73 protein-coding genes and 1 pseudogene are annotated in these 91,929 nt (G+C 63.7%); 30 read left to right on the top strand and 44 right to left on the bottom strand.

Going from position 1 to position 91,929, the window contains the following annotated elements; genetic code table 11:
- Nucleotides 1-329 precede the first annotated feature (329 nt).
- The 10 genes from CVM73_RS09240 to CVM73_RS09195 form a co-directional block, all read right to left on the bottom strand.
- Nucleotides 330-521 (bottom strand): hypothetical protein, encoded by a 192-nt coding sequence (locus tag CVM73_RS09240; RefSeq protein ID WP_036013862.1) that lies wholly within the window; start codon nucleotides 519-521, stop codon nucleotides 330-332.
- Nucleotides 522-824: 303 nt separating this feature from the next.
- Nucleotides 825-1,235, bottom strand: a complete 411-nt coding sequence (locus CVM73_RS09235; RefSeq protein ID WP_100231676.1) for an acyl-CoA thioesterase — start codon at nucleotides 1,233-1,235, stop codon at nucleotides 825-827.
- Between the two features lie 7 nt (nucleotides 1,236-1,242).
- On the bottom strand, nucleotides 1,243-3,339 hold the full coding sequence (locus CVM73_RS09230) for a 3-hydroxyacyl-CoA dehydrogenase NAD-binding domain-containing protein (RefSeq protein ID WP_167406731.1): 2,097 nt from the start codon (nucleotides 3,337-3,339) through the stop codon (nucleotides 1,243-1,245).
- Nucleotides 3,340-3,341: 2 nt separating this feature from the next.
- Nucleotides 3,342-4,625: an acetyl-CoA C-acetyltransferase gene (locus CVM73_RS09225; RefSeq protein ID WP_100231674.1), complete on the bottom strand. Its 1,284-nt coding sequence runs from the start codon at nucleotides 4,623-4,625 to the stop codon at nucleotides 3,342-3,344.
- Nucleotides 4,625-6,892: an acyl-CoA dehydrogenase gene (locus tag CVM73_RS09220; RefSeq protein ID WP_167406730.1), complete on the bottom strand. Its 2,268-nt coding sequence runs from the start codon at nucleotides 6,890-6,892 to the stop codon at nucleotides 4,625-4,627. The genes CVM73_RS09225 and CVM73_RS09220 overlap by 1 nt, the downstream gene beginning before the upstream one ends.
- 328 nt (nucleotides 6,893-7,220) lie before the next feature.
- Complete coding sequence (locus CVM73_RS09215; protein ID WP_100231672.1) at nucleotides 7,221-7,844, bottom strand: flavin reductase family protein; 624 nt, start codon at nucleotides 7,842-7,844, stop codon at nucleotides 7,221-7,223.
- A gap of 93 nt (nucleotides 7,845-7,937) precedes the next feature.
- Nucleotides 7,938-8,537 carry a TetR/AcrR family transcriptional regulator gene (locus tag CVM73_RS09210; RefSeq protein WP_100231671.1) on the bottom strand — a complete coding sequence of 200 codons (600 nt, stop codon included), beginning with the start codon at nucleotides 8,535-8,537 and terminating at the stop codon, nucleotides 7,938-7,940.
- A 34-nt stretch (nucleotides 8,538-8,571) separates the two neighbouring features.
- Nucleotides 8,572-11,709, bottom strand: coding sequence for an efflux RND transporter permease subunit (locus CVM73_RS09205; RefSeq protein WP_100231670.1), 3,138 nt, complete (start codon nucleotides 11,707-11,709; stop codon nucleotides 8,572-8,574).
- A 223-nt stretch (nucleotides 11,710-11,932) separates the two neighbouring features.
- On the bottom strand, nucleotides 11,933-13,039 hold the full coding sequence (locus tag CVM73_RS09200) for an efflux RND transporter periplasmic adaptor subunit (protein WP_100231669.1): 1,107 nt from the start codon (nucleotides 13,037-13,039) through the stop codon (nucleotides 11,933-11,935).
- Between the two features lie 339 nt (nucleotides 13,040-13,378).
- On the bottom strand, nucleotides 13,379-14,719 hold the full coding sequence (locus CVM73_RS09195) for an MFS transporter (protein WP_100231668.1): 1,341 nt from the start codon (nucleotides 14,717-14,719) through the stop codon (nucleotides 13,379-13,381).
- A gap of 79 nt (nucleotides 14,720-14,798) precedes the next feature.
- On the opposite strand from CVM73_RS09195, the gene CVM73_RS09190 reads away from it, so the two are divergent.
- On the top strand, nucleotides 14,799-15,275 hold the full coding sequence (locus tag CVM73_RS09190; RefSeq protein ID WP_167406729.1) for a ribosomal maturation YjgA family protein: 477 nt from the start codon (nucleotides 14,799-14,801) through the stop codon (nucleotides 15,273-15,275).
- On the opposite strand, the gene CVM73_RS09185 is transcribed toward CVM73_RS09190, so the two are convergent.
- Nucleotides 15,241-16,290 carry a LacI family DNA-binding transcriptional regulator gene (locus tag CVM73_RS09185; protein ID WP_245452263.1) on the bottom strand — a complete coding sequence of 350 codons (1,050 nt, stop codon included), beginning with the start codon at nucleotides 16,288-16,290 and terminating at the stop codon, nucleotides 15,241-15,243. The genes CVM73_RS09190 and CVM73_RS09185 overlap by 35 nt on opposite strands.
- A 176-nt stretch (nucleotides 16,291-16,466) precedes the next feature.
- On the opposite strand from CVM73_RS09185, the gene CVM73_RS09180 reads away from it, so the two are divergent.
- Entirely contained in the window at nucleotides 16,467-17,381 is a 915-nt protein-coding gene (locus tag CVM73_RS09180; protein WP_100231666.1) for an NAD(P)-dependent oxidoreductase, read from the top strand.
- Between the two features lie 117 nt (nucleotides 17,382-17,498).
- On the opposite strand, the gene CVM73_RS09175 is transcribed toward CVM73_RS09180, so the two are convergent.
- The 3 genes from CVM73_RS09175 to CVM73_RS09165 all read right to left on the bottom strand — a co-directional run bounded on the left by CVM73_RS09175 (nucleotide 17,499) and on the right by CVM73_RS09165 (nucleotide 19,415).
- Nucleotides 17,499-18,659 carry a winged helix-turn-helix domain-containing protein gene (locus tag CVM73_RS09175; RefSeq protein WP_100231665.1) on the bottom strand — a complete coding sequence of 387 codons (1,161 nt, stop codon included), beginning with the start codon at nucleotides 18,657-18,659 and terminating at the stop codon, nucleotides 17,499-17,501.
- A gap of 133 nt (nucleotides 18,660-18,792) precedes the next feature.
- Nucleotides 18,793-19,047 (bottom strand): hypothetical protein, encoded by a 255-nt coding sequence (locus CVM73_RS09170; protein ID WP_100231664.1) that lies wholly within the window; start codon nucleotides 19,045-19,047, stop codon nucleotides 18,793-18,795.
- 122 nt (nucleotides 19,048-19,169) lie between these two features.
- Nucleotides 19,170-19,415, bottom strand: a complete 246-nt coding sequence (locus tag CVM73_RS09165) for a hypothetical protein (RefSeq protein ID WP_100231663.1) — start codon at nucleotides 19,413-19,415, stop codon at nucleotides 19,170-19,172.
- 362 nt (nucleotides 19,416-19,777) lie between these two features.
- Here CVM73_RS09165 and CVM73_RS09160 point away from each other — a divergent pair, with 362 nt between their 5' ends.
- Entirely contained in the window at nucleotides 19,778-20,419 is a 642-nt protein-coding gene (locus CVM73_RS09160; RefSeq protein ID WP_100231662.1) for an OmpA family protein, read from the top strand.
- A gap of 54 nt (nucleotides 20,420-20,473) precedes the next feature.
- On the opposite strand, the gene CVM73_RS09155 is transcribed toward CVM73_RS09160, so the two are convergent.
- Nucleotides 20,474-21,904 carry a phospholipid carrier-dependent glycosyltransferase gene (locus tag CVM73_RS09155; protein ID WP_100231661.1) on the bottom strand — a complete coding sequence of 477 codons (1,431 nt, stop codon included), beginning with the start codon at nucleotides 21,902-21,904 and terminating at the stop codon, nucleotides 20,474-20,476.
- 51 nt (nucleotides 21,905-21,955) lie between these two features.
- On the opposite strand from CVM73_RS09155, the gene CVM73_RS09150 reads away from it, so the two are divergent.
- Nucleotides 21,956-22,657: a FecR domain-containing protein gene (locus CVM73_RS09150; protein WP_167406728.1), complete on the top strand. Its 702-nt coding sequence runs from the start codon at nucleotides 21,956-21,958 to the stop codon at nucleotides 22,655-22,657.
- A gap of 2 nt (nucleotides 22,658-22,659) precedes the next feature.
- Nucleotides 22,660-23,814: a hypothetical protein gene (locus CVM73_RS09145; protein ID WP_167406727.1), complete on the top strand. Its 1,155-nt coding sequence runs from the start codon at nucleotides 22,660-22,662 to the stop codon at nucleotides 23,812-23,814.
- A gap of 153 nt (nucleotides 23,815-23,967) precedes the next feature.
- On the opposite strand, the gene CVM73_RS09140 is transcribed toward CVM73_RS09145, so the two are convergent.
- From CVM73_RS09140 to ggt, 8 genes are all read right to left on the bottom strand, one after another.
- Nucleotides 23,968-24,456, bottom strand: a complete 489-nt coding sequence (locus CVM73_RS09140) for a VOC family protein (protein ID WP_100231658.1) — start codon at nucleotides 24,454-24,456, stop codon at nucleotides 23,968-23,970.
- 35 nt (nucleotides 24,457-24,491) lie between these two features.
- A complete protein-coding gene (locus tag CVM73_RS09135) occupies nucleotides 24,492-24,920 on the bottom strand; it encodes a VOC family protein (protein WP_100231657.1) in 429 nt (142 codons plus the stop codon).
- 132 nt (nucleotides 24,921-25,052) lie between these two features.
- Nucleotides 25,053-25,562, bottom strand: coding sequence for a cupin domain-containing protein (locus CVM73_RS09130; RefSeq protein WP_100231656.1), 510 nt, complete (start codon nucleotides 25,560-25,562; stop codon nucleotides 25,053-25,055).
- A 226-nt stretch (nucleotides 25,563-25,788) separates the two neighbouring features.
- Nucleotides 25,789-26,253, bottom strand: coding sequence for an FKBP-type peptidyl-prolyl cis-trans isomerase (locus CVM73_RS09125; RefSeq protein WP_100231655.1), 465 nt, complete (start codon nucleotides 26,251-26,253; stop codon nucleotides 25,789-25,791).
- Nucleotides 26,254-26,314: 61 nt separating this feature from the next.
- The gene (locus tag CVM73_RS09120; RefSeq protein WP_100231654.1) at nucleotides 26,315-28,606 is read right to left on the bottom strand and encodes a xanthine dehydrogenase family protein molybdopterin-binding subunit; all 2,292 of its coding nucleotides are present in this window, start codon (nucleotides 28,604-28,606) and stop codon (nucleotides 26,315-26,317) included.
- Between the two features lie 2 nt (nucleotides 28,607-28,608).
- Nucleotides 28,609-29,622, bottom strand: coding sequence for an FAD binding domain-containing protein (locus CVM73_RS09115; RefSeq protein WP_100231653.1), 1,014 nt, complete (start codon nucleotides 29,620-29,622; stop codon nucleotides 28,609-28,611).
- A gap of 4 nt (nucleotides 29,623-29,626) precedes the next feature.
- The gene (locus CVM73_RS09110) at nucleotides 29,627-30,241 is read right to left on the bottom strand and encodes a (2Fe-2S)-binding protein (protein ID WP_100231652.1); all 615 of its coding nucleotides are present in this window, start codon (nucleotides 30,239-30,241) and stop codon (nucleotides 29,627-29,629) included.
- Nucleotides 30,242-30,410: 169 nt separating this feature from the next.
- Nucleotides 30,411-31,997, bottom strand: a complete 1,587-nt coding sequence (gene ggt / locus CVM73_RS09105; RefSeq protein ID WP_100231651.1) for a gamma-glutamyltransferase — start codon at nucleotides 31,995-31,997, stop codon at nucleotides 30,411-30,413.
- 209 nt (nucleotides 31,998-32,206) lie between these two features.
- On the opposite strand from ggt, the gene trhO reads away from it, so the two are divergent.
- Nucleotides 32,207-32,974, top strand: a complete 768-nt coding sequence (gene trhO / locus CVM73_RS09100; RefSeq protein WP_100231650.1) for an oxygen-dependent tRNA uridine(34) hydroxylase TrhO — start codon at nucleotides 32,207-32,209, stop codon at nucleotides 32,972-32,974.
- A complete protein-coding gene (locus CVM73_RS09095; RefSeq protein WP_100231649.1) occupies nucleotides 32,964-33,182 on the top strand; it encodes a SlyX family protein in 219 nt (72 codons plus the stop codon). Before trhO ends, CVM73_RS09095 begins: the two co-directional genes overlap by 11 nt.
- A gap of 152 nt (nucleotides 33,183-33,334) precedes the next feature.
- On the opposite strand, the gene CVM73_RS09090 is transcribed toward CVM73_RS09095, so the two are convergent.
- Nucleotides 33,335-35,239 (bottom strand): diguanylate cyclase, encoded by a 1,905-nt coding sequence (locus CVM73_RS09090; protein WP_100231648.1) that lies wholly within the window; start codon nucleotides 35,237-35,239, stop codon nucleotides 33,335-33,337.
- 175 nt (nucleotides 35,240-35,414) lie between these two features.
- The gene (locus CVM73_RS09085; protein WP_167406726.1) at nucleotides 35,415-35,630 is read right to left on the bottom strand and encodes a hypothetical protein; all 216 of its coding nucleotides are present in this window, start codon (nucleotides 35,628-35,630) and stop codon (nucleotides 35,415-35,417) included.
- 106 nt (nucleotides 35,631-35,736) lie between these two features.
- Between CVM73_RS09085 and hemE the strand changes: the two genes are divergently transcribed.
- Nucleotides 35,737-36,771, top strand: coding sequence for a uroporphyrinogen decarboxylase (gene hemE, locus CVM73_RS09080; RefSeq protein WP_100231646.1), 1,035 nt, complete (start codon nucleotides 35,737-35,739; stop codon nucleotides 36,769-36,771).
- 168 nt (nucleotides 36,772-36,939) lie between these two features.
- Here the strand turns inward: hemE and hemC are convergent, their stop codons facing one another.
- The 3 genes from hemC to CVM73_RS09065 all read right to left on the bottom strand — a co-directional run bounded on the left by hemC (nucleotide 36,940) and on the right by CVM73_RS09065 (nucleotide 40,408).
- Nucleotides 36,940-37,920 carry a hydroxymethylbilane synthase gene (hemC, locus tag CVM73_RS09075; protein WP_100231645.1) on the bottom strand — a complete coding sequence of 327 codons (981 nt, stop codon included), beginning with the start codon at nucleotides 37,918-37,920 and terminating at the stop codon, nucleotides 36,940-36,942.
- A gap of 24 nt (nucleotides 37,921-37,944) precedes the next feature.
- Nucleotides 37,945-39,570: a GMC family oxidoreductase gene (locus CVM73_RS09070; protein WP_100231644.1), complete on the bottom strand. Its 1,626-nt coding sequence runs from the start codon at nucleotides 39,568-39,570 to the stop codon at nucleotides 37,945-37,947.
- Nucleotides 39,571-39,817: 247 nt separating this feature from the next.
- A complete protein-coding gene (locus CVM73_RS09065; protein WP_100231643.1) occupies nucleotides 39,818-40,408 on the bottom strand; it encodes a TetR/AcrR family transcriptional regulator in 591 nt (196 codons plus the stop codon).
- A 100-nt stretch (nucleotides 40,409-40,508) separates the two neighbouring features.
- Between CVM73_RS09065 and CVM73_RS09060 the strand changes: the two genes are divergently transcribed.
- Both CVM73_RS09060 and CVM73_RS09050 read left to right on the top strand, forming a co-directional pair.
- Nucleotides 40,509-40,874, top strand: coding sequence for a nuclear transport factor 2 family protein (locus tag CVM73_RS09060; protein ID WP_100231642.1), 366 nt, complete (start codon nucleotides 40,509-40,511; stop codon nucleotides 40,872-40,874).
- A 343-nt stretch (nucleotides 40,875-41,217) separates the two neighbouring features.
- Entirely contained in the window at nucleotides 41,218-43,179 is a 1,962-nt protein-coding gene (locus tag CVM73_RS09050) for a putative bifunctional diguanylate cyclase/phosphodiesterase (RefSeq protein ID WP_100231640.1), read from the top strand.
- Between the two features lie 306 nt (nucleotides 43,180-43,485).
- Here CVM73_RS09050 and CVM73_RS09045 read toward each other — a convergent pair whose 3' ends face one another.
- The 4 genes from CVM73_RS09045 to pgm form a co-directional block, all read right to left on the bottom strand.
- The gene (locus CVM73_RS09045) at nucleotides 43,486-44,466 is read right to left on the bottom strand and encodes a PDR/VanB family oxidoreductase (RefSeq protein ID WP_100231639.1); all 981 of its coding nucleotides are present in this window, start codon (nucleotides 44,464-44,466) and stop codon (nucleotides 43,486-43,488) included.
- A gap of 10 nt (nucleotides 44,467-44,476) precedes the next feature.
- The gene (locus CVM73_RS09040) at nucleotides 44,477-45,229 is read right to left on the bottom strand and encodes a GntR family transcriptional regulator (RefSeq protein ID WP_100231638.1); all 753 of its coding nucleotides are present in this window, start codon (nucleotides 45,227-45,229) and stop codon (nucleotides 44,477-44,479) included.
- Between the two features lie 3 nt (nucleotides 45,230-45,232).
- Entirely contained in the window at nucleotides 45,233-46,279 is a 1,047-nt protein-coding gene (locus tag CVM73_RS09035; protein WP_100231637.1) for an aromatic ring-hydroxylating dioxygenase subunit alpha, read from the bottom strand.
- Nucleotides 46,280-46,572: 293 nt separating this feature from the next.
- Entirely contained in the window at nucleotides 46,573-48,219 is a 1,647-nt protein-coding gene (gene pgm, locus CVM73_RS09030) for a phosphoglucomutase (alpha-D-glucose-1,6-bisphosphate-dependent) (protein WP_100231636.1), read from the bottom strand.
- Nucleotides 48,220-48,552: 333 nt separating this feature from the next.
- On the opposite strand from pgm, the gene CVM73_RS09025 reads away from it, so the two are divergent.
- Entirely contained in the window at nucleotides 48,553-49,698 is a 1,146-nt protein-coding gene (locus tag CVM73_RS09025) for an alpha/beta hydrolase family protein (RefSeq protein ID WP_100231635.1), read from the top strand.
- 49 nt (nucleotides 49,699-49,747) lie between these two features.
- Nucleotides 49,748-50,545 carry a transglycosylase SLT domain-containing protein gene (locus CVM73_RS09020; RefSeq protein ID WP_100231634.1) on the top strand — a complete coding sequence of 266 codons (798 nt, stop codon included), beginning with the start codon at nucleotides 49,748-49,750 and terminating at the stop codon, nucleotides 50,543-50,545.
- Nucleotides 50,546-50,612: 67 nt separating this feature from the next.
- Here CVM73_RS09020 and CVM73_RS09015 read toward each other — a convergent pair whose 3' ends face one another.
- Nucleotides 50,613-51,428 carry a response regulator transcription factor gene (locus tag CVM73_RS09015; protein WP_100231633.1) on the bottom strand — a complete coding sequence of 272 codons (816 nt, stop codon included), beginning with the start codon at nucleotides 51,426-51,428 and terminating at the stop codon, nucleotides 50,613-50,615.
- Between the two features lie 293 nt (nucleotides 51,429-51,721).
- Here CVM73_RS09015 and CVM73_RS09010 point away from each other — a divergent pair, with 293 nt between their 5' ends.
- Complete coding sequence (locus CVM73_RS09010) at nucleotides 51,722-52,882, top strand: acyltransferase family protein (RefSeq protein WP_100231700.1); 1,161 nt, start codon at nucleotides 51,722-51,724, stop codon at nucleotides 52,880-52,882.
- 214 nt (nucleotides 52,883-53,096) lie between these two features.
- Here CVM73_RS09010 and CVM73_RS09000 read toward each other — a convergent pair whose 3' ends face one another.
- On the bottom strand, nucleotides 53,097-53,984 hold the full coding sequence (locus tag CVM73_RS09000) for an aldose 1-epimerase family protein (RefSeq protein WP_100231632.1): 888 nt from the start codon (nucleotides 53,982-53,984) through the stop codon (nucleotides 53,097-53,099).
- Between the two features lie 181 nt (nucleotides 53,985-54,165).
- On the opposite strand from CVM73_RS09000, the gene CVM73_RS08995 reads away from it, so the two are divergent.
- The 7 genes from CVM73_RS08995 (at nucleotide 54,166) to CVM73_RS08965 (ending at nucleotide 66,569) form a co-directional block, all read left to right on the top strand.
- Nucleotides 54,166-55,269 (top strand): glycosyltransferase family 4 protein, encoded by a 1,104-nt coding sequence (locus CVM73_RS08995; protein WP_100231631.1) that lies wholly within the window; start codon nucleotides 54,166-54,168, stop codon nucleotides 55,267-55,269.
- Between the two features lie 213 nt (nucleotides 55,270-55,482).
- Entirely contained in the window at nucleotides 55,483-56,661 is a 1,179-nt protein-coding gene (locus tag CVM73_RS08990; RefSeq protein WP_245452261.1) for a glycosyltransferase, read from the top strand.
- Nucleotides 56,662-56,770: 109 nt separating this feature from the next.
- Complete coding sequence (locus CVM73_RS08985) at nucleotides 56,771-58,105, top strand: glycoside hydrolase family protein (protein WP_100231630.1); 1,335 nt, start codon at nucleotides 56,771-56,773, stop codon at nucleotides 58,103-58,105.
- 29 nt (nucleotides 58,106-58,134) lie between these two features.
- The gene (locus CVM73_RS08980) at nucleotides 58,135-59,409 is read left to right on the top strand and encodes a glycosyltransferase family 4 protein (protein ID WP_100231629.1); all 1,275 of its coding nucleotides are present in this window, start codon (nucleotides 58,135-58,137) and stop codon (nucleotides 59,407-59,409) included.
- A complete protein-coding gene (locus tag CVM73_RS08975) occupies nucleotides 59,406-60,797 on the top strand; it encodes a hypothetical protein (protein ID WP_100231628.1) in 1,392 nt (463 codons plus the stop codon). The genes CVM73_RS08980 and CVM73_RS08975 overlap by 4 nt, the downstream gene beginning before the upstream one ends.
- 485 nt (nucleotides 60,798-61,282) lie before the next feature.
- The gene (locus CVM73_RS08970) at nucleotides 61,283-65,191 is read left to right on the top strand and encodes an RHS repeat domain-containing protein (RefSeq protein WP_100231627.1); all 3,909 of its coding nucleotides are present in this window, start codon (nucleotides 61,283-61,285) and stop codon (nucleotides 65,189-65,191) included.
- A 247-nt stretch (nucleotides 65,192-65,438) separates the two neighbouring features.
- Nucleotides 65,439-66,569 (top strand): acyltransferase family protein, encoded by a 1,131-nt coding sequence (locus CVM73_RS08965; RefSeq protein ID WP_100231626.1) that lies wholly within the window; start codon nucleotides 65,439-65,441, stop codon nucleotides 66,567-66,569.
- Nucleotides 66,570-66,597: 28 nt separating this feature from the next.
- Here the strand turns inward: CVM73_RS08965 and CVM73_RS08960 are convergent, their stop codons facing one another.
- Nucleotides 66,598-67,959 (bottom strand): polysaccharide pyruvyl transferase family protein, encoded by a 1,362-nt coding sequence (locus tag CVM73_RS08960; RefSeq protein ID WP_245452260.1) that lies wholly within the window; start codon nucleotides 67,957-67,959, stop codon nucleotides 66,598-66,600.
- A 19-nt stretch (nucleotides 67,960-67,978) separates the two neighbouring features.
- Nucleotides 67,979-69,436 (bottom strand): lipopolysaccharide biosynthesis protein, encoded by a 1,458-nt coding sequence (locus CVM73_RS08955; RefSeq protein ID WP_100231624.1) that lies wholly within the window; start codon nucleotides 69,434-69,436, stop codon nucleotides 67,979-67,981.
- 290 nt (nucleotides 69,437-69,726) lie between these two features.
- Between CVM73_RS08955 and CVM73_RS08950 the strand changes: the two genes are divergently transcribed.
- On the top strand, nucleotides 69,727-70,824 hold the full coding sequence (locus tag CVM73_RS08950) for a glycosyltransferase family 4 protein (RefSeq protein WP_245452259.1): 1,098 nt from the start codon (nucleotides 69,727-69,729) through the stop codon (nucleotides 70,822-70,824).
- Between the two features lie 17 nt (nucleotides 70,825-70,841).
- Here CVM73_RS08950 and CVM73_RS08945 read toward each other — a convergent pair whose 3' ends face one another.
- From CVM73_RS08945 to CVM73_RS08930, 4 genes are read right to left on the bottom strand one after another with little or no spacing between them, the layout of a single operon-like run.
- Nucleotides 70,842-71,930 carry an acyltransferase family protein gene (locus tag CVM73_RS08945; protein WP_100231622.1) on the bottom strand — a complete coding sequence of 363 codons (1,089 nt, stop codon included), beginning with the start codon at nucleotides 71,928-71,930 and terminating at the stop codon, nucleotides 70,842-70,844.
- On the bottom strand, nucleotides 71,927-73,033 hold the full coding sequence (locus CVM73_RS08940) for an acyltransferase family protein (RefSeq protein WP_100231621.1): 1,107 nt from the start codon (nucleotides 73,031-73,033) through the stop codon (nucleotides 71,927-71,929). Before CVM73_RS08940 ends, CVM73_RS08945 begins: the two co-directional genes overlap by 4 nt.
- Nucleotides 73,034-73,042: 9 nt before the next feature.
- Complete coding sequence (locus CVM73_RS08935) at nucleotides 73,043-74,380, bottom strand: hypothetical protein (RefSeq protein ID WP_100231620.1); 1,338 nt, start codon at nucleotides 74,378-74,380, stop codon at nucleotides 73,043-73,045.
- A gap of 7 nt (nucleotides 74,381-74,387) precedes the next feature.
- Entirely contained in the window at nucleotides 74,388-75,599 is a 1,212-nt protein-coding gene (locus CVM73_RS08930) for an acyltransferase family protein (RefSeq protein ID WP_283809896.1), read from the bottom strand.
- A gap of 556 nt (nucleotides 75,600-76,155) precedes the next feature.
- Here CVM73_RS08930 and CVM73_RS08925 point away from each other — a divergent pair.
- From CVM73_RS08925 to CVM73_RS08915, 3 genes are all read left to right on the top strand, one after another.
- Nucleotides 76,156-76,749 carry a hypothetical protein gene (locus tag CVM73_RS08925; protein WP_245452258.1) on the top strand — a complete coding sequence of 198 codons (594 nt, stop codon included), beginning with the start codon at nucleotides 76,156-76,158 and terminating at the stop codon, nucleotides 76,747-76,749.
- 31 nt (nucleotides 76,750-76,780) lie between these two features.
- Nucleotides 76,781-78,982: a Wzz/FepE/Etk N-terminal domain-containing protein gene (locus CVM73_RS08920; protein ID WP_100231618.1), complete on the top strand. Its 2,202-nt coding sequence runs from the start codon at nucleotides 76,781-76,783 to the stop codon at nucleotides 78,980-78,982.
- 371 nt (nucleotides 78,983-79,353) lie between these two features.
- Nucleotides 79,354-79,641, top strand: coding sequence for a hypothetical protein (locus CVM73_RS08915; RefSeq protein ID WP_100231617.1), 288 nt, complete (start codon nucleotides 79,354-79,356; stop codon nucleotides 79,639-79,641).
- 44 nt (nucleotides 79,642-79,685) lie between these two features.
- On the opposite strand, the gene CVM73_RS08910 is transcribed toward CVM73_RS08915, so the two are convergent.
- Nucleotides 79,686-81,116, bottom strand: a complete 1,431-nt coding sequence (locus CVM73_RS08910; RefSeq protein WP_100231616.1) for an undecaprenyl-phosphate glucose phosphotransferase — start codon at nucleotides 81,114-81,116, stop codon at nucleotides 79,686-79,688.
- Between the two features lie 593 nt (nucleotides 81,117-81,709).
- Between CVM73_RS08910 and CVM73_RS08905 the strand changes: the two genes are divergently transcribed.
- Nucleotides 81,710-82,447 carry a metallophosphoesterase family protein gene (locus CVM73_RS08905; RefSeq protein WP_100231615.1) on the top strand — a complete coding sequence of 246 codons (738 nt, stop codon included), beginning with the start codon at nucleotides 81,710-81,712 and terminating at the stop codon, nucleotides 82,445-82,447.
- Between the two features lie 76 nt (nucleotides 82,448-82,523).
- Here CVM73_RS08905 and CVM73_RS08900 read toward each other — a convergent pair whose 3' ends face one another.
- Nucleotides 82,524-82,802 (bottom strand): hypothetical protein, encoded by a 279-nt coding sequence (locus CVM73_RS08900; RefSeq protein ID WP_167406725.1) that lies wholly within the window; start codon nucleotides 82,800-82,802, stop codon nucleotides 82,524-82,526.
- A 611-nt stretch (nucleotides 82,803-83,413) separates the two neighbouring features.
- On the opposite strand from CVM73_RS08900, the gene CVM73_RS08895 reads away from it, so the two are divergent.
- Nucleotides 83,414-83,680, top strand: coding sequence for a hypothetical protein (locus tag CVM73_RS08895; RefSeq protein ID WP_100231613.1), 267 nt, complete (start codon nucleotides 83,414-83,416; stop codon nucleotides 83,678-83,680).
- Nucleotides 83,681-84,207: 527 nt separating this feature from the next.
- Here CVM73_RS08895 and CVM73_RS08890 read toward each other — a convergent pair.
- Nucleotides 84,208-84,546 (bottom strand): H-NS histone family protein, encoded by a 339-nt coding sequence (locus CVM73_RS08890; RefSeq protein WP_100231612.1) that lies wholly within the window; start codon nucleotides 84,544-84,546, stop codon nucleotides 84,208-84,210.
- A gap of 418 nt (nucleotides 84,547-84,964) precedes the next feature.
- Here CVM73_RS08890 and CVM73_RS08885 point away from each other — a divergent pair, with 418 nt between their 5' ends.
- The 3 genes and pseudogenes from CVM73_RS08885 to CVM73_RS08875 all read left to right on the top strand — a co-directional run.
- Nucleotides 84,965-85,690 (top strand): hypothetical protein, encoded by a 726-nt coding sequence (locus CVM73_RS08885; protein ID WP_100231697.1) that lies wholly within the window; start codon nucleotides 84,965-84,967, stop codon nucleotides 85,688-85,690.
- A gap of 328 nt (nucleotides 85,691-86,018) precedes the next feature.
- A complete protein-coding gene (locus CVM73_RS08880) occupies nucleotides 86,019-87,404 on the top strand; it encodes a hypothetical protein (RefSeq protein ID WP_100231611.1) in 1,386 nt (461 codons plus the stop codon).
- An 87-nt stretch (nucleotides 87,405-87,491) separates the two neighbouring features.
- Nucleotides 87,492-87,617: pseudogene (locus CVM73_RS08875) on the top strand (IS5/IS1182 family transposase); the annotation flags it as partial.
- Nucleotides 87,618-87,891: 274 nt separating this feature from the next.
- On the opposite strand, the gene CVM73_RS39105 reads toward CVM73_RS08875, so the two are convergent.
- On the bottom strand, nucleotides 87,892-88,179 hold the full coding sequence (locus tag CVM73_RS39105) for a hypothetical protein (protein ID WP_146006584.1): 288 nt from the start codon (nucleotides 88,177-88,179) through the stop codon (nucleotides 87,892-87,894).
- A 1,208-nt stretch (nucleotides 88,180-89,387) separates the two neighbouring features.
- On the opposite strand from CVM73_RS39105, the gene CVM73_RS08870 reads away from it, so the two are divergent.
- Nucleotides 89,388-91,929: VCBS domain-containing protein (locus CVM73_RS08870; protein ID WP_208639184.1), on the top strand; the 2,542-nt coding region annotated here is incomplete at its 3' end.

The following is a 91,929-nucleotide window of genomic DNA, read 5'->3' as shown; positions in this document are numbered from 1 at the left end:
AACGTCTCCAAAACGGCCGACCGACCAATCCATTCCTGCCTTCAATGCGGTCATCCTTCTCAACCGCACTGCAAAGAATCAGACTCGATTCACTCAAGGCAAGAAAAATCTGTGCACGCCTTAGCCCTGTGGGAGAGGGTGGCTTCGCGAAGCGAAGTCGGGTGAGGGGTCTCTATCCTCACGAACAGTTTTTGCGAGTGGAAAGAACCCCTCATCCGGCGCTTCGCGCCACCTTCTCCCGCAAGGGGAGAAGGAACAAGGCAGCAGCTTCAAGGGCGGCAAAAAATTCCGACCACGCTTCGCGCGTCGAAATCACCGGCTGCAGGCGCTTACGCCGCCTCCTTCACATCGCCGTTCACCAGCCTGCGTGCGGCGCGCTCGGCTTCGCGCGCGTTGCGGAAGAGCTGGCCTTCGAGACGGTTGAATCGGTGGGATGAGGCGAAGAAGCAGTAGCCTCCAGAAGAACGTACGACGATACCTGCGGTCTGCGAATCGACTTCGATGATGTAGCTGTCCGGCATGGTCCGTGGATTCCTCAGTGCGGGCAAATAACGGTGCTCCTGCCCAAAGGTTCCCAGGCATTTGAGGCCGTTTCCACCCCGAATCGACACGCAATTGAGTACGCCGGGACCTCATCCGTTTTATGACTGGTTCTTGGCGAAGCCGCGACGCGGGAACGAGTCGTCTGTCATCGTCCGCCTTGTGCGCAGTTGCGCACTGGGGCGGACGATCCAGTACGCCGCGGCAGCGAGATTTTACACAACCGCCTCTGGAATACCCGCCTTCGCGGGCAATGACAGTTACGCTTGTAAAGTCGCGCGCGACTACGTCGCGATCGGCGGATCGTTTCGCTGGATCGCCTGCGGACGGCCGTGATCGTCGATCGAGACATAGGTGAAATGGCCGTCGGTGACGAGGAACGGGTGCAGCTCCTTGCGCCGCAATGCCCAGGCCTCGAGGTGCACGGTCAACGACGTGCGCCCGACACGCACGAGATTGGCATAGACCGAGACGAGATCGCCGACATAGACCGCCTTGCGAAAATTCATCGCCTCGATCGCGACGGTCACAGTGCGCGACTTCGCGACTTTCGAGGCGAACACGCCGCCACCGACGTCCATCTGGCTGAGTAGCCAGCCGCCGAAGATGTCGCCGTTGGCATTGGTATCGGCGGGCATCGCCAGCGTGCGGATGCAGAGATCCCCGCTCGGCGCGGTATTGACTTTATCGCTCATGCCTCTCTCACTTGAAATTGTCGCAGCCCGGATCCGGCGCAAAGCGCTCGCCGAATCTCTCGGCCAGCGCGCGCAAGGTGGATACGACATTATCCGCGCCGCGCGTGCGCGCATAGTTCAGCGGGCCGCCGCGGAATGGTGCATAACCCGTCCCGAAGATCATGGCGCCGTCAACCGCATCGGCATCGTCGACGATGCCCTCGCGCAAGCACGCGATGCAGACATTGGACATCGGTAGCACCAGGCGGTCGATCATCTGGTCGGTGACGCGCGGCCCGGTCTCAGGCAACGGCGTCTTCTCCGCCTTGCCGTCCTTCCAGGTGTAAAAACCCTTGCCGGCCTTGCGGCCGAGCTCACCCTTGGCGACCTTCTCGCGCAGCCAGGCCGGCGTCGGCGGCAACAGATCGCCGAACTTCGTGCGCAGCATGTCGCCGACGTCGAGGCAGATGTCGAGCCCGACCTGATCGGCGAGCTCGATCGGCCCCATCGGCATGCCGAACTGCTCGGCCGCGGCGTCGATCAGGCGCGGGTCGATCTTCTCGTCCAGCATCACCATCGCTTCCAGCATGTACGGCGTCAGCGCGCGGTTGACGAGAAAGCCGGGCGAGCTCATCACGGCGAGCGGCAAACGATCGATCGCACCGACGAAAGCGAGCGCATCTTTCAGCACCTGCGCATCATTGCCGTCATGGCTGACGACCTCGACCAGCTGCAGCCGCGACACCGGATTGAAGAAATGCAAACCGACCAGCCGCTCCGGCCGCGCCAGCGTGGTGCGCAGATCCTGAAGCGGAATGCTTGACGTGTTGGTCGCGAGGATCGCGCCCGGTTTCATCCTTGGCTCGAGCCCAGCATAGACCTTCTGCTTCAGCTCCAGCTTCTCCGGCACCGCCTCGATGATGAGATCGGCATTGCGGACGCCCTCCCCGTCCATGTCGGGGATGAGGCGATCGAGCGCGTCGCGCACGTCGGTGGGCTTGCGGATGATCTTGCCGTAGAGGTCGGCGGCGCGCTTCACCGCGGCTGCGATCGGCTCCGCCTTCATGTCGGCGAGTGAGACGCGCAGCCCCTGCCCCGCACACCACCCCGCGATGTCGCCGCCCATGGCGCCGGCGCCGATGACGTGGACGTGCTTCACCGTGTTGCCGGAGCCTGCCACCTTCTTCATCTGCTCGCGCAGGAAGAAGACGCGGATCAGATTCTGCGCGGTCGGCGTCACCATCAGCCTGGCGAACGAGGCCTGCTCGGCCTTCAGCATCGCGGCCTTGCCGCCGCCATGGGCCTCCCAGAGGTCGATCAGCGCGTAAGGCGCGGGATAATGCTCGCGCGATGCAGCCTTCGCGGCCTCCGCGCGCATGCGCTTGGCCAGCAGGCCACGCACCGGGCCGAGATTGGCCGCGCGCGTGAGCAGACCGGGCTTGGCCCGCTTCAGACGGCCGAACAGCGCATCCTTCACCGCGCTCTGGACGTGCCGCTCCTGCGTCACGGCGTCGACGAGGCCGAGCGATTTGGCGCGGCGCGCATCGATGGTGCGGCCGGTCAGCATCAGCGCCATCGACTGGGTCGGATTGACCAGCGCGGTGAACCGCGCCGTGCCACCGAGGCCGGGATGCAGGCCGAGCATCACCTCCGGAAAACCGAAGCGCGCACCATCGATGGCGATGCGCGCCTGGCAGGCCAGCGCCACCTCGAGCCCGCCGCCGAGACAGAAGCCATGGATGACCGCGACCGTCGGCAGTTTTAGCGCTTCCAGATGATCGACCACAGCGTGCGCGGCGCGGATACGGGTCTCCACCATCTCGGGATCGCTGGCGCCGCGGAATTCGTTGACATCGGCGCCGGCAATGAAGCCGGACGGTTTTGCGGAGCGGATCACGAGACCTGCGGGACGCTCGGTCTCGATCGCTGCGAGCACGGCGTCGAACTCTTCCATCACCTCGGAGGACAGGGTGTTGGCGCTTGCATCAGTGCGATCGAACAGCAGCCAGGCGACGCCATCGGCATCGCGCGTCAGCTTGAAATGCTTGTAGGGACTGTCTTGCGCCGGCTGCGGCCCGAGCTCCAGCACCCGGTCGGCGAGCGCGGTCATGATCTTGGAATCCATGGTCACACCGCCTCGATCAACATGGCGCCGCCGAGCCCGCCGCCGATGCATTCGGTGGCAACGCCGCGCCGCGTGCCGAGCCGCTTCATCGCGTTAACGAGGTGCAGCACGATGCGATTGCCGGAGGTGCCGACGGGATGGCCGAGCGAGATGGCGCCGCCGTCGACATTGAGCCTGTCACGGTCGATCTCGCCGGCGGCGCCGTCGAGGCCGAGAATCTCGCGGCAGAACTTGGCGTCGTTCCAGGCGGCGAGACAGCCGAGCACCTGCGTCGCGAAGGCCTCGTTCAGCTCCCAGGTCTCGACGTCCTTGATGGCGAGGTCGTTGCGCTGGAGCAGCGGCGTTACCGACATCACCGGGCCAAGCCCCATGATGCTGGGATCGAGCGCGGCCCAGTTGCTGTCGACGATCGCAGCCTTTGGCGTCAATTTGTGCTTTGCCACCGCTGCGTCCGAAGCCAGAATAACCCAGGAGGCGCCGTCGGTGATCTGCGAGGAATTGCCCGCGGTGACCTGTCCCCAGGGACGCTCGAACACCGGTCTCAGTTTTGCCAGCGTCTCAGCTGTCGAATCCGGCCTCACGCCGTCGTCGTGGTCGAAGAACTTGCCATCGCGCGAGAACGCGGTCTCGACTTCGCCTTTCAGATAACCCGCACTTTGCGCATGCGCGAGCCGGCGATGGCTTTCGGCGGCATAGGCATCCGACTGTGCGCGCGTAATGCCGAAGAGATGGCCGGCGACCTCGGCGGTCTGGCCCATGTTCAGGTCGGTGACGGGATCGGTCAGCCCGCGCTCGAGTCCGATGATCGGCTTGAGATAGCGCGGCCGCAGCTTGAAGGCTGAGGCGATCTTCGCGGCCACGCCCTTGGCGGTGGCAAGGCCGGCAAACCAGCGCACGCCCGCGTTCGGCCAGACCAGCGGCGCGTGGCTGAGCGCCTCGGTGCCGCCGGCGAGGATCATGTCGGCATGACCTTCACGGATGTAGCGATAGGCGGTGTCGATCGACTGCATGCCGGAGCCGCAATTGATCTGCACGGTGAAAGCGACCATGTCCTCGCCCATGCCGAGCCGGAGCGCGGCGACGCGGGCCGGATTCATCTCGTCCGCGATCACGTTGACGCAGCCGAGGATGACCTGGTCGAAGCTGTCAGGCGCAAACGGCTGGCGCGCCAGCAGCGGCCGGCCGCATTGCACGGCGAGATCGACCGGCGTGAACGGACCGGGCCCCAAACGCGCCTTCAAGAACGGCGTCCGGCTGCCGTCGACGATGAATACCGGTCGTGCCATCAGCTCGCCGCCCTCTGTTCACCGAGTTCCTGGAAGAACTGATGCACGTTGACGGTTTTCTTGTAAATCGGCGACAGCGCCTCCGGCGCGAAATCGTCGACGTCGATCACTTTTGTGACGGCTTCATGAGCTGCAGCAAGCTGCTCGCCCTCAGCCTGCGTGATCACGCCCTTGCTGACCGCCTCCTTCCAGTCGCGGATATGCGCAGCACGCAGGCGCTTGGCGATGGCGTCGGTGCTGGTGGCCAGGGTGAACGCGCGCTCCAGCCGGGCAAAGCCGCCGTCGTCATCGACTTGGGCCAGATCCGGCGTGAGGCGCTCACGTGCCGACGACGGCTCCAGCACCAGGCTGGCGCATTCGTGCACGACGCGGTCGGAGGGGCCGAGCACGCGGGCACCGAACGGCTGGACCACCAGCTTGAGGAAGACTGCGACAAAGCGGTTGGGCAAATTGGCGAGGATCTCGGCAAGCCGGTTCTCGATAGTCCGGAAGCCGGTCGCCATGCACCATTCCAGGGCGGCGAAATCCTCCTTCTGCCGGCCCTCGTCCTGCCAGCGCTTCAGCGCGGCCGAGAGCAGATAGAGCTCGGACAGGATGTCACCGAAGCGCGCCGACAGCATCTCCTTGCGCTTGAGCGCGCCACCGAGGGTGAGCAGCGCCATGTCGACGCAAAGCGCAAAGGCCGCCGAATAGCGCGAGAGCTGGCGATAAAATGGCGTGGCATCGCCCGCATCCGGCGCCAGCGCGAAGGCGCCAAAGGTCCAGCTGCGACCGAAGGCGCGGAACAGCGTCCGGAAGCTATGGCCGACATGTTTCCAGAACGCCTTGTCGAACGCGGTCAGCCCACGCTCGCGGTCGGTGTCCGCGAGCGCATTCATCTCATCGAGCAGATAGGGATGGGCGCGGATGGCGCCCTGCCCGAACACGATGAGGTTGCGGGTCAGGATGTTGGCGCCTTCCACGGTGATGCCGACCGGCACGGCGCGATGCAGATTGCCGAGATAGTTTTGCGGGCCGTCGATCACGGCCTTGCCGCCATGGATGTCCATGGCGTCGTCGACGGCGGTGCGCATCCGCTCGGTCGCGTGCAGCTTCATGATGCCGGAGATGACGGCGGGATGAATGCCGGCATTCAGCGCCGCGCAAGTGAGCCGGCGCGCCGCGTCGAGCTGGTAGGCGGTGGCGACGATGCGCGCGAGCGGCTCCTCGACGCCCTCGAACTTGGAGATGGAGATGCCGAATTGCTCGCGGATGCGGGCATAGGCGCCGGTGGTGCGCGCGGCATAGGCGGCACCCGCAGCAGAGAGCGATGGCAGCGAGATGCCGCGGCCGGCGGCAAGCGCCGTCATCAGCATCTTCCAGCCCTGCCCGAGGCGCTCCTTGCCGCCGATGACGTAATCGAGCGGGATGAAGACGTCGCGTCCCCGGTTCGGGCCGTTCTGGAACACCTGCATCGAGGGTAGATGGCGCTGGCCGATCTCGACGCCGGGCAGATTGGTCGGGATCAGCGCCACGGTGATGCCGAGCTCTTCCTGATCACCGACGAGATGATCGGGATCATAGGCCTTGAAAGCAAGACCCAGCAGCGTCGCGACCGGGCCGAGCGTGATGTAGCGCTTGTGCCAGTTCAGCCTGAGGCCGACGACCTCGCGGTCCTCGAAAGTGCCCTTGCAGATGATGCCGGTGTCGACCATCGAGGCGGCGTCGGAGCCGGCCTCGGGGCTGGTGAGGCCGAAGCAGGGAATGTCGCGGCCGTCGGCGAGGCGCGGCAGCCAGCGCTCCTGCTGCTCTTTGGTGCCGAAGCGCATCAGAAGCTCGCCCGGGCCGAGCGAGTTCGGCACCATCACGGTGACCGCAGCCGCGATCGAGCGGGTCGAGATCTTGCGCACGACTTCAGAATGCGCGTAGGGCGAGAAGCCGAGGCCGCCGAACTCCTTCGGAATGATCATGCCGAAGAACTTTTCACGCCTGACGAAGTGCCAGACGTCCTGCGGCAGGTCGCGCCATTCCCAGAAGATTTTCCATTCGTCGAGCATGGCGCAGAGCTCGTGGACGGGACCATTGAGGAAGGCCCGTTCCTCGTCCGTTAGCGTCGCCTGCGGGACCTTCAGCAGCTTCGACCAATCAGGGTTACCGGTGAAGAGATCGGCATCCCACCAGACGTCACCCGCCTCCAGCGCCTCGCGCTCGGTGTCGGACATCGCCGGCAAAACGCCGCGCGCGAGAGCGAAGATCGGCTTTGTCAGGGTGTCGCGGCGGAAGCTCATGGCGGACCTCATGCATCGGCGCGGTGACAGGGCATTTTAGCGGAAAGTCGGCGGGGTGAGTGAACACTTCGCCTGCAAAATGAAGCGAATTGACGCGGCCGGGCGGCCGCCCCGGGGACCATAACGGCCGGGACACGGGGGCAGTTCCGGAAGGGGGTGGGGGCTAGATGTCTCTCCGCGTCATTCCGGGGCACGCGAAGCGTGAGCTATGGTGCGCAATTGCGCACCTGAGAATCCATCGCGCGGCAATGTTTGTCGATGAATGGATTCCGGGCTCGACGCTACGCGTCGCCCCGGAATGACGGCGTGGAGGGAGTACGGCCGCAGCCTAATCCGGCCGCACCATCTCGAACATGTTTTCCGGCTTGATCTCGAAATAATCGCCGCGGCGGCCGGCGCGGACGATGGGGCGGGCGGCGGCGGTCTGGTAGACGCCGTCCTTGATCATGGCCTTGTCGATGTGGACGGCGACCACCTCGCCGAGCGTCAGCCAGGCATCGGCCTCCTTGCCGTTGGCGCCCTTGAGGCGGACGATGTCGGAGACCTTGCACTCGAACGCGACCGGGCTCTCGCCGACGCGCGGCACATTGACGAGCCTGCCGGGCACGGCGGTGAGGCCCGCAACCTCGAACTCGTCGACCTCAGGGGCGACATGCGCGGCAGTCGCGTTCATGTGCTTCGCCAGGTCCATCGTGGCGAGATTCCAGACGAACTCGCCGGTCTGCTGCATGTTCTCGACCGTGTCCTTCCAGTTGGTCGAGGAGAAGCCGATGATCGGCGGCACGTAGCAGAACGCGTTGAAGAAGCTGTAGGGCGCGAGGTTGACGTGGCCCCTGGCGTCGCGTGAGGAGATCCAGCCGATCGGCCGCGGCGCGATGATGGCGTTGAAGGGATCGTGCTTGAGGCCGTGGCCCTTGGAGGGCTCGTAGAAGTACAGGTCTTTATCGGTCACCGCGGGTCTCCACACCCCGTCATTCCGGGTTCGCGCTACGCGCGCCCCGGAATGACGGCAAGGCTTGCTTATAGGAGGAAACTTCCCGGCCCGTCAGTGCCGCGGCGACAGACCCGCGATGACGAAATCGATCATCTGATCGATGGTCGGGCCCGGCTTGGTGGCGCACTGGGCGATCATCTGGGGGTGGAAGAAGCGCATCATCGCGGTGCAGGCGCACAGCGAGGCCAGCTGCAGGTCCGGCGCCTCGAACTCGCCGGAGGCGACGCCCTGTGCGATCATCTGGCCGATCGTCCCGGCAATGCACTCCATGTGGGCGACACAGACCTCCCAGTCCTCCTGCATCGCGATCTCGACCATCTCATGCAACTTGTTGTCGCCGACATAGCGCTCGCTGTTCATGCGATGAATGGTGGTGAGCAGCTCGCGGAAGCGCTCCTTGACCGGACCGGGCCGCGCCACAATCCGCTGGGCCTCCAGCTCGACCTCGCCCATCAAGCCCTGGGCCACCGCCTGGTGGATCGCCTTCTTCGATTCGAAGAAACGATAGACGTTGGCGGGGCTCATCCTGAGCTCCTTGGCGATGTCGCCGACCGTGGTCTTCTGGTAGCCGATCTGGCGGAACAGCCGCTCAGCCACCTCGAGGATACGGTCCCGGGTGTCGCCTTCGATATGTTCCGCAACCAATGTCATCTGTCAGGACTCGTTCGTCAGTACTTCATCTCACTTATTCAGCCGCTTCAGCAAGCGGAATTGCGCGCTGGTCATCGCTCCCATGCTGCGGCGCGGCGGGCTGCTCGACGGAGCCCGCCTCGTCCAGGCTCTTCCTGAACCACAAGGCGTAAAGACCCGGCAGGTACAGCAGCGTCAGGAAGGTCGCGACAAACAGGCCGCCCATGATGGTGATCGCCATCGGGCCCCAGAAGGCCGAGCGCGACAGCGGGATCATGGCCAGGATGGCGGCGAGCGCCGTCAGCACCACCGGACGGGCGCGGCGGACGGTCGCCTCCACGATCGCCTCACGCCGGGTCAGGCCGTGCGAGACATCGGTCTCGATCTGATCGACCAGGATGACCGTGTTGCGCATGATCATGCCGGCGAGCGCGATCAGGCCGAGCAGCGCCACGAAGCCGAACGGGGCGTTGGCGACGTTGAGGCCGAGCGAAGCACCGACGATGCCGAGCGGCGCGGTCAGGAACACCAGGATCAGGCGCGAGAAGCTCTGCAGCTGGATCATCAGCAGCGTCAGCATCACCATGACCATGACCGGGAAGAGGATGAAGATCGAGGCGTTGCCCTTGGCGGATTCCTCGAAAGCGCCACCCGGCTCGATCCGGTAGGCCGGCTCGAGGTGGTCCTTGATCGGCTTCAGCTTCGGCGTGATCTGGTTGGTGACATCGGGCGCCTGCACGCCGTCGACGACGTCGGAGCGCACGGTGATCGCCATGTCGCGGTTGCGCCGCCACATGATCGGCTCCTCATGGGCATATTCGATCTTGGCGATCTGCTGCAGCGGCACGGCCACCCCATTGCGTGAGGTGATGGTGAGATCACCGACGCCGCCGAGGTCGAGGCGCTCGGACGGGATGGCACGGGCCACCACGCCGACCTTCTCGATGCCGTCACGCACGGTGGTGACCTGCGAGCCCGAAATCAGCATCGCCAGCGCCTGCGAGACCTCCTGCGGGGTCAGGCCCATGGCACGGGCACGGTCCTGATCGACGACGAGCTTGAGGTAAGGCGACTGCTCGTTCCAGTCGAGCTGGACGTCCTTGACGCTCTTGTTCTGCCGCATGACGTCGCGGACCTGGTAGGCGATCTCGCGCACCTTGTTGGCATCGGGGCCGATCACGCGGAACTGGACGGGGAAGCCGACCGGCGGACCGAAATTGAAGCGGTCGACGCGCACGCGCGCCTCGGTCAGGAAGCCATCGGCAGCCGCGTTCTCGATCTTGGCCTTGATGCGCTCGCGCGCCTCGACGCCCTTGGCGACGATGACGATCTCGGCGAAGGCCTCGTTCGGCAGCTGCGGGTTGAGGCCGAGCCAGAAACGCGGCGAGCCCTGGCCGACATAGGAGGTGTAGGTCTCGATGTCCTTGTCGTCCTTGAGCAGGGTCTCGGCCTTCTTGACCGCCTTCTCGGTGACGTTGAAGGCGGTACCCTCGGGCAGGCGCAGCTGCAGGAACAGCTCGGGCCGCTCCGACAGCGGGAAGAACTGCTGCTGGACGTGGCCGAAGCCGACGATCGAGGCGACGAAGACGCCGACGGTCGCGACCACCACGGTGATGCGGTGGTTGACGCACCATTGCACGATGGCGCGCAGGCCGCGGTACATGCGGGTCTCGTAGACCGCGTGCGGATCGTGGTTGTGATGGGCCTTCATCTCCGGCAGCAGCTTGACGCCGATATAGGGTGTGAAGATCACCGCCACGAACCAGGAGGCGACCAGCGCGATCGCCACGATCCAGAAGATGCTGCCGGCATATTCGCCAACCGCCGAATTGGCAAAGCCGATGGGGAGGAAGCCAGCGGCCGTGACCAGCGTTCCCGTGAGCATCGGAAACGCAGTTGATTCCCAGGCAAAGGACGCCGCGCGCATGCGGTCCCAGCCCTGCTCCATCTTCACCACCATCATCTCGACCGCGATGATGGCGTCGTCGACGAGCAGGCCGAGCGCGATGATCAGCGCACCCAGCGTGATGCGGTGCAGGTCCAGCGACATCGTGTTCATCACGATGAAGACGATGCCGAGCACCAAAGGCACCGACAGCGCGACCACGATGCCGGTGCGCCAGCCGAGCGCCAGGAACGAGACGAACAGCACGATGACGAGTGCTTCCATGAAGGAGTGCACGAACTCGCCGACAGCGTGCTCGACCACCTTGGGCTGATCGGCGATCAGCTTGACGTCGATGCCCTGCGGCACCGCCTTCATGAACTCGGCGGTCGCCTTCTCGACCTCTTTGCCGAGGTCGAGGATGTTGGCGCCCTTGGCGGTGACGACGCCGATGCCCATCGCGGGCTTGCCTTCCTGACGGACGACGAAGCTCGGCGGATCGACAAAGCCGTGGGTGACGGTGGCGATATCGCCGAGACGGAACACGCGGCCATTGCTCTCGACCGGAGTCTCGGCGACGGCCTTGGCGCCGTCGAGCGCGCCGGTGACGCGCAGCGGCACGCGCTGCGACGAGGTCTCGACCGTGCCGGCGGGCGTCACGTTGTTCTGCTTGGCGAGCGAATCGAACAGCGCCTGCGGCGTGATGCCGAGGGTCGCGAGCTTGGCATGGCTGAACTCGACGAAGATGCGCTCGTCCTGGTTGCCGTAGACGTCGACCTTGGTGACACCAGGCACCTTCAACAGGCGCTGACGGAACCCTTCCGAGACCTTCTTGAGCTGGGCATAGTCGGCGCCTTCGCCGGTCATCATGTAAAGGATGGAGTCGACGTCGGAGAACTCGTCGTTGACGACGGGCCCGAGGATGCCGGAGGGCAGCTGGCCCTGCACGTCGACCAGCTTCTTGCGCAGCAGGTAGAACAGGTAGGGCACGTCCTTCGGCGGCGTGTTGTCGCGGAAGGTGACCTGGAGCGCGGTGAAGGCGGGCTTGGAATAGGTCTGCACCTTCTCGAAATAGGGCAGTTCCTGGATCTTCTTCTCGATGGGATCGGCGACCTGCGTCTGCATCTCCTGCGCGGTCGCGCCCGGCCAGATCACGGAGACGTTGACCACCTTCACCGTGAAGAACGGATCCTCGGCACGGCCGAGCTTCTCATAGGAGAAGAAGCCGGCAACGCCGAGCACGAGCATCAGGAAGAGCACCAGCGTCGGATGGCTGACGGCCCAGGCCGAAAGGTTGAAGCGCTTCATCGCTCTCTCCGAAAGACGATCCAGTTACCAAAAACGGCAGCCACTCTGTTCAAACCGTCGTCGCGAGGCAGCGAAGCAATCCAGGGGGCTGGGCAGGTTCTGGATCGCTTCGCCGCTTCAGCCTTTGCTTAGGGACAAAGGCCGAAACTCACCTTGCACGACGAAACTCTATTTCCTTGCCATTCCGGGATGGCCCGAAGGGCCAGACCCGGAATGACGGAAACTAGAAACTCAGCGACGACACGACGCGCACCCGCTGCCCCGGATCGAGCTTCTGCACGCCGAGGGCGACGATCTTGGCGCCCTCTTCCACACCGCTGATGATGACGACGTCGTTGCTCTCGTAGGACTTCACCGTCACCGGCTTCAATGTGACGGAGCCGTTGTCGTCAACGACGTAGAAGGACGGCTTGCCGCCTTCGTTGAACAGCGCCGACAGCGGCAGCCGCGCGACGCGCTCGGTCGCGGCGTCAGACAGCGTCAGCGTCGCGGTCATGCCGAGCGCGACCTTGTCGTCGGCCTCCGGCAGCGAGAATTTCGCCAGATAGGTGCGTGTGGCCGGGTCGGCTGCCGGCGCGATCTCGCGCAGCTTCGCTGCGTACTTCTTGTCCGGCTCCGACCAAAGAGTGACGCTGGCGACGCCCGACTTGGCGCGTCCAACCAGCGTCTCAGGGATCGCGACGACCGCTTCCTTCTCGGCAAAGCGGGCGACACGGATCGAAGCCTGGCCCGCGGCGACCACCTGGCCGGGCTCGATCAGCGTTGCAGTGACAACGCCGCGGGCGTCGGCAACAAGCGTCGCGTAGGAAAGGGAATTCTTGCTCAGCTCGAGCGCGCGTTCGGCGCGGTTCAGGCGTGCGCGGGCTTCGTCCGCAGCGGCGCGGCTCGAGTCCATCTGCGCGTCGGTGGTCCAGCCCTTCGCCTTCAGGTCCTTGGCGCGCTGCTCGGCTGCGGCGGCCTGGGCCAGCACGCCGGTCGCGGCGGTCTGCTCGGCCAGCGCCTGCTCGGCCTGGAGCTTCAGATCAACCTCGTCGAGGGTGGCGAGCGGCTGGCCGACCTCGACGGTCTGGCCGACTTCAACGAGGCGCTTGGCGACCTTGCCGGCGACGCGGAAGCCGAGATCACTCTCGATGCGCGGCCTGACGGTGCCGACGAAGCTGCGCTCCGGGGTCTCGGCATCATAATGCGCAGTCGCCACCAGAACCGGCCGCGGCGGCTCGGCCTTCTCAGCGACGGTATCATTGCACCCGGCCAGCGCAGCGGCCATCAGGGCCAGCGACACACCTGCCAACAGCCTGGAATAGCTCGACAAAACGGACCGGACGAACATCGAAGAACGCTCCTGCAGCTCGAATGAGAGGAATGTCGACTAATCACTGATAAAAGTCAATAATCGTCAGTCATCAGGAAAGCGTGATCGTTAAGGGGTGGTAAGGATTGGGCGAGCGGTTGCCAGGAAGGTGCGATCGTAGGGTGGGGCAAAGCGGAGCGTGCCCACCAGACAGGTCACCATTGATAAAGATGGTGGGCACGGCGCGCGAAGTGCGCGCCTTTGCCCACCCGAAGTCCATAGCCCGGATGGAGCGCAGCGCAATCCGGGGCCTCGGGCCGTAACGAACATGGGTCCCAGATTACGCTACGCTCCATCCGGGCTACGTGGTCAGGCGGCTCACCGCCCCTGTTCGGCGAACTCGTGCTTGCTGTCGTGGCCGCCGACAAAGACCAAAATGCCGGCGATCAGCGGCAGCACCGCGAGCACCAAGAGGCCAGTCGAGGTCTGCCCTGTCGCCTCCTTGACCCAGCCGATCAGATAGGGCCCGCCGAAGCCGGCGAGATTGCCGATCGAGTTGATCAGGGCGATGGCGCCGGCGGCCGCCGTGCCGGAGAGCCAGGCGGTCGGCAGCGTCCAGAACACGCCGAAGCAGCAGAACACGCCGATCGCGGCCACCGTCAGCGCCACCATCGTGAGGGTGGGATCGGTGAGATAGGAGGAGATGCCGAGCGCAACCGCGGTGAGCAGCAGCGGTGCGCCGACATGCATGACGCGTTCGCGGCTCGCATCCGAATGCCGCGCCCACAGGATCATGGCGATGGTGCCGAACAGATAGGGGATCGCGGTGACGAAGCCGGTCTGCGCGTTGGTGAGGCCGAACGCCTTGACGATCTGCGGCAGCCAGAATTGCATGCCATAGAGCGCGCCGACGAAGCCGAAATAGATCAGGCTGAGCGCGATCACCCTTGGCGAGGACAGCGCTTCGCCCAGTGAGGGATGCTTCACGGCCTGCTTGATGGCGATCTCGGAATCCAGCTTCGCCTTCAGCCACGCCTTCTGCTCGGCCGAGAGCCAGTCCGCTTTCTCCGGCTTGTCGGTGAGATAGAACCAGGTGACGATGCCGAGCAGCACCGAGGGGATGCCCTCGATGATGAACAGCCACTGCCAGCCCTTCAGCCCCATCAGGCCGTCGAGCCCGAGCAGCAGGCCTGAGATCGGCGCGCCGATCACGGTCGAGACCGGCACCGCGATGGCGAAGGCCGCGAGGAAGCGGGCGCGATATTCGGCCGGATACCAATAGGTGAGATAGAGGATGATGCCCGGGAAGAAGCCGGCCTCGGCGACGCCGAGCAGGAAGCGCAAGACATAGAAGCTCGTGACGCCGCTGACCACCGCCATCAGGGCCGAGATGATGCCCCAGGTCACCATGATGCGCGCGATCCAGCGGCTCGCGCCGAATTTTTCCAGCGCGAGATTGCTCGGCACCTCGAAGATGAAGTAGCCGATGAAGAAGATGCCGGCGCCCCAGGAGAAGATCAGCGGCGTGAACTTCAGCTCCGCATTCATGGTCAGCGCGGCGAAGCCGAGATTGACGCGGTCGAGATAGGAGAAGAAGTAGGCCAGCACCAGGAACGGAATCAGGCGCCAGGAGATGGCGCGGATGGTCGAGGTCTCGATGTCGCTCTTGCTGGCGCTCTTGGCACCGCCGACGGAACCGGCATAGGTGGTCTGGCTCATGGCTTCCCCCCGGGTTGTTGCTTTTGTGGGCTGAGTGGCGGTTTTGAGCATCGCGGGCAAAGAGTCAATGGAGCGAGCAATGCACGGAACGCAGCCGGATCAACCGGCTGCGCCGCTCCGGACATCGCTGATCCGCGCCGGCCTCGCCGCGATGGTGATCGTCTGCGGGTTGTCGCTGCGCTGGTACGGCTTTCCGCTCGGGCTTCCCGCCTTCGTGGTGAAGTACGGCGGCTCGCTGCTATGGGCGACGATGGTGTTTCTGCTCGTCGGAGTTTGCCTGCCGCGGCTGTCGCGGACGCAGATTGCTGCCATCGCGGTGGTGATCGCGATCGTCGTGGAATTCTCCCGGCTGGCGCACACGCCATGGCTCGATGCATTCCGGCTCACCACAGCCGGCGCGTTGCTGCTCGGGCGCATCTTCTCACCGTGGGATCTGGTGGCCTATCTCATCGGTATCGTGGCCGGCATCTGGCTGGACAGCCGCGTCACGCGGAGCCGGATCGCGCCTCGGGAGAGCGAGCTCAACTCGGAAGCGGCCGGGTCGACCCGCGAATGATCAGCTGCGTCGGCACGGCAAGACCACGGCCGCCCTCGATCTCGTCGCCGCGCATCCGCTCCAGGAGCATGGTTGCGGCGTGGCGGCCCATCGCCGCCAGATCCCACGTGATCGCCGTGATAGGCGGCGCGTGCAACTCGGCAAGATCGGAATCGCTGCCGGCCACCACCGAAATGCCGTCGCCAGCAGCAATGCCCATCGTCCGCAGCGCCCTCAGGCAACCGCCGAGCGTGTCCATCGCCGCCACGAAGAGCGCCGTCGGGGGCTCTGCAAGGGCCATGAGAGACACCGTCGCCCGATAGGCGTCTTCGCCCGAGAGCACGTTGTCGCGCAACAGCCTCGGATGCGGCACCATGCCCGCCGCCGAACACGCCTCACGAAATCCCTCCAGGCGGCTTCGGGATGGAAAGGCCTTGAGATCGCCGACGAGCATGGCGATCCGCCGGTGCCCGAGGCCAAGCAGATGGGTCGTCGCAAGGCGTGCCCCCTCGCGATGATCGGCGGTGACGCGATCGAGGGTCGTGATGCCGTCCCTGTCGATGAGCAGGACCGGCATCGAAGCCGCCGACAGCGCCTCGCGCACGTCGCGGTGCTGCTCGTCGCTCAGCGTCATCATCACGCCGTCCACCCGGCGCCTGCGGAAGGCGCTCAGCAGGCCGATCTCGATGTCGGCGCGGTTGGTGGTGCTGGCCAGAAGCAGAGTGTATCCGGCCTCGCGCAGGACCGCTTCGGCCTCCTTGATGAACAGCGCAAATCGCGGAATGTCGAAATCGCGAATGGCGCAGGCGACGAGCCGCGACCGTCCCGCGCGCATGCTCTGCGCCGTGACGTCGACCTCATAGCCGAGATGCGCCATCGCCTTTTCGACGCGCTCGCGCAGCTCCGGGGTGACCCTGGGATGATCGTTGAGCACGCGGGAGACCGTGCCGACGGCCACGCCAGCCTCACGCGCCACGTCCCTGACTTTTACGGTCTGCGGCCGGCCCATCATCATAGGAATTATGAACCGGTTCATTCTGCTCGGCAAGTTCTCTTCATGGTTTTGGCTATATTTCTTTATGCCATTGCGGACAAGCTTCAGAAACGGCGCATTTGATGAACCGATTCATTGACTCTTGTGACGAACCCGGCACAATGGCTGCGGTGAAGCTGCGAATAGACCTCACTCCTCGGTCGATACGGAGAAACTTCATGCCGCACCCCAAGGTCGCTTTCGTCGGATTTGGCGAGGCCGCGCAATGCTTCGCAAAACACCTCGCGGCCCAGACCGGAGCGCCGATCGTCGCGTTCTGCCAGGGCAAGACCAACGCGCCGCCCTACTCGCCGGCCTTTCGTGCGATGGCAGCCGATTGTGGCGTCACCCTCCTCGATCGGCTCGAGGATCTGGCGGAGGTGGATGTGATATTTTCCGCCGTCGTCGTTGCAGTCGCAGCCGAGACGGGTGAGGCCATTTCCAGGGTCATGCGTCCCGGCTGTCTCGTGGTCGACATCAACGCCGCAACCCCGCAGTCGAAAAAAAGTGTCGCCGCAGCCGTCGAAGCTCGCGGCGGCGTGTTCGCGGACGCCAACCTGATGGGCTCGGTCGATCTCTACGGTGCAGCGGTCACGCTCTACACTTCCGGCAGCGGCGCCGAGCGCTTCGCCAACGCCTTCAGGCCGCTCGGCTTCCGCATCGAGGTTGCGGGTCCCGAAGCCGGAACGGCAGCAGCGGTGAAGATGCTGCGAAGCGTGGTGACGAAAGGCATGGAGGCGCTATTGGTCGAGGCGCTGACCGCGGCAACGCTCGCCGGCGTGCGTGATGAAATCATGCGCGGGATCTGCGCGTCGATGGATGCCACCACGTTCAGCAAGTTCCTCGACATGTGCGTCCGCTCCGACGTGCTGCATGCCGAGCGCCGCGCGGTCGAGATGGACGGAGTGGCGACGGGCCTGCGGGAACTGGGCTTCGATCCCCTGATGACGGTCGCCACGGCAGAGCGATTGAAAGTCTCTGCACGGCTGGGCCTGCGGGAGGAGTTTGCGCGACGCCCGGGCTATTCGACAGACGACGTGCTGGACCGATATGCGCACGTCGCGTCTGAAAGGTTCGCACGAGCTGGCGGATAGGCTGAGGCAGCGACACTCAAAGCATGATCCGGAAAAGTGCGAAGCGGTTTTCCGGAAAGATCATGCGCAAACGACAACCTCGAGCGCGATGACGATTCGTCCAAATCCTGTCGCGCTTTAGTCGGCCAGCTGGAATTGCTCGAAGCGGTGCAGCTCCTCTTCGACCTTCCGCTTTAGCTCCTTGCGCCCTGCCGTCTTCTTGCCCTGCCCGACCCAGGTCCATTTCTGCATCAACAGCTTCTTCGCCTGCCGGTCGGTCTTCAGGTCGAGCGCGGCGACGATCTCGTCGCCGACCAGCACCGGCAGCGCGAAATAGCCGAGCTTGCGCTTGGCCTTCGGCACATAGGCTTCGAACAGATGGTTGTAGCCGAAGATGAGGTTGGTGCGCTTGCGCTGGATGATCAGGGGATCGAACGGCGAAAGGATGTGGACCAGATCGGGCGACACCTCATGCGGCTCCAGCGCAGCGGGCGAGGCCCAATGCTCCTGCTTGCCGGCGCCCTCGATCGTAACAGGCACGAGCTCGCCGCGGCGGACGCGCGAGGCGATCAGGCGGGCGACCGGCTTCTTGCTCGGCGCGTCGAGATGGCAGATCGAATCGAGGCTGACCACGCCCTGCGAGCGCAGCGCGCGGTCGAGCAGATAGGCCGCGATCTCCTTCGCCGAAGCCGGCTTCGGCAGCTTGTCCCAGCCGAAATGGCGCGCCATCAGCTCATAGGTCTTGAGCATGCCCTGGCGCTCGCTGATGGTCACGGCGCCGGTATAGAAGGCGAGCTGCAACGCCCGCTTCGACGGCTTGCGGCTCTGCCACAGATGCTCCTTCTCGACGAGCACGTCGTCGTCGATGTCGCGGATCGTCAGCGGACCGGCACGCAGCAGCCGCATCACCTTGCGTGTGTCGGCCGGCTTCACCGAGGCGAACCATTTGTGTCCCTCACGCCGATGCTCGCGCATCGCCGGCAGGAAAAAGCGGAAGTCGTTCGCCGGCACGTAGGAGAGCGCGTGCGTCCAGTATTCGAACACGCTTTTATCGATGTTCTGGGCATGGCGCAGATCGGCACGACGATAGGACGGAATGCGGCTGAACAGGATGTGGTGATGACACCGCTCGATGACGTTGATGGTGTCGATCTGCACATAGCCGAGATGGGCGACCGCGTCCGCGACGGCGTGCGCGCCCTCGCCGAACGGGGTGCGCTCGTCCAGCCGCTGGGCATGCAGCCAGATCTGCCGGGCCTGTGTCGTGGTGAGTGGAAGCGGTTTGGGCGTGCGGGACATTGCAGGTGGCAATGTAGCGGGATTCGCGCCGACAAGAAGGAAGAAAGATCGAAGAAAAAAGGACGGCGCCGAAGCGGCCAAAGAAAAACCGCGCTGCCATCTGCTGACAGCGCGGCGGATGACCTGCCGAAGCCTACTTCGCCATCATCGCCTTCTGCGATTTCATGTAGTGCATGCAGGCGCTCTTCATCTTGCCATTGCTCATGTCGGCGTTGGCCATGGCCATTTCCTTGTTGGACGCCATCTTGGCCGGGGTATCGGGCGTACCGCCCATCGCGGCGGCGGACTTCATCATGTTGTCCTTGGTGCACGCCATCATCGCCGCGGATGCGGGTGACAGCGAAAGTGTGAACGCGACAAAGGCTGCGGCCGTGAGCAAGGTCTTCATCGAAACGTCTCCTCAAGTAAAACGAAACCGGCGTCATGCCGGCCTTCGCAATTACGCATTCTCTCGCGCAGACGTTTCGCGGAGAAGACAATTTTCATGTTGCGCTGCGAAGGCAGGGGCTTTCAGCGGCCGTCTTTCGGCGCCTTCGACCGGTCACCGAGGCTTCCGGTCGCGACATCCGGCTCGCACACGGCCTTGCCACGTCCCTCCGCCTGGCAGCGATAAACGCTGCCGGTGAGGCGGTCGACCAGCCACATGTTTTCCTCGGTCGGCCCTTCAAGCCCGACATAGCGGGAGGTCAGCCCCGTGATCAGCGTCGACAGCAGGATTGCCACCGCGATCATCGCTGCGCCGATATAGATGGGCATTGAGCTCAGGGACACTGTCCGATCCGGCGGGCCACTGCGATAAAGTTGATAGTCAGTTGGCCTCGGCACTGGACGGAACTCGGCTCCTGTCGCGGACGAATTGTCGAATGATCGAAGCGTGCTAGGCGGCCTTCTGGACGAATTCTTGTTCGCGGGCGGGCCGGGAGGCGACGCCTTTGCGACGTTCACGCGGGTTTCCCGGACCCCCTGCCGGTTCGAAAGCAAACTGCGAACGATCGAACCGGACCAGAGTGACCTCGGCTCGCAGTTTCGAATGTGATCAAGATCACATCAGCTCCGTTGAACCTGCCCTAGGCTCGCAGCATCAAATTGCCATCAGGCGTAACAGCGAGGATACGACAATGACCCGTTTTGATAAGTTCTTTGGGCTGAAGGCGATTACTCTCTCCACGGCCCTGTCGATGACGGCGAGCCTTGCGCTGGCCGGCGACAACAACATCTCCGCCGGCCAGATCATCGATGCGCTGAAGCCGAAGCCGGCGACCCGCGGCCTCTCCGTCGGTCCGCAGGCCGACACGACCGCGCAGGCCAAGGAAGCGACCTTCCTGAACACCGTGCGCAACCGCTCGACCCGCTCGCTCTCGACGGGCGAGCGCGAGCAGATCGCCGAGTTAGCTGCGACCAAGCCGAAGATCGATCTGGAGATCCAGTTCGACTACAACTCGGCCGACATCGCCAAGACGTCGGTGGCCTCGGTGCAGGCGCTCGGCAAGGCCTTGTCCGATCCGGCGCTCAAGGGCTCGACCTTCGTGGTCGCCGGCCACACCGACGCGATCGGCGGCGAAGAGTACAATCAAGGGCTCTCCGAACGGCGCGCCGACACCATCAAGAAGTACCTGATGCAGAACTACGGCCTCAACGGCAACGATCTGGTCACCGTCGGCTACGGCAAGACCAAGCTGAAGGATACCGTCAACGGCGCCGCCCCGATCAACCGCCGCGTCCAGGTCGTGAACATGGACACCAAGACCGCGGCGAAGTAACTCGCGGTCGTCGGGCAAAATACGCCGCCTGCCGCAGCCCGGCAGGCGGCGATGTCATATCCAGCTCTGGAACAGCATCAGGCGGCCGAAGGTCCGCATGGACGTGCCGATGAATGCTGCGGAAATCGGCAGCATGATTGCAAAGCCGGCCGCGGCGACGCCGACATAAGTCCACAGCAGCCAGCGCGGCAGCCCTTCCCGGCGCAGCACATAGACCAGCGCCAGGGACGCCGCCGTGGCGGCCGGCAGGTAGTAGTAGATGAAGCCCAGGGTGCGCGGCAGCAACGCCCAGGCGAGCCAGGGGCCGAAATAGAATGCCGCGATCAGGAACGCGTCCCAGCGCCGCGCCACGATGAAATCTCGCAGCACCACGACGAGCGCGAGCAACGCCGGCCATGCGACCAGCGGATTGCCGAGGAAGACGATCGCAGCGACGTTGTCCTCTGCGGTCTTGTCGAACAGGAACCAGACCGGGCGCGCGAGCAACGGCCAGGATGGCCATGCGCTCATATAGGTGTGGCCGGCGATGGCCGTCGTGGTGTTGTCGGCAAAGATCCGCCGCTGCGCCTCGATCAAATCCGGCAGCGACAATCCGTAGAGCGGGACGAAGGCGGCAAGATAGGCCACCGTCGGCAAGACGGCGAAGCAGAGCGCTATATGATGCGGCTTCAGGCTTGGCCAAAGCTCCGGCCGATACCAGTCGTCCGGCTTCGCGTCGGAGAACAGCGTATGCCAGCCCTGCATCAGGCGGATCACCGCAACGATAACGATGCAGACACCAAGCGGAAACAAGCCGCTCCATTTGCAGGCCGCCGCACAGCCGAACAGGCTGCCCGCGAGCGCAAACATCGCCTGCGGCCGCTCTCTGCGAAAACCATGCATGAAGGCGGCGGTCGCGAGCAGGCCGAAGCCGAGCGCAAAAATGTCCAGCATGGCGATGCGCGCCTGCACATAGACCATCTGGTTGAAACCAGCGATCAGCGCCGCCGCGATCGCGGGCCCTTGTGCGGAAAACAGCGCGAGGCCGCACAGATAGATCGCGACGATCGCGAGCGCGCCGAACACTGTCGCGGGATAACGCCAGCCAAGCGCGTTATCGCCGAAGGTTGCGATCGATGCCGCGATCAGCTCCTTGGCCAGCGGCGGATGCATCGGATTGAGCATCGGCTGCGACATCACGGGAGCCAGCATCTGGCGCGCCGCCGGCACGTAGTGCACCTCGTCGAAGACGAATTTTTCCGGCGTGGTGAGTCCGATCAACAGCGCCAGATGCGCGATCAGGAAAATCGCGACAGCAATCACTGCGCTCCGCGACATCATCGGAACCGCGGCTGTTTCAAGCGACTTTTGTGGGGACGTTTTGCGTGGCAAATCTGCTTCACCGCGGAGAAAAACAGGGACGGCACTTTTCATTGAACGCATTCTGCCGCAACTGTCACTAAGCATAGCGCACGTCCCGCGCCGCTTGTGATAATTTCGCCACATCGCAAACGAGCGCGATCCGGTACGATCAGGGACACATCGATCGGTTGCGAAATGAATTTGCGTTTTTGGCTTTTCCCCATCCTGTCGACGGTCGCATTGTGTGCAAGCCCTTGCGCGCAGGCGCAGACACGCGTCGGCGAAGCCGTCGTGATCCAGAACGAAGTGGTGCGCGTCGCCGCGACCACGACGCCGATCAATGTCGGCGACAGCATGCTGCGCGACGAGACCGTGCGCACCGGCGCCGACAGCGCGGCGCGTTTCGTGATGGCCGACAGCACCAACCTGTCGCTCGGGCCGAGCGCCACGCTGAAGCTCGACCGCACCGTCTTCAACGACGAGCACAGCTACCGTGACGTCGCGATCCGCATGACCACCGGCGCCTTCCGCTTCGTCACCGGACACTCCGACAAGGCCGCCTACAAGATCACGACGCCGCTCGCGACCATCGGCGTGCGCGGCACCACGCTCGACATTCTCTCGCAGCGCGGGCGCTCCGTGGTCGTACTTCAGGACGGCGCGGCCAGCGTCTGCACGAAGAGCTCTCAGTGCGTGCAGCTCACCCAACCCGGCGACACCGCAATCATCACCTCGACCGGCGGCAAGGTGAGCATCACCAAGACCAACACGCCGCCCTGGACCTTCGCCGCCAACTGCGCCGCGAGCGCCGGGTTGTGCGCGGTCAACCAGTACGCCGGCGCCTCGCCGACCATCACGCCCGCCGTCCAGGACGAGGGCATGCTGTGCGGGCGGTGACAATGGCAAGATTCGACGTCCGGCACCTCAGCCTCGCCGCTGCGCTGACCGCAACTGCGGCGCTTGCGCTTGTCCCGTTGAATGCCCGCCCGGCGGCTGCGCAGGCATCGGAGTGCGGGTCCGAGTGCGGTGAGCCAAATCCCAGTCCGTCTCCGACCTATTCTCCGTCGCCGTCTCCGTCACCCACTCCGACTCCCTCCCCGTCGCCGAGCCCCTATCCGTCGCCTTCACCGAGCCCGTATCCTCCGCCGTCGGGACCGACCGGTGCGGATTCCAGCGGCAATTCGATCGGCGGCCTCGCCAATCAGCGCTTCAACCAGATGATCACCAACCGGGTGCTCGGCACGGTGCTGCTCGGTGTCAACGAGCAGATCAATTGCAGCGATTGCATCAGCGCGTTCGGCTCGGCCGGCTCGTTCTCGGCCGGCATCCACGGCCGCAAGGAGCTGACCAACAATCTGTCGCTGCTCGCCGGCATCGCCTACACGCAATACAACGAGGGCGGCTACAAGATCACAAGCGCACCGATCGGCGCTTTTGCGCTACGCTATGACTTTACCGACTGGGGCTCGTCGCGCCCGTTCTTCGATGTCGGCACCATCCTGACACCGTGGGAGAAGGCGCGCTACACGCGCAGCTACAGCACCAGTCTCGGCCCGGTGAGCGTGACGAGCTCGACCAATGCATCGAACTACGCGGTCTACGGCCGCGCCGGCTGGATGAGCCGCCTCTCGCCGCGCGACGAGGTCGCGGCCTCGATCGAGGTCTGGCAGCTCTGGCAACGTGTGTCGGGCTATACCGACAGCGCAGTGGCCTTCAATCCATTCGACGCCAGCATCGCGACCGGCACCGACCGCACCAGCCTCGTAAAGATCGGCGGCCAGTGGACGCATCTGTTCGGCAGCAACATCGAGACCAACATCAATGGCGGCTGGGTGCAGTCCTTCGCCGGCCATAGCGGCATCGTCGCCACGGTGACCGGCAACGGCGTGGTGGTGCCGACCATGGGCAACCAGGGCTGGTTCGAATATGGCGGCCGCCTCGGCTTCCGCGTGCAGAAGGGCTGGATCGTGGACCTGTTCGCCAACGGCACGCTGGGTCCGCAGCCGGTCGGCAACACCATCCACGGCGGCGTGGGGTTGAGGATCAATTATTAAGCGGGCCTTTCAAATTCCCGTTGTCATGCCCCGGCTCGACCGGGGCATCCAGTACGCCGCAGCTTCTCGACTCAATCACTGCCGTCTCGGAGTACTGGATCGCCCGGTCAAGCCGGGCGATGACACCGAGTATGTGGAGAGATTACAGCCCTCTCACGCCGCCGACTTGCCCTCGAACGCGCGGCGCAGGGCTTCGACGTCCAGCTTCACCATCTTCATCATGGCCTGCATCGCGCGCGCCGCTGCGGCCTTGTCCGGGCTCGACAGGAACTCGAACATCACTTTCGGCACCACCTGCCAGGCCACGCCCCAGCGATCCCTCAGCCAGCCGCACTGCTCCTCCTTGCCGCCATGGGCGAGGAACGCGGTCCAGACGCTGTCGACCTGAGCCTGGTCGTCGCAATGGATCATCAGCGAGATCGCGTGGGTATATTCCATCTTCATGCCGCCGTTGAGTGCGACCAGCGGCTGGCCGGCCACCGTGAACTCGACGACGAGCACGGAGCCTTCCTTGCCGGAGGGGCCGTCCGAAACGTTGCGCTGGACGTGCGTGATCTCTGAATTCGGGACCAGCGAGACGTAGAATGTTGCAGCGTCCTCGGCATCGCCGTTGAACCACATGCAGGGCACGAGCTTGGACATCGTGAATGCTCCTCTTCAGATCGTCTGGGCTTGGGTCAGGCGCTCGCCATGTCGGGCTGCAGAGGCGCGGCCGAAAGATCCATCCAGTTCACGCCCCACATATGCCCATCGGGATCCTCGAAGCTGCGGCCGTACATGAAGCTGTATTCGTCCTTCGGACTGGGATCGGCCACCCCGCCCGCGACCACGGCCTTGCCGACGATATCGTCGACCTCGTTGCGGCTGTCCGCGGACAGGCAGAGCAACACCTGGCTCGAGGCCCTCGCATCGGCGATCGGCCGCGGCGTGAATTGGCGGAATTTGTCGTGGGTCGCCAGCATGACGAAGATGGTCTCGGAAATGACCATGCAACTCGTCGTGTCGTCGCTGAATTGCGGGTTCCTGGCCGCGCCGATCGCCTCGTAAAAGGCGGTAGCGCGCTTGACGTCGGTCACCGGCAGGCTGACGAAAATCATCTTGGGCATCGGAAGCTCCTTGGGCGGGGTTCTGCCCAAGGACGGATGGCTCGACGGCCATCCGACACCGCTTCCGGATATTTTAAAGGCCGCGCCTGCGTGGTTCTGTCGCACAGAACCAGCAGGCCTCTCGGGCAAGCCTTACTTCTTCTCGTTGGGATCGCGGTGCACCGGGTCGATCCACAGCACGGTCTCGGGCTTCTCGACCGGCTCGATGTCGAGATTGATCGCCACCGCCTCGCCGTCGCTGCGCACCAGCACGCATTCCAGCACCTCGTCCGGGCTGGCATTGATCTCCTGGTGCGGCACGTAGGGCGGCACGAAGATGAAATCGCCGGGGCCGGCCTCCGCGGTGAACTGCAGGCTCTCGCCCCAGCGCATCCGCGCCTTGCCCTTCACCACGTAGATGACGCTTTCGAGATGGCCGTGATGATGCGCGCCGGTCTTGGCATCCGGCTTGATGCTGACCGTGCCAGCCCACAATTTCTGCGCACCGACGCGCGCGAAATTGATGGCGGCCGCGCGATCCATGCCGGCCGTCGACGGCACGTTGGTGTCGAGCTGGTTGCCCGGAATGACGCGCACGCCATCATGCTTCCAGCGCTCATGATCGTGGTCATGGTGGGAATGCGAATGATCATGGCCGGTCATGGGGCTTGCTTTCTGTTGGTTCCGTGCGCGGCAAACTAACCTAAAGCCGCCTCCGCAAGCCATACCAAAATCGAAGCCCTCGTAGCCGCCAGACGTTGCCACTGAAAGCGAAAAGACCGGCCCAACGGGCCGGTCTTTTTGTTTGTGCTTTTGTGGGCACCGCCCCTGAGAATCTCGAGATTCCGGGTCTGGTCCTTCGGACCATCCCGGAATGACGGCTGCGCCGTTATTTCACCGCGAGCAATTCCACGTCGAACATCAGCGTCGCGTTCGGCGGGATCACGCCGCCGGCGCCGCGGGCGCCGTAGCCGAGTTGCGGCGGGATGATCAGCGTGCGCTTGCCGCCGACCTTCATCGAGGCGACGCCCTCGTCCCAGCCGGCGATGACGCGGCCCTTGCCGATAGGAAACTCGAACGGCTCCTTGCGGTCGACGGACGAGTCGAATTTCTTGCCCTTCTGACCGTTTTCATAGAGCCAGCCGGTATAGTGCATCACACAGATCTGACCGGGCTGCGGCGAGGCACCGGTGCCGACGGTGGAGTCGATGATCTGCAAGCCTGAAGCTGTGGTCATGGTCTTTCCTGCGGTCTGGGCCGAGGCCGTGGTGGAAACGAAATCGGACACGTTGGCGATCACCGTGATCGCGAGTGCCGACATGATAGCGAGGAGCACGCGCTGGAAACGCTGCATAAGACACCTTCCATTTGAGGCGGGAGGTGTCTAACCCAACGCCGTCGCCGTTTCCACCCCTTTAGACCTCGATATTTTCCAGCCGAACCGGCAGCTTGCGGATGCGCTGTCCGGTGGCGTGATAGATCGCGTTGCAGATCGCGGCATTGGTGCCGACATTGGCAAGCTCGCCGAGGCCCTTGGCGCCCACCGGGTTGATGCGATCGTCCTGCTCGGAGAGCATGATCACCTCGACGCCGGACACATCGGCATTCACGGGCACGAGATAGTCGGCAAGATTGTCATTGACGTAGCGCGCATTGCGCTCGTCGATCTCGGTGGCTTCCAGCAGCGCCGAGGACATGCCCCAGATCAGGCCTCCCATCAGCTGGCTGCGTGCGGTGCGCGGATTCATGATACGGCCCGCCGCGAACGCACCGACCAGGCGGGGGCAGCGGATTTCATGCGTGAAGCGGTTGACGCGGACCTCGACGAACTCTGCGCCGAAAGCGTAGGCGATCTGGTCCTTCATGGCATGACCGCCGACGAGCCGTACCTGCCCGTTGTGCATGGCGCGGAATGAATCCAGCGGCGCGCCTTCCGGCTTCCACTCGCCATATTCCTCGACGACGCCGACACCGAGCGCATCGAAGGCCTTTTCGAGATCGAGGGACCGATCGCCCTTCGCCGCCCGGGTCGACGGCGCCGGGCTGATGCCGACAGTCTCCTTGGCCTTGTCGGTGAGGCTGTCGCTCGGCATCACCGCCTTGAACAGGCGCTGTCGGATCTGATCGCACACCATCATCACCGCCGAGCAGGTGCTGGCGGTCGAGTTCGATCCCCCGGCAACCGGCGCGGGCGGCAGATCGCTGTCGCCCATGAAGACCGCGACCTTCTCGAGCGGCACGCCGAGCCGCTCGGCCGCGGTCTGGGCGATGACGGTATAGGCGCCGGTGCCGATCTCGTGGCCGGCGATCTCGACGCGGGTGCGGCCATCGCGCTGCAGGCGCACACGCGCGGCGGACGGCCCCATCTGGGTCGGATAGCAGGTGGCGGCGCAGCCATAGCCGATCAGCCAGTTGCCGTCCGACGTCGATTTCGGCTGCGACGAGCGCTGCGACCAGCCGAACGCCTTGGCGGCTTCGTCGAAGCACGCCATGAGCGATCGCGACGTGTAGGGCTTGCCACCAATCGGCTCGTTGGTGGCATCGTTGATGCGGCGAAGCTCGATTGGATCCATGTTGAGCTTCGCTGCCAGCTCGTCCAGCGCGCTCTCCAGCGCGAACAGATACGGCACCTCCGGGGGCGAGCGCATGAAGCCGGGCGTGTTGCGATCGGCGCGCACGATCGAGACCAGGCTGTCCACGTTCGGGCAGGCATAAAGCCGCGTCGTCGTCTTGGTGCCGCCGACGCAATAGGCGTCGGGGCGCGAGGAGACTTCAGCCCCCTCATGCCTCAAAGCGACCAGCTTGCCATCCCGGCTTGCACCAAGCTTGATCTCATGCCGCGTCTCGGCGCGGTAGGTCGCGATGGTGAAGCCCTGGTCGCGGGTCGGGACCAGCTTGATCGGGCGGTTCAGGCGCTTGGCAATGCCGGCGATGATGGCGGTCCGCGGTGTCATCGAGCCGCGCGAACCAAACCCGCCGCCGACATAGGGATTGACCACGCGCACCTTGTCCGCGTCGATGCCGAGCTGCTCGGCCACGCCGTTCTTCAGGCCGTAGACATACTGACTGCCCTCGTAGATGACGAGATTGTCGCCCATCCAGGCGCAGCTCGTCGTGAACAGCTCCATCGGATTGTGGTGCTGGGTCGGCGTATCGTAGGAAGCGGTGAGCTTGACCTCGGCCGCATCGAACGCCTTGGCGAAGTCGCCGACCGCAGGATCTTCCTTGAATTGCGCATTCTGTCCCTTGGCGGCTGCCATGGTCGTTCCCGGCGAGTCGAAGCTCGCGCTCGGCGCCGCCGCGGTGTAGCTGACCTTGATGCGGTTGGCGGCCTCGCGCGCGGCCTCATAGCTCTCCGCGATCACCACGGCGATGATCTGGCCGTCATGCGCGATCTCGGCCGATCTGAGCGGCTGGATCGTGGTGCCGGCATAGCCGCCGTTGCTGAAGAGTTTCGATTCCTTCAGTTTCGGGGCGTTCTCGTGCGTGACGATGTCGATCACGCCGCGGACGCGCCCGGCATCGTCGAGATCGAAGCGGTCGATGCGCCCCTTGGCGATGGCGCTGGTGACCAGGAATGCGTAGGCCGGATTGTCCAGCGGCATGTCGGAGGCATAGGTCGCCCGCCCTGTGACCTTTGCGGCTGCATCATAGCGCGGCACGGATTGACCCATATTCGTCTTGGGCTCGGGAGCTGCGGCGGTCATGGTCAGATCTCCATCGTTACGGCCTGCTGGAGCGCGCGTGCCACCACTCGCTTGCCGAGCGCGATCTTGAAGCTGTTGTGCCGGCGGCCGCGGGCGTCCGCAAAGGCGGCATCGGCGACGCGCTGCGCCAGCGCTTCGTCGAACCTGTGTCCCTTCAATAAAGCCTCCGCCTCGCGCGCCCGCCACGGCACGGTGGCGACGCCGCCGAGCGCGACGCGGGCGTCCCTGATCGTGCCATCCTGCACGTCGAGCGCTATCGCAGCCGACGACAGTGCGAATTCGTAGGATTGCCGGTCGCGCGCCTTGAGATACACCGAGCGCGGCCAGCGTCCGGAAATGGAGAACGCCGAGATCAGATCGCCGGGCTGAAGCGCGGTCTCAATGTCGGGCGTACTTCCCGGCGCCTTGTGAAGCTGCGCGAACGGCATGCTGCGCGTACCGGCCTTGCCCGTGATCTCGACCGTTGCATCCAGAGCGATCAATGCCTGGGCAAAATCACCAGGATAGGTCGCGATGCACTGATCGGAGGTACCGAGCACCGCATGCATGCGATTGACGCCGTCCATTGCGGCGCAGCCGGACCCGGGATTGCGCTTGTTGCAATTCTCATAGGAGACATCACGGAAGTAGTTGCAGCGCGTCCGCTGCATCACGTTGCCGCCGAGGGTTGCCATGTTGCGCAGCTGGGCGCTGGCGGCGAGCTTCAGCGAATCCGCGATCACCGGATAGCTGCGCTGGACCTCGGCGTGCGCAGCGACGTCCGACATCTTTGCCAGCGCGCCGAGCCGCAAGGCATCGCTACCCGGCTCGATCGCCGACCAGGCGTGCGCCAGCGGATTGATATCGACGATCGCAGTGGGCCGCATCACGTCGAGCTTCATCAGATCGATCAGCGTGGTGCCGCCGGCAAGCGGCTGCGCTGTCGCCTTTGTCAGCGGAGTATTGGTCGCGGCGGCGCCGAGCGCCTGCACGGCCATGTCGGGGTCTGATGCTCTCTGGTACGAAAACGGTCGCATGCGCCTAGCCTTTCATGATCTCGGGCGCGGCCTGCTTCACGGCGGCGACGATGTTGGGATAGGCCGCGCAGCGGCAGATGTTGCCGCTCATATATTCGCGGATGTCGGGCTCGTTTCCCGCATGTCCCTCCCTCACGCAGGCCACGGCAGACATGATCTGGCCGGGCGTGCAGTAGCCGCATTGGAACGCGTCGTTGTCGATGAAGGCCTGCTGCATCGGATGCAGGCGGTCGTCGGTGGCGAGGCCCTCGATGGTCGTGATCTCCTGCCCTTCGGCGGCGAGCGCCAGCGTCAGGCATGACACCACGCGGCGATCATCGATCAGCACCGTGCAGGCGCCGCACTGGCCGTGGTCGCAGCCCTTCTTGCTGCCGGTGAGCTTGAGATGTTCGCGCAGCGCATCGAGCACCGTGGTGCGCGCATCGATGCTCAGGCGCTTGTCCTTGCCGTTCACCCGCAGCGTGACCTCAACGGGAAGCGACGGATTTTGCGCGACGGTCTCACTCGCATCTTGCGCAGCCGCACGCGCCGTCATCGGAACCAGTACACTTCCGGCGGCACCGGCCATGAAGGCGCGCCGATCGAATCCGGATGGTCGGGAACTTGATTTGTCGGACATGGGCCGGCCTCCGCCGCTATCTAGAAAAGCAGCGCACGCCTGCACCGCTCATCGGCCCATAACTTGGAGCAATGAGCTCCGTTCCGAACGAGAAAGGGCGGCGCAGCAAATGCCGCGCCGCCCTTCGTCAACTTTTCCTGATCCTGCGCGAGGAACCTCGCAGCGGAGATCAATAGCCCAGCGCGCAGCCGTCCTTGCGCGGATCGGAACCGCCGGTGAGCGTGCCCTTCTCCCAGTCGATCCAGATCGCCTGAGCGCCGCCGAGCGGACCGACCACGCTGGTGGTCTTGTGGCCGATCTTCTTCAAACCTTCGACGATCGCAGCCGGCACGCTATCCTCGAGCTGATACTGGCCCTCGTAGTGCAGGCCGCGCGGCATGTCGATCGCCTCCTGCACGTCACAGCCATAGTCGAGGATGTTGGTCAGCACGTGGGTCTGGCCGGTCGGCTGATATTGTCCGCCCATCACCGCGAACGGCATCACCGAACGGCCGCCCTTGGTGAGCAGGCCCGGCATGATCGTATGCAGCGGGCGCTTGCCGCCCTCGATGCAGTTGGGATGGCCGGGCTGGATGCGGAAGCCGCCGGCGCGGTTCTGGAACAAGACGCCGGTCTTGTTGGAGACGATCGCCGAGCCGAAGGAATGCGCGACCGAGTTGATGAACGAGCAGACGTTGCGGTCCTTGTCGACCACCGTGATGTAGATGGTCGAAGGATTCATCGGCGGGGCGACGTTCGGCAGATCGAGCATGCCGTCCATGCGGGTCTTGCTGATGTATTCGTCGGCAAATCCCTTTTCGAGCATCTCGGCGACGTTGATCTTCATGTGCTCGGGGGAAGCGACATGCATCTCGCGATTCATGTAGGCGATGCGCGCGGCTTCCGCCTCGAGATGGAAGCGCTCGACGCTCACGGGCGCATACTTGCTCAGGTCGAAGCGCGACAGGATGTTGAGCATCAAGAGCGCGGTGACGCCCGGGCCGTTCGGCGGGCACTGCCAGAAATCGTAGCCCTTGTACATGGTGCCGATCGGCGTGGTCACTTCGGTCGTGTGCGCGGCGAAATCGTCGAGCGTATGCAGACCGCCGATGCCCCTGAGGGTCTCGACCATGTCCTCCGCGATCTCGCCCTTGTAGAACGCGTCGCGGCCGTCCTTTGCGAGCGCGCGCAGCGTCTTGCCGAGCTCGGCCTGGCGGATGACGTCGCCGGCCACCGGCGGCTTGCCGCCCGGCAGCAGGTAGCGCACGGTGTTGGTGCCGTTTTTCAGCTTCTCGAACTGGTTCTTCCAGTCGAAGGCGATGCGGGGGGCGACGACATAGCCTTCCTCGGCCGCCTTGATCGCGGGCTGGAGCAGGCGGTCGAAGCCGAACTTGCCGTGATCGCGCAGCACGGTCGCAAAGGCGTCGATCACGCCGGGGATCGAGACGGCGTGCGCGGAGGTCAGCGGCACCGAATTGATCTTGCGTTCGAGATACCAGTCGGCATTCGCCGCCTTCGGGGCGCGGCCGGAGCCGTTATAGGCGATGATCTTGCCTTCGCCGCGCGGCTGGATCAGCGCAAAGCAGTCACCGCCGATACCGGTCGATTGCGGCTCGATCACGCCGAGCAGGGCCGAACCCGCGACGGCTGCGTCCACTGCGGTGCCGCCCTCTCGCAGCACCTCGATCGCGGCCAGCGAGGCCTGCGGATGCGAGGTCGCCACCATCGCATTGGTGGCGTGGACCGTGGACCTGCCGGGGAAATGGAAGTTTCTCATCGAATGTCTTGCTCTCGTTAGGCTTTCTTGGCCGTGGATGCGCGCGCCGCGCCGTCTCGGAAAAACCGGGTCTACATGACACATTCCGGCGGCCCTCGGCAATGCTGGCATACCAGGGAAATGGCAGCCATCCGCTGGGCGTATAGACCTTTTGCAGGCTCTCGCGATGCGGGTTTTCCAGGCGCCGGCCGCCTGCTAAACGAGCGGCCATGACTTCCAAGAATACGGCTTACAAGGTCTGCGCCTTCTATCAATTCGCCGCCCTGCCCGATTACCGCGAGCTGCGCGAGCCGCTGCGCGCGTTCTGCGCTGGCCTTGCGCTGAAAGGTAGCGTGCTACTGGCCGAGGAGGGCATCAACGGCACCATCGCGGGCGCGGCCGAGGCGATCGACACGTTCGCCCACGAGCTCGCACACGGCGACATGTTCGGCGGCCGGCTGAACAATCTCGAATTGAAGTTCTCGACTGCGGCGGCGATGCCGTTCGGCCGACTCAAGGTGCGGCTGAAGAAGGAGATCGTCACGCTGGGCGATGCGGCCGCCGATCCGACGCGCCAGGTCGGCACCTATGTCGATGCGCGCGAATGGAACGCGCTGATCGCTGCCCCAGGCACGCTGCTGCTCGACACCCGCAACGCCTTCGAAGTGGCGATGGGCACGTTCGAGGGCGCGGTCGACCCCGGCATCAAGAGCTTTGGCCAGTTCAAGGAGTTTGCCGCAGCCAGCCTCGATCCGGCCAAGCACCGCAGGATCGCGATGTTCTGCACCGGCGGCATCCGCTGCGAAAAGGCGAGCGCGCACCTGCTCGCCCGCGGCTTTGCCGAGGTCTACCACCTCAAGGGCGGCATCCTGAGATATCTCGATGAGGTGCCGGAGGCGCAGAGCCGCTGGCGCGGCGAATGCTTCGTGTTCGACGAGCGCGTGGCGCTCGGCCACGGCTTGCGCGAACGGGACAAGGACGCGGCACGTGACGAATGAGATCAAGACGCTGAGCGAGCGCATCGACACGCTGGAGGCGCGGATCGCCTACCAGGACGACACGATCGAGACGTTGAACCAGACCATCACCGCGCAGTGGAAGCAGATCGACACGCTGACGCGGCAAATCGCGCAGCTCAATGAGCGGCTTCAGGAGGCCGAGGCAAATGCGCCGGGGCCCGCCAACGAGCCTCCGCCGCATTATTGAATTCTCGTGCCCCGGGCGCAGCGCAGCGCGCTTTGCGATGCGCTGCTGAACCGGGGCCCATCATTGCGGCAAGATAAGTGCTGGGTCCCGGCTCAGCGCCGCAGCGTTTCACGCTGCGTCGCGTCCGGGACACGTAGCTGTTGGGCCGGCTCTTACTGGCCTGACGCCTTGGGCAGCAGGGTCATGACCTCGCCCGACATCGTCAGGCGGTCGCGGCCGGCATCCTTGGCGGCGTAGAGCGCGCGATCGGCGGCCTCCACCAGCGCGGCAACCCCTGCGGTTCGCTCGAACGTCGGCCGGCAGGCCGCGCCGCCGAGCGAGGCGCTCACGCGTCCCGAAATCGGGCTCGAGGCGTGGACGAGGCCCGCCCGGTGAACGGCGTCGCGGATTCGTTCGCCGACCCGGGCGCAGCTGGCGGCATCGGTATTCGGCAGCAGCACGGCGAATTCCTCGCCGCCATAGCGCGCCGCCAGATCGCCGGCGCGGTGCGCCTCGGCCGCGATGATCTTTGCGATCCGGCGCAGGCAGGCATCGCCCGCGGGATGGCCGTATTCATCGTTGTAGGCCTTGAAGTGGTCCACATCGATCATCAACAGACCAAGGCTGGAGCGGTCGCGGTAGGCCCGCGCCCATTCCTCCTTCAGCCGCTCGTCGAAGCGGCGGCGGTTGGCGAGCCCGGTGAGGCTGTCCTCGATCGCAAGCGTCTCGAGCCTGGTTTCCAGCTTCTTGTGCTCGGTGATGTCGCGGGAGATCGCGACCACGCCGTCGATGCGGCCATTCTCCTTGCGCGTCACCCGCATGGTCGATTCGAGCCAGATTTCGCCGTTCTGCCGGTGCGAGTTGCGGTAGGTGAGACGCGCCTCCTCCTTCTCGCCACGCTTCATGGCGTCGACGATCGCCTGGACCTCCGGCAGATCCTCCGGATTGATACCGGCAAGAGCCGGCGTGCCGATCAGCTGATTGGGGCGCCAGCCGACGATGCGGACCGACGAGGGCGAGACATAGCGCAAGCGCTCGTCGAGCCCGATACGCGTCACCATGTCGCTGGAGCCTTCGGCGAGCAGGCGGAAATGCGCCTCCTTGTCGGCCAGCGCGACGGCCATGCGCTGGCCTCGCTGCAGCTGCCGCACCAGCACGCCGCCAATGACCGCGATCAGCATCACCAGCGCGAGCACGTAGAGCATGCGGGAGATCGCCGCCGCACGCCAGGGCGCCAGCAACTCGTCCTTGTCGACGGTGGCGAGCAGGAGGAGCGGGAAACGGCTGCTGCGATTGAAGAAGCTGACGCGCTCGGCACCGTCCAGCGGCGACTTGAAATGATAGGCACCCTTCGGCCGTTGCAGATCCGGCTCGCGGAACAGCGGCTTGTCGGAGACGCTGCGTCCGACGAATGTCTCGTTGCTGGGATTGCGCGCGATGATCATGCCGTCGCCATGCGTGAGCGACACCGAGCTGTTGCGGCCGATCTCGAACTGCTCGTAGAAATGCGAAAGATATTTCGAGCTGATGGTCGCGAGCACCACGCCGCCGAAGCCGCCGTCCGGCTTGTTGAAGCGGCGCGACAGGGTGACGACCCATTCGCCGTCCACGAGGCTCTTCACGGGACGGCCGACATGAGGCTCTCGTTTCGGGGAGATCTGGTGATAACGGAAGAACGCGTCGTCGCTGAGGGTCGAGCCGATCGTACCGGGCAAGGTCAGCCAGTTGCCCTGATCGTCGGTGATGGCAAGGCTGTGAATGCGCTCGATCGCTTTCTTCCGCGTCTCCAGCAGGATGCGCAGCTTCGCGATCGTGGCGGGCCCAGCACCATCCATCTCCAATCGGCTGACCACGCCGACGACGCCGGAATCCAGAAGATCGAGGCTGTCCTCGGCATGCTGTGTCAGCGAACGGGCAACGTTCGCCATCTCCGTCTCGGCACCCTTGAGCACCGCGTCGCGTGCCGCCCATTCGCGCCAACCGCTGACGCCGAGGATGGTCGTGCAGGTCAGCACGACGAAGGCCGCCGCGCGCAGCGGCAGACGGCTCCATCCAGCTCGTTGGGTAGCAGCGCTCATGCGGCAGGGTCCTCCGATCGTTCGGAAACTCTGCCGCTTCTGTTATTGAATTCTGAAATGACTACCGGAATACGTGGCGATCTTCCCGGTTTCCAGTAGTCCTACGGACGCAACGATCTGGGCATCGCTAACAGGACATTAGCACGCCTATCGGAATCCGGCGCGCCCGACGTCGCTAGCTGAAGATGGCCTTAACCTTGTTCCACAGCGAGGGATGCTCGGCATCGGCATCGGCCTTCGAGGGCGTCGGCTGCGCGGCGCTCACGGGATCGGAAGCTGGGAACGTGTCCTCCAGTCCGGCATCGAGCCTGGTGTTGCGATCGGCAGCGCGTGCTTCGCGCGGATCGACGGCGTGCTTGTCGTGCGGAGCGGGATTGAATCTCTCAGCCATGATCTCCTCCATTGGCTGATCAACGCAGCCCGGTTGCGCTGGTTCCCCTGTTCCGCTGAGGGCCGGGGCGGTGTATCAGAGGCCATAACCTTCTGCAGGACCATTCGTGCCCCAGTCTCCGACGAAACCTTTCATCGACGTGCTCTCCGGCCAGCGCCAAGCCGTCCCGCCCATGTGGATGATGCGCCAAGCCGGGCGCTACTTGCCGGAATATCGCGAGGTGCGCGCCAAGGCCGGCGGCTTCCTCGATCTCTGCTTCAACCCGGAGCTTGCCGCCGAGGTGACACTGCAGCCGATCCGCAGGTTCGGCTTCGACGCGGCAATCATCTTCTCCGACATTTTGGTGATCCCCTACGCGCTCGGCCGCTCGGTACGCTTCGAGGTCGGCGAAGGCCCGCGGCTCGAGCCGCTGGACGATCCGGCAAAGGTCGGAACGCTGGCGCCGCACGCCGATCTCGGCAAGCTTCAGCCGGTGTTCGACGCACTGAAGATCGTGCGCAGCGCGCTCGATCCCAGGACCGCGCTGATCGGTTTTTGCGGCGCGCCGTGGACGGTGGCGACCTACATGGTCGCAGGCCACGGCACGCCGGACCAGGCACCGGCCCGGATGATGGCCTACCGGCATCCCGAGGCGTTTTCCAAAATCATCGACGTGCTGGTCGACAGCTCGATCGCGTATCTGCTGGCGCAGCTCGCCGCCGGTGCCGATGCGCTGCAGATCTTCGACACCTGGGCCGGCGTGCTGCCGCCCGCCGAGTTCGCGCGCTGGTCGACCGAACCGACGCGGCGCATTGTGGAGGGCGTGCGCGCGAAGGTGCCCGATGCGAAGATCATCGGCTTCCCCCGCGGCGCCGGCGCGCTGCTGCCCGCTTACGTCGAGGCAACCGGAGTGAACGCGGTCAGCATCGACTGGACCGCAGAGCCGGCCTTCGTCCGCGAGCGCGTGCAGAGCAAGGTCGCGGTGCAGGGCAATCTCGATCCGCTGGCGCTGATATCAGGCGGCGCCGCGCTCGACCGCGCGGTTGATGACGTGCTGGCCAATTTTGCGCAAGGGCGGCTGATCTTCAACCTCGGCCATGGCATCCAGCCGGAAACCCCGATTGCCCATATCGAGCAGATGATCAAGCGCGTGCGGGGCTGATTTATTTCGCCCCTTCGGGCGCGGCAACACAAAACCGCGAAAACAACCCCATGCACAGTAGCCAAGTCATTGAAAAGCTTGGGCTGGCATGACTAGCCCCGCGCGTTTGACTTGTCGGGCAAAACAGGGGCAGGGTGACATGATCGCCGATTGTGATTTCGGCGAGGCTCAGCGCGGCCGGCTGCGCTCGATGATCTCCGCCGCCCCCTTCGCCAGCAAATCCAATGCCACAGCACGGCCGAGCTCACGCGGACGATTGGCCGGACCTGTGCGCGAGGCTTCGATGATAGTGTTGCCGGAGAGGTCGAGCACGGAGGCGGCGAGCGACATCTGATCGCCGGCGATGGTCGAGAACCCCGCCACGGGCGAATTGCAGTGGCCGTTCAGCACCCAGAGCACCTCGCGCTCGGCGTCGGCCGAGGCGTGCGCGGCGGGATCGTCGATCGATGACAGGATCTGCCGCGTCTGCCAGTCCTGCGCGGCGCATTCGACCGCGACGATGCCCTGCCCCGCCGCAGGCAACATCTCGGCCGCTGTGAACTCGTAGGCGATGCGGCTGGCTAAACCAACGCGATCGAGACCCGAGCGCGCCATGATCAGCGCGTCGGCCGGGCCCACCGCGCCGCCATCCGGCAGGCGCTGCTTCTCGCCATTGTCGAGCTTGCGCACGCGCGTGTCGGCGGCGCCGCGGAAGTGGATCACCTCGACCTCCGGGAACAACCGCCGCGCATAGGCGGCCCGGCGCACCGCGTTGGTGCCAATCTTGAAACCCTTGCCGCGCGACTGGCGCAGCGCCTCCAGCGTCACACCGTCGCGCAGCACCAGCGCGTCGCCGGGCGGATCGCGCGACAGCGTGGCGCCGATGACGAGGCCGGGCGTATCCTCGTTGCCCGGCATGTCCTTCAGCGAATGCATCGCCGCCTGCAGCTCGCCCGACAGCACGGCGGCGCGGATCTGCGCCACGAAGGCACCGCCCTTGCCGCCATGCGGCAAGAGCTTGCTGGTCTGGTCGAGATCGCCCGTGGTGTCGAACTTGACGATCTCGACATCGAGCCCGGGCACGGCGGCGGTCAGGCGGCGCGCGATCTCTTCCGTCTGTGCCAGCGCCATGGCGCTCTTGCGTGTGCCGATCTTCAGTCGCGTGGCCAAGCCCGTGTTCCTTCTGAGGCGCGTTTACCGCGCATCCTCCAATATCATGTCGGAGGCCTTTTCGGCGATCATGATGATCGGCGCGTTGGTGTTCCCCGACACGAGGTCCGGCATGATCGAGCCGTCGACGACACGAAGGCCGTCGAGCCCCCTCACCTTCAGCCGCTGACCCACCACCGCGAGCGCGTCATTGCCCATACGACAGGTCGAGGTCGGATGGTAGATGGTGCTGCCGCGCTCGCGGCAATAATCCAGGATCTCGGCATCCGTGGATACCTTCGCCCCGGGATCGTACTCGCTGACCACGAACGGCTTCAGTGCCGGCGCATTCAATATCCTGCGCAGGATCTTGATGCCCTCTACGTTGGTGGTGCGGTCGGCCTCGGTCGACATGTAGTTGATGCGGATCTCCGGCGGCACGGCCGGGTCGGCGCTCTTGATGCGCAGGGAGCCGCGGCTCTCGGGACGGAGCTGGCACACCGAGGCGGTGAAGCCGGAGAAATCGTGCAGCTCCTCGCCCATCTTGTCGGTCGAGAACGGCAGGAAGTGGACCTGGATGTCGGGCGAGGCGAGCCGCGGACTGGTCTTGAAGAAGGCGCCGGCGGTGCCGGCCGCAATCGTCAGCCAGCCCTTGCGGAACAGCGCATAGCGCGCGCCGGCCATGGTGCGGCGGAGCGGATGATTGATGGTGTCGTTGAGGGTGATTTTCTGCGAGCAGCGCATCACGATGCGGACCTGCATGTGGTCCTGGAGGTCGTGACCAACGCCCGGTGCGTCCAGCACCATTTCGATGCCGTGCTTGCGCAGGAGATCGGCAGGGCCGACGCCGGAGAGCTGGAGCAGCTGCGGCGAGTTGTAGGCGCCGCTCGACAGCACGACCTCTCTGCGCGCGCGGGCACGGCGGACCTGCGCGCCTTGCCGGTATTCGACGCCGACGGCGCGGCGTCCCTCGAACAGGATGCGCTGGCCGAGCGCGGACGTCTCGATCTTCAGGTTGCTGCGCGTCTTCGCGGGACCGAGATAGGCCACCGACGTGGAGGCGCGCCGGCCGTTGCGCGTCGTGGTCTGGAACAGGCCGACGCCCTCCTGCGTCGCACCGTTGAAGTCAGGATTGTAGGGCAGACCGGTCTCGACGGCGGCATCAATGAAGGCCTTCGACAGCGGATCGGTCACGATCATGTTGGAGACCGGCAACGGACCACCCGTGCCGTGAAACTGATCCGCACCGCGCGACTGGTTCTCGGCCTTCTTGAAGTAAGGCAGCACGTCGTCATAGCCCCAGCCAGTGTTGCCGAGCTGGCGCCAGCGGTCGTAGTCCTCGTGCTGGCCGCGGACATAGAGCAGGCCGTTGATCGAGCTCGATCCGCCCAGCGTCTTGCCGCGCGGCTGGAACACCTGACGGCCCTTCAGCTCGGGCTCCGGCTCGGTCTGGTACATCCAGTTGACGGACTTCTCCTTGAACAGCTTGCCGTAGCCGAGCGGGACGTGGATCCAGATGTTGGAGTCCTTCGGGCCGGCCTCGAGCAGCAGCACGCTGTGCTTGCCGTTCGCCGACAGCCGGTTCGCGAGCACGCAGCCGGCGGAGCCGGCGCCGACGATGATGTAGTCGAATTCGGGATCGGAGGGCGTGAGGGCGGAATTTGCGTTCATGCGCTACTGTTCTTCTTGTTGTGTGGGCGTTTCCGACTTCACCTCTCCCCGACGGGGAGAGGTCGGATTGCGCTCGGCGATGCGAAGCATCGTCCGTAGCAATCCGGGTGAGGGGCCGCAACGGCAAGTGAGACCGTATCCCCTCACCCGGATCGCATCTTCGATGCGATCCGACCTCTCCCTACGGGAGAGGTGATCCGGGTTCTGGGCTCACATCGTCCAGAAAGCTGATCTCGCACCAGCACAATCATGAACGCAGGCGCAGCGCCTCGACCAGCGACTTGAACGCACGGGCATATTCCGCGCCTGCTCTTGCGATATCGGCGCGGCCGGCGCAGGCGACCGCGGCCTCGGTCACGGCGCCGAGCAGCAGCCGCGCCAGCGGCTCGACCGGCTGGCGGGCGATGAGTCCGGCTTCCATGGCCGCTGCAATTGCCCGGGGCAACTTGCCGCCGAAATGCTTGGCGTCGATCTCGCGCCAACGCTCCCAGCCGAGCACGGCGGGGCCGTCGCGGAGGATGATCTGGCCGGTCGGCCCCTTGGCGGTCGCGGCAAAGTAATGCTGCGTGCCGGCGACCATCGCGGCGAGCACGTCCTTCTCGGAACGCGCGGTGCGGTCGATCTCGGCCACGAGGTCGCGCGAGACCTGATCGAATACGGCCTCGAACACCGCCTCCTTGGTCTTGAAGTGATGATAGACCGCGCCCTTGGCGACGGAGGCCGCTTCGGCAATCCCGTCCATGGTGGTGGCGGCAAAGCCGTGCGAGCCGAACAAATGGCGCGCCGCCGTGAGGATCGCCTCCGTCGTCGCCGCCCGCCGCTCCGCCTGTTTCGCCATGTGTCTCGTCTAATCCAATCGGCCGCCGGCGGCCAGTTGACTTTTCGACTACCGGTCGGTATTTACCGACTATCAGTCGGTTTTAGCGCGAGGTTACGCCATGCCGAGCCGTGAGGTCGTCGAAGCCTTTGCCAAGCGCCTGGAGGACGGCGATTTCGTCGGCGCGATCGAGCAGTTCTGCACGCCTGACGCCGTGACCTATGAGAACAACGCCACTCCGACGGTCGGCCGCGACAAGCTGGTCGCCAAGGAGCGTGGCGTGCTGGCGGCCTTCAAGGAGGTCAAGGCCGTGCGCATCGGGCCGAGCCTGATCGAAGGCGACCATGTCGCAACGCGCTGGACCTTCAGCTTCACCAATGCCGAAGGGATCGTCCGAACGCTGGACGAGATCGCCTGGCAGACCTGGCGGGGCGACAAGCTGATCGAGGAACGGTTCTATTACGATCCAAAGCAGCTGGGGCGGTGATCGAGACGCCTCCCTCTCGCCCTACCACCGCTGTCATCGCCCGGCTTGACCGGGCGATCCAGTACTCCGAGACGGTAGTGATTGAAACGATGGGCTGCGGCGTACTGGATGACCCGGTCAAGCCGGGGCATGACAGCGGAGTAGTGGCAAACATTTCCCTCATATTGCAGCCGTAACGCAGCCATCACGCATTTGTATCGATTTGTTATCGATACCTTCCTTTGAACACGCAGAAGTGGTCGCGACCACCCTGGCAAGGGTGGATAATTCATAGTTCGTCAAAGGTTTGCAACGAATTCTCCGGATCGAGCCGGACAAACGTCCGGTGCTGCTAGGCTATCGAATGCGGACTCAAACGACCAGCTATGTCGCACGGCTGTTCGCCGGCGACCTGTCGGCCTTTGGCGGTCCCGCAACCGACGAGGCGATGGCCGGCCATATCCGCGCCGAACAGATGTCGCTGGTGCTCGGCTATTCGGTCGGCATCATGCTCGCCAATGCCTGCAACGCCATCGTGCTCGCCATCGCGCTGTGGCAGTCGCCGGACAGGATTTTTGCGCTGGTCTGGGCAGGCGCCGTCGCCGGCGGCGCGATCGCCTTCGGCCTGCAATCCCACGCCGCACGCCGCATCACCAAGCCGCAATTCGTCTCGCGCCGGGCCATTTATCGGCTGGTGCGCAACGCCTTCATCCTTGGCTCCGCCTGGGGCATCGTCCCGGTCGCCTTCTTCGCCGACGCCTCGACCGGCGGTCAGCTCGTCATCACCTGCCTGTGCTCGGGCATGCTGGCCGGCGGCGCGCTGGCCTTCGCTACGATCCCGATCGCGGCCATCGCCTTCACGGCGCCCATCTTCCTCGGCATCGCCATCTGCCTCGGCAGGAACGGCGATCTGGCTTTCCTGCTGATCGCCTTTCTCGTCGTGGTCTACGGCAGCGTCCTGCTGCGCGGCGTGTTCGTCAATTCGTTCGCGTTCGCGCGGCGCGTGATGCGGCAGATCGAGGCGGAGCGGACGGTGCGGCAGGATCCCCTCACCCATTTGCCCAACCGCGTCGCCTTCAACGAGACGCTCGATGCGGCCTTGAGGCGCCTCGCTCTGTCCGGCGAGGAGTTCGCGGTGCTCTTGCTCGATCTCGACCGCTTCAAGGAAGTCAACGACAAGTTCGGCCATCCCGCCGGCGACGAATTCCTGGTGCAGGTCGCAGGCCGCCTGCAGCGCTGCACCCGCGCGGCCGAGCACGTCGCGCGCATCGGCGGCGACGAGTTTGCGCTGGTGATGGCCAATCTGGCGCGACCCGAGGATGCGCTCGAGATCGCCGAGCGCTTCGTTGCGGCCTTCGATGAACCGTTCCGGATCGAGGGCCGCCAGATCGTCGGCGCGACCAGCGTCGGCATCGTGCTCGCACCGCGCGACGGCAACACGGCGCTCGACATCATGAAGAACGCGGACGCCGCGCTCTACCGCGCCAAGAAGACGGGGCCGGGCACGGTCTGCTTCTTCGAACAAGCCGACGACAGGCTGTCCCGCGACCGCAAGGCGCTGCAAGCTGACCTCGAACGTGCCATTGCGCGGAACGAGCTGTTCCTCGTGTTCCAGCCATTCCTCGATCTCGACGAAAACCGCATCACCGGCTTCGAGGCGCTATTGCGCTGGCAGCATCCTTCGCGCGGGCCGGTGCCGCCGAGTGAATTCATACCAATCGCGGAGGAGACCGGACTGATCCACGAGATCGGCGAATGGGTCATCCGCCGCGCCTGCGCGACGCTGGCGGACTGGCCCGAAGACATCAGGGTTGCCGTGAATTTCTCCGCGTCGCAGTTTCACAACACGGCCATCCTCCAGACCATCGTGCAGACATTCGCCGATGCGAAAGTCTCCCCCAACCGGTTCGAGATCGAGATCACGGAATCGATGCTGCTGTCGAAATACGGCTCGGCCGCTTCGATCCTGAACGCGCTGCTGCAACTCGGCGTCACCGTCGCGCTCGACGATTTCGGCACGGGGTTCTCATCGCTGACTTACCTGCGCAAGCTGCCGTTCAGCCGGATCAAGATCGACCAGTCCTTCATCCGCGACATGCTGGTGCAGCCGGACTGCGCCGCGATCGTGAAGTCCGTGATCTCGCTGGCGCGCGACCTCAACATCAATGTCGTCGCCGAGGGCGTCGAGACCACCGACCAGCTCGAATATCTGCGCCAGATCAGTTGCGACGAGGTGCAGGGGTATCTGATCAGCCGGCCGGTGGCGGCGGATGGGGTGATGGCGCTGCTGGAGACGAAGAAGCTTCGGGCGATTTACGCGGCGTAGGGACAATTGTGCCTCGGTGTCGGCGACGCGGGAGGTGCGCTCCCTCCCCCGCTCGCGGGGGCAATCGCATATGACTGTTGGAGGCGCCTGAGCGCGCGCCTCGTCCTTCGAGACGACCGCTTCCAGCGGTCTCCTCAGGATGAGGCTAAGCAGCGTCGGTGCCCGTTGAAACTGCTGCCGCACACTCCGTCCTCATCCCCCAGAGGAGAGAACCCTCACCCGGCGCTCCGCGCCGACCTCTCCCGCAAGCGGGAGAGGTGGAGTCCGCGGCGCGGTCCATTGCTCCTAACAGGCAACAGAACTCGCTCAGATCGCATCCGCCCGCAGCAACGTGTCCACGGTGATGGTGCCGCGGGCGCGAGAAACGCAGGCGCAGATCTTCTCGTTGCTCTGCTTCTGATGGTCGCTGAAGAAGACGTCGCGATGGTCGATCTCGCCGTCGACCGCGACCACGTCGATGGCGCAGAGGCCGCATTCGCCGCGCTTGCAGTCATACATCACATCGTGGCCGCTGGCATTGAGCACGTCCAGCATCGAGCGCTCGCGCGGGATCTCGAGCTCGACGTTCGAGTCCTTCAATCGCACGCGAAAAGTCTCGTTCGGCAGCGTGCCGCTGGAGCCGAAGGTCTCGTAGCGGAGATCGGGGAGCGGATGGCCGGCGCCGATCCAGGCATGGCGCGCGGCATCGAGCATGCGCATCGGGCCGCAGAACAGCGCCAGCGTTCCTTGCGGCAATGAGGCGAACAGCGCGTCGAGATCGAGCCGCCTGCCTTCGTCGCTGGCATGAACGGCGAGGCGATCGCCCAGCATGTCGGAGAGATCGTCGAGATAAGCGGCTTCACGGCGTGAGCGCACGGCATAGTGCAGCGTGACGTTTGCCCCGCGCCGCGCGAGCGCCTGCGCAGCGCCGAGGATCGGCGTGATGCCGATGCCACCGGCAATCAGGCAGTAGTTTTCACGCGCCCAGTCCACCGCGAGCAGTGAGGCGGGCTGGGTGATGTCGAGCCGCGCGCCCGGCTGCAAGGACCACATGTAGCGCGAGCCGCCACGGGAATCCTCGGCGCGGCGCACAGCAATTCGAAGGCCGTGCGAAGAGGCCTCGCCGACCAGCGAATAGGACCGCGTCTCCGGCAGGCCGTCGATGGTGACGCTGACGTTGATGTGGCTGCCGACCGGATAGGTCGTGACGTCGAACTGATCCGGCTTGATCACGAATTCGCGGATGCCGGGCGCAAGATCGCGCGTCGAGACCAGCGTCGCCGGGATCCAGGTTTCGATGAAACGCATGTGACGGCCCTCAATCGGTTGCGGTCTTGATCAGCGCGAGTGCCGGCAAGAGGTCGAGATGGGTGCGGTTGCGCAGCGCGAGCCGCAAGTTTCGCACCGCGAGCCGCGCGTGCTCGCGCATCACCGCTTCGGCGCGCGCGCCCTCGCGGTTCTCGATGGCGTCGATGACGACGCGGTGATGCTCCTGGGCGATGATCAGGATCTGCTGCGCCTCGGGCAACGCCGATTGCGCCATCACGAAGCCGCTCGGGGACGCAAACGGCAGCGCCGAGGCGCGGTCGATCTGCCGGATCAGCGGCGGGCTGCGCGAGAGCTCCGTGAGCTGTGCGTGGAAGCGCGCATTCAGCGTGACATAGGACGAAAACGCATCGACCGAGATCGGCACCTGGCGCAATAATTCGTCGATGGCGGCAAGGCATTCCTTCAGCGGCTCGAGCTCGCGCGCGGAGACGCCGCGCTCGGCGGCGAAGCGCGCAGCTAAGCCTTCCAGCGTGCCGCGCAGCTCGATGGAATCGGAGATGTCGCGCTCGGAAAACGCCTTCACCATGAAGCCGCCCGAGGGGATCGCCTCGAGCAGGCCCTCCTCCTCCAGCCGCACCAGCGCCATGCGCACCGGCGTGCGCGAGGCGCCTGTGGTCTCCACCGCCTGAAGCTCGGAGATGCGCTCGCCGGGGCGCAAGGCGCCCGACAGGATCTGGTCGCGCAGCGCGAGCTGCGCCTTCACGGTCTGCGAGACGGAACGGTCGACCTCACGCTCGGCCATGCTCTACTCCGCAGCCTGAAGACGCGGCGGGGTTTCCTTCGCCACCATCTTGTCGATCAGCTTGCGCGACCACATCGCGCCGGCGTCGATGTTGAGATTGTAGAAGATGCGATCCGGGTTCTCGTCCATGGCGCGCTGCTGCGCTTCGAGGATCAGCTCGTCCTCGCGGAAGATGCCGGAGACGCCCTCGCGGATCTCGGGGGTGATGCGCTGCTCGCCCAGGCGATAGTTGCGCACGAAGGCCCAGAAGTAGTGGCAGGTCTTCTCGGTCTCCGGCGTGGTGGTGGTGAGCACGAAGCCGTTGACGCCCTGCGAGCGGTCGCCTTCCCGCGCGCCGGGGCCCGTCGGCGCCACGCCGACGTCGATGGCGATGGTGCACGGCGCCTCGAAGCGGATGATCTGCCAGCGATCGACGAGGCCGGGCTTGCCGAGCTGCTTGGCCCAGAACGGCGGGGGCTCGATGCCGCGCATCCAGCGTGTCACCGTCACCGTCTTCTCGCCGTGGGTGACGTCGAACGGCGCTTCGGCCACCGCGTCGTTACCGATGGAGGAGCCATGCACGAAGGTCTCGTGGGTGAGGTCCATGAGATTGTCGAGCACGAGGCGGTAGTCGCAATTGACGTGGATGGTCTTGCCGTCGCCGGCCCAGGCCGGATCGTCGTTCCAGTGCATGTCCGGCACCAGCGCGGGATCGGCCAATGCCGGATCGCCCATCCAGAGCCAGATGTAGCGGTGACGCTCGACCACGGGATAGGCGCGCACGCAGGCCGACGGATTGATGGTCTCCTGCGAGGGCATGAAGGTGCAGCGCCCCTGCGAATTGTATTTCAGGCCGTGATAGCCGCAGACGACGGTGTCCCCTTCCAGCCGGCCCTTGGACAGCGGCACCAGGCGATGCCAGCAGGCATCCTCCAGCGCCGCCACCGAGCCGTCGGCCTTGCGGTACATCACGACATGCTTGCCGCAGATCGTCCGCGGCAACAGCGCCGGCTTCACCTCGGCGTCCCAGGCGGCGGCGTACCAGGCGTTCATGGGGAAGGGTTTTGTCATTGAGTCTCACTCCCACGGGTTATGTATGCGTTATGTATACAATAGCGGAGGGATAGAATCGTTCAAGGGCAAAAAAATGCCTATCTAAATACCTATTGCTCTTCTGATGTATACACTTATATCGGCCGTCATTCCCCGCGAAAGCGGGGAATCCAGTACGCCGCGGCAGACATTGGGTTCACACAACTCACGCCGCGGCGTACTGGATCACCCGCCTTCGCGGGTGATGACACCGTGCGGGATGGCGCGGCCTCCTCTGGCGAGATGTGAGAGCGACGCCGCTCGCGGTCGCATTACGCCGCGAACACCTTCGTCAGCCCCGCCTGTGCCTCTTCCTGAATCCGCTTCAGGTGCTCTGTGCTGCGGAAACTCTCGGCGTAGATCTTGTAGACGTCCTCGGTGCCTGAAGGCCTCGCGGCGAACCAGCCGAAATCGGTTTCGACCTTGATGCCGCCGAAGGGCTGGCCGTTACCGGGCGCCTTGCTCAGCGTTGAGCGAACCGGATCGCCGGCGAGCTCCTTGAGACCGAGCTGCTCGGGGGTGACGGACTTCAGGATGTTTTTCTGCGGTCCTGTCGCGGCGACGTCGATGCGCGCGTAATGCGGCATACCGAACTCGGCGGTGAGACCGCCGAAGAGCTGGCTGGGATCGCGGCCGGTCTTGGCCATGATCTCGGCGGCGAGCAGGCCGAGGATGATGCCGTCCTTGTCGGTGGTCCACACCGTGCCGTCGCGGCGCAGGAACGAGGCGCCTGCACTCTCCTCGCCGCCGAAGCCGAAGGAGCCGGTGAGCAGGCCGTCGACGAACCATTTGAAGCCGACCGGCGTCTCCACCAGCTTGCGGCCGAGCTTCTTGGCGACGCGATCGATGATCGAGCTCGACACCACGGTCTTGCCGATCGCAGCACTCTTGCCCCAGTTCGGACGATGCGCGAACAGGTAGGAGATCGCGGTCGCCAGATAATGGTTCGGATTCATCAGGCCGCCGGTGCGCGTGACGATGCCGTGGCGATCGGCATCGGTGTCGTTGGCAAAGGCGACGTCGAAGCGGTCGCGCATGCCGATCAGGCTCGCCATCGCATAAGGCGAGGAGCAGTCCATGCGGATCTTGCCGTCCCAGTCCACCGTCATGAAGCGGAAGGTCGGATCGATCGCCTCGTTCACGACGGTGGCCTTCAGGCCGTAGCGCTCGATGATCGGATGCCAGTAATGCACGGCGGCGCCGCCGAGCGGATCGATGCCGATATTGACGCCGGCGGATTTGACGAGGTCGAGATCGACGACATTGCCGAGATCGGCGACGTAGGGCGTGATGAAGTCGTAGGCGTGGACATTCGAGGACTTGCGCGCCTTGGCATAGTCGATGCGCTTCACGTCCTCGAGGTCGCCTGCGAGATAGGCGTTGGCGCGCTTCTCGACGACGCCGGTCACGTCCGTATCGGCCGGGCCGCCATGCGGCGGATTGTATTTGTAGCCGCCGTCCTCAGGGGGATTATGCGAGGGTGTGATGACGACGCCGTCGGCGAGGCCGCTGGTGCGGCCCTTGTTGTAGGTCAGGATGGCGTGCGAGATGACAGGCGTCGGCGTGTAGCCGCCGTCCTTGTCGATCATGATCTCGACGCCGTTGGCAGCGAACACCTCGATGGCGCTGACCAGCGCCGGCTCGGCCAGCGCATGAGTATCGATGCCGATGAAGAGCGGACCCGTCAGCCCCTTTTCTCGTCTGTAGTCACAAATGGCCTGCGTGGTCGCGAGGATGTGGCCTTCGTTGAACGTGTTCTTGAACGAGGTGCCGCGATGGCCCGACGTGCCGAACGCCACGCGCTGCGCCGGGTCCGATGCATCCGGCTTGCCCGCGAAATAGGCCGTCACCAGCCGCGGAATATTGGTGAGCGCGTCCGGCGAAGCCTGCTTGCCCGCCGCGGGATGAACATCAGCCACTGAAATATCCTCGTTCTGTCGTCACGGAAATAGCCGGTACCATAGCATCGGCCGGGCCCCCGCCAAGGGCACAACACGCGCGATGCGGAAGGCGTTCCGTACGGGTGGCGAAGGAGACAGAAGTCCCGTCATCCTGAGGTGCGAGGTACGCCGCGCAACGCGCGGGGTGCCGAGCCTCGAAGGATGAACGGCCCCGATACAGCCGGGCCGTCGCCCTTCGAGGGCCGCTGAAGGAGCGGCCGCCTCAGGGTGACGGGGATAGAGGAGTGTTCGCGGCTATTCATGAAGCGATCGTGCTATGCTCCACACCGCCGCCGCCCTTCGAATCGTCCCATGATCCCTTCGTGCAAGCTGATCCTGCTGATCGCCGGCCTGGTCATGGGCCTTACCTTGGCCGGCGCACCGGCGCGGGCCGCCGAATTCTACACCGAGGATCTGCGCATCCCCATGGCGGAGGCGGGACCGCGGGGGCTGGAAGCGTTCCTGGTGCGGCCGGCGGGGGCGAAGCGCTATCCACTGGCCCTGCTCAGCCACGGCTCGCCGCGCAAGTTCGAGGAACGCGCGACGATGTCAGCGCACAAATATTACGGCATCGCGCTGGAATACGCCCGGCGCGGCTTTGCGGCGCTGATCGTGATGCGGCGCGGCTACGGCACCTCGCCCGGCGGACGCGTCGACAGCGCCGGCGGTTGCGCGAAGGCGGCGTACCTGCCGGCGGCCGCGGTCGCGGTTGCCGATCTGCGCGCCGCGATCGATGCGATGGCGCGCCGCGCCGACGTGACGACGTCAGGCATGATCGCGGCCGGCCATTCCGCCGGCGGGCTCGCCACCGTCGCGCTGAGCGCGCAGGCCCCGCCCGGTCTCGTCGCCGCGATCAGCTTCGCTGGCGGCCGCGGCTCGCGCGATGACGACGACGTCTGCAATCCGGATGGGCTGGTGCAGGCCTTCGCCACCTTCGGCAGGACCTCGCGCGTGCCGATGCTGTGGGTCTATGCGACCAACGATTCGTATTTCGGCCCCGACCTCGCGCGCCGCCTCCATGACGGGTTTCGCGCCGGTGGCGGCAACGCCAGGTTCATCGCGGCGCCGGCTTACGGCGAGGACGGCCATTATCTCTATTCGGTCGCGGGCCGCCCGCAATGGACGCCGTATCTCGACGCATTCCTGCGCGAGCGCGGGCTCAGCCATGACATCCTGAGCCTGCCCGATCCGCTGCCGCCGCCGCCCCAGCTCAATGAGGCGGCGCGGGGCGAGTTCGCGCGCTACCTCGCAAGCATGCTGCCGCACAAGGCTTTTGCGGTGTCGCCGAACGGCGGCTACGGCTGGCGCGCGAGCCGCGCCACGGCCGGCGACGCCCGGCGCGACTCGCTGGCGGCCTGCATGAAATGGTCGCCTATCTGCACGCTCTATGCGATCGATGACCAGCTGGCGCCTTCGCAAGCAAGACCCACCGATCAGAGCGCCCGCGCGCGACAGTAACCTCGCGCCAGAGGCCGGTTTGTTAACCCCGGAGCTCTATGACAAACCCATGCTGTGGGATCGGGCATGCTTCACTCTCGGCGCGACGTGGAGACACGCGGCGGTCGTCCTGCTTGTGTCGGCCCCGATCGGCGCACATGCGAGCGACGGTGGTATCGACGGGCCGCACACGACCTCGACGATTGCCAACGCAAGGACTGAGCTCGGCGCCGGCGAAACGCCGTCATCCCGGGCCATGATCCGGAAGATCATCGAGAGAGAAACCGCAAACACCGATTTGCCGGCGGATATCGCCGAAGCGGTCGTCTTCGTCGAAAGCGGCTATAACCCGGCGGTCATCGGCAGCGTCGGCGAAATCGGCCTGATGCAGGTGCGCCCCGAGACGGCGGCGATGCTGGGTTTCCGCGGAAGCAATGCGGAACTGGCGGAGCCTGACATCAACATCCATTACGGGGTGCTTTATCTCAGCCGGTCCTGGCGTCTGGCCGGCGGGGACCTCTGCCGCGCCCTGATGAAATACCGGGCGGGTCATGGCGAAGAGGAGATGACCGCGCGCTCGCAGGTCTATTGCAACCGAGCCCGTAACCGTCTCGCCGCCATGAACGCCTCGTCGGCAGGGACCGAAGCTGCGGCCGCTGATCCGGCGCCGCCGGTCGCGGCTGTGGCTGCAGCTCCGGCCAGACCGGCGAGCCGCCCGAAGATGCCGGTGCAGCCCAAAGCCGTTTATGCCCGCTACCGTCAAGGCACCGCTGCCGCCAGCCGCGCCTATTGGGCCGCCCACGAGGCCAGGGTCAGCCAGATCAAGGCGCGCATCGAAGCCAGATGGAAGCGCGTCGCATCGCGTTGACGGTGATGTCCTATTGCTTGAGCATGATCTTGGCGGAAAACCGCTGCACACTTTTCCGGATCATGCTCTAGAGCCGCTCGCTGAGCGCGAGCTTGTAGCCGACCCCGGTGACGGTCGCGATCACGGGCGTGCCGCTGCCGACGAGCTTGCGGCGCAGCCGCGCCACCAGCGCATCGACCGTGCGGATGTCAACCTCGGCCTGGCGGTTGCTGACGACCTCGATCAGATAGTCGCGGCTGAGCGGCCTGCCGTCGGCCCCGACGAGCGCCGCGAGCAGGTCGAATTCGGCGCGCGTCAGCGCCACCGGCTTGCCGTCGCTGCCGAGCAATTCGCGCCGGGTCAGGTCGATGATCCAGTCGCCGAACGCGATCGAATTGTGGTTGCGCGCCGCCTTGCGGTCGATCGAGCGCCGCCGCAGCACGCTACGCGCACGCGCGAGCAAGTCGCGCAGGTTGATCGGCTTGGTGACGTAATGGTCGCCGGCGACCTCGAGGCCGAGAATGCGATCGACGTCGGTGTCGCGCCGCGTCACGAAGATGATGCCCGCATTGCTGGCGGCCTGGATCTCCTTGGCGAGCTCGAAGCCGTCACCGTCGGGCAGCTGCACGTCGAGGAAGACGAGGTCGGTGCGCGCGCGCAGCGCCTGACGGCATTCCGCGCAGGAGCCGGCGCCGACCACGTCGAAATTGTTCTCGCTGAAATAGCCGACCAGCATGGTCCGCGTCACCGGATCGTCCTCGACGACGATCAGCCGCTCGCGGCCGGCCGGACGCAATTCCTGGCGTGCGGAAGCAACCACGGTCTTGGGTGTCCCGTGTGCCTGCGACCCGACCTGCAAATTCAAGTCGCCGCGCAACGCGCTGTCATGTGAACGGACATTCACGGCCTGTTCGAGCCCCCGAAATTGCCTGCCGCGATACTAGGCGCGTTGTGATGCGCAAACAATATTGGTCATGCTCTCGAAACATTAAGTATGAACTGGCGCACAATTCTCATTCCGCGCATCCTTGCACGGACGGCCTTGCAAGCGGCCTCGCGCCAGCCCAAGACCGCCGATCCCGCACATCCGGCTTCGGATTGAACCGCGGTTAACGTAAAGAAGGGCTTCGGCTTCGGAAAGCCCGGCCGCGCCTCTATTGTCCGGCCTGCAAAACACGAAACAACGGAGCAGGCGTGATGCAGGGGCAGGCCCGGTTGGCTGCCGGTCGAACCGAGCAAGGCACAGTGCCTTTCGGCCGTTCGCACACACTCGACGTCCTGCGCGGCCTCGCCATCGCCGGCGTGATGGCGATTCACGTTTCACAATCCTTTCCATCAAATATCCGCGCCGTCGATTTTGCCTTCATGTGCGGCTGGACCGGCGTCAACGTGTTCTATTTCGTCAGTGCCATGACGATGTGCCTGATGTGGACGCAGCGCAGCGGGGAAACGAATCCGATCGGCAAATTCTACATCCGGCGCTTCTTGCGCATCGCGCCGCTGTTCTGGCTCGCGATCCCGGCCTACCTCCTCATCAACGGCACCGGACCGAGCGACAATGCGCCCAACGGCATCGGCGCCCTTCAAGTGATCCTGACCGCGACGTTCCTGCACGGCTTCTGGCCGGACAGCGTCAACAGCGTCGTGCCCGGCGACTGGTCGATCGCGGCGGAAATGACGTTCTATCTCGTCTTCCCGCTTCTGATCACCGCGTTCGGATCGCGCCGCCAGCTCTATCTCGCGCTGGCGATTGCGCTGCATCTCGTCAATGTCTGCTTGTTCAAACCGTGGGCGTTCGCGCTGTTCTCCGCCTATTACGGCCCTGGCCACGAGGCCTTCGTCTGGACCACGCTGCACATCAGCTTCCTGAACCAGCTTCCGGTCTTCCTCGTCGGATGCGCGCTGTTCTTCTCGCTGCGCGACGGTTTCGGAAGGCTCGACGCCGCCATCGTCGCCGTCTTCATCGCGCTGTCCTTCGCTGCCGACCGCGCCACCGGCTCGCATGAGTTCAACTACCTGATGATCAACCTCGTGCTCGGCGGGCTGGTGGCCGGCTGCATCCGCCTCGCGATCCGCCTGCGGCCGCTCGAGGCGCTCGGCCGCAACTCCTATTCGATGTACCTGTCGCACTTCGCGGTGATCTACGGCCTGCGCCAGCTCTGGCCGCTCGCGGATGGACTGGTCTCGCTGCTCATCTCCTATGTCGTCACCGCCGCGTTGAGCTATCTCGTCGCACGCGCGACATGGCATCTGGTGGAACGGCGCGCCCAGGATCTGGCACACCGCCTGACATCCGCGGGATCCGACCGATCAAGCATCCGGCCGCCTCTCGCCGCGACCGCGGCCGGTCTGCGCTGACCCCCTGCTCCGGCTTGCTTCGTCGCCGCCTCCGAATCTAGTGTTCCACCACCGGCCGCGCACCGACGATGCCATGCTGAACGCGCTGCTGGCGGATGTCAGGCAGGACTATGCGGGGCCGATCGTGCTCGGCGAGGATCTCACGCGCATCGAGGTCTGAACATCATCGAAGCACGCGCCTCGCAATTAATCATGCGTGCGGAAGCGGTCGGCGTCAGGACGATCCGACCTCGATCCGGTAGGACAACTCCTCCTCAGCGCCCGGCGCGATGTGCATCAGCCCCGGCTTGTCGGTGAACTCGCCTTGGAAGCCGGCGGGACTGGCATAGCCGCGCCAGGGCTCGATGCAGAGGAACGGCGCACCTGACGGTTTCGACCAGACGCCGAGCTCGCGAAAGCCGCGCCAGGACATTGTCAACCAGGGCCCCGTCGATGCACCCTGCCCCGCGGCATAGCGGACCGAACTGCTCTCGATCCGGTCGAAGATGATGGCGTCGTCGGTGAACAGGGTTTCGGATAATGAGAGCGCGGTACCTTTGACCGGGCTCGGCTCCACTGCCGGGCGCAGCAGTCCACCATCGAGACGGCGGACCGGAGACGACTCTGCGCGCGCGAAAGTCAGCGCATAGCTCTCCTTTGCCGCGCCGGGCTGCAGCGGCCAATTGAAGGCGGGATGGCCGCCAACCGACGCCGGCAACGTCTCCTTGCCGGTGTTGGCGATCGTGAGCGTCAAATCGAGCCCGGTGTCATCGATCGCATAGGCAGCCGTGAGCCGGAACGCGAACGGATAGAGCGCGCGCGTCGCCTCATTGTCATCGAGCACCAGGGTGCAGCGGCTCTCGCCGCGTTCTGCCCACACAAAGCGGCTGTCGCGGGCAAAGCCATGCTGGGTCAGCCGATACGTCTTGCCCTGGTGCCGCAATTCGTCGTCGGCAAGGCGCCCGACGATCGGGAACAGCAGCGGCGCGTGGCGCGGCCATTCCGGACCCGCCTGCCAAAGAAATTCGATGCCGCCGTCCTTCAGCGAGCACAGCTCGGCGCCGTGCGCCTTGACGGTCGCGGTGAGGGAGCCGCCGCGAAGGGAGTGGGTGTCATCGGTCATTGCCGACCTCTACACTGCGGACTCACACCCAGCAAGGCGGCGCCGGCCATGCATGCGGCGCCTCGGAGCCATGCCGAGTTGCGTCATATTTCTGTACCTAACGATTGCTCCCTTGCGGCTCCTCCACCGCGAGATCCCCACGAACCCAGCCGGGACTCCGATGAACCATTGTGGTAGCCAATTGAAATTCTTCATCAACGGCCGCTTTCTGTCGCAAAAGCTCACGGGCGTTCAGCGCTATGCCGCTGAAATGGTCAAGGCCATCGACGTGCTGCTGGCGTCCGAGCAGACTCCGGCCTCGCTGCGCAACGCCGATTGGCAGTTGCTGACGCCTGCGGATGCAAGCGAGAACCTTGATCTCGATCGCATCAAGATTCGCTCCGTTGGCCGGTTGCATGGGCATGCCTGGGACCAAATCGATCTCGCGCGCGCCGCTGCCGGAGGCCGCCTGATCAGCCTGGCCAATTCCGGTCCCGTCTTCCATCGCGACCACATTGTCGTGATCCACGACGCCCAGGTCTTTCGCCGGCCCGACTTCTTCAACTGGCGCTATCTGGCAGTTCACCGAACGATGGGCCGGCTGCTCGCCCGGCATGCAAGCATCGCAACTGTATCGGCTTTTTCGCGCGGAGAGCTCGCCGAAGTGTTGAATCTATCGGCAACGCAGATCCCGGTCTTCCCCAACAGCGCAGAGCACTTCGCCAAGACGAAACCAGACGTCGGCATCATTGCCCGGCTCGGGGTTCAGCCGCAGAAATTCTTCCTCTATGTGGGCTCGAGGACCAAGAACAAGAATCTTTCCGTCGCCATCCGTGCCATGCAGCTGCTCGACCGGGCTGACGTTCCCCTGGTCATCGTGGGCGGCGACAACAGCAAGGTGTTTCAGGACAATTCGGGCGAAGGGGCTGCGGGCCTGCTGCTTGCCGGCCGTCTGACCGACAGCGAGATCGCGGCGCTGTATGCGCACGCATCGGCATTCGTGTTTCCCTCACTCTACGAGGGATTCGGCGTGCCGCCGCTCGAAGCCATGATCTTCGGTTGTCCGGTCATCGCCTCGACGGCTGACGCCGTCGTGGAGACCTGCGGTGACGCGGCTGCGTATTTTCGCGCCACCGATGCCGAGGCATTGAAGCAGCTCATGCTCGAAAGACTGGCAACCGGCGCGATCTCGGACCAGGAACGCATGCGGCAACAGGATCGCGTGACATTCTATTCGTGGAAGAAATCGGCGAAGGCCCTGCTCGATCACCTCGCAGAGCCGGCGAACGTCGCCAGCGCTGCTTGAAATTCGACGCAGCTCGCCTGTCGCGCGCAATGGTTTTTGCACAAACGATTTGCAACTCACTGCTCTTTGCTTAGTTCCATGAAATTCTTTCGTTCCTGCGGGTGACCGCAAGCACGAAGCCCTTGGCGCAACATCACCACATCGCCGCCCCAATATCGCTACGTATTCGAGGAACTGTGCCGCCATCAGTGAAGCTCAAAACAGGGATCCACGATGTCCGGCTCTCCGACGCAGCCTTATGCGAGGCAGACTTTGAAAGTGCTGCACGTCGCCGAGACGATCCGTGGCGGGATTGCGAGCTATCTGAACGAGTTGCATCCACAGCAACAGGCGAGCTTCGGCGCCGAGAACGTGCACTATGTCGTGCCGTCGGATCATCGTCGCGATCTCGGCGCGATCGATGACAACCAGATTACGACGTTCGAGCGATCCGGCCGCAGCGTCGCCGGGCTGTTCCAGATGTTGCGCGCAAGCATGCAGGCGCTGGATGCCTTCAGACCGGACGTGGTGCACCTGCATTCCTCGTTTGCAGGCCTCGTGCTTCGGCCCGCACTGGCGGCCCGCTCGGGCGGACCGCGCGTCGTCTATTGTCCGCACGGCTGGGCGTTCTCGCGCGAGACCGGCCGCCTCAGTCATGTGATGACAAAGGCGGCGGAGAACCTTCTCGCGCGCACGTCGGACCGAATCATCTGCATCTCCGGCGACGAGTTCAATGAAGCGGTCCGCGCGGGAATTCCCGCCGATCGCCTCACCATCGTCCACAATGGCATCTCGAAGAGCCGCTCGCCGCAGCCCGTCGCGGCGGACTGGACTTCCAAGAAGGTCAAGGTCCTTTTCATCGGACGCCTGGACCGGCAGAAGGGCTTTGATCTTCTGATCGAAGCGGCTCGCGCGCTCGAGGACGTCCTCGACGTCCGCATGGTCGGCGCCTCCGTCGTCAACAAGTATGAGGGCCCGACGGTCCCGTCCAACGTGTCCCTGCTGGGCTGGCTGGACCGCCCGGCCATCGAGACCCAGCTCGAGGCCGCCGACCTCGTCGTGATTCCGTCACGATGGGAAGCCTTCGGTCTCGTTGCCCTGGAGGCGATGCGCGCGGCCAAGCCCATCCTGGCGTTCCGCAGCGGCGCATTGCCCGAGATCGTCGTCGACGGCGTCACCGGCGTGCTTTGCGAGCCCGTCGCCGTTCAGCCGCTCGTCGACGGTTTCCGGCGAGCGCTCGATCTCGATCTCAAGGTGCTTGGGCAGCGCGGCTACGACCGCTTCAAGCAGCTGTATGACGTTCAGAAGACGCATGGACAATTGCAGCAGGTCTATGCCGAGCTCCTTCAGGACGACCGCGCACCCGTCGAAGCGAAGGCGGGGCTGCAGTCGGATCTCTCCAAGAATTTCTGATGATCAACATGCACGCTTGCCCTCGCAGATGCCGGAAGTCGCGATGGCGATGCCCTGGGCCGGGCTTGATATCACCGCCAGTGCATCGCGCGTGAGCATGATCTAGACCATGACACGCCCACGCACCTTGGTTCGCGACAGTGTCCTCGGCCTCGCGGGCCTCATCTCGTTCATTCTTCTGTCGGTCCCGGCCTGCGCTCAGCACGCTCAACCGCTCGACACGCGATTCCTGCTCGGTGTCGGCACCCATCAGGGGCTGGGCGGGCCGGTGAGCGCGCGGGGATACGTGCCTGCGGAGAACATCGCCCAGATCAAGCAACTCGGCCTCAACGCCTTCCGCGACGATTTTCCCTGGTCCGATTTCGAGGTGGGGGGGCGCCGGATGGGCTTCACACCCAGGCTCGGCAGGCTCGAGGCGCAAGTCAAATCCGGCGTCGCACGTCCCCTCCTGATCCTCGCCTTCGGCCATCATCTCGTTCCGAACTCCTCGCCGCCGACGACAGATGAGGCGCGGCAGCGGTTCGCCGATTATGCTGCGGCGGCGGCGCAATCCGTCGTGGCGCAGCATCCCCTCTTCGAGCTCTGGAACGAGTGGAACCTGGCGGCGAAAAAGGATGCGGCCTTCTCACCGGAGAACTATCTGGCGCTTGCCGAGGCCACGCGACCGGCGGTCAAGCGGGTTGCGCCGAATGCGCCGTTCCTGGTCGGAGCGCTTGGCGACGATCCGGGCTGGACATGGACGGAGAAGATGCTGCGGACCGGCATTCTGCAATATGCCGACGGCGCTTCGATCCATCTCTACAATTTCTGCATGGGCCCGAGCAAACGCACCTCGGCCGAGATCATCGAGCGGCTCACGGCGTTTCACCGGCTCGTCGGCCAGGCGAGCGGCAATCCCGACTTCCCGATCTATGTCACCGAGACCGGCTGGACCACGGCCACCAACAAATGCGGCGTCAGCGAACAGGCCCAGGCCGACAATACGGCGCAGCTCATCCTGTGGGCGTCGACCGCGACGCGCTGGCTCAAGGGAATCTGGATCTACGAGCTCAAGGACAGCGGCAAGAATCCATCGGAGCTGGAGCACAATTTCGGCCTCTATCGCTTCGACAATTCGCCAAAGCCGGTCGCCTGTGCGGCCCAGGGCGCCTGGGCTTTCATTCGCTCCAGCCTGACTGCCGAGCGACGAGAGCTCGCCAGCGGCGTCGTGTCGATCAATGCATCAACGGCGTCCGGCGGCAGAGTTGCGGTCTGGTCCGAGGCTCCGGATCGACGTTACGAAATGCGGCTCAAGGGCGATGGGCAAGGCGCAACCTATGCACTGCCGTGCGATGCGGCCGCAAGACCCGCATCCGGGGCCTGGATTCCGGTTTCGAGCACGCCGGTTCTTATTGCAGCCAACAGCGGTGCCATTCCCGCCCTGGAGATACGTCCGGCGCGATAGGCGCGATTTTGCAGACATGAGGTTATGCGATGAAAGTTCTTTTGACGTCCACGCTTTATCCGACGCCTCTGGCACCAAAGATCGTTGGCGGTGCAGAGATCTTCGCGCGACGTTTCGCCGAAGGCCTGGTGCAGCGCGGTGATGAGGTGGAGGTGATCCGGGCCGAATCGTCCCCTGCGCAGGAGCGTGAAAGCTGCAACGGCATCAACGTCTATTCCGCGCCGGTGCGGAACGTCTATCTGCCCTTCACGGAGCAGAAGAACGCCGCCTTACGCAGCATCTGGCACGCGGTCGACGACTGGCAGATGCAGGCGCCCCTGATCGCGGAGCGAATCCAGGCCTTCAAGCCGGATGTCCTGCACTCCAACAATTTGTCGGGTCTCACCACCGCGATCTGGCGCGTTGCCGCCCAGCTCGGCGTGCCGGTGCTGCATACGCTTCACGACTATTACCTGACCTGTCCGCGCTGCTCGCGCTTCGACAAGGGACGGTCCTGCGAGCACACCTGCACGAGCTGCGGAATCCTGACCTTTCATCGCAAGCGGGCCACGCACTGGCTGAGCGCCGTGGTCGGCGTGAGCGAGCGTGTGCTGTCGATTCATACCGACATGGGCATGTTCGCGGAGACGCCGATCCGTACCGTGATCCGCAACGCGTCGACCGAGCCGCCGCGCGCGCCCTATCCTCGCCCGATCTGCACCACGGAAGTGACGTTCGGGTTCATCGGCCGCCTCACGGAGGAGAAGGGCATCGACAACCTCATGCGGGCCCTTGCCCTGCTGCCCCGCGATCGCATCCGGATGATGATCGCCGGCCGTGTCAGCGAGGAGGAGCAACGCCGCCTCAGGGCGCTCGCGCCGCATGCGCGAATCGAGTTCATGGGCTTCGTGGTGCCGGACGATTTCTACAAGCAAGTCGACGTGGTGATCGCGCCGTCGATCTGGCACGACCCCGGTCCACTGGTCGTCGCAGACGCCAAGGCGGCCGGCAGGCCGCTGCTCGGAACGCGCTTCGGCGGCATGCCCGAAGTCATCGAGCATGGCGTGACGGGCTGGCTGACCGACGCTGATCCACAATCCCTGGCCAATAGCATGCTCGCAGTCGCGTCAGATCCGCACAAGATCGACGAGATCAGCCGACGCCTGATCGCCGATACCAACAAGTGGATATTTGCCGACGTGCTGTCTTCATACAAGAACCTGTATGAGCAATTGCGCGAGCAGCGGATGTCGCGCATGCGCGCAGCAACGACTGAAGCGCCACAGGGGCCGACCCTCGGCAAGGAGCGCCTCATTCCGAGATGACACGCCTCCTCGCGATGGCGGGCTACGTCTATCAGAGTGCCGCGGCGATTATCCTGATCTTCGCGATCAGCCATCTGCTGCCCGCCGCCGCCTACACCAGTTTCTCCTTCACGCTGGCCTCGAGCCAATTACTCTGCGTCCTGATGTTCGAGTGGCTGCAGCTTGCCGGACTGCGCTTTCTGGCGGCGGCGAGGGAGAACAAGGCGGCGCGGCTGAGGTGGTCGCTGTTTGCGGCAGGCCTGTCGAGTGCGGGCGCGCTCGTCGTGATCGGGAGCTGCGCATCCCTGGCCAGCGCGCTCCCGACAGGGATCATCGCGCTGGGCCTCGGCATATCCGTGCTCCAGGGGCTGACGGATCTCTATTTCCTGTCGGTCCGACTGTCCGATCGGCTGGGCATCGCGTCCTCTCTTCTTGCGTTTCGGGCCACCGCTCTTCTGACCGGGGCCGCCGCGGGAGCCGCGATTTCAGGAACGGCCGAAGCGGCGCTGCTCGGCGTTAGCGCGGGCCACGCGCTGGGCCTCGTCGCCGGGCTGGTGGCCTATCGCACCCCCCTCGAGCGCGTTTCGCTGCGGACGATGCTCGCCGACTGGAAGGATTTCTCCCGCTACGGCATGCTCGCCGCAGGCGCGTCCGTTATCCATTTGTCGGTGCCGGTGCTGCTCCGTGTCATCGTCATCGGCCGGCTGGGTGCGACGGGGGCTGGCGCCGGATTCTCGATCGCGCTCGACCTGCTGCAGCGCCCCTTCTGGGTCCTCAATGCGGCGATCCACACCGTGAGCTATCCCGAGGTGGTCAACGATTTCGAGCACGGGCCCGGCACAAAATCAGTGCAATCGGCGCGGCGCATGTTCGAGTTCATGATCTGCACGACCCTCGTGCTGCTCGGCGGGCTGGTCGGCTTCATTCCAGATGCAGCCCGGATCCTGGTGCCGCAGGAGAGCCTGGGTGGATTCCTTCAGACGGCGCCTGCGATCGCCGCCTTCTATTTCCTGCATACCCATTTGCAGGCGACGATCGCGGTTGTCCCCCATCTCGAGAAGCTGGCGACCAGGCTGGTCCTGGTCGCGGCCGGCCAGCTCGCCATCGTCGTGGCCCTCTCCCTGATCGCGGTGTCGGCCGGCCTGTCGCCGCGGGGGGCGGTGAACTGTGCTTCGCTCGCCACCCTTGCAACGATCCTGGTCGCGCTCGGTCCGACGCTGCGGTTCGAGGCATTCCCGCGCTGGCCGTTGGTCATGCAGGCGTTGGTGGCCGCAATCCTGATCGGCTCGCTCGGTTCGATGCCGACCGAGCCCGCAGCATGGCTCGCCGGCAAGATCGCGATCGCTGCGCTCGCAACGGCGGTCATCGCGTGGCGCGGCGACTTTCTCATGCTCGCCCGCCGCAGCTGATTCGCCGCATCCAACAGTCTGCGATCCTGGTTCCGATACGGAACCAGTTTCCACAACCGTCGCGGGCATATCCTATACTTTAACCGCTCATAGAAACGGCATCTGCAAACATCCTGTGCAGGAACTCCGGACTGCGCGATGAGACCCCGTTGGATTGCGGACACAGCAGAGCTCTTGGCCGACGACGACTGCAAGCGTGCCGCATGTTCCTTTGCAAAACTGTCGTATGGAATCCAATTCGCACAGCTTGCGCATACATTCAGCAGTGCAAAACGCGAAAATCTTGAAAGTGCCTTCCTCACGCCATCCTGCACCGGCATCGCATCAATATTCTGCTGCGACATGAGCAAATCAGTTCCTGCACGAGGAACCCAGTTCGCTCGCGATTTGTAGCTTCCATTTTTATCTGAAATTCACACTCGACAGAGAAGGTTGAACGCAAATCCCTGCGAGCAATTTCGTTCGCGCTGAAACTCGAGTGTGCAATGTCAGATCAAACCATCCTGTCCGCCAACGGCTTCGTCAACTCCATCGGCGTCAACACGCACGCCGGCTTCGGGTGGACCGGCTACAACAATCTCGCGCTGATGGCCGATGACCTGGAGTATCTCGGCGTCACCCATCTCCGCGACGCGATGGGAACCAGCCCGGCTGCACAACCGGTGGTCGACGGCCTCGCCGCTGCCGGCTACAAGTTCGACTTCCTGGTATCGTCCGCCCTGCCCCAGACGGGCACGACCGGACTTCAGAAGTACATCGCCTCGCTCGAGAAGTTCGCGGCGAGCCACCCGGGCAGCATCAGCGCCATCGAAGGTCTCAACGAGGCCAACCACCAGCCCTTCAGCTACAATGGCAGCTCGAGCCTCAGTGCCGCGGGCCAGTTCCAGAGCGCGCTCTACCAGGCCGTCAATGCCAACGCCGCGCTCGGCAGCATCCCCGTCTACAATCTGTCACTGGCCTACAACGATCCGCAAGGCTACAGCCAGCTCGGCAACATGTCGGGCTCGGTCGACTACGCCAACGCGCACGCCTATGTCAGCACCAGCCTGACACCCAGCAGCTCCATTGCGGCAACGCTGAGCGCCGTCATGACCGCGGCACCGGGAAAGCCCGTGGTCATCACGGAAACCGGCTACACCACGCAGGCAAACACCCAATATCTCGGCGTCAACGAGACGGTGCAGGCCAAATCGGTCCTGAACACGCTGGCCGATGCCTACAAGGCCGGCGTCAGCGCGACCTATCTCTACGAGATGTTCGACCGCGACTCCTCCGCCGCCAATACCAACCCGGAGGCGAACTTCGGACTGTTCAATTCCGACGGCACGCCGAAGCTCGCCGCGACGGCGATTCATAATCTGACGACCATTCTGGCCGACGACGGCAAGGGCGGCCTGCAACCGACTGATCCATTGAACTATCCCCTGAGCAACATGCCCGCCTCGGGCAACAGCATGGTGCTCGGCAAGAGCAACGGCGCCTACGAGCTCGTCGTCTGGGCCGAGCCGAAGCTCTGGAACGATGCGACCGATACCGAGGTGTCCAATGCGGCCCAGACGGTCACGGTGAACCTCGGCGCGGTCCATCATACCGTGAAGGTGTACGACACGCTGACGGGAACCACGGCGATCGCCAGCTACACCGACGTCAGCACGATCACCGTTCCGGTCAGCGATCATCCGCTGATCATCGAGATCGACGCGCCCGCGACCACCCCGCCTCCCACGGACACCCGGACCAGCGTCAGCGGTACCGCGGCCGAGATCGTGCCGCAACTGTCCGACCTCAGCAAGTCGACGGCGCTGCAGAGCATCACGCTGACGGACTCGCACGTCCTGCCGGTCGCTTCGAAGGCGACGATGGACTACATCATCGCCCATTACGGCAGCGCACTGTCCAAGATCCAGGGCGGATACTCGTTCTCGGTGACGAATACGGCCGCGACCTGGAGCAACACGAAGACCTATGACACCAGCGGAAACCTGCTGTCGAAGTCCGACACCGGCCTCAATTCGAGCGGGCAGCCGACCTCGACCACCGTGGCCTACACCGACGGTTCAAAGGACCTGATCAGCTACACCGCCGGCGTGCAGACGAAGTTCGTTCACGTCGCCACCGACGCAACCAGGACCACCGACACCTACAACACGGCCGGCACCCTTCTGAGCGAAGTCGTGCAGAAGTCCGACGGTTATTACTCCACCACGCTCTATACGAACGGCGTGAAGACCGCCGCCTATATCAAGAACGCCGACGGCTCGCAGGACAACTACACCTACAACATCACGGGGAAGAGCTTCACCACGCAGGTGCAGCACCTCGACCCCACGGGAAAGATCACCTCCGTGACCCGCAGCCATGCCGACGGCTCGCTGGACTCGACGCAAGTCTACAACAGCGACGGCAGCAGCGTGATCACCACCTATAGCGCCACCGGCGTCAAGCTGGGCGAGACCACGTATCATGCCGATCACAGCAAGGACGTCTGGACCTACAACATCACCGGCCAGAACTACACGACCGAGCACGACGTCTACAATTCGAGCGGCTTCCTCACCAACCTGACGCGCCTGCACAGCGACGGCAGTCTCGCCTTCAAGCTGGCCCAGACGACCGACGGCACCAAGACGACCGATTGGTACAATGCCGCCGGCAGCCTCCCCAGCGAAGTGGTGCAGAAGGCCGATGGCACCACCTCGACGACCCTCTATAGCAACGGCGCCAAGACCAATACCTATGTCAAGAATGCCGACGGCAGCCAGGACAATTATGCCTATGGCATCACCGGCCAGAGCTACACCACGCTGATCCAGCACGTCGATCCGTCAGGCAAGGTCACGGCCGTGACCCGCGAGCATGCCGACGGCACCCTCGACTACACCCAGGTCATCAACGCCGACGGCAGCAGCGTCGTCACGAACTATGATGCCGCGGGGACGCGGACCAAGGAGACCGACGTCCACGCCGACGGCAGCAAGGACGTGTATCTCTTCAACATCACCGGCCAGACCTACACGACCGAGCACGACATCTACGATGCGACCGGCTTCCTCACCACGCTGATCCGCAAGCACGCCGACGGCAGCATGGCGTTCAAGCTGGTGCAGAGCAGCGATGGGACCAAGACGACGGACTGGTACGACGCGAGCGGCGTGCTCACCAGCGAGGTGGTCCAGAAGGCGAGCGGTTACAGCTCGACCACGGTGTACACCAACGGCGTGAAGACCGCGGCTTACATCACCAACGCGGACATGAGTCACGACAACTATAGCTACAACATCACCGGCCAGAGCTATACCACGCAGTACCAGCACCTCGATCCATCCGGCCAGACGACCGAGGTGATCCGCTGGCATGCCGACAACTCGCTCGACTACACCCAGGTCGTCAACGGCGACGGCAGCAGCGTCGTCACCAACTACGATGCATCCGGCGTCAAGAAAACGGAGACCGACTACCACGCCGACGGATCGAAGGACGTGTTCCAGTTGAACGTCGTGGGCCAGAACTACACCAACGAGCACGACACCTACGATACGACCGGCTTCCTCACCAACATCGTGCGCACCCACGCCGACAACAGCCTGGCATTCACGCTGGAGCAGAGCGCCGACGGCACCAAGACCTCCGACTGGTACGATGCCAACGGCGTTATCACCAGCGAGGTCACGAGCAAGAGCGATGGTTACAACTCCACGACCATCTACACCGGCGGCGTGAAGACCGCCGCCTACATCAAGAACGCCGATGGCACGTCGGACAACTGGAACTACAACGTCACCGGGCAGTCCTACACCACCCAGCATCAGCACCTTGATGCCTCGGGCAAGCTGGTCGAGCTCACCCGGACCCACGCCGACGGCACTCTGGACTATACCCAGGTCATCCACGACGACGGCAGCAAGCTGACGGACCTCTACGACAGCGTCGGTACCAAGACCCAGGAGATCGCCAACAACGCCGACGGCACCAAGGACGTCTTCCTGTTCAACTTCAATGGACAGACCGGCACGACCCAGCACGAGAACTACAACAGCGCCAACGCGCTGCAGTTCTTCGATCAGACCAAGACCGACGGCACCCACAACGTCACGGCCGTCGCGAGCGGCGTGACGATCCACGGTGGAGCAGCCAACGACGTCTTCTCGGCTGCGCCGGATTCGACCACCGTGGCTTACGATCACGGCCAGGACCAGATCCTCAACTTCCAGGCCGGCGACAGCACGACGCACGACGTGGTCCAGATCTCGAAGCTCCTGGCCGCGGACTACAGCCACCTGCAGATGACGCAGTCCGGCACGAACGCGCTGATCACGTTCTCGGCCAACGACTCGATCCTCCTGAAGAACGTCTATGTCAGCAGCCTGACCAGTCACGATTTCCTGTTCGTCTGAGCCGACTGGACAGAACCGCATCTCACGCGGGCCGGGACCAGCCAAGGTCCCGGCCCGTTCATTAGGCGCTTGCCTCATCGGGAGGCACAATTCGATCGACGAAGACACTCTCGTCGCGAGCAGATGGTGTCCGGGAACGCGACCTGGCCGGTCCTGCGGTCGTGCCGCATTCGGCCGATGATCGCAGCGAACTTGCGTCACAATTGGTCCCTAGAAGGGGCTAACGCCGCAAGGAATTCGACGCCCGATGGAAGCCAGTGAAGCAAGACGTTTCGTCGTCCTCGATTTTTATCGCTTCGTTGCCGCCCTAGGTGTCTTCATCTTCCATCTCAAGCTGATCGACCCAGGCATTTCGCCGGCCTGGAACGGGTCCTTTGGTCTGTTCGTGGACATGTTCTTCATCCTGTCCGGCTTCGTGATCTCCTATTCCTATCCTTCCGACGCGCGTGGTGTACGGGCGTATTCCCGGTTCATGATCCGGCGCATCGCGCGGATCTATCCGCTGCACTTGCTGAGCCTGCTCATCTTCGTGGTGCTCATCGGCGTCGGCCTGGAGCGCACGGCGCGGTCGACCTCGCTGGATTTCCTGTATAATCTCCTGCTGCTCCAGGCCTGGGGCGTCACCGATCATCTCAGCTTCAACTCGCCGTCATGGTCGATCAGCGCGGAATTCTTCTGCTATCTGATCTTTCCGCTCTTGATGCTGCTTGCACGCAAGGTCCAGCCCATCGTGCTCGGCGCAATCGTGGCGGCGCTCTATCTGGTCCTTGCCCATGGCCATTTGCCGATCTGGCAGGAACGGTCGCAGATGTACGGCGCCAATTACGACTACGGCATGCTCCGCGCGTTGCCGAGCTTCCTGAACGGCATCCTGCTCGCCATCCTGTTCCGGATGTCGGGTCCCTACCGGCACAAGCCGGTCATCTTCGCCGGCATCGGCGTGTTCGGCCTCTCCGTGCTCGTCCTCAACGTCTTCGCCAAGCCGGATTTGGCCATTCTGCTGTTCTCCTGCGCCATCCTGCTCACCGCGGTCGGCGAAAGCGCCTTCAAGGAGTTTCCGGGCGCGCGGCTGCTTGGACGGCTCGGCAACACCTCATACGCAATCTACATGCTGCACGATGCGGTCCTCATTGCCGTGTTCAAGCCGTTGTGGACCTGGCTCGGGCTGCGCCCGGATCAGTTTGGCCTGTTCGCCCTGGCATGTTGTGCGGTCCTCACCATCATCGCAGATCGCACCTACGCCTATTTCGAGAATCCCGCCCGGCGCTTCATCAATCGCTGGGCTGACATTGGCGTTGCGTCCTCACGCAAGGCGCAGCCGGTCGCAGCCGAACCCGCCATACTACGCTTCGACAACACCGAGCGGGCAGTCAACTGACGCCCTCTGGAAGAAGAGGTCGGAGAGCTCAGGCGACCTTGCCGCCGACCTCCGGCACGATCCGCGGCGCGCCATCTTCCAGCAACGGAGCGACATTGGCACGGGACAAGTCCATGACATCAGGCAGCATCTGACGGACCTGCTCGCCGGCGGCTCGGTACCCGCCGAGGAAGTGCAGCAGAAACGCCTCGAAGCTGTCCCCGACGAGGAACTGAGCCGGCGAGAGCAGCAGCTGCTCGCTGATGCCGAAATGCGCGAACAGGCCCTGGAACTTGTCCTGGTAGGTGATCGCCGCCACGGGTGTGCCCTGCCCCAGCGCCGCAATCGCCAGATGCATGCGGCCGGTGATCACGCCGTCGACCAGGCCGACCACGGCCTTGATCTCGCCCGCCGACAGAACCTGCTCGACATGGTGCACGTGCTCTCCCAGCGCGGGCTGAAGTCGGGCGGCCAGCGGCCGCAGGCAATTGTCGTCGGCGATGCCGGGACGATAGTCATGCGCCAGCAGCAGCCAACTCGCATCATGCTGCCGCGACAGGCGCACCATGGCATCCGCCGCGAGCTCTATCATCCGCTCCAGCTTGGCCGGCTCCGGCTTCTTGAACAGCATGGGGTGGATGTTGAAGACGAAGACCTTGCGGCCCTGCTCGCGTTGCTGCGCGATCTTGGCCGCGATCTGCTTCACTGCCACAGTGTCGGCGCGCGGCGTCAGCATGAACGCCGCATCGGCGACCAGACGGGCGCGTTTGCGGGCGAAATCGTCGAAACGCTGGAGGGATATCGCATCGCGCAGATTCAGGACCACGCCCGGATCGAGCAGCCGGAACACCTCACGCAGCGCCTTCGCAGGACGGGAGTTGAAACTGAAGCCGAGCACGCTGACCTTGGCGCCGAACGCCGCCATCAGATCGGCAACGAGCAGCATGCGCGCGGCATCCACCGGAGAATAGTAGCCATCCAGCACGTCGGCCCCCAGGATCACGCCGAAATCCGGACGGGTGATCGAGAGCTCCTGGGCGACCGTCTCGTAGGAAAACGGCTGTTTCCAGATCTCGAGCGGCTTGAAACCCATGGCGCGCACGTCCGCGCTCGCCGCACTGGTGGCGGTGACGATGTAGATCTCGAGATCGGGATAGACCCGCTTCATCTCGCCGGCGGCGGCTTCGATCATCGCCTCATCGCCGCGTGACTGATGAATGCTCCAGGGGTCCGACGGCAACAGAACGAGCCGGCGCGGATCGTTGCGCGGTGCCGCATTGACGCCCACGTCCTTCCGGGCGATCTGCCACCTGCGCAGCTCGAGGAGATCGACCGCGAATGGCGTGTTCTTCGCGCTGTTGAGCCAGCCTCGGAGCTGCCTGCGCACGGGCACCGGGATCAATTGCTTCACGTCGTCCTCCTCGTCTTCCTCAGGCGGTCGCACCGCGCTTCACGACGAAATCGATCAGCGAGAACAGCTGCTTCCGCCAGAACAGCAAGATGCTCGTCAGATAGATCGCGCCGAAACACGACGACAGCAGCCCCATCCGCAAATACGGGTTGATGTCCGGCGTCGCCGCGCGGCACAGCACGACCGCGCCGTAGGCCAGCACAATCGCGCAAAGGCAGCCTGCGATCGGACGCAGAAACTGGCCCCAGCTCAGGCCCAGCAGCCGCAGCGCCAGCGCAAACGTCACGGGCGTCACCACAAGCTGTGCGAACGCGAAGATCGTCGCCAGCTGACCAATGTCGCGCGACGGAAGCAGGAACATTGCGGGCACGACTGCGCAGAATTTGAGGATGTTCAGCCCAAAGACGTAGTTCGGCTTGCCCAAGGCGCCGAAATAGGCGCTGTTGACGAATTGCACCGTTTGGATCGCGCCAATGAGCATCAGCGGCCGCATCACCGCCTCGCTGCCGCTCCACTTCGCACCGAACAGCAGCAGGGAAAACTCCGGCGCAATCGCCGCAAGCAGCACGAAGATGGGAGAGCCGACCAGTGCGCCGAGACTGACGCTACGCAAGTAAGCGCCGGCGATACGGTCGCGCTCGTGGGCGATCTTGGACAACGCGCTCAGCGCGACGTCCATGACCGCCTGGGTGAGCAGCTGCATCAGGATGATGTAGACCCGGGCACCGACCGTGTAGATGCCGAGGGCCGCGACGCCGTAGAGCGACAGGATGATCATGTCGATGGTGCGAACGATGGCGAAATCCAGCAGCCGGTTCAGCACGACATGGACGCTATAGCCGGAGAGCTCGCGAAAGCTTCGGGAATCGTAGCCGCGCATCGGCAGCCATCGCGGCTGGCTCCAGAGCCACAAGCCGCTGATCGCACTCTGAACGACCACCTGGATCACGAGGCTGAGAGCGCCGAACCCGGCATAGGCGCAGGCAATTCCCACGATGCCGGAGATGGCGGTCGCCACCATGGTCCTGACCGCCAGCATGCGAAAATCCATCTGGCGCTTGTAGAGCGCCTCCTGGAACAGGGTCGCGGTGCCGATCGGGAGGGAGAGGCTGGCGGCCGTCAACAGCGGTGCAAGCCCTTTCACGTCGAGCCAATGTTCGATATCCGTCGCCAGGACGGCAATCAGAACCGCCAGGGTCGTCGAAGCTGCAAACGAGCAGAAGAAGGGTAGCGTGACATCGGCAGGCTCCAGCGTGCGCCGCTGGATCAACGCATCACCGAAGCCGAATTCCGCGATCGAGCTCAAGAGCAACAGAATGAAGGCGACCAGCGCCGCGAGACCGAAATCCGCGAGATCGAGCAGCCGGGCCAGCACCAGGAACAGGACGAACGACAGCGCCCGGCCGCCCCAATTCTGGGCAAGCGACCAGAACAAGGCAACCACGACCTGATGTTGTTTGCCCTGCGTGGCGTTCATCAATAATTCGACCCAATTTCGACAGATCCAACCACAATCGCAGACTAGACGATGTGGCATGCGATGCTGCCGCGACGTCACCATCTCCGATCACGGCGGAGCACTGAATGCTCGCTACATTACGACGGAGTGATGGCAATCAGATGAGTGCCGTCACGATTCCGATTTAGAGTGGAAGTGAGTTCAAATCGTGGACTACACTCCAATCAACCTTTGCGAAGTGATGCAAAATGGATGCCTTGATGAATTCGCCCGCTCAGCGTTCTCTCCGTAACTCCAGGCGCTTGCGTGTGGCCATCTACGCACCGCATTTTGCGGAATATTCTTACCGGCTCGCATCGGGATTGGCGCATCATTGCGACGTACGCCTCGTGCTGAACGCTAAGGATGCGAACCAGCAATGGGAACTGGCCGATATCGCGGTGTCGGCACCGTTCGAGACACGGATCCGCGACCTCAGCCTGCGCCGCGGCGGCGCGATCGGCATCCCCGCATCCTTCATGGACATAATATCGTTTCGTCCGGACGTGGTTCATTGTCACGAAGTTCCGGAAATCTACACGTCCAAGCTGATCCAGCTGCTTCGTCCGCTCGGCATCCCGCTGGTCCTGACGGTTCACGATGCGATTCCGCATTCGGAAGGCGGCTCCGGCACCTCGCCACGTGAAGATGCCTGGCGGGGGCGCATGCGCGCAGCCGCCGCGGTCGTCACCACGCATGGCGAGAGCTGCATTGCCGATTTTCGCCGTGCCTCGCCCGACTTCAAGGGCGCAACGGTCTCCAGCATGCACGGCGTGCTCATGGTTCCACCAGCCAAGGGCGCGCTCGCCGAGCCGGAAGCCGCGCGGATCCTGTTTTTTGGACGGATGTGGGCTTACAAGGGCCTCGACGTCTTCATCGATGCGATCGACATCTTGGCCCGGCGCGGCGTGGCACATGAAGCGATCGTTGCCGGCCGCGGCCCCGAGATGACACGGCTCGGTGCGCGGATGGAGGCGATGCCGACGGTCAAGACCATCAACGCCTACATTTCGCCTGCCGATACCGGACGACTGTTTCAATCCGCAACGGTGGTTGCCCTGCCCTATAAGGATGCCACGCAGAGCGGCGTGCTTGCATCCGCTTACGGCAATTCTCGCCCCGTCGTCGCGAGTGCCACCGGCGGCATTCCCGACGTTGTGACAGACGGCGTCAACGGGCTGCTGGTTCCTCCCGGCGATGCCACTGCCCTGGCCGATGCGCTCGAACGCGTGCTGACCTCGAAGCCTCTGGCCGCGACATTGACCGAGGGCGCACGGCAGACCGCGGCCGGCCTCTTGAACTGGGACCGCATCGCCGAGCAGCTACTCGGATCCTATCACAGGCTCGCCGGCCGCACCGTGAGCTGACCGCGACCGGCGACCTCTCAAACCGATTGCTCGATCTGCGGTCGAAAGAACATGCCGCGGATCGCGCCGTCCAGCAATCGCCTCAGCCTGACCTCGATCAATTCATAGCTGATCGCGCTTGCGACCAATGACATCACCAGCCCGAGCCCGATGAAGGCTGCCCACAGCAGCCAGCGGTCGACGCCGACGGCGACCAGCTTCAGGCCGATCACCTGCAGGGGGAACAGCACGAAGGGATGCACGAGATAAAGGCTGTAGCTGATCTTGCCGACATATTGCAGCGCCGGCGTGCTCAGCGCCCGCCCGAGGCCTGATTCCGGGGCAAGCACCATGCCGAACAGCAGAAATCCGGGAACGAGCCCCACGAACGGATGAAACAGCACCAAGCTCGCATAAAGAGCGGCCCCGCAGGCCAGGCCCGCAAGCAGCCCGACAGGTCCGGGAATGGAGATGCGAAATCCGATCGCGCTGAATAGCATACCGATGCAGAAGAATGCCGTGATCGGCCAATGCATCAGGCAGGCGATGCCCAGCAGGATCAGAGGCGCCGCCAACAGCCTGCCCCCGGTGCGCCACATCGAGAACGTCAGCGCAAACCAGATGTAGAACGCCCACTCATAAGTCAATGTCCAGGCGTTCTGCTGGGCGATGGGCAGGCCGAGCGCATCCTGCACGAAGAACAGATTGGCCGCAAAGATGGCGATATAGCTGGTCAGATCGATGCCGCGGAAGAACTTGTAGGCCACGATCGGACCGATCGCGAACAGCGCAAGGTGCAGGACGACGAACACCGGCATGATGCGCAGAACGCGGTCGAAGAAGAACCGCGACAGCGAACCGTGCCGCACCAGACTCGCGGGGATCAGGAATCCGCTGATCATGAAGAACAGCTCGACGCCGTGCCCGCCGACATTGATCACCGATTGCAGCCAGGACCAGAGCGGCGGCAGGAAGCCGGGATCCGGAATGTCGTACATGCCTCCCTTCGGCATGTCGTAGAAATGGTCCATCAGCACGCTCAGTGCCGCGATGCCGCGAAGGCCCTGGACCGACGGAACGAACGATCCATCATAGGCGGCGCCCGGCTGGTGCGGTGTCTTGATCACTCTGCGGCACCCTGCGTGCTGAGGGCGGGCTCGAGAACGACCGGCTTTCTTCGCGCCGAGCGGAACCTTTGCCCGAAGGAAATGCAGGGCTTCTCGACGAAGGCGTAGGTCATCCAGCTGACCAGGATCGACAACGCCAGGATCACGACCATGAAGATCGACCATCCCAGCGGCCCGTCGCCGACCCAAAAGAGGCGATGGATGGCGACGATCACGAACGGCGACATCAGGTAGACCGAATAGCTGATCACGCCGACGAACGCCATCGGGCGCCACGCCATTCGCTCGCCGAACACGGCAAAGGCGATGAAGACCAGCGCTGCGCAGACATAAGCCGATCCGATCGAATAGCTGTAGAAGAAATTCTCGTGATACACGCCTCCGAAACGCCGGTCGGACAGGGTGGCGGCGAAGATCGCATACAGCAGCGTGCAGAGGGCCACATGGGTCCATCGCAGCTTGCCGCCAATCACGGTGTCGCGGATGATCTTGCCCAGGAACATGGCCGACAGGTTCAACCCGACCTCCATCACCGAGGAGACGGTCCTGTTCTCGACCAGGAGCGCAGCGGTGGTTCCGACCAGCGCGGCCGCAACGACGATCGTCACTGCCGTGAAACGCTGGTTCAGCAGCCCCATCGCAAAGAGAATCGTGCATCCGACGTAGAACAGGAGCTCGATCGCCAGCGTCCAGTAGAACACCCAGAGGTTCGGAACGTTCACGAAGGTCTGCAACATCGTCACGTTCGCGGCGACCTGCCCCAGCGGATAGATCTTCGACTCCAGCAGTTGCATCGTCACGAGCCCGACCAGGAGCGACGTCCAGTAGGCCGGATAGAGCCGGAAGAAGCGGCTGATCGTAAAATCCCGCACCGGCGTGGTGCTGTCCGGGAAGCTGAACGGAATGACGAAGCCGCTGACGAAGAAGAACAGCACGACGCCGAACCGGCCAAAGTTCATGTAGTAACCGAACACGTCATGAATGGGCCAGTAATAGACGCCCGTCGGGTGCTTTTCGACGATCACCTCGAACACATGCTGGACCAGGACCGACAACACGGCAATGCCGCGCAGCGTATCGATGAATGCGAGCCGTCTATGCATCGTTCGTTCTCACCTGCTCCCGCTCGCCGCCGGTAGATCCGGGCGGAAGCCTTCCAATGGCGGCATCGGTGGCCGCATGACGATTGGCACGGCGTCGGCCCCCCGTGCGGAGGTCGCGCGCCGAGAGAACACCTCGCTGAAGCTCAATGCGATGATCAGCAGGCCGGATGCCGGGCCGTAGTTCAGCACCGTGATCGTGAACAGGTTGACGACGAAGAGCAGCGTTAGCTTGTACACGTCGGTCGCTCCGAAGGTCGCCCGGAACACCATGACCATGAACGCCACGAACGGCAGGCCGAACATCAGGTACGTCCCGATGTAGAAATTGTCGACGGGCACCCAGAAGTGCGCCAGCGGCGAGAACAGCTTCTGCGGATAGTTGAAGCAGCCTGCGCCGCAGCCGGTGATGAGACCAATCGGCATGAGCTGGTTCATATAGACGAACGGCAGCTGCCAACTGTTGTTGATGCGGTCTACAATGCTGAACAAGGTCGAGTGCGGCACCGCGGCGGTACCGGAAGCGACCACGATCATGAAGAACGGCACGAAAATCGCTACGAACGACCACTGCGCGATCGATCGAATCGCCGGGAAGCGCGATTTTTCCGGCAGCATCCGCACGAACACCAGCAACAGCAAATAGAGCACGAGGACGATCATGGTCGTCTTGCTCGTGGTCAGCTTGATGGCATAGACCGCGATGGAGCCGAATAGGAGACACCACGTCGTGCTCATGCGAATGGAGGTGATCGCGAACGATACGAGGATGAAGAAAGCGGCCATGGTATTGTCGGCCGCAAAGCCCATGAGGCGCTGGTCATCGCCGCCATAGGCCCACCACAACCGGCCGGCCTCGCGCACCGCGCCGAAGGACTCGTATTTGTAGCCCACCCAGGGCATCAGGTAGAATTTCGTCAGGAAAACGCCGATCACGGACAGGTAGAAGGTCACAGCGATGACCGACAAGAGCTTTCGGTATGAGCCCAGGCTCGAATCGCAGAAGCAGAATCCGACGAATACTGGCAGCATCATCTTGAACGATGACACCGCTGCGTTGACCGTCCCCAGCATGAAGTAGCCGAGCACGAGCGACAGAATGATCTGCACGAGCACCAGCAGGGCCAGCGTGCTGCGATTGCGCAGGATGCAATGGACGAAGAACTGGACGAGGCACAGAAGCGCAACGGCGTCGGGCACATACCAGAGCGTGTCCACGTGATAGATGCTGGTATAATAGCGGATCACGCCGCCGAAGGCGTCGCGGACCAGATAGACGCCGAGCGCGATCGCCTCGATGTTGAGACTGATCAGCGTGATTTGCGGCCGGTTCAGCGCGAGGATGGTCATATCCGGCTCAGTTCGTCGGCCGCGCCGATGCCGCCGGGGAAGCCGAGAAATCGGACCGGCTCCCAAGAGCGTTCCGCATCAGCCTGCCGCCGGGGATCTCGACGTAGAGATAGGTGAAGTGCGAAACCGCCAGCACGGCGGCCAGCGAGACGACGAGATTCAGCGTGGCCGGCAGACCCGCCCAGACCGAATCGAGAGCGGCGATCCGCCCGGCCCCGAGCGCGCGCACGAAATACTCGGCCAGCAGCACCACGAGCGCATGCACCATGTAGATCGAGTAGGAGCGGCGTCCGAGCCAGACCAATGGCTTGGCCACCAGCATCCGCGGCACCAGCATCGCATCCGGAAAGGCCAGCAAGCTGCCGAGGAAGATCGCGAACGTCACCGGCGCGAGGAAGGTTGCCGCAGGATTGGTCTCCGCCACGGACACGAGGACGATGCTGGCGATCATGGCGACGAACTGCACCACGCCCTGGACGGCAGGGCCCGGCTTGGCCGGCAGGCGATCGACGATCCGCACCGTCAGCACGCCCAGAAAGAAGCTCACGAAGCAGCGCAGGATGCCGAAATCGGTCTGAAGCCCGAGGCTTCTCTTGTCGAGCGCGAAAATGATGAAGACGAGACTCCCCACCGCAAGCAGTCCGCAGAGAACATAGAACCACAACAGGGAACGCATCCGCTGGGCAAGCAGGATGATCAGGCCAAACACCAGATACGTGTAGAACTCGACGCTGATGCTCCAGCTCGGCGCATTCCAGCTGAGATAGTCGATGAACCCCATGGAGTGCAGCAGCAGGACGTTGAGCACGAAGGAATAGGCGTTGTTCACCTCGAAGGCTGCCGGCGCGGCGACCACGACGCCCGTCATGACCAGGCTGATGCGCAGCAGGCGGAACAACAGATTTGCCATCAGCATGACGATGTGCAGCGGATAGACCCTCGCCAGGCGCCGCACCATGAACTCGCGCAGCGAGAAGCGCCCGAAGTCGCCCTCGACGTAGCTGAGCGACATGACGATCCCGCTGAGAACAAAGAACAAATCGACCAGCAGCCAAGCGCTTCTGAAGAATGAGCAGTTGATCCACGCATTGTGCGGGAACGCCGCGAGAAAAGTCGGCATCAGCAGAAGGTGGTGAATCACCACTGAAGTCGCGGCGATCCCTCGAATGCTGTCGAGTGGGAGGACATGCGCCTTCTCACGATGAACCAACTCCGTCACATCAACATTCCATAGCTATTGCACCGCAGCAGTGTGTATCAGGTCTCGCGCATGTTCAATCTCTGCGATCGCGGACTCGCACTCGATGCATGACGACCGACGATAATTTCAAACCTCGCAGATCATTCGGACATGCGAGCGCCAAGTTGATGCCACTTTTCATCCGATACGCGCATGCGTCGGCGCGCAAGGCGATCAGGATGTGATGATTGCGCGTATTTGCGCGCAAAGTGTGCGCGAAATTCGGCGCTGTTGCGATGGAAGCTTCCGCAGCAACATCGATTCGTCTGCGCGAAAAAATCTCTTCATCGAAGGGAACAATGACAGGGCGTCGTGACTTGTGTCGGTTTTGCGACCCGCAGGTCTGCGAGTGCCTGATATGTTTTCAAGTTGCAACATTCATGAGCGCGACATGCCAATCTCGCAGGCATTGTAAGTCGCGCTTTTGCAACCGACGGAAAATCGGACGACGTTATCGTCGTCGACGATCTGCGCCAGCTTTTGCGCCGCACAAAAAGATGACACAGTTACCTGCCAAGTTTCGCGTGTTCTCCTATTGCAACAGAAGCAAGGAACACGGATGGGCCGCGGACTAACACGTCGTCATGCACAGCCGCGATGGCTACCGACTGTCTTGATAGGTTCTGCGCTGATCGTTTCGAGCGTCGATGCTTGCCGCGCGCAGTGCGTCGAATTCTCGGACCGCGCCTCGCAGCTCGAACTCGACACCTTCGTAAAGTCGCCGTCCTCGCTTCTGGAGCGACTGCGTAATGACAAGGAGAAGCTGAGATATCGGCTCGCGACTCTCATCGCGACCAATCCAGCGGTGTTACCCTCCGTGCAGACGCTCATCTCCGCATCGGCTTCAAGCGATCGGTCGGCCATCGGCGCCGCGCTGCGGATTGCCGAAGGGCGGTGCACGTCGACGAAGCCTGACGCGGCGCGCAAGATCAGGGATTTCGCGCAGCGGATCGGCGATCTCAACGTGCAAGCAGGCTATTCCGCAGCGGGAGAGGACGACTCCGGCGCCCAGCAGGCCCAATCGCAAGGCAAGGGCCTTGCGCAGCCGCCGCGAGGCGGAGCCCTGCTCGACGGCGAATGGAAGACCAAGCTGGCCAACCCGTTCAAGCCCGTCCCCCTTCCGAATTGATCAGTGATCGTCAAAGGCAGCGAATTAGCAAATGTACCAGCCTAGAGAACATTTCCAGTCGGGACACCGATTCGGCATCGAATTCGGCGGGGCCGTGCTCAGCTTCGAGCGCGTAGCCGATGTGCTGCGCCGCCAATGGCCAATCATTGCGGCATGCGCCGGCGCTTCGTTGGCGCTGGTGCTCGTCTATCTGATCATGGCGCAACCCATGTACACGGCGAATGCCCGTATCATGATGGACACGCGTCAGGCGCAGGTGCTGGACAAGGACAGCAACACCAGCAGCGCCCTGATCGACACCGGCTATGTCGACAGCCAGGTCGAAATCATCAACTCGGACGACCTGATTCTGTCCGTCGTCCGCCGCCTGAAGCTCACGGATGACCCGGAGTTCAATGGCTCCAATCCGGGTCTCCTCTCCCTCGTGCTCGGCAAGATTACGTCGCTGTTCAGTTCCGGCGAGCCGGCGTCCCAGGAGCGAATCGAACATGCGGTGGTCGAGCAGGTTCAGAAGAATCTGAGAACGGAGCGCGTGCTGACGACGTATGTCCTGTCGCTGAACTATCGCGCACGGACCCCCGACAAGGCCGCCAAGATCGCAAACGCGATCGCCAATGCCTATCTCGTCGGCGCTCTGGAAGCCAAATATCAGTCCACCAAGCGGGCAACCGAATGGCTTCAGCAGCGCAGCCTCGAGCTGAGCGAGCAGGCATCGGCCAGCGACCGCGCCGTGCAGACCTTCAAGGCCGAGCACAACATCGTCGGAACCAGCCGCGGCCTGATGTCCGAGCAGCAATTGTCGGACCTGAATACGCAGCTGGTTCAGGCGCGGGCCGCGACGGCCGAAGCCAAGGCCCGGCTCGACCGGATCGAGGCGATCTCCGACCAGGATCTCGCGCAGCCGACAGTGACCGACGCTCTCAACAACTCGGTCATCACCCGCCTGCGCGCCCAATATCTCGACCTCCAGGCCCAATATGCCGACTGGTCCAGGCGCTACGGCAAGACTCACCTTGCGGCGGTCAATCTGGCCAACAAGATGGACGAGCTGCGCAAGAACATCGCCGATGAGCTGCATCGGATCGGGGACGCCTATCGCAGCGACTATGAGATCGCAAAGAGCCGCGAGGCGTCGCTCGAGAAGAACGTGAAGGAGCTCGTTGCCCAGGCCGGCCACACCGGCCAGGCCGAGGTCAAGCTGCGCGATCTCGAAAGCGCTGCCGACACCTATCGCAATCTCTACAACAACTTCCTCGAGAAGCTGCAGAGCGCGACGCAGAATCAGAGCTTCCCGCTCAGCGAGGCGCGTCTCATCAGCACCGCCACGAAGCCGGATCGCAAGAGCTCGCCGCGCACCGTCCTGGCACTGGTTGGCGGCCTGGTGGGCGGCCTCTGTCTCGGCTTCGGCGTCGCATTTGCGCGTGAACTGCTGAGCGACGTGCTCAGGACCCCCGGCGAGGTCGAGGACGAGCTCGGCGTGAAATGCCTCGGCGTCCTGCCCGACATCGGTCCGGCCGCGAAGACCGGCGCATCCGATATATCTCGCTATGTCGTCGATCATCCATTCTCGCGGTTCGCCGAGACGTTGCGCAACATCAAGGTGTCGATCGACGTTGCGCGCCTGACCCGCGAGATCAAGGTGATCGGCATCGTCTCCTCCCTTCCCAAGGAAGGAAAAACCACCGTCGCCGCGAATTTCGCACAGCTGATCGCCCTCACGGGGCATCGCACGGTGCTGATCGACGGCGACCTGCACACGCGCTCGCTGACGCGAGAGCTCGCGCCCAACGCCAAGAGCGGGCTTGTGGAGGCGCTCAACGATCCCGCGAGCCTCGGCTACCACGTGCAGCGGAGCAAGGAGACGGGACTGGATTTCCTCCCCTCCGTCGTAGCTTCCCGCATGGTGAATTCAGCCGACGTCATTGGATCGAAGGCGATGGCCGAGCTGCTCAAGGTGCTGAGAGAGCACTATGAGTATATCGTGATCGATCTTGCCCCGGTGATGCCGGTGGCGGACTCCAAGGCCGTCAGCCTCCTGATCGATGCCATGGTCTACGTCATCGAATGGGGACAGACGACACGAAGCGCTCTCCAGGAGTCGGTTTCGGGGTCGGAGGTCCTCCAGAAGAAGCTGCTCGGCGCCGTGCTCAACCGCGCCAACCCGAAGATGCTCAAGCGCATCGAGGCCTACAAGGGCAAGCACCACAACAGCTATTACGTCGAGCACGCCTAGGCGCAGGCGCGGCGACGCGCTTTAGCCGAGCTGGACGACCTCGGGGCCCGCTGCCATTTGGCAGCGGGCCTTATTTCATGCTTTGCGAAACTGTTGAAAGCAATCAAGTGCGCGCCTTCGCGACGAGACAGCGTCGGGCGGCCGGAGGCTGCTCGGACGTCCGTATTCGTCCGGAATCCACAACTTGCAGTTATTGCTCTAGCCAGAAGCTAGGATTGACGAAGACGGGGCGCCATTGGCAACCATCTGTCGTCAAGACGAGACAATCCGGGCTTGATGCCTCAAAGTGCCGAAACTTTAGGCATCTTTCCTTCTCGGTTCCCTGGGGCTAATCTCGGTTCATACTCGCAGCTCTTTTCCGGTGAGCTCGGATGCTGATCGTCCTTACAATTTTGACTATTTGGGTTCTGCTCAACATTCTCTTCGTGTTGATCGTGGTCCCCCCGCGCAAGCCGCTTCGGCAGCCTATGGCGACGACGCTCTCACCGGCGCCGATCGACCCAAGCCGGCGCGAGATCGAGCAGGACGAGCCTTTCTCGATCCGCCACGTCATCGTCTCCGTTGCAATGGGCGCCTTCTTCGTGCTGGTGCCGCCGCTGCTCGCGCTGCGCGATGCGATCATGCGGCTCTTCGGCAGGCCGCCGCGCAATGGAACCTGAAGCCCTCTGCTCGAAGGCTTCGGGCAAATTGAGAAATTAAGCGACTAATAGGCTTCCTGGAACATCACTGCGGACGCTGTGCGGGCCATGATCTTCAGGTCAAGCCAGATGCTCCAGTTGCTGACGTACCAGACGTCATATTCGACCCGCTTTTCCATCAGGTCGATCGTCGGCGTTTCTCCCCTGAATCCGTTCACCTGGGCCCAGCCGGTCAGGCCCGGCTTCATGTGATGGCGATAGACGTACTTGCTGATGAGCTCGTCGTAGTAATTGTCATGGGCGAGCGCGTGCGGACGCGGTCCGACCAGTGACATGTCCCCACGTAGCACGTTCCAGAGCTGCGGCAGCTCGTCAATGCTGGTCATGCGCAGGAAGCGCCCGATCTTGGTGACCCGCGCATCCTTCTTGGTCGCCTGTGTCACCGTCTCGCCATTCTCGCTGACGGTCATCGTGCGAAACTTCCAGATCTCAAATGGCCTGCCGTTGAAGCCGCGGCGCGACTGCCGGAATATGACGGCTCCAGGTGAATCCAGCTTGATCAGCACGGCGACGGTCAGCAGCAGCGGCGTCAGCAGCACGAGTGCGAACAGAGCGACGCCGACGTCGAGACAGCGCTTTTGCAGCCGTTCGAGAATAGTGAGCGGCGGCCGCTGGATCTCAACCGCTACGGTTCCGCTAACCGGCAAAAAGGGACGGGTCACGAGGTCGGCAACCGGGTCGTCCGGCAGCAGGCGAATGGGCTGCGGGACGGCACGTAAATATGGCCCCAGCTTGCGCAGCATCGGCAATTCGTTCCAGTCGATCGCAAGCAGGTATTCATCGACATCAGCCGAGCGCGACTGACGGATGACGTCGCGAATCTGTCGCTCCCATTGGCCATCATCCCGGTCGTCTCCGAGCACGAAATGGCGCATGACGTCGAAGCCATTCCTGCGCAGATCCTTGAAGCGGCTCGAGGTGAAGTCGAGCGGCTTCAGGCTGAGCAGGATCACCTTGCGATCGACCAGCCTGCTTCGCGCAAAGCTCGTGCCGAACACGGCCTGCCAGCCGAAGCGGAGGCTGATCAAGCCAAGCCCGCCGATCACGGCGAAGACGATGACGGTGCCGCGCGAAAGATTGTCGGTCGACTTCAGCAGGAAGGCCGCAACGGCAAGGATCGTGAGCGACGTCAGCCAAATGAATACCGCCATTCGAAGCTGCCACACGAGATTGAGCAGGCGGTGCGTGGAATAGACGTCGCGGAAATAGGCGATCCCGACGAACACCACGCCGACGAACAACCCGGCTCCCACCGATGCACCGTCGGGAGGCGAAGCGACGGCCACACCGTACAGCGAAGCACCCGCCGCATAACTCAGCAGGATCAACAGAAAGTCAGCAGCGATGACGACGATCTGAAAGGGCCTCTGAAGAGCACTGCCGCGCGCGGATGACAGCGCATGAGCGTTTTCAGAACCATAAGTTGCAACAGCCATTCGAACCTCTGCTTATCGAGAGAGTGCCTGACGCTCATCGTGATGCTGAAGACTCGTCAATTGCCCGCACGGAAAGTGTTGATTGATCGCAGCGACATTGTGGCGCTGCACGCAAAACTTTTGCGGCGCACGGACGATGCGTCGTGTTGAAATACGCGGCGAAATTCGACGCGCTGAAAATGTCGTCACAGTGCTGACATACGAGCGAACGGACTGCCCTATTTTGAATCAAGTTCCGCATCCGATGCGTCTCTTCGCTCAAGTTTGAGGCGCTGCGTTGCTCCCGCCGAAAGCACATCGAATCGGCCGCGAGAATCTCTTCGGATTTCTATCTACGGGTGCGTAAAAAGATTCCACTGAGTCATGCAGCTTTGCCGCACGCTTCGGAGCAGCGATGCAATTCCAGCGGATCGATCTTGTTCCTGTAGTCCGCCACGAAACAAGGTCGGCAAAAAATGCCGCCCTTCTTTTGGCATGATCCGGTCGGAGAACAAGTCGCGGCCCCACCGAACTCACGTTGTTCGTGTTGGATGGAAGCTCTCCGGTGCCGGCGACTTGGGGACATTTTTCGACCACCCGATCGATCGAGCGCCATGAAATCTCTCGCGCGACCACACCCGTCCATTCCCAAACCGCAATTGCCGGACGGAGTCCGCATCTATGCGATCTCGGACATTCACGGCTGCGCGCATTTGCTCGAGCCCATGCTGCGGGTGATCGACGCCGATGTTGCCCGCAGCCGGCCGCGCTATGCTGTCGAAGTCTTCATGGGCGATTACATTGATCGCGGCCCGGATACCCGCGCCACCCTCGACATCCTGGTCGAGCGGAGCCGCCGGGGCAACGCGGTCTTCCTCAAGGGTAACCACGAGGCCTTTCTGGTGAGGGTGTTCGAAGACCCTTCACTGTTCGAGGACTGGATTGCCTTCGGCGGGACCCAGACATTGATGTCCTACGGGCTTGCCCCGCCGGATCTCAAGCGCGACGAGCCGGCATCGATCCTGCGCGATTTGATTCGCGCGATGCCGACCGAGCATCTGGAATTCCTGGACAACCTGCGGCTGAGCTTCAGTTGCGGAGACTTCTTTTTCGTCCACGCCGGCGTTCGCCCCGGCGTTCCATTGGCCGAGCAGACGGAGCGCGATCTGCTCTGGATTCGCGAGGAATTCCTGCGGAGCGAGGAGCAGTTCGGCAAGTATATTGTCCATGGCCATACGCCGGTCCGCAGCGCGGAATTCCTGGCCAACCGTGTCAACATCGACACCGGCGCCTATGCGACCGGCAACCTCACCCTGATGAGCATCCAGGGAAGCCGCATGCTCGCGGTGTGATAGGGGCCCGCCACCTGCCATCAACGGCTGAAATGGCTTCGCGGCAACGATGGGGTGGCCTTGGCGCCATCATGCTCTAGTTGAGCAAAGGCGGCGTCTCCAGTCGCGCACGCGTCTCGGCCATCCAGTCGCTCCAGGCGCGTTCGTGCTTGACATAGAGCTCCACCCAACGTTCGCCATGCTTGGCCTGACGGACGCGAGCCTCCTCCCCAAGCCGGTCGGCGTCCGGGCGGGAGTCCGGCTTGTCCAGCGCTTCGAACTCGATCGTCTCCGAGATCGTCAGACCGACCAGCACGCGCTGTCCGGCGCCGTCCACGATATAACGTCGCGGCGCATCCTTCCTGGGCTCGCTCATTTCATCATGTCCCATCGTTTCAGTGTGAAGCTGGATGCCGTCAACGAGTGGGACGATGCCTAGAAGGCTCGTCGGGCGTGGCCGAACGTCGAGGTGGGAACGGGCTGGGACGTCCGGCGTGAGGGGCCGCAGGATGAGTTCACGGTTCTCCGTTGGACGCGCCAGGCGCGCAGCGCGTATCCCAGAATGAGGCCAGCACCAAAAATGGAAGCGGAGACAAACGCAGAGATCATGAAAGTCGTCCTGGATCGTGCGTCTTCTATCAAGAGCGAGCAGTGTGTCGACATCATGGTTCTTGATGACTCCTCGACGCCGAAAGATTGTTCAAGGTTGATCCCTTCTACGCATGCAGCGCGCATACCAGATCTGCCGACCTCTGTTGCATCTCGTCTCAACCGGAGGCGATGAGCGCCGCTTTATATAAGGGAGACGTAAGAGAGGCGTTCTCGCAGCATGACACGTCAAGACCCATCGTGGCCGAGCAGGCGTTCGTCGCGAGACCGTGCGCCTCCGCAACGGGGAAATTCGGGCGATCGGTCGGCCGATGCTCTTGCAACCGTAGGGGACCCGTCGCATTATTTCGCATCTCATTCTTAGAGGGATTCAATCCAATGAACTTCCGCGCCCTTATTCCATCCATTGCCCTGGCCTCTCTCGGCCTCACCTTGACGGCATCCATGGCGCCGGCCGCCGAGCTCTCCGTTGCTCCGGCACATCATCGGGCGGCTTCCGTCCAAGGCGGACTTGTGCTGTGGGATGATGTTTATCCGCCCGCGATCTATGGCCCCCAGCTTCGCCCGGTCGAGGAAGTCGCAGCCATGAAGGCCCAGGCACGGCCGGTGTCCCAGCGCTGGTGGGGATATTGGTACGTGCGGTAGGTGCCGAGAGCGATTGGCTGAGCGGAGCGCGGCCCGACTGATCATCGCCGCCATTCGGGGCAACCGGGTGGCGGCAGTCTTCATCTGAGCCGTGCCATAGACCCCAACGGCTACGGGGCGCGCGGCTTGCAACAGTCGCATCGATCAACGGCGCTTCCGAGCCCCCGGCATTCGCGCCAAACGGCGCGCAAATCACCTCAACTCGATCTTCTCAAAAAGCCGGGCGCCCCGCCCGTCGGAGCTGATCATGCGCGTCTCTCAAAGCGCGGGCCGTGTTAGGCCGCTGACAGTCAATTCCCTGGTAACAGGGAATTCTGCAGGGAAACCCCACGCAATCGCCGCCACCGCAACGGAAGAAACGCCTGAGGCGCCTTCGAATTCAAGCGTGTCGCGCTGGTTGGGCGGCAACACAGAACAGGGAACGGCCGTAAGCGTCCTCGAGGCGCAGGCGTAAGCTCGCGCCCCTTACGCGAGGTTCGCCCTCAATGCTCCAGTTGCAGATCACGGCGCGACCGCGACTGCGGCGCTCAATTGGTCTGCCGCTTTTGGACCGAAGCCTGGTCGATGAGGAAATCGTCCAACTTGCGCCCCCCTCGAAGTTGCGGCCGCAGCCACCGAGGCAGCCTGCCGCGACCCGACCATGTCTCCGCCGGGTTCTTCGGATTGCGATATTTGGGACGCACGGGCGGGTATGGACGGCGCTTGCGATCAAACCGTGTCGCCTCGCCGGCCTGCTCAATCTTGTGGAGGCGTTCCTCCAACCGTGCCTTCTGCACCAAAATTCTCTGAGTGAGGCTGGCGGCGACCTGTTGGTGCAGGATCCAGAGCTCGTCAAGGGAGAGCGAATTGAAATGCGCTGCATTCATGGCTTGATCCGAATTCGTGGGAGAAGGCGCAGGCAGACAAATCGGGAATCGAGGAACAGACAAGCCGTGATTTAAGTCCGAGCCGTATAATCCACATTTAAATGCGGGAGATTGCAGGGAGAAGGGCGGGACGACGGTAATATCATGGCGGAGCATTTAATTTGCTGTGAGGGGTAACGCTCGCTGAGGCCGCGATCGGGATCGTGACATCCAGAAACCTGCCGCCCGCTAGTTGCGCTTTGGCCCGGTTAATTGGGCACGCTGCCGCGTGCTGCAATCCAAGGAATGCTGGGCGGGCTTATTAATTCGACCGGCCAGCAACACAATTAATTCATCGCGCCGCCAGATTTAAGTCGTATCGGAGCCCATGTCGCCGCGAAGGCTCGTGCCGGGTGGGGCGCATCACCGGGAGTTCTCGATGTCCGGTCATTTGCGATGTTATTTCGCGAGCTTGGTTCTTCTTGGAGGTCTTGCGGCCACACCTGCGTTCTCCAATCCATTCACCGACCTGTTCAATCCTGCGCCTCGCGAGCCCGCCGCAAGCTCTTCGGCGCAACCGGAATGCCTGGCACAGCCCGGCAACCTGCCCGGCGCCGGCCAGCGCTGGGTGTACCGGCGGGACGGCCACCGCAAATGCTGGTTCTTGGCCGAGGGCGTCGCGACGGTGCGAAAACCGGTTCACAGTCGCATCGCCCACCGCACCGTCAGGCCCGACGAGAACCAGACCATGCGACAAAGGCGGAGCCCGGTGAGCGATGCGCGCGCGGAGTTACCAAGCTCCGCGACGGCCAGCGAGGCTCGGCCGACGGCGCCGGCACGCGAAGTGAGCGTGGCTGATGCTGCTTCTGTTGTCGATGCGGGCACGCCGATCCTGATGCCGGCCGCACCCGTCTCGGATCTTCACAGCGACCAACCCACGCCCGAGCATTTTACGCCGCCCCAAGTTGACGTGGAGAGGCTTTCCGCGGCCGCGCGAGCCGACTTATCTCCAGCCATCCCGATGGGCGCGCGCGATGAGCAGGCGCCCGACGAGGCGCGCAGCCGGACGGCAACCTGGCTCGGTGTGCTGCTGATGACGCTGGGGGGCTTCTCGCTCCTAGGCTCGAGTCGCACGCTTCGGCAGGCGGTGCGATTGCGCCACTGAAGCGCGCTACTGGGCAGCTTACCTCACCCGCTCACACCGCGCAGTCGATGAGTTCACGCCGCTATAGCTGAATTGCCCACTCGACTCATCCGACGACCTGATGGACTGAAAGCGGCCCGATGCAGGCTCGCTGTCAGCTGCCGGTCGCGTCGATGATTGCCGGTTCTTCTAAAGCTTTCGCTAACCACACAATCTTTTTGAGAGCAATCATCGAATTGCACAACTGGCCATTACACAACCTTGAGGATATTACTCGTATAGATTGATCATACCATGGCGTTCAACATCCTGTTTCGCTCCTGAAGAAATCACCAACAAGAGTGATCGCGTGAAAAAAGAGACGATCAGGATCGGCACGTCGTCTAGGGCCGACCGCAGCATCGGTCCAGACGAAACGCCGCCCAAGAACTCGCCCCTTGCGATCGCCCTGGTGATGGTGTGCGGGTTTGCAGGTCTTGCGCTCCGTTATTTCGTCCGGGAGCACACCAATGTCGACGCTTTTCAGTTCCTGATCCCCTGGTATGTCTTCGCTCGGGATCACGGCATCGGTGCGCTGGCCGAGGCTTTCACCAACTACACCCCGTTCTACAGTTACCTTCTGCTGATCGCCAACCGCTTCGATTGGCTCGGCCAGCCGCTTTCCCTCGTGAAGGCGATTTCAGTAATATTCGAGTTCGGTTGCGCGATCGTCGTCGCTCAGATGGTGTGGCGAGCCACAAAGGTGCCATTGCGCACGTCCATGGCCTTCTGCTTGGTATGGCTTGCACCGACGGTGATCTTCAATGGCGCAATGTGGGGGCAGTCCGATTCGATCTGGACCTTCTTCACGCTGATTTCCGTGGCGCTGTTCATGCGAGACCGAAATGGCATTCTGCCGTTCGCGGTAGCCTTTTCGGTGAAGGCCCAGGCCGTATTCCTTGGTCCCTTGGTGCTGGGCATGATTCTGCGCCGCAGGATCCACCTCGCATGGCTCGCAACTGTTCCCGCAGTCTATGTGGTTCTCGCCATTCCAGTTCTCGTCGCGGGCAGATCCTTGGTCTCGGTGATCTCGGTTTATGTGGACCAGGCCAACACTTTTGATCGACTCTTCATAAGTGCAGCGAACATCTGGATGTTCGCCGCAAGCACACCTTACACAACCGGAGTCGCCGTCGGCTTGGTGCTGGCAGCAGCGAGCGGACTTGCGCTATCGATTTTCATGGCGCAGTCCAAGCGGGCTGGGCCGGAGTTCATTCTGCTCGCCGCGTGTGTATCACTCATGCTCATGCCTTACCTGCTTCCGAAGATGCACGAGCGCTACTTTTACGCATTCGAACTTGCGTCCATAGCGTTGGCTTGTATCAATCCGCGCTATCTGCCGTTCGCGGCTATTGCCCAAGTCGACGGTGTAATGTCCTATCTCGCTTTCGATCGCGGGATCGTCATGGGGCAGCCGCCTGCAGCGCTATGCAACACCTTTCTCGCGTTCTACCTAGTGTATGATCTTTGGCGCGGCGAGCGTGGATTTCATTTTCCGAAGCTTGCTTGGCTTGGCTTCGCCGTGTCGACCGCGGGGCTGCTGTGCTATCTCATGCTCGCCGATAGCGGGTGGAACATGTCCCCCGCCTACCTGATCTCCACAGGCCTTGCCACGGCCATGACAGTGCGGCTCCTCAAAGCGTCGCAGCGCGTCTCGCCGAGCCGTCAACAAGCAGCAAGGCCTGGCGTTGCGTAAGCCTTGAATTGCTGGTCAGCGCAAGTGGGCCAACATCCCGCCGAAGGGCAACCACAGCGATCCGATCTACTTCAGCCCCTATCTCCACGAGATCGCAATCGGGTCGAGCGGTTCTTCAACAGGATCAGACAAGGTCGGCGGGTCGCGACGCGGTACGATAGGCTTGCTGCCAACGACCTTGCCTTGGTTCAACTCGCTTCAATCAGGCTATAGTTGCGGCTTTAGGAGTCCGCGTCCTAGTTCACGACGCCTGCTCTGCTGCCCGGTTTGGCACGCCGTCTTCTGCCGATTGTTCTCGCTTCGACACGCCGGAGCTTACTTCGAAGCTTCTCCACTTCCCTAAGCTCCGCCACGAGCGCTTGGAGCCGTTCACTCAGGACAGCACAGCTGTAACTCTGACGCGGACTGGACATGACCCGCCTCGAACTATGACTTGAACTAAGAAGTCGATGAAAGGACAAGCAACGAAGACTCGCTCAGCCCAAGCTCACTGAGCCAAAGCCGCAGCCGCCAGATGCTCCCAGTACTCTGCTTCGGCGAGCAGTCGCCAGCTTCTCTCAGGTTGGCGCGCGGCAGTCTGTCGGCAAAGCAACGCCATGGCGCGAAAACGGCGGGCAGCTTCCATTTTAACCTCCCATTTTTCCCCAAGCATATTTTTTAATTTTATGCGGGAGTCATCACAATTATAAATCATAATCGATTTTATCATTTTGACTGGCAGTCGTTTAGGCTCCTGTCGACGTGCTGACGGAACGGCTTTCGATGTGAGCTTCACATCAGTTTCGAATGTGGCGGCGTGCCGGGGTGTTGCGCATTCAAGCGCGTCTGCGCGCGTGTCGCGGACGTGCGAAATGGCACCGCGATCACGCGAGCGCCTGGGCGAGCATCGCAGCGTCCGGCTCCGGACCGTTGGACGCGCGGACTCGTCCTCGTCTGTTGCTGAGAACCGAACCATAGTGGCGATCAGCCCGGCGCAAATACTGAGCTTATTCGGCGGCGGCGCTTGGAGGCTTCGCCAGAGCCGACGCGAAGGCAAGCCGGATCATGGCGTGGACCCATCACATCGCGCCGGCGGAGCGTGATCGTGTCGACTTGCACGATCTTGCAGGATCATGTGCCGGCGTTGGTCCGAGCAGCGATCGCAACACCGGATAAAGCCCGTGTGAATCCGGTGCTTCCCGCCAGAAGCGAAGCAAACGCCTCTTTGCTGCTGATTTTCCTGCGTTAATCATTAAATGCGGACAATGAATAAATAAATAGACCATCGCATTATTTTAATCTAGCTTTAATTTAATCCCGAGCCAAACGATCGTGATCGCTCCTGATCACGCGGCGCTCGGGAGCCGAAGAATGCTGCAGTTCAATATTGTCAAACGTGGGCGGACCAGGACCGCACACGAAGGGGCAGGGGCACAGCTCGAAATCTCTTCGCGTCACAGGTAGCGTTGGCTGGATCGTCGCGGGTGGACGGACCCATCATTCGTCCGACCGAGCGCTCGCGATTTGCGTGAATTGATTTTGGGCGCCCCCCTGCTCTGCATCGGCAGACGAGGGTTGCGAATGACGTGCACGCGTCTTGTGTGCGAGCCCGGGGCGATAGTCGACCGGACTCGAGTGATGTCGAGGTCTTCTCCGTCGAGATGTGATCCTTCGATCGAGCCGGTTTGCCGTTTGCGAACGGTGCGTGAGCCATCGCGTCCCGGTCGGCGCCGGAGACTACCTTCCGCCCCTGTCAGGCACGTGACCGTGCTCACGACATCCGATCGCGAGGCCGGAGCGACCGCTCGCTCCCGACAGGCTTTGAGCTCGTCACATGCTCGCTTTGCACATTTTCGAAGCCCTGAGCAGGACGGCAGTCATGCTCGGCAGCACGGCATTCGTCTTCAACAGCATAGGCGCGGCAACGGCCGATCATCGCCGCGTCTTGGCGCAATTGGTGCGGATCCGTAAACGCGGACGGCGCATTATCCGGAGGATTTAGCTATGGCAACGCAAACAACGGGCGGCGGCAGCACGGTTTCGTTTGGAACGACTCCGCAAGCCAGCACCGACATTTTCTCGTTTACGGAAGACGCCAGCAACATTCTGATCTTGAACGTGCTGGCAAATGATCTTGGCGGCGCGGCCAAGACGCTGTTCTCGCTGGACGATGGAACGAGCGCCTCCGCGTCCACCAAGACCTACGCACCGGCGGATTTGCTGGTCAAGGATGTGGCGTATAGCAGCGATGCCGCCGGAATGGCCGCAACCGGCGACCGCAGCGCGCTCGGTGCGCGCATCTGGGTCGCACCGGACGGCACCGTTCACTACGACAAGGGCGACATCAACGTTCAGCTTCAGGCGCTGGCGACCGGGCAAACGCTGACCGACACCTTCACCTACGCCATCCAGTTGGGCAACGGCACACTCAGTTGGGCGACCGTGACACTCCAGTTCAATGGCGCAAACGACTCGGTCCTCATCACATCGAATCCGCAGAGCGACGCGGCGATAGAAGACGCGACTGCCACGCCGGCTCTCTCGAGCTCGCAGAGCGCGGCCGGCACCATCAGCTTCAACGACGCCGATCTCAGCGACACGCATTCGGCCTCGTTCGCGGCGGCCTCTTCCAACTCCACTGCGCTCGGCACCTTCTCGCTCGATCCCGTCAACGAGGCGGCCAATGCCGCCAATGGCTCGGTGCAATGGCACTACAATTTGAACAACGCGGCCGCCCAGTACCTCGCTGCGGGCCAGACCGTCACCGAGAGCTTCGTGGTGACAATAGATGACGGCCACGGCTCGACAGCCACCCAGACGGTGACGGTCACCATCACCGGCACCAATGATCTGGCAACCGTCAGCTCGGACTCCAAATCCGTGACCGAGAGCGACACTGCCACGGCGCTCAACACCAGCGGTCAGCTCATCATCACCGACCCGGACACGGGCGAGGCCCACGTCGTGGCGCAGAGCAACGTCCACGGCAGCTATGGCGACTTCACGATCGATGCCAACGGCGCCTGGAGCTACACCGGCAACGGTGCGCACAACGAGCTCACCGCCGGACAGCAGGTGCAGGACCAGTTCACGGTGGTGAGCCAGGACGGGACCGCGACCGGTACCGTGACCGTGACCATCACCGGCAGCAACGATGCCGCGACAGTCAGCTCGGACTCGAAGGCCGTCACCGAGGGCGACACTGCCGCCGCGCTCAACACCAGCGGTCAGCTCATCATCACCGACCTGGACACGGGCGAGGCCCACGTCGTGGCGCAGAGCAACGTCCACGGCAGTTATGGCGACTTCACGATCGATGCCAACGGCGCCTGGAGCTACACCGGCAACGGCGCGCATAATGAGCTCACCGCCGGGCAGCAGGTGCAGGACCAGTTCACGGTGACCAGCCAGGACGGCACCGCCTCCGGCACTGTCACGGTGACCATCACCGGGACCAACGATGCGGCGACAGTCTCGTCGGACTCGAGGTCCGTGACCGAGAGCGACACTGCCGCGGCGCTCAACACCAGCGGCCAGCTCAGCATCACCGACCCCGACACTGGCCAGGCCCATGTCGTGGCCCAGAGCAACGTCCACGGGACCTACGGCGACTTCAGCATCGATGCCAATGGCGCCTGGAGTTACACCGGCAACGGCGCCCACAATGAGCTCACCGCCGGACAGGAGGTTCAGGACCAGTTCACGGTCGCCAGCCAGGACGGCACTGCGAGCGGTACCGTCACGGTTTCCATCACCGGCAGCAACGATGCGGCCACGGTCTCGTCGGACTCCAAGTCCGTCACCGAGGCCGATACCGCCGCCGCACTTAGTACGAGCGGCCAGCTCAGCATCACCGATCCGGACACGGGGGAGGCTCATGTCGTGGCGCAGACCAACGCGCACGGCAGCTATGGCGACTTCTCCATCGATGCCAGCGGGGCCTGGAGCTACACCGGCAACGGCGCCCACGACGAACTCACCGCGGGCCAGCAGGTCCAGGATCAGTTCACGGCAACCAGCCAGGACGGCACCGCGACCGGCACCGTGACGGTGACGATCACCGGCAGCAACGATGCGGCCACGGTCTCGTCGGACTCGAAGTCCGTCACCGAGGGCGACGCGGCGGCGGCGCTCAACACGAGCGGCCAGCTCATCATCACCGACCCCGACAGCGGCGAAGCCCATGTCGTGACGCAAACCAACGTCCACGGCACCTACGGCGACTTCAGCATCGATGCCAATGGAGCCTGGAGCTACACCGGCAACGGCGCCCACAATGAGCTCACCGCCGGACAGGAGGTCCAGGACCAGTTCACGGTCGCCAGCCAGGACGGCACCGCGAGCGGTACCGTCACGGTTTCCATCACCGGCAGCAACGATGCGGCCACGGTCTCGTCGGACTCCAAGTCCGTCACCGAGGCCGATACCGCCGCCGCACTTAGTACGAGCGGCCAGCTCAGCATCACCGATCCGGACACGGGGGAGGCTCATGTCGTGGCGCAGACCAACGCGCACGGCAGCTATGGCGACTTCTCCATCGATGCCA

This window comes from Bradyrhizobium forestalis, from assembly GCF_002795245.1.
GTDB classification, from domain to species: domain Bacteria; phylum Pseudomonadota; class Alphaproteobacteria; order Rhizobiales; family Xanthobacteraceae; genus Bradyrhizobium; species Bradyrhizobium forestalis.
This window is presented reverse-complemented; position numbering and strand designations above follow the sequence as displayed.

Bases quoted from the DNA above. Each gene is read 5' to 3' on its own strand.
- CVM73_RS09010 (WP_100231700.1), top strand. From the start codon at position 51,722: ATGCAGGGGCAGGCCCGGTTGGCTGCCGGTCGAACCGAGCAAGGCACA.
- CVM73_RS09060 (WP_100231642.1), top strand. From the start codon at position 40,509: ATGCCGAGCCGTGAGGTCGTCGAAGCCTTTGCCAAGCGCCTGGAGGAC.
- CVM73_RS08920 (WP_100231618.1), top strand. From the start codon at position 76,781: ATGTACCAGCCTAGAGAACATTTCCAGTCGGGACACCGATTCGGCATC.
- CVM73_RS08915 (WP_100231617.1), top strand. From the start codon at position 79,354: ATGCTGATCGTCCTTACAATTTTGACTATTTGGGTTCTGCTCAACATT.
- CVM73_RS09000 (WP_100231632.1), bottom strand. From the start codon at position 53,984: ATGACCGATGACACCCACTCCCTTCGCGGCGGCTCCCTCACCGCGACC.
- CVM73_RS09205 (WP_100231670.1), bottom strand. From the start codon at position 11,709: ATGAAGCGCTTCAACCTTTCGGCCTGGGCCGTCAGCCATCCGACGCTG.
- CVM73_RS08900 (WP_167406725.1), bottom strand. From the start codon at position 82,802: ATGAGCGAGCCCAGGAAGGATGCGCCGCGACGTTATATCGTGGACGGC.
- CVM73_RS09135 (WP_100231657.1), bottom strand. From the start codon at position 24,920: ATGCCCAAGATGATTTTCGTCAGCCTGCCGGTGACCGACGTCAAGCGC.
- CVM73_RS09160 (WP_100231662.1), top strand. From the start codon at position 19,778: ATGACCCGTTTTGATAAGTTCTTTGGGCTGAAGGCGATTACTCTCTCC.
- CVM73_RS09240 (WP_036013862.1), bottom strand. From the start codon at position 521: ATGCCGGACAGCTACATCATCGAAGTCGATTCGCAGACCGCAGGTATC.
- CVM73_RS09175 (WP_100231665.1), bottom strand. From the start codon at position 18,659: ATGTCCCGCACGCCCAAACCGCTTCCACTCACCACGACACAGGCCCGG.
- CVM73_RS09200 (WP_100231669.1), bottom strand. From the start codon at position 13,039: ATGTTCGTCCGGTCCGTTTTGTCGAGCTATTCCAGGCTGTTGGCAGGT.
- CVM73_RS08955 (WP_100231624.1), bottom strand. From the start codon at position 69,436: ATGAACGCCACGCAGGGCAAACAACATCAGGTCGTGGTTGCCTTGTTC.
- CVM73_RS09040 (WP_100231638.1), bottom strand. From the start codon at position 45,229: ATGGCCGAGCGTGAGGTCGACCGTTCCGTCTCGCAGACCGTGAAGGCG.
- CVM73_RS08975 (WP_100231628.1), top strand. From the start codon at position 59,406: ATGACACGCCTCCTCGCGATGGCGGGCTACGTCTATCAGAGTGCCGCG.
- CVM73_RS09120 (WP_100231654.1), bottom strand. From the start codon at position 28,606: ATGACCGCCGCAGCTCCCGAGCCCAAGACGAATATGGGTCAATCCGTG.
- CVM73_RS08980 (WP_100231629.1), top strand. From the start codon at position 58,135: ATGAAAGTTCTTTTGACGTCCACGCTTTATCCGACGCCTCTGGCACCA.
- CVM73_RS09225 (WP_100231674.1), bottom strand. From the start codon at position 4,625: ATGGCACGACCGGTATTCATCGTCGACGGCAGCCGGACGCCGTTCTTG.
- CVM73_RS09220 (WP_167406730.1), bottom strand. From the start codon at position 6,892: ATGAGCTTCCGCCGCGACACCCTGACAAAGCCGATCTTCGCTCTCGCG.
- CVM73_RS09035 (WP_100231637.1), bottom strand. From the start codon at position 46,279: ATGACAAAACCCTTCCCCATGAACGCCTGGTACGCCGCCGCCTGGGAC.
- CVM73_RS08985 (WP_100231630.1), top strand. From the start codon at position 56,771: ATGACACGCCCACGCACCTTGGTTCGCGACAGTGTCCTCGGCCTCGCG.
- trhO (WP_100231650.1), top strand. From the start codon at position 32,207: ATGACTTCCAAGAATACGGCTTACAAGGTCTGCGCCTTCTATCAATTC.
- CVM73_RS09130 (WP_100231656.1), bottom strand. From the start codon at position 25,562: ATGACCGGCCATGATCATTCGCATTCCCACCATGACCACGATCATGAG.
- CVM73_RS09115 (WP_100231653.1), bottom strand. From the start codon at position 29,622: ATGCGACCGTTTTCGTACCAGAGAGCATCAGACCCCGACATGGCCGTG.
- CVM73_RS08970 (WP_100231627.1), top strand. From the start codon at position 61,283: ATGTCAGATCAAACCATCCTGTCCGCCAACGGCTTCGTCAACTCCATC.
- CVM73_RS08890 (WP_100231612.1), bottom strand. From the start codon at position 84,546: ATGAATGCAGCGCATTTCAATTCGCTCTCCCTTGACGAGCTCTGGATC.
- CVM73_RS09125 (WP_100231655.1), bottom strand. From the start codon at position 26,253: ATGCAGCGTTTCCAGCGCGTGCTCCTCGCTATCATGTCGGCACTCGCG.
- CVM73_RS09190 (WP_167406729.1), top strand. From the start codon at position 14,799: ATGCACGGAACGCAGCCGGATCAACCGGCTGCGCCGCTCCGGACATCG.
- CVM73_RS09110 (WP_100231652.1), bottom strand. From the start codon at position 30,241: ATGTCCGACAAATCAAGTTCCCGACCATCCGGATTCGATCGGCGCGCC.
- CVM73_RS09180 (WP_100231666.1), top strand. From the start codon at position 16,467: ATGCCGCACCCCAAGGTCGCTTTCGTCGGATTTGGCGAGGCCGCGCAA.
- CVM73_RS08895 (WP_100231613.1), top strand. From the start codon at position 83,414: ATGAACTTCCGCGCCCTTATTCCATCCATTGCCCTGGCCTCTCTCGGC.
- CVM73_RS09195 (WP_100231668.1), bottom strand. From the start codon at position 14,719: ATGAGCCAGACCACCTATGCCGGTTCCGTCGGCGGTGCCAAGAGCGCC.
- CVM73_RS08935 (WP_100231620.1), bottom strand. From the start codon at position 74,380: ATGACCATCCTCGCGCTGAACCGGCCGCAAATCACGCTGATCAGTCTC.
- CVM73_RS09185 (WP_245452263.1), bottom strand. From the start codon at position 16,290: ATGAACCGGTTCATAATTCCTATGATGATGGGCCGGCCGCAGACCGTA.
- CVM73_RS09210 (WP_100231671.1), bottom strand. From the start codon at position 8,537: ATGACATTGGTTGCGGAACATATCGAAGGCGACACCCGGGACCGTATC.
- CVM73_RS08940 (WP_100231621.1), bottom strand. From the start codon at position 73,033: ATGCATAGACGGCTCGCATTCATCGATACGCTGCGCGGCATTGCCGTG.
- ggt (WP_100231651.1), bottom strand. From the start codon at position 31,997: ATGAGAAACTTCCATTTCCCCGGCAGGTCCACGGTCCACGCCACCAAT.
- CVM73_RS09140 (WP_100231658.1), bottom strand. From the start codon at position 24,456: ATGTCCAAGCTCGTGCCCTGCATGTGGTTCAACGGCGATGCCGAGGAC.
- CVM73_RS09085 (WP_167406726.1), bottom strand. From the start codon at position 35,630: ATGGCTGAGAGATTCAATCCCGCTCCGCACGACAAGCACGCCGTCGAT.
- CVM73_RS09045 (WP_100231639.1), bottom strand. From the start codon at position 44,466: ATGCGTTTCATCGAAACCTGGATCCCGGCGACGCTGGTCTCGACGCGC.
- CVM73_RS09170 (WP_100231664.1), bottom strand. From the start codon at position 19,047: ATGAAGACCTTGCTCACGGCCGCAGCCTTTGTCGCGTTCACACTTTCG.
- CVM73_RS09070 (WP_100231644.1), bottom strand. From the start codon at position 39,570: ATGAACGCAAATTCCGCCCTCACGCCCTCCGATCCCGAATTCGACTAC.
- CVM73_RS09165 (WP_100231663.1), bottom strand. From the start codon at position 19,415: ATGCCCATCTATATCGGCGCAGCGATGATCGCGGTGGCAATCCTGCTG.
- CVM73_RS08965 (WP_100231626.1), top strand. From the start codon at position 65,439: ATGGAAGCCAGTGAAGCAAGACGTTTCGTCGTCCTCGATTTTTATCGC.
- CVM73_RS09025 (WP_100231635.1), top strand. From the start codon at position 48,553: ATGATCCCTTCGTGCAAGCTGATCCTGCTGATCGCCGGCCTGGTCATG.
- CVM73_RS08885 (WP_100231697.1), top strand. From the start codon at position 84,965: ATGTCCGGTCATTTGCGATGTTATTTCGCGAGCTTGGTTCTTCTTGGA.
- CVM73_RS09065 (WP_100231643.1), bottom strand. From the start codon at position 40,408: ATGGCGAAACAGGCGGAGCGGCGGGCGGCGACGACGGAGGCGATCCTC.
- CVM73_RS08910 (WP_100231616.1), bottom strand. From the start codon at position 81,116: ATGGCTGTTGCAACTTATGGTTCTGAAAACGCTCATGCGCTGTCATCC.
- CVM73_RS09145 (WP_167406727.1), top strand. From the start codon at position 22,660: ATGGCAAGATTCGACGTCCGGCACCTCAGCCTCGCCGCTGCGCTGACC.
- CVM73_RS09230 (WP_167406731.1), bottom strand. From the start codon at position 3,339: ATGGATTCCAAGATCATGACCGCGCTCGCCGACCGGGTGCTGGAGCTC.
- CVM73_RS09155 (WP_100231661.1), bottom strand. From the start codon at position 21,904: ATGTGGCGAAATTATCACAAGCGGCGCGGGACGTGCGCTATGCTTAGT.
- CVM73_RS09090 (WP_100231648.1), bottom strand. From the start codon at position 35,239: ATGAGCGCTGCTACCCAACGAGCTGGATGGAGCCGTCTGCCGCTGCGC.
- CVM73_RS09050 (WP_100231640.1), top strand. From the start codon at position 41,218: ATGCGGACTCAAACGACCAGCTATGTCGCACGGCTGTTCGCCGGCGAC.
- CVM73_RS09020 (WP_100231634.1), top strand. From the start codon at position 49,748: ATGCTGTGGGATCGGGCATGCTTCACTCTCGGCGCGACGTGGAGACAC.
- CVM73_RS09150 (WP_167406728.1), top strand. From the start codon at position 21,956: ATGAATTTGCGTTTTTGGCTTTTCCCCATCCTGTCGACGGTCGCATTG.
- CVM73_RS08905 (WP_100231615.1), top strand. From the start codon at position 81,710: ATGAAATCTCTCGCGCGACCACACCCGTCCATTCCCAAACCGCAATTG.
- CVM73_RS09235 (WP_100231676.1), bottom strand. From the start codon at position 1,235: ATGAGCGATAAAGTCAATACCGCGCCGAGCGGGGATCTCTGCATCCGC.
- CVM73_RS08990 (WP_245452261.1), top strand. From the start codon at position 55,483: ATGTCCGGCTCTCCGACGCAGCCTTATGCGAGGCAGACTTTGAAAGTG.